Here is a 113,321-nt window from a genome sequence, read left to right on the forward strand (position 1 = left end):
TCACGGAACTGTCGTATCCGAAGAGGAAACCGCCCATGGCGGCCGCCGCCGCGATGAAGACGACGCGCCCGAGATGTTCGGGATGAGCCGTGGCGGCTCCTGACTGGGGTGCCTGCGCAGTGCTGGTCACGTTCGGACTCCTCGGGGCACCGGCGTCACTGCCGGAGTGGGGGGCGCCTGTCAGGTCCAAGTGGCGCTCAGGTACACGCCGCTCACACCTGAAGGTAAAAACAACGTCCCCGAGACTATGTCTTCAAGTTACGAAGTCAATAGGCAGTCTGCTGTGAGCTTTTAGATACAGCCGTGCCCATTGTGTTCACTTCTTGAAGTCGATGTCAGCGAAGTCGCTGAGAGATGACCTTGGACACACCATCGCCCTGCATGGAGACGCCGTAGAGCGCGTCGGCGACCTCCATGGTCCGCTTCTGGTGCGTGATCACGATGAGCTGCGAGGCTTCCTGCAGCTCCTGCATGATGCGGATCAGCCGCTGGAGGTTGGTGTCGTCGAGGGCCGCCTCGACCTCGTCCATGACGTAGAACGGGCTCGGCCGGGCCTTGAAGATCGACACCAGCATCGCGACCGCCGTGAGCGAGCGCTCGCCGCCCGAGAGCAGCGACAGCCGCTTGACCTTCTTGCCCGGCGGACGCGCCTCGACGTCGACACCGGTGGTGAGCATGTTGTCGGGGTCCGTCAGGATCAGCCGCCCCTCACCACCGGGGAACAGCCGGCTGAAGACGCCCTCGAACTCCCGGGCCGTGTCCCGGTAGGCCTCCGTGAAGACCTGCTCGACCCGCTCGTCGACCTCCTTGACGACCTGGAGCAGATCGGCGCGGGTCTTCTTCAGGTCCTCCAGCTGCTCGCTGAGGAACTTGTGACGCTCCTCCAGCGCGGCGAACTCCTCCAGCGCCAGCGGGTTGACCTTGCCGAGCTGCTGGTACGCCCGCTCGGCCGCCTTGAGCCGCTTCTCCTGCTCGCCCCGGGCGAAGGGCCTGGGCCGGTTGCGCGGGTGCTCCGGGTCCTCCGGCAGCTCCTCGCCCTCGGCGGGCGGCGAGGGCGGCACGAGCTGGTGCGGCCCGTACTCGGACACCAGCCCGGCCGGCTCCACGCCGAGCTCCTCCAGCGCCTTGGTCTCCAACTGCTCGATCCGCATCCGCTTCTCGGCGCCGAGCACCTCGCCGCGGTGGACGGAGTCGGTCAGTTTGTCGAGCTCGCCCTTGAGGTCGCGGCCCGCGCCGCGGGCGGCGGTCAGCTCCTGCTCGCGGCGGGCCTTGGCAGCGTCGGCCGCGGTGCGCTCCTCGTCGGCCCGGGCGACCGAGACCTCGACGTGCGCGAGGAGCTGGCGCGCACCGGACGCGACGGCCTCCGCCACGGCCGCCTCGTGCCTGAGACGCGCCCGCCGCTGCTCGGCACGCGCGCGTGCCTCGCGTTCCGCGCGGGCGGCCCGGTCCAGCGAATCGGCCCGTCCGGCAAGGCCCTTGACCCGTTCCTCGTGCGTACGGACCTGGAGCCGGGCCTCCATCTCGGTCTGGCGCGCGTTGGCGCCGTCGGCGGCGAGCCGGTCCCGCACCGAGGTGTCGGGCTCCTCCTCGACCGGCATCTCCTCGGCGACCTCGAGACGTTCGGCCAGCTCCTCGACGTCCCCGAGCGCCTTGTCGAGCGCCTCCTGCGCCCGCGAGGCGGCCGCGACGGAACGCTCCGCCTCGCCGGCCGCGCCCCGCGCCTGACCCGCGAGCCGTCCGAGCTGCTGGGCCACGGACGACTTCTCCCGGTCGGCGGCCCTGCGCCGCTCCCCGACCTCCTCCACGAGCGCCGCACATTCCTTGCGCCGCTCCCCCGCCGCGTGCTGCGTCCCGGTCAGCTCCTCGCAGCGGACCGCCAGCTCCTCCAGCTCGGCGGCGGCCTCGTCCACGGACGCCTGCACCTCGAGGAGGCTGGGCGCGCCCGCGGAGCCGCCGTGGGCGAAGTGGGCGCCGAGGAGGTCGCCTTCGGAGGTCACGGCGGTGAGGTCGGGGCGGGAGTAGACGAGGTCCTCGGCGTCCTCGAGGGTGCCGACCACGACGATGCCGCGCAGGAGGCGGCGGACCGCCGGCATGAGATCGGAGGGGCCGCGGACGAAATCCGCCGCATGAGGTTGCCGGGGGTCCGCGGGTCCGTCGTGGCTTGTCGCGAAGTCCCCCGCGCCCCCTTGGGGATCGCCTCCCGCCAGCAGCAGGGACGCGCGTCCCCCGTCCTGCTTGCGCAGCAGCCGGATGGCCTCGGCTGCCGCCGAGGGAGACGTGACCGCCAGGGCGTCTGCCGCCGCCCCGAACGCCGCTGCCAGCGGGACCTCGTAGCCCGGTGTCACCGTCAGCAGTTCGGCGGCCGGGCCCAGCAGCCCGGTGAGACGTTCCTTCGCGCCGAGCAGTATGCCCGTCCCGTCCTTGCGGCGCAGGCCGAGCGCCAGGGCCTCGTGCCGGGCCTGGGTGGCGGCGCGCTTGCGCTCCGCCGCCGTGACCGCCTCCCGGGCCGCCGTCAGCGCGGCCTCGGCGTCGGCCAGTTGCCGCTTCGCCGCCTCGTGCTGCTCGCCGAGTTCCGCGTCGCCGGCGTCGAGGCCGTCGACCTCGGCCTTGAGTGCCTCGTACTCCTCCTGGGCGGCGACGGCGCGCTCCTGCGCCTCGTCGCGGGCGGCGGCGAGGCGGTCGATCTCGGCCTGGGCGGAGGCGGCGCGCGAACGGGCCGCGTTGACCTGGCCGTTCAGCCGGGCCAGGCCCTCGCGGCGATCGGCGATGGCGCGGGCGACGTCCTTCAGGCGCCGTTCCTCCTGGGCGAGTTCGCGCTCCAGCTCGGCGCGGTGCGCGACCGTGTCCTCCAGGGCATGCTCGGCCGCCTCCAGGGCCGCCTCGAGTTCGGCCTCCTGCTCCCGGATGCGGGCGGCCTCGCGCTCCATGTCCTCGGGGTCGCGGCCCCGCCGCTCCTCGGGCGGAACCGACGTCGCGCTCTTCACGCGCGCGTCGGCCAGGGAGATCGTGCCGCGCACCCGCTCGGCCAGCTGGGAGAGCTCGTACCAGGTCTGCTGGGCGCGCTGGAGCCGCGGGGTGAGCTGCCGTACCTCGTCCTCCAGCAGCGCCTCGCGCTGGAGCGCCTTCTTCAGGTCCTGCTCGGCGGCTTCCTTGCGCTCCTTGAGCGCCGCCTCGTCCGCGACCTCGGTCATCAGCGCTTCCCGCAGCCGTACGAGATCGTCGGCGAGGAGGCGGAGGCGGGCGTCGCGGAGGTCGGCCTGGATGACGGCGGCCCGGCGCGCGACGGCGGCCTGGCGGCCGAGGGGCTTGAGCTGCCGGCGCAGTTCGTCCGTCAGGTCCTGCACGCGCGCGAGGTTGGCCTGCATGGCGTCGAGCTTGCGGAGCGCCTTCTCCTTGCGCTTGCGGTGCTTGAGGACGCCCGCGGCCTCCTCGATGAAGGCGCGGCGGCCCATGGGGTCGGCGTGCAGCACGGAGTCGAGCTGGCCCTGGCCGACGATGACGTGCATCTCGCGGCCGATGCCGGAGTCGGACAGCAGCTCCTGGATGTCGAGCAGCCGGCAGGTGTCGCCGTTGATCTGGTACTCGCTGCCGCCGTTGCGGAACATGATCCGCGTGATGGTGACTTCGGCGTACTCGATGGGCAGGGCGCCGTCGGAGTTGTCGATGGTGAGGGACACCTCGGCACGGCCCAGCGGAGGGCGGCCGGTGGTGCCGGCGAAGATGACGTCCTCCATCTTGCCGCCGCGCAGCGACTTGGCACCCTGCTCGCCCATGACCCAGCTCAGGGCGTCCACCACATTGGACTTGCCCGAGCCGTTCGGCCCCACCACACACGTGATCCCCGGCTCGAACCGGAGCGTGGTCGCCGAGGCGAACGACTTGAACCCGCGGAGGGTCAGGGCCTTGAGGTGCACGCCGCCGGACTCTACCTTCCGCCGCCATCCCGCACGATGAACCCGGGCCCGGGCCCCCTGGCGGTTTCATGCATGAACATGCAGGGCACACCAGACGTTATAGACGGTGAAAGGATGCGGGGGAAAGAAAGAAGGGACGCCGAAGCGTCCCTTGCAAACTCTGACAACTCAGCGGTTGATACGGGCTTCCCAACCCCTGCAGTCGTGGTTCGATGCAGTGATCAGGTGAGCGCAGGCTCCGCCTGGTGTGCGTCGATGCTCTCCATGATCCTGTCGTGAGAAGCGGCAGCCGAGAGCGCGTCGTTCTCCGCCTGGATCCGTACGAGCTCGGATTCCAGGTCCTGGACGCGCTGCTGGAGCCGTCGCATCTCGGCGAGGAGTCGAGGGTCGGAGCCGCCGACGTAACCGAGAAGCGCCTTTGCCATGATGGATGGTCCTCCACAATGAGTGACCGACCGAAGCGGTGTGGGTCGTGAGGGATTCGCACCCGCGGTGCTTGACACTCTTGAGTTCTTGGTGCCGTTCATCCATGCCAAACAGCTAGGTGCGCGGGGTGCTTTCAGCGTCTCACCAAAAAGTTTGACGGTCAACACGATCACGCCCCGTATTGGCGGGCGACCCGGGGGTGCGCGGCCTGGAAGCGGCGGCGCTCGACTCCTGCGGGGCCCTCAGGGCGTGGCGATCATTCTTGAGTGCGGAGCCTCCCACGGCAAGTGGTTCTTGGCAACCACCAGGCAATATCTGCTCCCGGCGCCCGCGGTCGGCGGGTTCCCACGCCCTGGCCTGGGCCGCTTTACAGAATCGGCTCAGCGGATGGCGAACCCGTCGTAGCCGCCGCGGGGTGTGTCCCAGATCTCGGTGACGCCGTCGACCCTGCCGGGCGTGTCGTCGCCCTGGAGCCAGTCGAGGAGACCCTCGCAGCACTCCCGGGAGCCCTCGGCGACCACCTGGACGCGTCCGTCGCCCAAATTGAGAGCAAAACCACTCAGGCCGCCGAGCTCGAGGGCCTTGGCCCGCGCGAACCAGCGAAAACCCACACCTTGGACGCGTCCCCGCACCCAGGCGACCATCCGCACATCCTCGCTCATGGGTGCAACCTAACCGGCCAATGTCTCTCGGGACACTTCCTCCCCTGGCGCCATGCGGTACCGTCCCCACCCAATGAATCTCATATGAAACTCACTCGTTGGAGTGAGTTGAGGTGAGCTAGGCCACCCGCAAGATCCTTCGGGCGCGGGACGGCCGCAGGACGAGGAAGGCCAGAACATGGGACGCCACCGACGCGCAGACGCCGGCCGCGCCGCCACGGGACGCGCCACGGGGATCACCGGAAGAGACGGCTCGTACGCGAGCAGTTACGACCCTCGGAAGTACTCGTACAGCTATGAACCGCCGGAGGCTCCGGCGGGCCCGGAGACCTACCGGGACGACGAGACCTCCGTCTTGGGGATCGCGCCGTATCTGCGCTCCGACGACTACGCCGTGGCCGAGGCGCGCAGTGCCGCGTACCTCTTCGCGACGGAGGAGGACTTCGCAACGGTCTTCCCCGAGCACGGGATCTCGCGTGGCAAGGGCTCGGGACGGGGCGGGTCGCGCCGCAAGAAGAAGGCCGTGACGCCGGTGCGCTCCGGTCTGCTCGGGGTCTCCGCCGCCGTCGCCATCGGCACGGTCGCGGTCGCCACGGGTGCGATGCCCGGCCTGGACAACTACAAGCTCGGCGGCGGCAGCGGCGGCGACAAGGTGCAGGCCGCGAGCACCCCGACCAACTCCGCGGCCGAACAGGGCGGCTCCTCCGGCAGCGTCCAGGGCCGCGACCAGGGTTCCTCCACGAGCCGCGACTCCGACCGCTCGGCCTCGCCCTCCTCGCCGAGCCCGGTCACCTCCACGGCGGCGCCGACCGAGGCGCCGACGAAGAAGCCGAAGACGACGCCCGGCAGCAAGAAGCCCAGGACGACGCCGCCGAAGAAGGGGCAGAGCAAGCCCCCGAAGCAGAGCGCCGCCCCGGTGGCGGTCTCCGCGGAGGCGGCCGCCGAGGCGGAGGTGCTCAAGCTGGTCAACGACGAGCGGGCCAAGGCCGGCTGCAGCGCCGTGTCCGCCAACAGCACGCTGACGAAGCTGGCGGAGACCTTCAGCGAGGCCATGGCCACGGAGGACTTCTTCGACCACACCGACCCCAGCGGGGCCACCCCGTGGGACCGGGCCTCCCAGCTCGGCATCACCAACCTCGGCGGCGAGAACATAGCCCGGGGCCAGGCCGACGCGGCCGCGGTGATGGATGCCTGGATGAACAGCCCCGGCCACCGGGCGAACATACTGAACTGCGACTTCAAGACCCTCGGCATCGGCGTGCACTTCGGCGCGGGCGGCCCTTGGTGGACGCAGGACTTCGGCTACTGACACAACCCCGGCACGGCCCGCTCCTCCCCCCGTTCCGGTGTCGCGGATCTTCTCCCGGTTCCGGTGTCGCGGACCGGGGTCCAACGGCTCTCCCCCTTCGGTCTCGGCGGGGCGATGATGCAGGTGACCCCGGAAAGAGGTGATCAGCGATGCCTCCACACTGCGATTCCCTCGACGGCCCCGTCGTCACCGCCGCGCGCCTGGCCCTGGAAGGCCGGGGCGTCGATCACGTCCTGCCCTACGTGCCCGAGGAGGGAGAGGCGGAGGTCCGCGAGGCGTTCGGTTGTGCGGCCGAGGCGCGGACGCTGGGTCCCGCGGCACGGGACGTGGCCGACCGCTGGTTCTTCGAGACGGTCGTACGGGTGCACCGCGCCGGAGAAGGCGCTCCCTTCACCGGGCTGAAGCCGGCCGGGCTCGACACCGGACCGGTGATTCCGGCCGCCGAGCGCGCTCTCGGGACCGGCTCCCCGGACGAGCTGACCGGGCTCCTGTGCGAGATCGTCCGCGAGCAGGTGCACGAGCGTCACGGCCACGCCATGGCGCTGCAGAAACACGCCGCGGACGGGGTGCCCGCCGCCCGCGCACATGTGCAGGCCGGACTCGGCCTGCAGGTGTGGGCACACCACCTGCACCGACAGGCGATGGCCGGCGCGCACGAGGCGGCCGGGTAGGCGGCCCGCCTCGCACGTCGCCGGCCGGACGGCCGTACGGGACTCAGGCGGCGCGGCCCAGGAGGAACAGCCGCGCCGTCTCCGTCACCCGGCGGCCCAGGTGCTCGGCGGTCTGGACGTCCGCCTTGTGGACGGCGTCCGGGCCCTCGTCGACGTTGGTCGAGGCGGCGGCACCGGCGAAGACGCCGAGGCGGTTGAGGTCGTGCTCCGAGCCCTCGCTGTTGTTCCAGCCGGGGTGCAGGCCGAGGTTGACCCAGTGCATGCCGTGCTGCCCGGCGAGGATCTGGAAGAACTGCAGGGTGTGCAGCTTGTCGCCGCTCTTGGAACCGGAGTTGGTGAAGCCGGCCGCGAGCTTGTCCTTCCAGTCCTGCCCGAACCAGCGCTTCGAGGACGCCTCGGCGAAGACGTGGAAGGCGCCGGAGGCCGTGCCCATGTAGGTCGGCGAACCGAAGACGATGGCGTCCGAGCCGTCCAGCAGCGCCCACTGCTCGTCGGTGATCTCGTCGACCTTGATCAGGTGCACCTCGGCACCCGCCTCGGCGGCACCGTCACGGACGGCCTCGGCGAGGACGGCGGTGTGGCCGTAGCCGGAGTGGTAGGCGATGGAGACAACAGGGGTGGTCACGATGCGTACTCCTGAGGTGGTTGCGGTGGTAACGAAAGGAAAGCACTAACTTCTAGGTAGTGCAACCTGCCGGTTAGCGCTGCGTTCGAGTACGCTTCAGGCATGGACACCACGCAGGAGCTCAGGGAGGCCGACGACCTCCCGTACAACGTGTTCGCCAAGGCCTGCCCCTCGCGCGGCACGCTGGAGCACGTGACGGGCCGCTGGGGCGGACTCACCCTCTGCGCCCTCCAGGAGGGCACGCTGCGCTTCAACGAGCTGCGCCGGCGCGTCGACGGCGTGAGCGAGAAGATGCTGTCCCAGACCCTGCACGCGCTGGAGCGCGACGGTCTGGTGCTCCGCGAGGCCCAGCCGTCGAACCCGCCCCGCGTGGACTACGAACTGACCCCGCTCGGCCGCGAGGTCGCCGAGCGGCTCCTCGGCCTCGTCCACCTGGTGGAGGGCCGCATGGACGACGTCCTCGCCGCGCGGAAGCGTTACGACGCGACCCGCGGCGCCTTCTGACACTTCGGGCAGAAGTAGCTCGACCGGTTCATCCACGGGCGGCGGCGCATCGGCGTGGCACACCTCTTGCAGGGCAGGCCCTCGCGGCCGTACGCGTCGAGGGACCGGTCGAAGTAGCCCGACTCCCCGTTGACGTTGACGTAGAGGCTGTCGAAGCTGGTGCCGCCGACGGAGAGCGCCGCGTTCATCACGTCCCGTACGTGGCCGAGGAGTTCGGCGGTGCGTGGGCGGGTGAAGCCGGCCGTCGGGCGCTCGTAGTGGACGCGGGCGCGCCAAAGGGCCTCGTCCGCATAGATGTTGCCGACCCCGCTGATCAACGACTGGTCGAGCAGGGCCCGTTTGATCGTGGTGCGCTTGCGGCGCAGCGCCTGGTGGAAGGCCTCGTCGTCGAACAGCGGGTCGAGCGGGTCACGGGCGATGTGCGCGATGACGTCCGGCAGGCCCTCGGGGGTGTTGTCGTGCAACGACAGCCCGCCGAAGGTGCGTTGGTCGACGAACCGGAGCTCGGTGGCCAGGTCGTCCGCGAACCGCACACGGATCCTGAGGTGCTTCTCGTCGGGGGCCGTGGCCGGCTGGACCAGGAGCTGGCCGCTCATGCCGAGGTGCGCGAGGACCGACTGGTGGGTGTCCTCCAGGGGCAGCCACAGGTACTTGCCGCGGCGGCTCGGAACGCCGACGCGATGGCCCTTGAGACGGTGCGCGAAGTCGTCGGGACCGGCGATGTGGCGGCGTACGGCACGCGGGTGCAGCACCTCGGCGTCCGCGACGACACGGTGGGCGACCCACCGCTCCAGGCCGCGCCGCACGACCTCGACCTCGGGCAACTCGGGCATGACGACCCCCGTACCGGACTGTGGATGAGCCGCGCGCCCGCCCCATGAACGGGGCGGGCGCGGTCGACGCTCAGGTTGCGCTGTACGTCAGGCAGAGACGGATGTCGGGCCTTCGTGGCCCTCCTCGGCGGCGGCCTTCTCGGCCGCCTCCTTCTCGGCTCGCTCGTCCGCCGCGGCCCGGATGGACCTCCAGGCGGACTCGGCGGCCTGCTGCTCCGCCTCCTTCTTGCTGCGGCCGGTGCCGGTGCCGTACGAGACGCCTCCGACGCGGGCGGCAGCAGTGAAGGTCTTCTCGTGGTCGGGCCCCGTCTCCGTGACCAGGTACTCGGGCACGCCGAGCCCTTCGGTCGCGGTGAGCTCCTGGAGACTGGTCTTCCAGTCCAGGCCGGCTCCGAGGTTCGAGGACTTCTCGATCAGCGGGTCGAACAGGCGATGTACCAGTTCGGAGGCCGCATCGAGGCCCTGGTCGAGATAGACCGCGCCGATCACCGCTTCCAGGGTGTCGGCGAGGATGGACGCCTTGTCCCGGCCGCCTGTGCCCTCTTCACCACGGCCGAGCCGGATGAAGGCGCCCAGGTCGAGCCCGCGGCCGACCTCCGCCAGTGCGCGCGAGTTGACCACCGCGGCCCGCAGCTTGGCCAGTTGGCCCTCGGGCAGGTCCGGGTGGGTGGTGTACAGCGTGTCCGTGACGACCAGGCCGAGCACGGAGTCCCCGAGGAACTCCAGCCGCTCGTTGGTCGGCAGACCGCCGTTCTCGTACGCGTACGAACGGTGAGTCAGCGCACGCACCAGAAGGGCGGACTCGAGCTTGTAGCCGAGCCGCCCTTCCAGAAGCGTGTGGGACGAGGCCGTGTTGTCCGCTTTCTTCTTGGCGGGTGGGTCCGCCTTGGCGTCATCCGCCTTCTTGGCAGTGGACACGGTGCCTCTCACCAGCCGCTCAGACCTCGAGGACCTGGCGCTTGTTGTAGGTGCCGCAAGACGGGCACGCGATGTGCTGCTGCTTGGGCTCGTGGCAGCGCTCGCACGCAACCAGGGTGGGGACCGCAGCCTTCCACTGCGACCGGCGGTGGCGCGTGTTGCTGCGCGACATCTTCCGCTTCGGAACAGCCACGGCTACTTCTCCTGCTTCTCGTCGACGCCCGCTTCCGCGTCAGCGCCGCTCATCTCGTCCTTCTCGCCGTCTTCGAGTGAACCGGCGAGTCCCTGCAGTGCCGCCCAACGGATGTCGACGGCGTCGTGGTGGTGGTCCGGGTCGTCCGTCAGCCGCGCCCCGCACTCGGAGCACAGACCCAGGCAGTCTTCCCGGCACACCGGCTGCATCGGCAGTGCGAGCACCACCGCATCACGCAGCACTGGCTCGAGGTCGAACATGCCGTCCTCGAGAAAGAGCCTGTCCTCGTCGTCCTCGGCGTCGTCGTCGGGCTCCGCTTTGACACGGCCCCGCTCATCGGCGTCAGGGTACGAGAACATCTCCTGGAATTCCGCTTCGACGTCGAGCTGAAGCGGCTCCAGACACCTTACGCACTCCCCCTCGGCCTGTGCACGGGCGGTGCCTGTGACAAGCACCCCTTCCATGACCGACTCGAGCCGGAGTTCGAGCTCCACCGGGGCGCCTTCCGGCACTCCGATGACGTCCTGCAGACCGAGGTCCTTGGGAGCGTCCACCGTGCGGGACAACCTCTGCAGCGCACCAGGACGCCGGCCCAGCTCGTGAGTGTCGAACACGAGGGGGTTGCGGTGGTCGAGGCGAGCGTTGGGAGTCATTCCTGCTTTCGATCTGAGCTCAGAGGGACGCCGCCCTCGGTGTTCCTGGGCAGCGTTGATCGCGGACGTACACGCGACCGAAGAGCCAGGATACCGGTCCTTTCGCTCACGGCCCAATCGCGGGTCCCTTACTGGCCGCGACCCTGTTCGTACGCCCTCAGCTGCTCGGGCGTGATCATGCCGGTGTCGAAGAGGCTGGTCTCGTCGAGAGCGTACGACTGCTGCTGGTGCCCCTGCTGCTGGCCCTGGTGCTGCTGCTGCGCCTGGTTCGGGTCGTAGGCCGCCTGCTGGGCGTCGTAGCCCTGGTAGGAAGCGTCTCCCGCCGGAGCGTAGCCGGAGGTGGTGGCGTACGGATCGGCCTGCTGGTAGCCGTAGGCGTCCTGCTGGCCGTAGCCCTGCTGCTGGTAGGCGCCGGCGTAGGGGTCGGGCTGCTGCTGGTAGCCGTAGGCCGGCTGCGGCTGGGCGTAGTCCTGCTGCTGGGCGGCCTGGTGCTCGGCCGCGGCGGCCGCCGCTGTGGCGGTGTCCTGCTCGGCGAGGGCCGCGAGGTCGGCCAGGTAGTCGGCGTCGCTGGAATGCTGGAAGGACGTGGCGTCGTCGGCGAGGGCGCCGAGGTCGTCGCTGGCGATCCGGCCGTGCAGCTTCTGCCGGCCGCGGCCGACGGCCTCCAGCGTCTTGGCGAGGACCGCCTCGAAGGCGCCGAGCTTGACGTCCACATAGGCGTCCGCGTCCTTGCGCAGGGTCTCCGGGTCGTGGCTGCGCTCGGGGGCGTCCTCGTCCTCGTAGCCCTGCTCGTCGAGGCCCGGGCCGGTGCCGAGGAGCTTCTCGCGGCCGCGGCCGACGGAGCCGAGGGTCTTGGTGAGGACGACCTCGAAGTTGGCGAGCTTGGAGTCGACGTAGTCGTCGGCCTCGGCGCGGATCTCCTCGGCTTCCTGGCGGGCCTCGCCGAGGATCCGCTCGGCCTCGTTCTGCGAGCGGCGGGCGACCTCGGTGTCGGAGATCAGCGAGCCGCGCTCGGCGTGCGCGGTCTGGATGATCCGGTCGGCCTCCTGACGGGCCTGCTCGACCATCTGCTCACGGTCGCCGATCAGCTCCTGGGCCTGCGCGAGGGAGCCGGGCAGCGCCGCACGGACCTCTTCGAGCTGGGCGAGCAGCTCCGCGCGGTTGACCACGCACGACGCCGACATGGGCATCGACCGGGCGCTGGAGACCGCCGCGACGATCTCGTCGAGCTTCTTCTGCACGTCCACCGTGTGCTCGCCACTCTCTACCGATGTGTTGGAGACGGACGGGACGACTGTAGCCCCATCAGTCCGTGAGCCCCATCAGTCCATGCGCAGACGCTCGTTGAGCGCCTCGAGGACCACCGGCGGGACCAGGTGGGACACGTCTCCGCCCCAGGTGGCGACCTCCTTGACGAGCGAGGAGGACAGGAAGCTGTAGGTGGGGTTGGTCGGCACGAACAGCGTCTCCACGCCCGAGAGGCCGTTGTTCATCTGGGCCATCTGGAGTTCGTAGTCGAAGTCGCTGACCGCGCGCAGGCCCTTGACGATGGCGGGGATGTCGCGCTGCTTGCAGTAGTCGACGAGGAGGCCGTGGAAGGCCTCGATCTTCACGTTGCCGTACTCGGCGGTGACCTGGCGGATCAGCTCGATCCGCTCGTCGATCTCGAACAGGCCCTTCTTGGCCTTGTTGATCATGACCGCGACATAGACCTCGTCGTACAGACGGGAGGCGCGGGAAATGATGTCGAGGTGTCCGTTGGTGATCGGGTCGAACGACCCGGGGCATACGGCGCGGCGCACTTGTGATCCCTCGCTCTCCGGTCCGGTCATCGTGCGTCTTCGCACGTAGAGGCGGCGCGACCGTACCAAAACGTTCCCTCGCCGTAACGACGGGCCCGGATCGCCTCGAAGCCGTCAGGCCATCCGAACTCGCCGCCTCGGGTGCTGCGCTCCACGGTGACGAGGGCTTCCTCCGCGAGCCAGCCCTCCGAGCGGAGTGTGAGCAGGATCTCGCGAAGATCGTGGTCCGTGACACGGTACGGCGGGTCCAGGAAGACGATGTCGTACGGGTCCGCCGGCGCCGGGGACTGGATGATCTGCTCCGCTTTGCCCGATCTCACCTCGGCGCCGGGGAGTCCGAGGCTCCTGACGTTCTCGCGGATCGTGCGGGCCGCTCTCGCGTCCGCCTCGACGAGGAGGGTGTGGCCCGCGCCCCGGGAGAGGGCTTCAAGTCCTACGGCACCCGATCCCGCGTAGAGGTCGAGGACCCGTTCGCCGTCGAGAGGACCGCCCAGAAGGGCCTGCCAGGTGGAGAAGAGACCTTCGCGGGCGCGGTCGGAGGTGGGGCGGGTGCCATTGCCTGGCGGCACCAGAAGGCGTCGTCCGCCGGCTGCACCGGCGATCACGCGGGTCATCTGCGGTCCTTGGTCGTGGGCGGCTTCAGGTTCATTGTGGCTGGTCGCACAGTTCTCATGGTCCGCTCCTCCTCAGCCCTTCTCCAAGTACTGCTCCCTTTCCTCGTCCACCAGGGCGTCCAGGGCCGTGCGCAGGCCGGGCAGGCTCGTCAGCTCGGGGTCCGCGGCCACGAGCTGCGCCGCCTCCGCTCTCGCCTCGGCGATGACCTCCTCGTCCTCGATGACCGCGAGGACCCGGAGGCTGGAGCGGGCGCCGGACTGGGCCTGCCCGAGGACGTCGCCCTCCCGGCGCTGTTCGAGGTCGATGCGGGACAGCTCGAAGCCGTCGAGGGTGGCGGCGACCGCGTTCAGCCGCTGGCGGGCCGCGCTGGCCTCCGGCATCTCGGTGACCAGGAGGCACAGACCGGGTGCCGAACCGCGGCCGACGCGGCCGCGCAGCTGGTGCAGCTGGGAGACACCGAAGCGGTCGGCGTCCATGATGACCATCGCCGTGGCGTTCGGGACGTTGACGCCGACCTCGATGACCGTCGTCGCGACCAGTACGTCGGTCTCGCCGGCCGCGAAGCGGCGCATGACGGCGTCCTTGTCGTCGGGGTGCATACGGCCGTGCAGCACCTCGACGCGCAGGCCCTCGAGGGGGCCCTTCGCGAGCTGTGCGGCCACGTCGACGACGGCGAGCGGCGGCCGCTTCTCCGCCTCGTCCTCGGGGGACGCCTTCTTGCCGGACTTCTTCGGGTCGGCCGGTTCATCGATGTCGTCCCCGATCCGGGGGCAGACGACGTACGCCTGGTGGCCGTTGCCGACCTCCTCGCGCACGCGTTCCCAGGCGCGGGCCAGGAAGTGCGGTTTGTCGGCGGCCGGTACGACGTGCGAGGCGATGGGCGAGCGGCCCGCGGGGAGCTGGTCCAGGACGGAGGTCTCCAGGTCGCCGAAGACGGTCATGGCGACCGTGCGCGGGATCGGGGTGGCCGTCATGACGAGCAGGTGGGGCGGCTGCTTGCCCTTGCCGCGCAGGGCGTCGCGCTGCTCGACGCCGAAGCGGTGCTGCTCGTCGACCACGACCAGCCCGAGGTCGTGGAACTGCACCTTGTCCTCGATCAGCGCGTGCGTGCCGATCACGATGCCGGCCTCACCGGTGGCCAGGTCCAGCATCGCCTGCCGGCGCGCGGCGGTCCCCATCGAACCGGTCAGCACCACCACCTTGGTCGCATGCTCGGCCCCACCGAGCATCCCTCCTTCGGCCAGCTCCCCCATCATCTCGACGACGGACCGGTGATGCTGCTGGGCGAGCACTTCGGTGGGCGCGAGCATGGCGGCCTGCCCACCGGCGTCGACCACGGCGAGCATGGCGCGGAGCGCCACCATCGTCTTTCCCGATCCCACTTCGCCCTGCAGCAGCCGGTGCATCGGGTGTTCCGTGGCCAGGTCGTCGAAGATCTCTTCGGAGACCTTCTGCTGGCCGTCGGTGAGGGTGAAGGGGAGGCGGTCGTCGAAGGCCGTGAGGAGGCCGGACGGCTTGGGTCTGCGGGCCACCGCCGGGAGTTGGGCGTCGGCGTGGCGGCGGCGGGCGAGGGCGACCTGGAGGACGAAGGCCTCGTCCCACTTGAGGCGGGAGCGGGCGTCCTCGATGTCCGCCTTGGTGTGGGGGCGGTGGATCTTGAGCAGCGCCTCCGGGAGGGTGACCAGGCCGCGGCCCTCGCGAAGGGCGGGCGGGAGCGGGTCGACGGCGTCCTGCGCGCCGGGCAGGACCGTCTGGAGGGCCTTGCCGATCTTCCAGGACTCCAGCTTGGCGGTGGCGGGATAGATGGGGATCAGGGCGCCGGCCCAGGTCTCCACCGTCTCGTCGCCGTCGCCGCGCAGCAACTCGTAGGCCGGATGGGCCAGTTGGAGACGGCGGTTGAAGACGGAGACCTTGCCCGAGAACATCGCACGGGTGCCCGGCAGGAGCTCCTTGTGGGGCTTGTGAACGCCGTTGCCGAAGAAGACCAGTTGGAGGCGGCCGCTGCCGTCGGTGATGGTGACCTCCAGCCGCTGGCCCTTGCCGCGGGGGGCCTTGGCCGAGGCGAAGGTGTGCAGGCGGGCGTCGGCGACCATCGCGACCACCGTGACGTGCTCGTCCATCGGGAGGTCGGCGAGGTGGGTGAGCTGGCCGCGCTCCTCGTATCTGCGCGGGTAGTGGTGCAGGAGGTCGCCGACGGTGTGCAGGCCGAGGTGCTCGGCCATCACCTTCGCGGTGGCGGGGCCGAGCACCGACTTCAGCGGCTGTTGCAGTGGTTCTTGCAGTGCGGGCACGAGATCCATTGCACACCACGTCACTGACAATCCCGTATACGTCCCGGGAAACCCCTGGTCAGGCGGCTGGTTCCAGCCGTAGGATGGCGCGCTCCGGCCATGCCGCGGTCACCGCCCCACCAGGACCGCCCGACCCCGCGCCGTGCTCTCTCCTCCCACCGGCGCTGCGACGATGGACTCTCAGACCTCACAGTCATCCCAGCCGTCCCAGTCACCTCATACGTTCCAGGTCGACCTGCGTGGTCTGGTGGACCTGCTCTCCCATCACCTCTACTCCAGTCCCAAGGTCTATCTGCGCGAGCTGCTGCAGAACGCCGTCGACGCCATCACCGCCCGGCGGGCGGAGCAGCCCGGCGCGCCGGCGCGGGTGCGGCTGTACGCCGAGGCGGGCACCCTGCGCGTCAAGGACACCGGGGTGGGGCTCACCGAGGCGGACGTGCACGACCTGCTGGCCACCATCGGGCGCAGCTCCAAGCGGGCCGACCCGATCGCCGACGGGCTCCAGGAGGTCCGCTCCGACTTCCTAGGGCAGTTCGGCATCGGCCTGCTGGCCTGCTTCGTGGTCGCCCGGCGGATCCGGGTGGTCAGCCGCAGCGCCCGTACGCCGGACGCGGCGCCGGTGGAGTGGACGGCGAGCGACGACGGTTCGTACACCGTGCGGACGCTGCCGGACGAGGCCCGGCCCGAACCGGGCACCACCGTGCACCTGGTGGCGCGGGCGGGGGCCGGCGAGTGGCTCACGCCCGGCCGAGTGCTCACGCTGGCACGGGACTTCGGGTCGCTGCTGCCGTACGACGTCCGGGTCGGCGACGAGGCGGTCACGGATCTGCCCGCGCCCTGGGACCGTCCGTACCCCTCCCCCGCCGCCCGCCGGGTGGCCCTGGCGCGGCACTGTCACGACCTGTTCGGCTTCACGCCGCTGGACACGATCGGGCTGGACGTGCCGCTGGCCGGGATCCGCGGGGTGGCGTACGTGCTGCCGTCGGCGGTCAGCCCGGCCCAGCGGGCAACGCACCGTGTCCACCTCAAGGGCATGCTGCTGACCGAGCGGGCCGAACAGCTGCTGCCGGACTGGGCGTTCTTCGTGCGGTGCGTGCTGGACACGGACAGTCTGCGGCCGACGGCCTCGCGCGAGGCGCTGTACGAGGACGAGACGCTGGCCGCCGTACGGGAGGCGCTGGGCGAGAAGATCCGGTCCTGGCTGACGGGACTCGCGGCGGGTGATCCGGAGCGGCTGTCGGCCTTCCTGTCGGTGCACCACCTGGGCGTGAAGTCCCTGGCGCGGCACGACGGGGAGATGCTGCGCACGATGCTGCCGTGGCTGCCCTTCGAGACGACCGACGGGCGGCTGTCCCTGGAGGAGTTCGCGCAGCGGCACCCGGTGGTGCACTTCACGCGGACCGTGGAGGAGTACCGGCAGGTCGCGCCGATCGCGTCGGCGCAGGGCGTCGGGGTGATCAACGGCGGCTACACCTACGACAGCGAGCTGGTCGAGGCGCTGCCGTCGGTGCGGCCGGGGACAGTGGTCGCCGAGCTGGACGCGGACACCGTGACGGCGCATCTGGACTCGGTGGACGCGGCCGAGGAACTGGCGCTGTCGGAGTTCCTGGCGGCGGCTCGGGCCACGCTGGACGCTGTGGGATGTGACATAGTACTGCGCGCCTTCCACCCCCTCTCGGTCCCCGCCCTCCACCTCGACGACCGGGCCACCCGCCACGAGCAGGCCCGCGCCGAGGCCGAGGAGCAGGCCGGCGACCTGTGGGCCGGGATCCTGGGCTCGCTGCGGGGCAGCGCCCCCCGCGCGCGTCTGGTGCTCAACCATCTCAACCCGCTGGTCCGCAGGATCAGTTCGCTGCGCGATACGGAACTGATCGGCACCGCCACGGAGTCCTTGTACGGGCAGGCACTGCTGATGGCGCAGCGGCCGCTCAGGCCGGCGGACACCGCGCTGCTGAACCGGTCCTTCATCGGCCTGCTGGAATGGGCGACCCACGGTGAATCCGATACGACGGGCGACTCCACGGGGGGCGGTCTCTGATGAGCGGAATCTCGGACTTCGACTCCCTGCGCCGGGAGATGGCGGAGAACGCCGAGCGTCCGGAGGGCCCGGCGCGCAACGCGCACGCGGAGCAACTGCTCGCCGAGGCCGAGAAGCTGGGCATCCCGCTCGCCGTGATCGAGGCGCTCGGGCACCAGCTGAAGGTCTACAACTACAGCTCCGAGAAGGACAAGATGTTCGTCCCCTTCGCGCGCCTGCTGCGCATGTGGGACGAGCGGCCCGAGGACTTCGACGAGTACGAGGTGCACTCGCTGCACTGGGTCTTCAAGTGGATGTCGTCCGGCATGCTCGACCAGCCGCACGTGCCGCTCGCCTCGATCGAGAAGTGGCTCGGCGAGATGGAGCACCGCTACCGGCTCGCGGGGCACTCCGAACGAGCCGTGCGCGGCGCCGAGTTCAGTGTCGCCGCGCATCTCGGTGACATCCCGCGCGCGGAGCGGGCGTACGCCGCGTGGCTGGCCGCCGACCGCGACAGCATGGCCGACTGCCAGGCCTGCGAGCTGCACGAGCAGGGCTGGTGGCAGGTGCAGCGGGGGCACGACGCGGAGGCGCTGGAGCTCTGGGCTCCCGTCCTTGAGGGGCGGTACACCTGCGCCCACGAGCCGCACGCGGTCCTCGCGTCCTCGCTGGTGCCGCTGCTGCGGCTGGGCCGCACTGACGAGGCACGCGCGCACCATCTGCGGGGCTTCCGGCTGGTGCGGGGCATGGAGAGCATGCGGGGCGCGTACGCGGACCACGTGGAGTTCTGCGCGCTGACCGGCAACGAGGCGCGCGGCCTGGAGCTGCTGGCGGAGCGGCCCGCGTACTTCACGGACTCCGGGCAGCCGCGCAGCCGGCTGGACTTCCTCAGTGTGGTCACGCTCCTCATGGAGCGCCTGGATGCGGTGGGGCTGGGCGAGCGGCAGGTGCCCGGACCGGCGGGCCGCACGTGGACGGCGCGCGAACTCGCCGCGCACGCGCGTGCGGAGACCCTCGCCCTGGCCGCGCGTTTCGACGAGCGCAACTTCACCTCCGGCGTCAGTGAGCGTGCACGCGCGCGTATGGCGCAGCCCCCGCTGGTGGAGCGGCTCCCGCTCGGGGTCCGCACGGCACGCCAGGTGTCCGCGCCCGCCGCGCCGGCGCCGGCTCCCGTGACCGCGGAGGCGCCGGACCTGCCCGCCCTGCTGGCGGAGGCGCGCCGCATGTCGGACACCCTGCGGCCGAACGCGATGGACGCCTGGGCGGCGGTCTCGCGTGCCGCGGCGGACGTCGACCTGGACGCCCGCGACCGCGCGGAGATCGCCGACCACGAGGCGATGGACCGGGGCCCCGAGGGCGCCGCGCTCTTCGAGCGGGCCGCCGAGCTGTACGCGGAGGCGGGCGACCCCGGGGAGGCGCTGGCGGCACGCACGCGTGCGGCGTACGTACGCGCGCTGGAGGGCCGGGTGGACGAGGCGCTCGCGGCGGTCGAGGAGCCGTACGACCAGGTGCTGGCGCTGTACGCCGAGGACGCGACGGGCGTGCGGCAGACGGCGTCCGTGCTGATGGGGCGGGCGCGGATCGTGATGCGGCGGGTGCTGGACGCCGACGGGACGGCCGGCGAGGCTGTTCTCGCCGCGGCCGAGGCGGCCGTGCGCGAACTGCTCGCGCTGGTCGGCGGGTACACCGGGGACGATGTGCGGATCGCCTCGCGGGGCGCCGAGGCGCAGGCCATGCTCGCGGAGCTGGCGGTGCGGCGCGGGGACCTGGAGACGGCCGTGGAGCTGTTCGGGCGGGCGACGGCCGCCTTCGTCGAGGCCGGGCTGCCGTGGTTCGCGGTGGAGTACGAGGCGCGGCTCGCGGGGCTGGCGCACCACCTGGGCGACATCTCCGGGGCGGAGCGTGCGCTGCGGGCGGCCCTGGAGCACGGCGGAGCGCATCTGGAGGCCGTCGGGCGGGCCCAGTTGCACCTCCAGCTCGGTGAGGTGCTCGGCGGGCGCGGTCTGTCCGTGGAGGCCGCCGAGCACGCGCTGGAGGCGGCGCACTGGGCCGACGAGGCGGGCGAGAGCCGGACGCTGGGCGCCTGGGCTCGGCAGCAGCTGGGCGGTTTCCTGTTGCGGCAGGGCCGCTTCGCCGAGGCGGCGGAGGTGCTGGAGTCGGCGCTGCCCGACCTGAGCGCCGAGACGCACGGCGACGGCGCGGTCGTCCAGACGCAGTGGTGGCTCGGCGACTGCCTGAGTGAGCTCGGGGAGCACCGCGCGGCGGCCGAACGGCGGCTGCAGGCCGCCGAGATCGCCCGGCACTGGCCCGAGCAGCACGACCACGCGACGCTCGCACACCTCGCCGCCGAGTCCCTCGGGGCGGCCGGACAGTCCGCCGACGCCGACCGCGCCTACGCGCGCGCGGGCGAGCTGTGGCGCTCGCTCGGCAACGTGCACGGTCTGGTCCGCTCGCTGCGCGCACGCGCGTGGCTCGCGCTGCGCACCGAGGAGGGGGCGGGCGCGGCACGGGAGTCGATGACGGAGGCGGTCCGGGAGTGCGAGGCGGCGCTCGGCGCCGCCGGGACCGACGAGGAGGCGCGGCAGCGGCTCGTCGCCGAACTCGGGCACACCCACCGCCAGTTCGGCGACCTGCTCGCCCGTTCCGCCGCCGAGGACGCCGACGACGACTCGATCCGGGCCGCGCTCGAGGACGCGCTGGCCCAGGTCACCGAGGCGGTCGCGGTGTTCGCCTCCCTCGGGGACGACGCCCTGGACAGCCGTACCGGCGCGGAACTCGCCGCGGGCTGGCTGGAGGCCGACCTCGGCCGCCCCGCCCGCGCGACGGCACACGCGCGTGCGGTCCTCGCGGCCTACGACGGCGCGGGCGACGAGGACGAGACGGCGCAGGAACGACGGTCGGAAGCCGAGCAGATGCTCCAGGTGGTGGAGGAGCAGGGGGCGGGCTGACGCGGGGGCAGGGCGTCGGAGGTGGTGCTACTCCACGCCGATCAGGAGCAGCGCCCCCTGCCGGCCGCCCCGGTAGACCACCGTGTCCACGGCGAGGTACGACTCACGCACGCGTGCCTCCAGGCGGTCGGCCACGGAGTCGGGGGCGTCGTCGCCGAGGACGAGGGTGACGAGCTCGCCTCCGGCCTGGAGCATGCGGTCGAGGACGGCCTCGGCGATGGCGATGACGTCGGATCCGATCACGGCCACGTCGTCCTCGACGAGGCCGAGGACGTCGCCGGCCTGGCAGATGCCCGCCATGGTCCAGGACTCGCGCTCGGCGACGGCCACCTCGGCGTACCGCGTCGCGCCCGCCGCCGAGGTCATCGACACGACGTCCTCGTCGAAGCGGCGCTCCGGCTCGTGCACGGCGAGCGCCGCGATCCCCTGGACCGCGGACCGGGTCGGGATGAGGGCCACGCGGATGCCCTCGGCGCGGGCCTGCTCGGCCGCCGCGGCCGCGGTGTGCCGCAGGTCGGCGTCGTTGGGCAGCAGCACGACCTCGAGCGCGTGGGCCCGCCGTACGGCGTCGACGAGCTCGCCGCTGGCGGGCGCCTCCCCCGGGCGCGCGAGTACGGTCGTCGCACCGGCCTCGGCGTACAGCCCGGCCAGGCCCTCGCCCGGCACGACCGCGACCACGGCGCGCTGGACCCGCTCCCGCGGCGGCCGTTCGCCCCCGCGCGTGTGGACGTCGCCGAGCGCGAAGTGGGTGATCCGGATCCGGTACGGCCGCCCGGCCTCGACGCCCGCCTCCACGGCGGCGCCCGCGTCGTCCACGTGCACGTGCACGTTCCACAGCCCGTCGCCGCCGACCACGACCAGCGAGTCCCCGAGGGCGTCGAGGCGGGTCCGCAGCCGCGCCACGGACGCGTCGTCCGCCTCCAGCAGGTAGATCACCTCGAACGCGGGGCCCCCGTCCTCCGGGGAGGCGGCGCAGTCCTCGTCGCCGAGGCCCTGGGCCGCGGCCTCGGCGCCCACCGTGCCGGCCGGCCCGGGCAACGCGACCGCCGAGCCCGCGAACGGTCTTGGCGCCTCCCCGGTGAACGTCTCCACCAGCGCGGCGAGCACCGCCACCAGCCCCCGCCCGCCCGCGTCGACCACCCCGGCGCGCGCCAGCACGGCGAGCTGCCCCGGGGTCGCGGCCAGCGCGGCGTGCGCTCCCTCGTAGGCCGCCCGCGCCACCGCCGCGCAGTCGCCCTCGGCTCCGCCGGCGGCCTCGGCCGCGGCGTCGGCGGCGGCCGAGGCGACCGACAGGACCGTTCCCTCCACGGGGTGCGCGACGGCCTGGCGGGCGGAGTCGGCCGCCTGCCGCAGAGCGAGCCGGAGGCCGGGGCCGTCGGTGTGAGGCGTCTCACCGCCGGCGGTGAGCACCTGCGCCATGCCGCGCAGCAGCTGCGCGAGGATCGTCCCGGAGTTCCCCTGGGCGCCTATCAGCGCGCCGTGCGCCATCGCGCCCGCCGCGTCGGCCAGCGTCGGCTTCCCGGAGGTGCCGGCATCCACCTCGTGAGCGGCGAAGACGGCCTCCACCGCGGCGACGGCGGACTCCACGGTCAGATAGAGGTTGGTGCCCGTGTCCCCGTCTGCCACGGGGTAGACGTTGATCGCGTCGATCTCCTCACGCGCGCGTCCCAGCGCCTGCAGCGCGAGACCGCACCAGGAGCGCACCGCGAGAGCATCGAAGAATGTCTGCGGCACCTGCGCCACCTGCGCCTCCTTGAGCTGTGAATGGGACGCAGCGTAGACCCCGGGGCGGTCTCCGCCGGAAGTGGGCCGGGCGCGGAGCCCTGATCAGCCATGGTAGTTTCGTTGTACTGGCGCAGTCGTTGTATGCTGCTCCGGTTGCCCGACACCGATCGGGCCTCTACACCTGGCACCGCCACTCAGATCTCTGATCCTGCGATCTCGATCCCGGCATGCCGGGACCCAACCGTAAGTGCATCTGAAGTCTTTGGAGTGACCCGTGGCTGCCAACTGCGACGTCTGCGGCAAGGGGCCGGGCTTCGGCAACAACATCTCGCACTCGCACCGCCGTACGCCCCGTCGCTGGAACCCGAACATCCAGCGCGTACGTACCGTGGTGGGCGGGACGCCGAAGCGCGTGAACGCTTGCACCTCGTGCATCAAGGCCGGCAAGGTCTCGCGCTGACGCCCACAGCTGAGCGCGCGGCCACTGCTGGTTCGCTGCACTGAGCCGGTCCACCCTCGGGTGGGCCGGCTTTTTGCCGTACCCCTGAGCCGCCCCCGCACCCACGCGGGCCCGCTTCTTCACGTGGCTGAGGGAGTATCCCTTCGCGGCCCCCTGCCGAGGGCCCAGCCGTGGTGCACGGGCCCGATCCCGCCGCCGAGCGCGAAGCCGGCCGCGATCGCCCCGGTGACGTACTCCTTGGCCGCCGCCACCGCCTCCGGCACGGACTGCCCCTTCGCGAGCTGCGACGCGATCGCGGACGCGAGGGTGCAGCCCGTGCCGTGCGTGTGCCGGTTGTCGTGGCGCGGCGCGCGCAGCCAGTGCTCCTCGGAGCCGTCGGTGAGCAGGTCCACCGCGTCACCGGCGAGATGACCGCCCTTGACGAGCACCCACTGCGGTCCGTACGACAGGACGGCCGCCGCGGCCTCGCGCAGATCCGCCTCCGACTCGACCCGGACACCGGCGAGTTGGGCGACCTCGTCGAGGTTCGGCGTCGCGACGGTCGCGACCGGCAGCAGCTTCGTCCGTACGGAGTCCAGCGCGGAGGCCGCCAGCAGCGGATCCCCGTGCTTGGAGACGCCCACCGGGTCGACGACCGCCGCAGCGTCCGTCCCGGCGATCAACTCGGCCACGGCCTCGACCAGTTCGGCCGAGGAGAGCATCCCGGTCTTGACCGCCTGGACGCCGATGTCGTCGACGACGCTGCGGTACTGCGCCCGCACCGCCTCCACCGGAAGCTCCCAGGCCCCCTGCACGCCGAGCGAGTTCTGCGCGGTGACCGCCGTCACGACGCTCATGCCGTGCACGCCGAGCGCGAGCATCGTCTTCAAGTCGGCCTGGATTCCGGCCCCTCCGCCGGAATCGGAGCCCGCCACGGTCAGCACCCGGGGCGGCGCGCTCATGACTCGATGTCCCCGCCGAAGTGGTCCCAGCCGCCCTTGCTGGTCCACGGCGCCCCGTCCACCGTCACCTGGGGCAGCGCCGAGGGGTTGAGCACCTCGCCGATCACCTTCCAGCGTGCGGGCAGTTTCACGTCCGGCGGGAAGGTCGCCACGATCGCGTGGTCCTCTCCCCCGGTCAGCACCCACTGCATGGGGTCGACGCCGACGGCCTGCCCGATGTCGTTCATCTGCGAGGGGATGTCGATCGCGCCGGAGCGGATGTCGATCCGCACCTTGCTGGCCTCGGCGATGTGCCCGAGGTCGGCGATCAGGCCGTCGCTGACGTCGCACATCGCCGTCGCGCCGAGCCCCGCGGCGGCCGGACCCGCGTGGTACGGCGGCTCGGGGCGCCGGTGCGCCTCCACGAAGGCGCGCGGCGAGCGGAAGCCGCGGGAGAGCACCGCGTATCCGGCGGCGGACCATCCGAGCCAGCCGGTGACGGCGACGCGGTCGCCGGGCTGGGCGCCGCCCCGGGTGATCGGCTCCTGGTTGCGCAGATCGCCGAGCGCGGTGATCGACACCATGATCGTGTCGCCCCGTACGACATCGCCGCCGACCACCGAGGCGCCCGCGACCTGGCACTCGTCGCGCAGCCCGTCCATCAGCTCGCTCGGCCAGGTGACCGGGAGTTCGGCCGGGACGACCAGGCCGAGCAGCAGCGCGGTCGGCACGGCGCCCATCGCGGCGATGTCCGCGAGGTTCTGCGCGGCCGCCTTGCGGCCGACGTCGTAGGCGGTGGACCAGTCGCGGCGGAAGTGCCGCCCCTCCAGGAGGATGTCGGTGCTGGCCACGACCCTCCGGTCGGGCGCGGCGACCACCGCGGCGTCGTCGCCGGGGCCGACCCGGACCGCGGGGGTGGTGGTGAGACGGGAGGTGAGCTCCCTGATGAGCCCGAACTCCCCGAGCTCACCAACAGTGCCCTTCATTGCGCTTGCTCCCCTTCTGTCCCGTGCAGTTCCCGGTCGCGCGTCATCAGTGTCCTCGATACCGTCGAGGTGTCCGTCAACTTCTGTCGTACCTGTGCCCCGCCGCGTGGACCCTGGCCCGCGCAGGTCTCCCCGTGGCGTGCGGCGACGCGATACCGTGGCGTTCCTTTTCCCCACATGATCCTCGTGGCCGCCCTGGAGGTTCCGTGGTACAGGCGTACATCCTGATCCAGACGGAGGTCGGCAAGGCGTCGACCGTCGCCGAGACGATCAGCAAGATCCCTGGAGTCATCCAGGCCGAGGACGTGACAGGACCCTATGACGTGATCGTGCGGGCCCAGGCGGACACCGTGGACGACCTCGGCCGCATGGTGGTCGCCAAAGTCCAGCAGGTGGACGGGATCACCCGCACCCTGACCTGCCCGGTCGTCCATCTGTAGCCCCCGTCTACCCTTGGCCGGTGAACTCCATCCGTCACCGGCGCCGAACCGTTCTCGGGCTGCCCGTTCTCGCCGCCGCACTGATCACGGCAACGGGCTGCTCCTCAGCAGACGACAGCGCCCGGGCCGCGGTTCCAGGCCCGGGTGCGAAGGTCACCAAGCTGTGCCAGAACCTGGACAAGGTGCTGCCGTCCAAGGCCGGCGGCCAGGATCGCCGGGATCCCGAACCCGCCTCCGCGCTGACCGCGGGCTGGGGCGACCCGGCGATCATACTGCGCTGCGGTGTCCAGCGGCCCGCCGAGATGTCGAACCCGGAAGCCGACGGAGTCGAGGTCGACGGGGTCGGCTGGCTGCTGCAGAAACAGCAGGACGGCTCGTTCCGCTTCACCACCACGCTGCGCACCGCGTACGTGGAGGTGACCATCCCCAAGGGCCGTACGGGAGACGGCATGGCACCGCTGGTCGACCTGGCGCCCGCAGTGAAGAAGGCCATCCCCGAGGGGATCGCCTCCTGACAGAGTCCTTCGGTCAGCGCAGGCCCGTGGACCTGCGCAGCGCCGCCTCGAGCAGCTTTTCCACCAGCTCGGGGTAGCTGATCCCGCTCGCCTGCCACATCTGCGGGTACATCGAGATCGGGGTCATGCCGGGCATCGTGTTGATCTCGTTGATCACGAACTCGCCGTCCTCGGTGAGGAAGAAGTCCGCGCGCACCAGGCCCTCGCAGGACGCTGCCTCGAAGGCCGCCACCGCGAGCCGCTGCACCTCGGCGGTCTCCTCGGGCGCCAGCGGCGCCGGCACGATGCCGGGGGTCGAGTCGATGTACTTCGCCTCGAAGTCGTAGTACGCGTGCGCGTCCGGCGGCGGGATCTCCGAGGGCACGCTCGCCCGCGGGCCGTCCTCGAACTCCAGCACCCCGCACTCGATCTCGCGGCCGCGCAGCGCCGCCTCCACGAGGATCTTCGGGTCGTGCCGTTGGGCCTCCGCGATCGCGTCGCCGAGACCGGAGAGGTCGTCGACCTTGGTGATGCCGATCGACGAGCCCGCGCGCGCGGGCTTCACGAAGAGCGGCCAGCCGTGCTCACCCGCGAAGTCGACGATCTTCTTGCGGGCCGCCGCCTCGTCGAGCTCCCACTCGCGCGGCCGGATCACCACGTACGGGCCGACCTTGAGCCCGAAGGAGGTGAACACCCGCTTCATGTACTCCTTGTCCTGGCCGACGGCCGAGGCGAGCACGCCCGAACCCACGTACGGGACGCCGGAGAGCTCCAGCAGTCCCTGAAGGGTGCCGTCCTCGCCGTAGGGGCCGTGCAGGACGGGGAAGACGACGTCGACCTCACCGAGCGCCTTGGGCACCGATCCGGGTTCGCTGTAGACGACTTCGCGGTTTCCGGGGTCGACGGGGAGCACCACACCGCCCTCGTCGGACTCGGCCAGCTCCTCGACGTCGGGGGTACGGCGGTCGGTGATCGCCATGCGTTCCGGCTCGTCGGCGGTGAGGGCCCAGCGGCCGTCCTTGGTGATGCCGATCGGCAGGACGTCGTACTTGGTCCGGTCGACGGCGCGCAGCACGGCGCCGGCGGTGACCACGGAGATCCCGTGTTCGGAGCTGCGCCCGCCGAACACGACGGCCACGCGCGGCTTGCGAGGCGGCTGCTCAGGGCTCTGGGGGAGGTTCTCGGTGCTCATATCGCGTTGAGAGTACCCGGTGGTAGTGCCCCAAGACAGCGTCCCACGGGCGGCGTCGCTCAGCGTCGTTCGGGCTTCGCGCTGCGCGACATCAGCTCCTTGACGGCGACCACCGGGGACTTGCCCTCGTGCACGATGGCGACGACGGTCTCCGTGATCGGCATGTCGACGCCGTGCCTGCGCGCCAGATCCAGCACGGACTCACAGGACTTGACGCCCTCGGCGGTCTGCCTGGTGACCGCGATGGTCTCCTGCAGGGTCATGCCCTTGCCGAGGTTGGTGCCGAAGGTGTGGTTGCGCGAGAGCGGCGAGGAGCAGGTCGCCACCAGGTCGCCCAGGCCCGCGAGCCCCGAGAAGGTCAGCGGGTCGGCGCCGAGCGCCATGCCGAGCCGGGTGGTCTCGGCGAGCCCGCGCGTGATGAGCGAGCCCTTCGCGTTGTCGCCGAGGCCCATGCCGTCCGCGATGCCGACGGCGAGCCCGATGACGTTCTTGACGGCACCGCCGAGCTCGCAGCCGACCACGTCCGTGTTGGTGTACGGCCGGAAGTACGGCGTGTGGCAGGCCGCCTGGAGCCGCTGGGCGACCGCCTCGTCGGTGCAGGCGACCACGGCGGCCGCCGGCATGCGGGCGGCGATCTCCCGTGCGAGGTTGGGTCCGGTGACGACGGCGATCCGGTCGGCGCGCACCTTGGCGACGTCCTCGATCACCTCGCTCATCCGCATGGCGGAGCCGAGTTCGACGCCCTTCATGAGCGACACCAGGACGGTCTCGGGGGCGAGCAGCGGCGCCCACTCGGCGAGGTTGCCGCGCAGGGTCTGCGAGGGGATCGCGAGGACGGCGAAGTCGGCGCCGCGCGCGGCCTCGGCGGCGTCCGTCGTCGCCCTTACGCCGCCCGGGAGTTCGACACCGGGAAGGTAGTCGGGGTTCGTACGCGTGGAGTTGACCGCGTCCGCGAGTTCAGCGCGCCGCCCCCACAGGGTGACCTCGCACCCCGCGTCGGCGAGCACCATGGCGAACGCCGTGCCCCACGAACCGGTGCCGAAGACGGCCGCCTTGACCGGCTTGCTCACGTGCTCTGCCCCTCTTCCTGCTCGGCCTTCCCGTGGCCCTGCGTCTGCGTCCTGCGCCGTTGCTCGATGCGCTCCCGACGCGGGTCGTACCGCGTCGCGGGCGCCTTCTCGCCGCGGATCTCCTCCAGCTGGCGGGTGACGGCGGCCATGATGACCTCGGTCGCCTCCTTCAGCAGCTCCGGAGTCATCTCCTGGTCGTAGAAGCGCGCGAGGTCGACGGGCGGGCCGGCGAGCACGTGATGGGTCTTGCGGGGGCGGAGGTTGGGCTTCTTGGCGTACGGCGGCAGCAGTTCGTTGACGCCCCACTGCGCGATCGGGATCACCGGGCACCGGGTGGTCAGGGCGACGCGCGCCGCGCCCGTCTTGCCGATCATGGGCCACAGTTCGGGATCCCGGGTGAGGGTGCCCTCGGGATAGAACGCGACGCACTCACCGCGCTCCACGGCCTCGATCGCGGCGCGGAAGGCGCTGAGCGCGTCCGTGGTCTCGCGGTAGACGGGAATCTGTCCGGTGCCGCGCATCGCGGCGCCGACGAAACCCTTCTTGAAAAGGCCACTCTTCGCCAGGAATCGCGGAACACGTCCGGTGTTGTACTGATAGTGCGCGTAAGCGAAGGGGTCCGCATGAGAATTATGGTTCACCGCGGTGATAAATCCACCCTCGGCCGGAATGTGCTCCATTCCACGCCAGTCCCGCTTGATCAGAACCACCAGCGGCGGTTTGCAGAGCACCGCGGCGAAGCGGTACCAGAAGCCGATTCTGCGGCGGGGCACGCGCGCACCTTCCTCTATGGGGCCAAGGACCTCGGACCAGGAGCCGCACAAGTGTCACCCCAGGCCGCCGGTCTGTCGAGAACACCGTACGCCCCGACGGCGCCGCCGCCAGATGGCCGAGGTGACGGCTGAGTGACAATGGCCGCGACAAGAGAGGGACGGAACACCGGTGCAGTGGACCTTGGTCATACCCCTGAAACCCCTGACGCGGGCCAAGAGCAGGCTCGCGGACACCGCCGCCCACGGGCTGCGCCCGGGCCTCGCCCTCGCCTTCGCCCAGGACACCGTGGCGGCCGCGCTGGCCTGCCCGGCGGTGCGGGATGTGGCGGTCGTCACGGACGATTCCCTGGCCGGACGCGAACTGTCCGCGCTGGGCGCCCGGATCGTCCCCGACGAACCGCGGGGCGGCCTCAACGCGGCGCTGGCGCACGGCGTGGCCGCGGTCCGCGCCACACGCCCCGAAAGTCCCGTGGCGACCCTGAATGCCGATCTTCCGGCACTACGCCCTCTGGAATTGCTCCGTGTACTGGACGCGGCCGCCGAATTCCCGCGCGCTTTTCTCGCCGATGCGGCCGCAATCGGCACGACCTTGCTGACCGCCGCCCCCGCCCAGCAATTGCTCCCGGCATTCGGCCCCGATTCCCGCGCCCGCCACCGGGCCTCCGGAGCCGAGGAACTGACCCTCGACGCGGTCGATTCCGTACGCCAGGACGTGGACACCGGCGCAGACCTGCGGGCGGCACTGGCACTGGGAGTCGGGCCGCATACGGCCGCCGCGGCAGCGGGACTGCTGACCCCGGGCTCCTGACAACGCCCCCAGTCGCAGGCCCCACAACGCGCCCCGAATCCCACCGCACATTAGGCTGACCGACATGCAGGCCACGGCATACACCTACGACCCCGACACCCGCGAGGGCAGCGTGCTGCTGGACGACGGCAGCCCCGTCCCCTTCGACGCCGCCGCCTTCGACGCCGGAGGACTGCGGTTGCTGCGCCCCGGACAGCGCGTGCGCATCGAGCTGGAGGGCGCCAAGGACAGCCCCCGCATCACGCTGGTGACGCTCCAGACGTTCTGAGAACGCTCTGCGGACCTTGTGCGGACGTTCCGAAGCCGCTCCGAACCACCCCCGAACACGCCGCGGGCCGGGCTCCGATGAGGAGTCCGGCCCGGCGCGTGAGTGCCCCTGTGCCCTTACCGCTTGCGGGCGGTGGCCTTCTTGGCGGTGGTCTTGCGAGCGGTCGACTTCTTGGCGGGGGCCTTCTTGGCCGTCGCCTTCTTCGCCGGGGCCTTCTTCGCGGTGGCCTTCTTGGCGGTGGCCTTCTTGGCCGCGGACGTCTTGGCGGCGCCCGTGGTCTTCTTCGCCGTGGTCTTCTTCGCGGTCGTCTTCTTGGCGGCGCCCGTGGTCTTCTTGGCCGTCGTCTTCTTCGCCGCGGCCTTCTTCGCCGTGGCCGGCGCGGCCTTCTTGGCGGTCGACTTCTTCGCGGCGGCCTTCTTGACGGTTGCCGAAGCCCCACCGGTCAGGCTGCCCTTGGGCGCCTTCTTGACGGCGACCTCGCCGCCGCGCGGGAGCTTCTTCGAGCCGCTCACCAGGTCCTTGAAGCCCTGGCCCGCGCGGAAGCGCGGCACGGAGGTCTTCTTGACCCGAACCCGCTCGCCCGTCTGGGGGTTGCGGGCGTAGCGGGCCGGACGGTCGACCTTCTCGAACGAGCCGAAGCCGGTGACCGAGACCCGGTCTCCGGCGACGGTCGCGCGGACGATGGCATCCAGGACCGCGTCGACAGCCTCGGCGGCCTGCTGGCGGCCACCCACCTTGTCGGCAATCGCTTCTACGAGCTGCGCCTTGTTCACGTCTTCCCCTTCGGAGACATCGCCAGAACGAAAGTGTTCAAGCTTTTTCGCACGTTAGGCAGATATATACCGCAAATCAAACACGAAACGGGCTAATCACCCGTGCGCCGCAACGAACTCGACTGCTCCGGCTGCGTTCAGCGGTCCTCTTCAGGGATGCACCCCTTCTCCAGGTCCGTGTTGAACGCCTCCAGACGCCTTGCCGCGTCGGCGAGATCGTGCTTGGCCGCGGCCGTAATGACCAGCAGCTTCCGGGTCAGCGCCATCCGTACGCCCTCCGGGACTTGCAGTGCGCGCACCCGGGAGTGCGCTTCCTTCAGTCGGTCCGCGACTGCCGTGTAGAGCTCGAGTTGGCCGTCGTGTTCCATGCACAGATTGTGCCATCTGGGGCGAGTTGTCGCCTGCGGGGGTAGCAACTGATGCCTCAAACGGCGTTCCGGGCAGAGCCGGAAATCGTGTCCACAGGGCACGGCTACCCACGCAACCTCCTTCGTAACATGGGAAGTTGAGAGAAAAAGCAAGAGGGTTCCAAGCCGTTCGGGTCCGGACACGGATGTACCCCCGATCGGGCCGATCGGGGGTACATGGGGGTGTTCCGGTGGCCGAAACCCGTCAGGTCGCGGCTCGGCGGACCGGCCTGGGTCAGACCGTGAGCGTCCGCGGCTTGTACGACGGGCGCTTGGCCTCGTACGTGGCGATGTCCGCCTCGTTCTGGAGGGTGATGGAGATGTCGTCCAGCCCGTTCAGCAGCCGCCAGCGGGAGTTCTCGTCGAGCTCGAAGGCGGCGGTGATGCCCTCGGCGCGCACCTCACGGGCCTCGAGGTCGACGGTGATCTCCGCCTGCGGGTCCCGCTCCGTGAGCTCCCACAGCGCGTCCACGATCTTCTGCTCCAGAACGACCGTGAGCAGGCCGTTCTTCAAGGAGTTGCCGCGGAAGATGTCGGCGAAGCGGGAGGAGATCACGGTCTTGAAGCCGTAGTTCTGCAGCGCCCACACGGCGTGCTCACGGGAGGAGCCGGTGCCGAAGTCGGGGCCGGCGACCAGGACCGTGGCGCCCTGCCGCTCGGGGCGGTTGAGGATGAAGCTCCCGTCCTTGCGCCAGGCCTCGAACAGCCCGTCCTCGAAACCGTCCCGGGTCACCTTCTTGAGCCAGTGAGCAGGGATGATCTGGTCGGTGTCGACGTTGGAGCGGCGCAGCGGGACGGCCCGCCCGGTGTGCGTGGTGAATGCTTCCATGACTCTCAGACTCCAGCGGGCGCGGGGGCGTCGGACAGGTCGGCGGGCGAGGCCAGGTGCCCCAGGACCGCGGTCGCGGCGGCGACCTGCGGCGAGACCAGGTGCGTGCGACCGCCCTTGCCCTGCCGGCCCTCGAAGTTGCGGTTGGAGGTGGACGCGGAGCGCTCACCCGGGGCCAGCTGGTCCGGGTTCATGCCGAGACACATCGAGCAGCCCGCGTGCCGCCACTCGGCGCCGGCCTCCTTGAAGACGACGTCCAGGCCCTCGGAGACGGCCTGCAGACCCACCCGCGCGGAGCCCGGGACGACCAGCATCCGTACGCCGTCGGCGACTTTGCGGCCCTCGACGATCGCGGCCGCGGCCCGCAGGTCCTCGATCCGGCCGTTGGTGCAGGAACCTACGAAGACGGTGTCCACGTTGATGGAACTCAGCGGCTGCCCGGCCTCCAACCCCATGTATTCCAGGGCCTTTTCGGCGGCGAGGCGCTCCGAAGCGTCTTCGTACGAAGCCGGATCGGGGACGGACGCCGAAAGCGGTGCGCCCTGCCCGGGGTTGGTGCCCCAGGTGACGAACGGCGACAGCGCCGCGGCGTCGATCACGACCTCGGCGTCGAACTCGGCGTCCTCGTCCGTCTTCAGCGTCTTCCAGTACGCGACCGCGGCGTCCCAGTCCTCGCCCTCGGGAGCGTGGGCGCGGCCCTTGATGTACTCGAAGGTGGTCTCGTCGGGGGCGATCATGCCCGCGCGGGCGCCGGCCTCGATCGACATGTTGCAGATGGTCATCCGGGCCTCCATCGAGAGCTTCTCGATGGCGGAGCCGCGGTACTCCAGGATGTAGCCCTGGCCGCCGCCGGTACCGATCTTGGCGATGATCGCCAGGATCAGGTCCTTGGCGGTGACGCCCTCGGGCAGCTCGCCGTCGACCGTGATGGCCATGGTCTTGGGACGGGCCAGCGGCAGCGTCTGGGTGGCCAGCACGTGCTCCACCTGGGAGGTGCCGATGCCGAACGCCAGCGCGCCGAAGGCGCCGTGCGTGGAGGTGTGCGAGTCGCCGCAGACCACCGTCGTACCGGGCTGGGTCAGACCCAGCTGCGGGCCGACGACGTGCACCACGCCCTGCTCGACGTCGCCCAGCGGGTGCAGCCGTACGCCGAAGTCTGCGCAGTTCTTGCGCAGCGTCTCCAGCTGGACCCGGGAGACCGGGTCGGCGATGGGCTTGTCGATGTCGAGCGTCGGGGTGTTGTGGTCCTCGGTCGCGATGGTGAGGTCGAGGCGGCGCACCTTGCGACCGTTGTGCCGCAGACCGTCGAAGGCCTGCGGGCTGGTCACCTCGTGCAGCAGGTGCAGATCGATGAAGAGGAGGTCGGGCTCGCCCTCGGCGCGCCGGACGACATGGTCGTCCCAGACCTTCTCCGCGAGTGTCCTACCCATCGCTTTCCCTTCGGCCGGCACGACGTCCACCGGCCTTGCTAGAGATCTTGAGGAGACGACGCCCGGCCCCATTTCACGGGCGCCCGCCACCGGACCCGTTCGGTCTGCGGGCCGCTATGCGTACAAGGGTTGCGCGTCTCACGGAAAAATGAACTTGCGTTTCACAGAGTGAGACGCGAGTATCGTTTCATGGACAACAGTAGCGGCGTCGGCGTTCTGGACAAGGCGGCCCTTGTCCTGAGCGCCCTGGAGTCCGGACCCGCCACCCTCGCAGGGCTGGTTGCGGCGACCGGACTGGCACGACCCACGGCCCACCGTCTGGCCGTGGCGCTGGAACACCACCGTATGGTGGCGCGCGACATGCAGGGCCGTTTCATTCTCGGACCGCGCCTGGCCGAGCTGGCCGCGGCAGCCGGCGAGGACCGCCTCCTCGCGACGGCGGGCCCGGTGCTCACGCACCTGCGGGACATCACGGGCGAGAGCGCCCAGCTCTACCGCCGCCAGGGCGACATGCGCATCTGCGTCGCCGCGGCGGAACGCCTGTCCGGACTGCGGGACACCGTCCCGGTCGGCTCGACGCTGACGATGAAGGCCGGTTCCTCCGCGCAGATCCTGATGGCCTGGGAGGAGCCGGAGCGGCTGCACCGGGGCCTGCAGGGCGCCCGCTTCACGGCCACCGCGCTCTCGGGCGTGCGGCGCCGCGGCTGGGCCCAGTCCATCGGCGAGCGGGAGCCGGGCGTCGCGTCCGTCTCCGCGCCCGTGCGGGGGCCGTCCAACCGCGTGGTGGCCGCCGTCTCGGTCTCCGGCCCCATCGAGCGCCTGACGCGCCACCCGGGCCGTATGCACGCCCAGGCGGTCATCGACGCCGCCGCCCGCCTCTCCGAGGCACTGCGCCGCACCGGCTGAGCCGGCACCCCGTTCGGACGTCGACGGGGAGGGCCGGCCTCAACGCCGCGGCAGACCCTCCCCGTTCCCCCGGACCCCCCTGGCTCCCCGCTCAGCCGGCCCGCTTGTCCCCCGCTCCGGCCTCCGACCGGTAGGCGAAGCGGTCCCTGGCGTACCGCCCCCGCCGCTCGACGGGCACCTGCCCGTGCGCCTTCGCGAGACCGAAGGCCGGCATGTCGAAGTAGATCGACTCGTACGACCCCTCGGGCACCACGTACGCCTCGTGCCACAGCCCCACGTGCCCGCGCACCTTGCCCGCCCGCTCCTTGCGGTTGACGATCCCCCACACCCGGTGATGGAACATCTCCGGCGAGCTCGCGTACCCGTAGAGCTTCTCCTTGGACTCCCAGTACTGGACGACGTAGTACGTCCGCGGGGAGGCGGTCAGCAGCACGTGTTCCAGCAGCCCACGGCCGGGGTCCCGTTCGAGCTCCCGCAGCATGCGGATCATCGACAGCATGACCGGCACCCACTGGTGCACCGCCCGGAACCTGTTGACCCGCATGCCGATCAGCAGGACCACCACATCGCCCTCGCCGTCCGCGGTCGTACGGCCCGGCACCGGCTTCGCGAACATGGTCGCCTCCTCGCTCCACGCTATCGGATAGCGGCACTATCCTTCTGGACGGTGCTTGGATAGTCGCACTGACCAAGGAAGGGCGCAAGACATGCGGCTGAGGGAGCTCAGCGAGCGCAGTGGCGTGTCCACCGCGACGATCAAGTACTACCTGCGCGAAGGGCTGTTGACGCCCGGCCGCCAGATCAACACGACGACGGCCGAGTACGACGAGGAGCATCTGCGCCGGCTGCGGCTGGTGCGCGCGATGATCCAGGTCGGCGGTGTGCCGGTGGCGAAGGTACGCGAGGTGCTCGGCCACGTCGACGACGACTCCCTCGGCCGGACGATCCGGATGGGCGCGGCACTGTGGGCCCTGCCGCAGGTGCCCGAACCGGACGCGGAGGACGAGTACGTCCGCGCCGCCGGCGAGGAGGCGGAACAGCTCCTCCAGGCACTGGGCTGGACCAACGCCCATTCCCTGATCACGATCTCCCCCGCCTACCGCAGGCTGGTGGTGTCGATCGCCGCGTTCCGCCGGCTCGGCTACGACTGGGAGACCGAACTCCTCATGTCCTACGCCCGGTTGATGCATCAGGCCGCGGTCCTGGACCTGGACTTCGTGGAGACGCACGGGTCGGAGGCCGAGAAGGTCGAGACGGCCGTCCTGGGCGTGATCCTCGCCCAGCCGATACTCCAGGCGCTGCACCGGCTCGCACAGGAGGAGGAGTCGGCACGGCGCTACGGCTTCGGCTAGAGCCCGGACGGCCTGACGGCCGGACCCCGGACACGGCGAAGGCCCCCCGCTGCGAGCGGAGGGCCTTCGTGTCGTACCCCCGACCGGATTCGAACCGGCGCTACCGCCTTGAGAGGGCGGCGTGCTAGGCCGCTACACAACGGGGGCGAGGATCTAACGTTTCCGCAGATCCGAGCTGGTCTACCTGGACTCGAACCAAGACTAACTGAACCAGAATCAGTCGTGCTGCCAATTACACCATAGACCAATGTGGTTTAGACCAGTTTGTACCCCCGACCGGATTCGAACCGGCGCTACCGCCTTGAGAGGGCGGCGTGCTAGGCCGCTACACAACGGGGGCCCTAGCGATCCCGAGTTGCCCGGGATCAGTACCCCCGACCGGATTCGAACCGGCGCTACCGCCTTGAGAGGGCGGCGTGCTAGGCCGCTACACAACGGGGGCGTTGCAGATGAGCTCTGCGAGCTGGCCTACCTGGACTCGAACCAAGACTAACTGAACCAGAATCAGTCGTGCTGCCAATTACACCATAGGCCACTGGAACGCAAGCCCCTGAGGGGATCTCGTTCTAGTTTGCTCCCCCGGTTCCGGACCTTTCGGTCCGCTGCCCGGCGGCGCAGGAAGAACATTACCTGAAGGAGGACGGGGCACCAAAACGGGTATCGGCACCGAGGAGCGCGGGGAGTTCGGCGAGGGAGGCGATCCGGTGGGGACCCGCGCCGGCCCCGTCGCAGGTGTGCACGCCGCAGCGGTCGATCCAGACCGACAGCAGTCCGGCCTCGGCGGCACCGCGCCCGTCGATCTCGGGGTGGTCGCCGACGTACGCGACCTGGTGCGGGGCGAGTTCAAGGGCCTCGCAGGCGGCCAGGAAGGCGCCGGCCTCGGGCTTGGAGACGCCCAGTTCGGCGGCGCACAGGACGGCCTCGAAGCGGTCGTGCACACCGAGCAGGCGCAGCTTGCGGCCCTGGACGGTGAGGCTGGAGTTGGACAGCACCGCGTGCCGGTGGCTGGCGGCGAGCGCGTCGAGGGCGGGCAGCACGTCCGGGAAGAGGGACCAGGCGGTCTCGTAGTGCGCGACGTAGCGCCGGAACCACGCCTCGGCCTCGGCGTCGGTCAGCTCCTCGCCCAGGAAGACCCGTACGCGGTCCCGGCGCTGGCCGTCGAAGGACACCTCGCCCGCGGAGAAGCGCGCCCACTGCGCGTCGGTCACCGCCCGCCAGCGTGCGAGGGCCTGCTCCACGGTGTCGTACCCGTGGAGCAGGCCCTCGGCCGCCAGGTGTGCGCGCATTCCGGCGCGGTCCGCCGACGTGTAGTCGAACAGGGTGTCGTCCACGTCCCAGACGATGGCGTGGACCTGGGTGCCGCCGGCGCGCAGGGTCATGGACCGACCGTAACCCGGCGGGCGGACGGCGCGTCCGTCAGTTCACCGTGGTCGTGCCGGTCAGGGCCGGGCGGTGAGGGTCCAGGCGCAGGAACGCCGCCAGCGCGACCGTCCGCACGCTCACCTGCAGGGGGTCCGTGCAACTGCCGCTCGGGAAGCGGCAGTTGCACGGAAGGCGGAACTCCGGGTGACGAACGATGTACGCCGGGTCCGCCCTCACGCGTGCGGGCGTTACGCGGCCAGCCTGGCCAGGGCCGCGTCGATGCGGGCCAGGGTCTTCTCCTTGCCCAGCACCTCGAGGGACTCGAAGAGGGGCAGGCCGACCGTGCGGCCGGTGACCGCGACGCGGACCGGGGCCTGGGCCTTGCCGAGCTTGAGGCCGTGGGCCTCGCCGGCGGCCAGGACGGCCTCCTTCAGGGCCTCCGCGGAGGTCCAGTCGGCCGACTCCAGCTTCTCGCGGGCCGTGACAAGCAGCGCGTCCGAGCCCTCCTTCATCGCCTTCGTCCAGCTCGCCTCGTCGAGGACCGGCTCGGCGAGGAACAGGAAGTCGACGTTGTCGGTGATCTCCGAGAGGACCTTCAGACGGGTCTGGGCGTGCGGGGCGATCGCCTGCCACCGGGACTCGTCGAAGTCCTCGGGCGCCCAGGGGGCGAACGGGGCCTGGAGCCAGGGGCGGCACCGCTCCGTGAAGTCCTTCACGTCCAGCAGCCGGATGTGGTCGCCGTTGATCGCCTCGCACTTCTTGAGGTCGAAGCGGGCCGGATTGGGGTTCACGTCGGCGATGTCGAACGCCGCCACCATCTCCGCGATGCTGAAGATGTCCTGGTCCGCCGAGAGCGACCAGCCCAGCAGCGAGAGGTAGTTGAGCAGCCCCTCCGGCAGGAAGCCGCGCTCGCGGTAGAGGTTGAGCGAGGACTCCGGGTCGCGCTTGGAGAGCTTCTTGTTGCCCTCGCCCATCACGTACGGCAGGTGGCCGAAGGCCGGGATCTGCCGGGCGACGCCCAGCTCGATCAGCGCCTTGTACAGGGCGACCTGGCGCGGGGTGGAGGAGAGCAGGTCCTCGCCGCGCAGGACGTGGGTGATCTCCATCAGGGCGTCGTCGACGGGGTTGACCAGCGTGTACAGCGGCGCGCCGTTCGCTCGTACGATCCCGTAGTCCGGCACGTTCTCCGGCGTGAACGTCAGCTCGCCGCGGACCAGGTCCGTGAAGGTGATCGTCTCGTCGGGCATGCGGAAGCGGACGATCGGGGCACGGCCCATGGCCTTGTACTCCTCGACCTGCTCCGCGCTCAGGTCGCGGCAGTGGCCGTCGTAGCCGGAGGGCTTCCCGGCGGCGCGGGCGGCCTCGCGGCGGGTGTCCAGCTCCTCCTGGGAGCAGTAGCAGTGGTACGCGTGGCCGGCGTCCAGGAGCTTGCGCGCGACGTCGGCGTAGATGTCCATGCGCTGCGACTGGCGGTACGGCGCGTGCGGGCCGCCGACCTCCGGGCCCTCGTCCCAGTCGAAGCCCAGCCAGCGCATCGAGTCGAGCAGCTGGGCGTACGACTCCTCGGAGTCGCGGGCGGCGTCGGTGTCCTCGATGCGGAAGACCAGCGTGCCCTGGTGGTGCCGCGCGTACGCCCAGTTGAACAGGGCGGTGCGGACCAGGCCCACGTGCGGGTTACCGGTCGGGGACGGACAGAATCGGACGCGTACGGGGGAGCCGGGTGCGCTAGCCACGCTTGACAACCTTGTTGGTGAGAGTGCCGATGCCTTCGATGGTGACGGCGACCTCGTCGCCGACGGTGAGCGGCCCGACGCCTGCCGGGGTGCCCGTGAGGATCACGTCGCCGGGAAGCAGCGTCATGGCCTCGGAGATGTTGACGATCAGATCCTCGATCGGGTGGATCATCTCGCTGGTGCGGCCGAGCTGGCGTTGCTCGCCGTTGACCGTGAGCTGGATGGTCAGATCGCCCGCGGCGGCGAGGTCCAGGCCGGTCTCCACCCACGGACCGAGCGGGCAGGAGCCGTCGAAGCCCTTGGCCCGCGCCCACTGCTTCTCGCGCTTCTGCACGTCACGCGCGGTGATGTCGTTGGCGCAGGTGTAGCCGAAGATCACGTCCTTGACGCGCTCGCGCGGGACCTCGCGGCACATGCGGCCGATGACCACGGCCAGTTCGGCCTCGTGGTGCAGGTCCTCGGTGAAGGACGGGTACCGGATCGCGTCGCCGGGGCCGATCACCGAGGTCGACGGCTTGAAGAAGGCGAACGGGGCGTCGGGCACCTCGTGGCCCAGCTCGCGCGCGTGCTCCGCGTAGTTGCGGCCGAAGGCCACGACCTTGTTGGGGAGCACCGGCGGCAGCAGCCGGACCTTGCTCAGCGGGACCTTCGTGCCGGAGAGCTCGAAGTCCGCGAACGGAATGCCCTTGATGATGTCGAGGACGAGCTCGTCGGGCTTGTCACCCTCGACCGCGCCGAAGGCGACGTTCCCGTCGATGGAGAATCTGGCGATGCGCACGGGATCCTTGCGCCCCTCACTGAGCCTGCTGGAGTCGGACGCTCCAGGCTAACGCGGCAGGGGGCCGCCCACGTGCGCATTGCCGCGTGGGGGCGCCTTGAGTGATCGGCGCCCCGTACGCGTACTACTCGGCGACGGCGGCCGCGACCGGGACCACTTCCAGGACGGTGCGCCGGGGGTTGGCGGTGTGCGTGGGAAGATCGACGGAGTGCTGCGGCTGCTGCGGGATCTGCAGTTCTTCGGTGCCCTCGAGGTGGGCGAGGGTGGTGCGCCGCGGGTTGGCTATGTTGTGGAACATCATCGTCGTCTTCACGGTTGTACTGGGCCCTGTTCTCGCTCGCGGGTCGGCATTTTCCTGCATCTTGTAAAGCGCCAGGCTAGACGCGCGATTCCCCGCGGAAGTCCGGTGAACCCCTCGACGGGCATGTGAGTTTGCTCACTGAGGCAGGGACAAACCGGTCAATCCAGACTCGCAATCTGCCCCGACGAAACGGACATTGGCCTCCTGAAGCCATCATTCCGCTCCTGATCATGGCGACTGGGACACCTACCGCACCCGCACAACTCGCGGTCATACGCCCGTTTTGCGGGAGATCCCTCTCTACGGCTGGTGACTCCGCACTCACGTGGTGTCACCTACGTCACGGCATCACACGCGAACCTTGTTGGAGATCCTGCACTGTGCTGGAATGCCACGGACCGCCGCAGGATCGAGCCGGCGCACAGGGGGCGCAACGAGCGCCGAGTGACGGCGAGAAGGGGGAACCGGCGCCGGTCACTCACGACCACAGAGGGCGTATTCAGGGCGTCCTCCAAAACGCCGACACCGTGTTCTTCCGCTCGCGCGGAGGGGCGCCTGGTCCAGAGGTTGCGACGCTAGTGCAGGGACGTTTCAAGAGGGATGGCAGTGCTTCGGCGGAGCCGGAGCCGCACGGCGGGACTGGCCCCAATGTCGGCAGTTCCTCGCCCCAGCACGCCCAGAACCAGGGTCCGGCGCCGTCCGGCGACGGCGGAGACCGCTCTGGGCGCCCCGGTCAGACGGCAGCGACCGGGACGCCCGGTACCGCTGCCCCGGTGATCAAGCCGCCCAAGGGCCCGGGTGGCCCCGGATCGCGTGTGGCACTGCGCAACTGGCGCATCTCCACGCGTCTGGTGTCGCTGCTCGCGCTCCCCGTGGTGGCGGCCACCTCGCTGGGCGCCCTGCGCATCAGCGACAACATGGACGACATCCAGCAGCTCGACAACATGAAGCTGCTGACGGACATGACCAAGCAGGCCACCGAGCTGGCCGCCGCGCTCCAGGAGGAGCGCGACCAGTCCGCCGGACCGCTGGCGCACGGCTCCAAGGCGAGCGACTACACGGTCAAGGGCTACCGCGACAAGACGGACCGGGCCGAGCAGAACTTCAAGGACGCCGCCGAGGAGATCGACGTCTCCGGCAAGGACAACAGCCTCCAGGGCGTCCGCGAGAGCCTCGTCAGTGTCGTCAGCGACCTGGGCACGCTGGAGAAGGTCCGCGCCGGCGCCTACGAGACCAAGCTCAACTCCTCGCAGACGGTCGAGTCGTACCACCGCCTCATCACGCACCTGCTGGACCTCTCGCAGGACATGGCGGAGGCCACCAGCAACCCCGAGATGATCCAGCGCACGCGCTCCCTGGCGGCCTTCTCCTCCGCCAAGGAGTACGCGTCCATCCAGCGCGCGGTCCTCGCGGCGGCCCTGCCCGCCAACAACACCACCGTCGGCAAGCTCTCGGAGAACGACCGGCTCTACGCCCAGTCGGCGCTGCAGAGCCAGGGCTCGGAGCTGCGCAGCTTCAAGAGCATCTACGGCACGGACAGCGCGGCCGCCCTCCTCAAGCCCATCGAGGAGAACAACGCGACCATCAAGGCCACCGACACCTACGCCAGCCGCGCGCTGGCCGGTCAGGACGGCCTGCAGGATCTGCAGAAGCGTTCGTACCAGGACTGGGTGGACGACAGCTCGACCAAGATCGAGCAGATGCAGAAGATCGAGCACACGCTGCTCGAGGACATGGAGCAGAAGGCCCGCGAGCTGCGAGCCGCCTCCGAGCGCGAGGCGATCATCTCCGGTGCGCTGATCCTGCTCGTGCTCGGTGTCTCGCTCGTCGGCGCCTTCGTCATCGCCCGGTCCATGATCCGCTCGCTGCGCCGGCTCCAGGAGACCGCCAACAAGGTCGCCCAGGACCGCCTGCCCGAGCTGGTCAAGCAGCTGTCGGAGTCGGACCCGCAGGACGTCGACACCTCCGTCGAGTCGGTCGGTGTGCACTCCCGGGACGAGATCGGCCAGGTGGCCGCGGCCTTCGACGACGTCCACCGCGAGGCGGTCCGCCTCGCCGCCGAGCAGGCCCTGCTGCGGGGCAACGTCAACGCGATGTTCACCAACCTCTCGCGCCGCTCCCAGGGCCTCATCCAGCGTCAGCTCTCGCTCATCTCCGAACTGGAGTCCCGCGAGGCCGACCCGGACCAGCTGTCCTCGCTGTTCAAGCTCGACCACCTCGCGACGCGTATGCGCCGTAACGGTGAGAACCTCCTCGTCCTCGCCGGTGAGGAGCCCGGCCGCCGCTGGACCCGCCCGGTCCCGCTGGTCGACGTGCTCCGCGCCGCCGCGTCCGAGGTGGAGCAGTACGAGCGCATCGAGCTGGCCGCCGTGCCGACCACCGAAGTGGCCGGCCGCGTGGTCAACGACCTCGTGCACCTGCTCGCCGAGCTGCTCGAGAACGCGACCTCCTTCTCCTCGCCGCAGACCAAGGTCAAGGTCACCGGTCACGCGCTGCCCGACGGCCGTGTGCTGATCGAGATCCACGACACCGGTATCGGCCTCTCCCCCGAGGACCTCGCGGCGATCAACGAGCGGCTCGCCTCGCCGCCCACCGTGGACGTCTCGGTCTCCCGCCGCATGGGTCTGTTCGTGGTCGGCCGGCTGTCCCAGCGACACGGCATCCGCATCCAGCTGCGCCCGTCCGACTCCGGTGGTACGACCGCGCTGGTCATGCTCCCCGTGGACGTCGCCCAGGGTGGCAAGAAACCGCAGGGCAAGCCCGGTCAGGGCGTCGGCAGCTCCGGTGGCCCCGCCGCCGCGCAGGCGGCCGCCGGTGTGGCCGCGGCCCGGCGCCAGGCGAACGGCGCCGGTGCTCCCGGCGGTGGCGCCCTCGGTGCCGGTGCGTCGTCCGGCGGTGGCCGGCTCGGGGCCGGTCAGGGGCCGCGGGCCGCGCTGCCGGGCGCCGGTAACCCGGGCGGTGGCCGTCCGGGTGCTCCGGGCGGAGCGCAGGGACCGCAGTCCCCCGCCGCCCCGCAGCAGGGCCGGCCGGCTCCCGCGGGTGCGGGCGCCGCGTTCGGTCAGGCGCCGGGCGCACCGCAGGGCCTGCAGGCCCCGGGCTCGGACCAGGACAGCTTCGGCGGCGCTCGTGGCGCCGTACCGCCGCAGTCCCAGGCCCCCGCCGGCGAGCAGCAGGGCTCCGGCCGTCGCGGCCGTCGCCCGCAGCTGCCGGGCCGTGGCGGCCCGCGTGCCGAACTGCCGGGCAGCAACCAGCAGTCGCGTCCGAGCTGGAGCGACGAGAACGCGCAGCCTCCGGTGCCGCGTGCCTCGCTCGACACCCCGCGCGGTCATGACGAGACCTCCCGGATGCCGCGCTTCGACGACCGTCAGGGCCCCGGCTCGACGTCGGAGATGCCGGCCGTGCCGCGGGGCGACGACCGCCAGAACTCGACCTCGGAGTTCCCGCGTCCCGACTTCGGTGCTCCGGCTCCGGCCGCCCCGCAGCAGCCGGGCCAGTACGGCCACCAGGACTTCGGTGCGCCGCAGCAGGCCCCGAACCCTTCACACGACCAGGGCCAGTTCGTCCGCTCGGACGTCTTCGGCTCGCCGCCCGGCCAGAACAACCACGGCAACGCGAACAACCCGAACAGCCCTGCCAACACAGGCCAGTTCGCGATCCCGCAGGCCTACGACGCGGGTTCCACGGGCCAGTTCGCCACGCCGGGCTACGACAACGGCTCCACCGGGCAGCACAACCTGCCGGGCCGTCAGAACCCCGCCGACAGCGGGCAGTTCGAGCGTCCGCAGGCGAACGGAAACCACGGCGACTTCGGCGCACCGCGGCAGCCGATCCCGCCGCGCCCGCAGCAGCGGCCCGCCCGCCAGGAGCCCGAGGCGCTGCCGCCGGCGTCCGGCCCGGGCGACGGCCGTACCCCGCTGTACGACACGCTGGAGACCAACTGGTTCCGCGGCCAGGCGGGCGGTCAGCAGAGCAACGGCTCCGCCCCGCAGCAGCCGCAGGCACCCGCCGCTCCGGCGGCGCCGCAGCGCCCCACCGGTGCGCAGCAGTCCGCCACATCTTCCTGGCGCGCCTCGCCGAACGACGACCTCGTCCGGCAGGCGGAGCGCGTCCGGCAGCCGGCCGCGGGTGGTGTCACCACCTCCGGCCTGCCGCGCCGGGTGCCCCGGGCGAACCTCGTCCCGGGCACGGCTCAGCAGCAACAGCACCAGTCCGGTCCGCAGGTCTCGCGTTCGCCTGATGACGTACGCGGCCGGCTGACCAATCTCCGTCGGGGTATCGCGCAGGGTCGCCAGGCCGGCACAGGCCAGACGGGCAGCTTCCCGAGCCCCACTCACCAGCAGGAGCGTTAGTTGAGCCAGATGAGCCAGGCGGCACAGAATCTCAACTGGTTGATCACCAACTTCGTGGACAACACCCCGGGTGTGTCCCACACCGTCGTCGTGTCCGCCGACGGTCTCCTTCTGGCGATGTCGGAAGGCTTCCCCCGCGACCGCGCAGATCAGCTGGCGGCAGTCGCGTCCGGTCTCACCTCGCTGACGGCCGGGGCCTCCCGGATCTTCGAGGGCGGCAACGTGGCGCAGACGGTCGTCGAGATGGAGCGGGGCTTCCTCTTCCTCATGTCCGTCTCGGACGGCTCGTCCCTCGCCGTGCTCGCTCACCCCGAGTGCGACATCGGCCTGGTCGGCTACGAGATGGCGCTGCTGGTCGACCGCGCGGGCGCTGTGCTCACGCCCGACCTGCGCGCCGAACTGCAAGGCAGTCTGCTCCACTGAACCCCACCGGCACCACCCGTCTCACCAAATCACCGTCCGGCCGCCACAATCCCCCCATCGGCCTTAACGACGGCACGCTGACCGACTTGCTGTCCAGCCCGGAGGATTCATGACCCCGCCCACCGCCTCTCATGATCCGTACGCGGAGCCGTACGAGGATGAGGGCGACCAGCCGCTGGTACGTCCGTACGCGATGACCGGTGGCCGGACGCGGCCGCGCTACCAGCTCGCCATCGAGGCGCTGATCAGCACGACTGCCGACCCGGCAGCGCTCATGGGGCTGCTCCCGGAGCACCAGCGCATCTGCCACCTGTGCCGTGAGGTGAAGTCGGTAGCCGAGGTGTCGGCGCTTCTGGCCATGCCGCTGGGTGTGGCCCGCATTCTCGTCGCGGACCTGGCCGAGGCCGGGCTCGTCGCCATCCACCAGCCGGGTGGCGACGAGACAACCGGTGCACCGGACGTGACCCTGCTCGAAAGGGTGCTCAGTGGACTTCGCAAGCTCTGACGGAGGGCGGGCGACCACCTCCGCGAAGATCGTGGTGGCGGGTGGCTTCGGCGTGGGCAAGACCACGTTCGTGGGTGCCGTCTCCGAGATCAACCCGCTGCGCACGGAGGCCGTCATGACGTCCGCCAGCGCGGGCATCGACGACCTGACCCACACCGGGGACAAGACGACCACCACGGTCGCCATGGACTTCGGCCGCATCACCCTGGACCAGGACCTGATCCTGTACCTCTTCGGTACGCCCGGTCAGGACCGCTTCTGGTTCATGTGGGACGACCTGGTCCGCGGTGCGATCGGCGCGGTGGTGCTCGTGGACACCCGGCGCCTGGCCGACTGCTTCCCGGCGGTCGACTACTTCGAGAACAGCGGTCTGCCGTTCGTCGTCGCCCTGAACGGCTTCGACGGTCACCAGCCCTACGCTCCCGAAGAGGTCCGCGAGGCCCTGCAGATCGGGCCCGACACCCCCATCATCACGACCGACGCACGCCACCGGGCCGACGCCAAGAGCGCACTCATCACGCTGGTGGAGCACGCACTGATGGCACGGCTGCGGTAGATCAACTTCAAATCCGTGATGGCGTACGGCAGTTGTCGTAGACGAGCTGGAGCCGGCTGTGGCCTTTGACACGGTCGGCCCCGGTGTTCATAACGTTTCGGCAGTGGAATCGAGTGGTATGGCCACGCGTCGTTGCCAACTGGTGTCGCTGCGCACACGCAGGCCCCGTCTTTTGACGGGGCTCGCTCTTTATGACCGATTTATCTGGGGCTTACATCACACGGAACCAGCGCTTTCCGCTGTTTGGAAGAGCGCTGGTCGTCGTGCTGGAATGCCTGAACTGCCCAATAGTCAAAGACGTACTCAGTAGTACTGCGTACTCAGTGGCGTACTGGGCTCTGAGACACTGCGGCACAACGTTGGTGCCCGCCGCCGAGAGGTTGTTGGTCGAGTGAGGCGAAGCAAGAACGGTCCCGAGCCGTCGGCCCGGGGCAACTTCACCCCGCCGCCGCGCGGAGCGGCGCCCGCCCCTGTGCCCGGTTCGGAACCGACGGCCGCCCCCGCTCCCAGCGGCGGTCGTTTCTCCCCCCGCAACTGGCGGGTGCCGACCAGGCTGAACGCGATCCTGCTCATACCCGTGACCGTCGGCCTGGTCATGGGTGGCTTCCAGGTCAAGGGGTCGATCGACACCTGGCAGGAGGCGCAGAACGCGGAGAAGACCGCGCGTCTGGTGCGGGCCTCCCTGACCTACGCCAACGCGGTCAACAACGAGCGCGACATCACCGCGGCACCCCTCCTCAAGGGCAAGCTCGAGACCGCCAAGGACAAGCAGACGGTCGCGGCGGCCCGCAAAGCCACCGACGCAGCCGCCGACGGCTTCGACGAGGCGGCGCAGAACATGCCGCAGAAGGCCGGCCTGCTGCGCCGCCTGAAGCTGTTCCGCCAGGCCGAGCCCCAGCTGGCCACGCTGCGCGCGACGGCCTACAAGGGCTCCGGGGTGAAGACCGAAGAGGGCTACATCGCCATCGCCCACCCCCTGATGGAGTTCGCCAACGAGCTCGGTCTGGGCACCGGCAACATCACCAGCTACGGCCGTACCGTCTACGCGATCTCGCTGACCCAGGCCGCCCTGTCGCTGGAGCGGTCGATCGGCATGCATCTGCTGGTCAGCCCCGGCCCCAAGGCCGACGACCTGGCCCGGCAGCGTGTGGCCTTCTCCTCCTACGCCTACCTCGAGGGCATCGCCCTGGAGGAGTACAAGGCCGGCGGCACCGACGCCGACACCCAGAAGCTCGTCGACCTCGAGGCGAAGGCCACGGAGAAGGGCAAGGCACAGGCCAAGGAGGCCGCCGCGCAGGCCGCCGCCGCCAACCAGACCTATGTGCCGCCGCCGTCCGAGCCGACCACCATGGTCAACGCCCTGGCGACGCTGAAGAGCACCGACACCACCGAGCGCGCGCTGCTCGCCCAGAAGGGCATCACCGCCGAGAACTGGTGGGCGGTCAACACCCTCCGCTACGACGTCTACCGCAAGATCCAGGCGGACATGGCCGACACGGCCGTGAACGAGGCCTCGGACATCGCCGACAACGCCAAGCGTGACGCCCTCATCACGGGTGCCGCGGTCGTGGTCGCCCTGCTGCTCGCGTTCATCCTGGCCGGCGCCGTCGCCCGCCAGATGTCCCGCTCGATGCGCCAGCTGCGCAACGCCGCCTTCGGCATCGCCGAGCAGCGCCTGCCGATGCTGGTCGACCAGCTCTCCCGCACCGACCCCGGACGGGTCGACACCCGGGTCGCGCCCATCCCGATCAACACCCGCGACGAGATCGGCGAGGTCGCCCGCGCCTTCGACCAGGTCCACCGCGAGGCGGTCCGGCTGGCCGCCGAGCAGGCCCTGCTCCGGGGCAACATCAACGCGATCTTCACCAACCTCTCGCGCCGCAACCAGTCGCTGATCGAGGGCCAGCTGACCCTGATCACGGACCTGGAGAACAACGAGGCCGACCCGGACCAGCTGGAGAACCTCTTCCGCCTGGACCACCTCGCGACCCGTATGCGCCGCAACGGCGAGAACCTCCTGGTCCTCGCCGGCGAGGAGCCGGGCCGCCGCTGGGACCAGCCGGTCCCGCTCATCGACGTCGTGCGCGCCGCCTCCTCCGAGGTGGAGCAGTACGAGCGCATCGAGCTCTCCGGCGTCCCGGAGGCCGAGATCCACGGCCGCGCGGTCACCGACCTCGTGCACCTGCTCGCGGAGCTGCTGGAGAACGCGACGACGTTCTCCTCCCCGCAGACCAAGGTGCGCGTCACGGCGACCCGTCTGCCCGACGGCCGCATCATGATCGAGATCCACGACAAGGGCATCGGTCTCACCGCCGAGGACTTCGCGGACATCAACCACAAGCTGGCCAACCCGCCGACCGTGGACGCAGCGATCTCGCAGCGCATGGGCCTGTTCGTGGTCGGCCGGCTGTCCGACCGGCACGGCATCCGCGTCCAGCTGCGCCCCTCCGGCGAGCAGGCCGGCACCACTTCGCTGGTCATGCTCCCCGACGCGATCACCCACGGCGGTGGCGGCGAGCAGCAGGCCAACCGCGACGAGTTCACGGTCTCGCAGATCATCCCGGAGCAGAACTTCCAGGGTGAGAACTTCAGCCAGCCCCTGCGCACGGCTGCGGAGCTCGGCTTCGACGACAGCCGCTACTCCGACATCCCGGACGACATCCGGGAGCTGGACCCGGTCGGCCGCTCGCTGATGCGCGAGGAGCGCCGGGCGGCCCTGGAGTCCCAGCGGCCGAACGACCCGGACTCCCCCGACGCACCGTACGGCGACCCCTTCGAGGCGCAGCCGTCCTACGACAACGGCACCGGTGCCTACCCGGAGCAGCAGCAGCCCGCGGGCTACGACGCGCAGCCCGGCTACGACGAGTTCCAGCAGACCCCGTACGAGGAGCCGCAGCGCCCCGCGTACGACGAGCCCGCTCAGCGCCCGTCGTACGAGGAGCCGTACTACGCGCCGAACGACCCCCTGCCGCAGAACGACACCTTCTCGCCGAACGGCGGCTACCCGGAGCCCGGGTATGCGGAGCCGGTCCGTGAGGAGCCCGCTGCCGCCGGTTCCTCGGCCCCCGAGCCCTTCGCGGCCTTCGAGGAGCGGCGCTACCAGGACGACTGGCCGCAGCAGGACGGTTTCCGGAACGGTTACACGCCCGATTACGCTCCGGAAACGGAACGTGCACAGGGCCCTGACGCGAGCGAGTCCGACCGCGTAGGCTTCGACCGTCCGGGACCGGCTCCCTCCGCAGGTCACGCACTCACCGACGCCGGACTGCCCCGCCGCGGATCCTTCGGCGGAACGAACGGCTCGAACGGCGCGCGGCCGGCGAACCAGGAAGCGCCGGCCCCGGCGCCGACCCCGGCTCCCTCGACCAACGGCAACGGCAACGGCGACTGGCGCTCGGCCAACGACGAGCGCTGGCAGCAGGCCTCCGCTCTGAGGAAGCCCAAGGCGGGCGGGGTCACCTCCTCCGGCCTGCCGCGGCGGGTACCCCGTGCCAACCTGGTCGAGGGAACCGCGGAGTCGACCCCCCAGGGGGGCCCACAGGTCTCCCGAGCCCCGGAGGACGTCCGGGGCAGGCTGAGCAACCTGCGGCGGGGCGTCCAGCGAGGACGCAACGCGGGCGCAGGCAGTGAAACGAACGGCCAGGGCTTCGGTCCTGACAGCACCTACAACCAGGAGCGTTAGTGTGAGCCCGATGAGCCAGGCGGCACAGAACCTGAACTGGTTGATCACCAACTTCGTGGACAACACCCCGGGGGTGTCCCACACGGTGGTGGTCTCCGCCGACGGACTCCTTCTGGCGATGTCCGAAGGGTTTCCGCGCGACCGCGCCGACCAGCTCGCGGCGGTCGCCTCCGGTCTGACCTCGCTGACCGCCGGTGCCTCGCGCATCTTCGAGGGCGGCAGCGTGAACCAGACGGTTGTGGAGATGGAGCGGGGATTCCTCTTCCTCATGTCCATCTCCGACGGTTCCTCACTCGCGGTTCTTGCACATCCCGAGGCGGACATCGGTCTCATCGGGTACGAGATGGCACTTCTGGTGGACCGTGCCGGTACCGTCCTGACCCCGGATCTGCGTGCTGAGCTCCAGGGCAGCCTGCTCAACTGACAGACAGACGGTGCGTTTTGACGTCCCGGGGCCTTAAGGTTTCGGGACGCGGCTCCACAGGATCGGGTGCCCGGCACAGTCGGAGGAGGAGAAAGTGGCAACACCCCCAGGCGGTTCGTCTTCGGGCAACTGGTCGTACGGCCCTGCCCAGGGCCAGGGCGACGGTTCGCAGAACCCGAACCGTTACAACTTCCCCTCCGCTCCCAGCCACCGGCGTCAGCAGCCGTACGCACCGCAGGGCCCCGGCCCTTCGCCGTACGACCAGCCGCCGGCACCGCGCATCCAGCCCGTGCAACCGCAGCGACGCGCCCCTGAGCCGGCGCCCGCGGGGTCGTCGAACAACCCCCTGGTGCGCCCGTACGCCATGACGGGGGGCCGTACCAGGCCCCGCTACCAGCTCGCCATCGAGGCGCTGGTGCACACCACCGCACAGCCGCACCAGATGCAGGGCCAGCTGCCCGAGCATCAGCGGATCTGCAACCTCTGCCGCGAGATCAAGTCGGTAGCCGAAATCTCCGCGCTCCTGACGATCCCTCTCGGCGTGGCCAGAATCCTCGTCGCCGACTTGGCGGAGGCGGGACTGGTCGCGATCCATCAGCCCGGCGGCGACGAGAACGCCGGCGGCCAGCCAGACGTGACACTGCTCGAAAGGGTGCTCAGTGGACTTCGCAAGCTCTAGCGGCGGTCCTTCCCGCTCCACCACCTCGGCGAAGATCGTGGTGGCGGGTGGCTTCGGCGTGGGCAAGACCACGTTCGTCGGGGCCGTCTCGGAGATCAACCCGCTGCGTACCGAGGCCGTCATGACGTCCGCCAGCGCGGGCATCGACGACCTCACCCACACCGGAGACAAGACGACCACCACGGTCGCCATGGACTTCGGCCGCATCACCCTGGACCAGGACCTGATCCTGTACCTCTTCGGTACGCCCGGTCAGGACCGCTTCTGGTTCATGTGGGACGACCTGGTTCGCGGCGCGATCGGCGCGATCGTGCTGGTGGACACCCGGCGTCTCGCCGACTGCTTCCCGGCGGTCGACTACTTCGAGAACAGCGGCCTGCCCTTCGTCATCGCCCTGAACGGCTTCGACGGCAACCAGCCGTACAACCCGGACGAGGTCCGCGAGGCCCTGCAGATCGGCCCGGACACCCCGATCATCACCACGGACGCGAGGCATCGGGCCGATGCGAAGAGCGCCCTGATCACGCTGGTCGAGCACGCCCTCATGGCGCGACTGCGATAGAGCCACGCATGCGGAAGGGCCCCTCTCGAGTCGAGAGGGGCCCTTCCGCATGCGTGGAGGCTGCTGAGGCGGCGCAGCCTAGCCGTGCCAGCTGTGCGGGGCCCTGAAGCCGCCCTCGCGCTCCAGACGGCGCCAGCCGGCCTTGGGACGGCCGGGGTGCGGCTGCACGTCCGACGGGGCGGCCGCGGCGCGAGCCAGGAGGACGGCCGTGATGGCGGCCACCTCTTCGGGCTCGGCGTGGCCCTTCTCGACGCGAATGTCAGGGGTGCTCATAGGTCTCAGTCTCCGTGGAAGAGGTTTCCGCGAGGGTGTCGCGGAGGGTCCGCCGGGTTACTGCGGAGGGTTGCCGTGCTTGCGCGAGGGCAGGTCTGCGTGCTTGGTCTGCAGCATCGCCAGGGAGCGGATGAGGATCTCGCGGGTCTCGCTCGGGTCGATGACGTCGTCGACCAGGCCGCGCTCGGCCGCGTAGTAGGGGTGCATGAGCTCGGACTTGTACTCCTTGACCATGCGGGCCCGCATGGCCTCGGGGTCCTCGGCCCCGGCGATCTGCCGGCGGAAGATGACGTTGGCGGCACCTTCCGCGCCCATCACGGCGATCTCGTTCGTCGGCCAGGCGTACGTGAGGTCGGCGCCGATGGACTGGCTGTCCATGACGATGTAGGCACCTCCGTACGCCTTGCGCAGGATCAGCGAGATCCGCGGCACGGTCGCGTTGCAGTAGGCGTAGAGGAGCTTCGCGCCGTGGCGGATGATGCCGCCGTGCTCCTGGTCGACACCGGGGAGGAACCCAGGGACGTCCAGGAAGGTGACGATCGGGATGTTGAAAGCGTCACACATCTGGACAAAGCGCGCAGCTTTTTCGCTCGCCTCGATGTCCAGGACGCCCGCGAGGGACTGCGGCTGGTTGGCCACGATGCCGACCACCTGGCCGTCCAGGCGGCCCAGCGCGCAGATGATGTTGCGGGCCCAGCGCTCGTGGACCTCGAGGTACTCGCCGTCGTCGACGATCTCCTCGATCACCTTGGTCATGTCGTACGGCCGGTTGCCGTCCGCCGGGACCAGGTCGAGCAGCACGTCGCTGCGCCGGTCCACCGCGTCCGCGGAGTCCACCCGCGGCGGGTTCTCCCGGTTGTTCTGCGGGAGGAGGGAGAGGAGGTAGCGGACCTCCGCGATGCAGGTCTCCTCGTCGTCGTAGGCGAAGTGACAGACACCGGAGGTCTCGGCGTGGACGTCCGCGCCGCCGAGGCCGTTCTGCGTGATCTCCTCGCCGGTCACCGCCTTGACCACGTCCGGGCCGGTGATGAACATCTGCGAGGTGTCGCGGACCATGAACACGAAGTCGGTCAGCGCGGGGCTGTAGGCCGCACCGCCGGCGCACGGGCCGAGCATCACGCTGATCTGCGGGATGACGCCGGACGCCTTGGTGTTGCGCTGGAAGATGCCGCCGTAGCCGGCGAGGGCGGAGACGCCCTCCTGGATACGGGCGCCCGCGCCGTCGTTGAGGGAGACCAGCGGGGCACCGGCCGCGATGGCCATGTCCATGATCTTGTGGATCTTCGTGGCGTGGGCCTCGCCCAGCGCGCCGCCGAAGATGCGGAAGTCATGGGCGTAGACGAAGACCGTGCGGCCTTCCACCGTGCCCCAGCCGGTGATCACACCGTCCGTGAACGGCTTCTTGGCATCCAGGCCGAAGCCGGTGGCACGGTGCCGGCGCAGCTGCTCGACCTCCTGGAAGGAATCCGCGTCCAGCAGCAGCTCGATACGCTCCCGCGCGGTCAGCTTGCCCTTGGCGTGCTGCGCCTCGGTCGCCTTCTCGCTCGGCCCGGCCAGCGCCCGGGCACGGATCTCGTGCAGCTCGGCGACTCGCCCGCGCGCGTCCGCCGGCTCACCCGTCGACTCACTCGGCGCCTCATCCAAAACGGTCATGTAGTGACCTTACGAAGCCCACCCAGGAATGCGAGCCGTCGACTCCGTACAGTCTCCGGCCCGTTTTCCTGGTACCCCTGAACAGAACCTCGCCGGCATGCAGGCATTCCGACTGCTCAGAGGGCGTCCGGCTTGTAGGGGTCACACAAAGCCGTCAGCCGAGAGTCACCTCACATCGGTGGGTGTCACATGACACGCCTGGGGTAATCCGGAGCCGCAGCCGACGGCCGGTGGACAGCACCTCCACGGTCTCGTCGGCCCGGACCACCGAGCGGACCGGACGGTCCCAGGTGATCTCCAGCGGTACGCCCGTTCGGGGCGGCTCGCTCACGCAGAGGGTAGCGGTGCGGCCCCGGTCGCGGAGCAGCACGCTCGCCGCCGCGGAGGCGGTCAGCGGGCCCGCCGTGCCGCCCTGCCAGAAGTTGGCGGCCGTGAGGCCGAGGGAGGGGACGCGCACGGCCTGGCGGGTGCCGTCGTTGGCGAGCACCGACAGCCAGTGGCGGTCGGCGGCGCGGGCGGCGACGGCCCGCCGGGAGGCGCCGGGCATGAGGACGTAGACGTAGGAGGCGTCCACCGGGTCCGTGCCGTGGTCGAGCCAGAGGGTCTGCCAGCGGCGGGTGGCCCGCTCCGGCGTACTGGTGGTGTTGATGTCGGACCAGGCGCCCGTACGGTCCTCGCGCAGGGCGTGCAGGCCGCCGCCCGGGACCAGCCAGCCGCCGTGGTCCTCCAGGTACGCCCAGCCGTGGCCGCGTACGAACTCCTGGGTGCCGCCCTCCCCCAGGTTGCGGTTGTCGACGACGGTCTCGACCGGGACGCCGTCGGTGGCGGTGATGCCCGCGCCGAGGCAGATCACCGCGTCCTCCACGCAGAACCACGACTTGCGGGCCTGGAGCGTCGAGCCGAGGCCCTTCAGATGCTGGCCGACGGCCGCGTACACGCCGTCCGTCGTGCCGCCCACCCAGCGCACGTCCGGCTTGGGCGCACCCCACTCGCCGCCCGCCTCGTCGGCCAGGCGCCTGGTGGAGACGGTGGTGCCGGGCAGCCGGTACCAGTCGACGGTGGGCCAGTACCAGTCCGTGTACTCGTCGCTGCGGCCGGCCGGCCACCAGGACAGCATCCCCGCGCCGGTGTGCCAGCCGCGCGGGTTCTCGCCGTTGCCGCACTCGTAGTACGTGATGCGGTCGCTGCACATCGCGATGCTCGCCGTGAAGGCCGGGCCGCGGTGCACGGCGCGGTCCATCGCCGGGAAGAGCCGGTGACCGAGGGGCTCGGGGGCGGCCGGGACCGGCGCGTCCGCGACCGCGTGCAGCCGTGCCAAATCGGCGGCCCCGAACTGAGGGGCCGTCAGGATCGGTGTCACCGTGTCCCGTGCGATCCAGCCCTTGACGTACGACTGCCAGCGCTCGCGTTCGCCGCCGGTCGCCCCGCCGGCCAGGAGCGCGATCGCGGCGATGATGCCCTGGCCGTGGAAGTGGTCGCTGCGCATGACGTGCAGGTCGTCGCTCTTGAGGTAACCCCGGCTTATGGCACGGCCGTTGACGCAGTCCATCACCAACCCGTCGTGGATCAGCGGCGCGTAGGCGTGCTCCACGCTGTCGAGGACGATCTGCCGGTTCGGGTCGGTCACCTCCCAGGCGGACCCCGCGAGGAGCGTGAAGAGGCGCCCGAGTCCGTCGAGCATGACCTGTCCGTACGTCCCCGAGTACGCGACCCAGGTGTGCTGCACGAACGAGCCGTCCGCGTAGAGCCCGTCCCCCTTGGTGACGTACGGGAAGACCGGCGACAGGGCGTCCCTGGCGAGGGCGATCTTGGCGTCCGCGGCCCCCAGGATGCCACGAAGGGCGACCGAGCGGCACAGGTCGACGCGGTTGGCGCCGGTGGAGGTGCCGGAGTAGTCGGTGAGCATCGAGTCGGGGACGAAGTGGTCCACGGCGGCGCAGGCCGCGTCCACCTGCGCGTCGGTGAGCCGGTCGCGGAGGGCGGCGACGATGTCCATCAGCAGGCGGGGGCTGCCGATCTGCCACTCCCACCAGTTGCCGTAGCGGGTGGTGGAGGGGTTGTAGACCGTGGCGGAGAGGTGGTCGAGGCCGCGCAGGACGTCCGCGAGGAGCGCCGGGTCGCCGGTCGAGCCGGTGCCCTGCTGGACGTAGGCCTGGGTCATCGTCCACAGGCGGCTGTAGCTCTGGGTGATGCCGGCGGGCGGGTCGTAGGGGTAGCCGGGCCAGAGGGAGTCGGGGGTGGGGGCCATGGTCGCCTGGACGGCGCGGGCCAGTTCGCCGGTCTGCGCGAGGCGGGAGGCATAGGGCTCCGCCGTGGCGTCGTAGCCGGCGCCGAGGGCGATGTCGAGCCAGCGGCGGCGGAGGGTGCCGTAGGGGTCCGGGGTGGCGGAGCGCGCGGCGGGAGCGGCCGCGGCGACGAGCGCGGCCGCGAGTAACACGGCTCTGCGGGTGGGCCTCATGGAGCCTCTGCGATCAGGGTTCATGCCCTGGGCATCTACCACCACGGGAGCCTTTCGCCAACACTCCGCGAACCCTCGTCGACACCCTTCGGATGATGTTGAAACTTGAAGGGAATAGGTCTACGGTCGTTCTCGTTGATTAGTTCAAGATTCAACATCAACCGAAGGAGTACGTCATGGCGACCCCCGAGCTGACCGCACTGACCGGCGACTACACGATCGACGCCGCCCACTCGACGATCGGCTTCACCGTCCGCCACGCCATGGTCACCAACGTCAAGGGCAAGTTCCTCGACTTCAGCGGCTCGCTGCACCTGGACGGCGGCGACCCGACGGCGTCCGCGGCGTCCATCGACGTCAAGATGGAGAGCATCGACACCGGGTCCGCCGACCGCGACGGCCACCTGAAGAGTGCCGACTTCTTCAAGACCGACGAGTTCCCGACCATGACCTTCCGCTCCACCAAGGCGGAGTCCCTCGGCGGCGACGACTACCGGATCACCGGCGACCTGGAGATCCTCGGCACCACCAGGCCGCTCAGCATCGACCTCGAGTTCAACGGCGCCGCGAAGGACCCCTTCGGCAACGAGCGCGTCGGCTTCGAGGGCAAGGCGGAGATCCTCCGGTCCGAGTGGGGCCTGACCTGGAACGCCGCGCTGGAGACGGGCGGCGTGCTGGTCTCCGACAAGATCAAGCTGAACTTCGACATCTCGGCGATCAAGAACGCCTGATACGGCAGGGCTGAGCCTTCACAGCACCTGCGTCCGAGAGCGCCCGTCCCCTCTGCCGGGGGGCGGGCGCTCGGTCGTTCCGATTCTCACTCCGGACGGCCGAGCCGGGCGAGGGCGGCCGCCAGACGGGCCGCGCGGCCCCGCGCCGTGCGGGCCGTGAGGAGGCCGAAGATCACCTGGTAGCGGTCGGTGCGGCCCAGCGCGCCGAAGGCCGCCGCCGCCCGCGGGTTCTGCTCCAGGGCCGCCGCCAGGTCCGCGGGGACCCGGGCCTCCCGCTGTGAGGCGTACGCCGCCGCCCAGCGCCCGTCCGCCTGGGCGGCGGTCACCTCCGCCTGGCCCGCGGGACGCATACGGCCGGCGGTGGTCAGCTCGGCCACCCGGCGCACGTTGACCATCGACCAGAGGCTGCCCGGCCGGCGCGGGGTGATCTTCTGGAGGTAGTGCGTGGCGTCAAGTGCCTTGCGCTGACCGGTGATCCAGCCGTGGCACAGGGCGACGTCGTTGACCTCGGCCCAGTCGACGGAGGCCAAGCCCGAGCCCTTCTTGGCCACCTTCACCCAGAGGCCGGGGTGCGGTGCGGGGTGGGCGGCGAGCCAGGCGTCCAGATCGGCGGCCGAGGCGAAGGGCCGGGCCGCCGCCGTGTCGGGAAGAGGCATGGGGAGACCGTAGGCCGCAGGTAGGCCGGTTCCTGTCCTACTTCCGCGGGCCCGCTGCCCGGGGGCTCGTCACGCGTCGCGGAGCCTGAACACCACTCCCCCGGCCATCAGCAGCCCCGCCGCGTAGGCAGCCAGTACGCCCAGCCCCGGCCAGGGGGCGATCGGGAGGCGGTCGAGGTTGATGGTCGCCTGGACGGAGAGGGCCGCGGGCATGGGGGTCCAGCGCTGGAGGCGGTGCTGCCAGGTGGGGGAGGCCAGGATGTCGGCCATGAGCGGGACGACGTAGAGGAGGGCGAGGCCCGAGGTGATGCCGGCCGCGGTGTCCCGGAAAAGGGTGGCCAGGGCCAGGCCCAGCAGGGCCACGAGGGTGAGGATGAGGATCGAGCCCGCCGTCGCGCGGAGGGTGGGGCCGTGCAGCGGGAGGATCAGGCTCGCCGTCCACAGCGAGAGCGGGATCGCCACCGCCGCCGTCGCCGCCGTGAGCAGGGACAGTGCCGCCGCCTTCGCGGTCAGGACCCGCCAGCGCACCGGCATCGCCGTGAGCGTCGTGCGGACGGTGCCCGTGCCGTACTCCGCACCCATCGACAGGGCGCCGAGGACCAGGCAGGTCGCCTGGCCGAGCCACACCCCGGACAGGCTCAGCTTCACCGCGTCCTCGTGGCACGCCTCCGGGGTCGGGCAGACCTCCGTCGTCAGGGAGGAGGCCGCCGCCGCGCCCACCGCCACGGTGAGGACCACGGTCGTCGCCAGCAGCCACCAGGTGCTGGGCAGAGTACGGAGCTTGGTCCACTCCGCGTGCAGCCACCTCATGCGTCCCTCCGGCGCAGCCGCCAGGCCGCGAGCAGCAGGGCGGCCACGGCGTAGGCCGCGAGGACGGCGAGGCCCGGCCACGGGGACAGGGGGTAACAGCCGCTCTCCGGGAGGCAGTTGTGCTCGACCTGCGGGTAGTACGTCAGCCCCTGCTGGACCGCGAACCCCGCAGCCGGTGTCACGCGCAGCAGCCACTGCGCGGCCGGGAGCGGGAAGGCGAAGGACAGGATCTGCGGGAGGATGACCAGCACCACGACGGTCGCGATGGCGCCCGCGGTGCTGCGCAGCGCCACTCCCACGCCCAGGGCCAGGACCGCCACCAGGGACAGCAGGACCGCGCTGCCGACCACCGCCCGCAGGGCCGGGTGGTCCAGGACGGAGAGGTCCGGGAACTCGGGCGGCCGGAAGCCGTTGGCGCGCAGTTCCTTCTGGGCCAGCGTGAAGCCGACGGCGGTGGCCAGGAGACCGGCCGTGAAGGTGACGGCGGCGATCACCGTCGTCTTCGCGGCCAGCACCTTCAGCCGGGCCGGTGCCGCCGTGAACGTCGTGCGGATCATGCCGCGTTTGTATTCGCTCGTCACGAAGAGCGCGCCCAGGGCGACCATGAACAGGACCCCCACGAAGACCCCCTGGAAGCTCATCTGGACCATGTCGGGGCGGTTCTCCTCCGGGGCGATGTCCCCATGCCCGGTGAGCGTGTAGGTGCCGGCCGCGCTGACGTCGGTGGTGCCGGGCCGGTCGTTCGCGGGTGCCGGGCCGTTCGGCCTCGGGCCGCCCACGTCCGTGCTCGCCCAGCGGCCGGTGGCCGAGGTGCCGTCGAGGGTGAGGTGGTCGTAGGTCGCGGTGACCTCGCCGCCGCCGTACCTCTCGCTGGTGCCGCCGAAGGCGCGGTGCACGACCTGGTGGGCGGGGGTGCTCGTGAACGCGCCGGCCTGGACGGTCCGGGGCAGACCCGGCAGCCGTACGTCCCCGATCTTCGACCAGGTGCGGCCGTCGGCCGAGTCGTAGCCGGTGAGGTGGTCGCCCTTCCTCGTCAGGCGGAGCCAGCGCGAGGCGTTGTCCGAACCCGCCCTGTCGTGCGTGAAGTCCCACTGCATACGGACGCCGTGGGCGGGAGTGGTCAGCACCGCCGCGTACGCGGCGCCTTCCTTCAGGCTCGACTTGACGATCACGCCGGCCTTCGCCCAGGGCTCGATCGCCTTGCCGTCGGCGCTCTTCAGCGCCGCGACGCGGACGGTGACGCTGCCGTCGCCGGTCAGCGGTCGGTGGGCGAAGCGGAAGCTGTCGACGACCGCCGTGCCGTCCGGGCCGAGAACGGTCTCGCGGTCACCGCCGATGCTGGAGCCGCTCGCGGCGAGCTGGGAGAACACGACGATGACGACGGACGCCACGGCCAGCACGATCAGCCAGACACGCACCGTGCGGAACTTGGTCCACTCCGCGTGCAGCAGCCGCCCGAAGCCCGCCCTCGCCGGGTGGAGCCGGGAGCGGTACGGGGTGAGGGTCGTCGTCATGAGGCCACCTCGTCGGTGCCGGTGGGCGCCGTGAACTCGGCTGCGTCCCGCGTCAGTTCCATGTACGCCTCCTCCAGAGTCGCCCGGTGGGCGCCCACTTCGGCGAAGGGGACGTCGGCCCCGTTCAGCAGCTCCACGATCCGGCGGGCGGGCAGGCCGGTGACGGTGAGGGTGTCGCGGTCGGTGACGGCGACGGTGGCGCCCGCGCGGGCGAGGAGCTCCATCGCCTCGGTACGGGCGTCGGTGCGCAGCCGGACCCGGTCGCCGGAGGCGGCGGCCAGCAGGTCGGAGACGGCCGTGTCGGCGATCAGGCGGCCCCGGCCGATGACCACCAAGTGGTCGGCTGTGTCCTCCAGTTCGCTCATCAGATGGCTGGAGACGAGGAGGGCGCGGCCCTCGGCGGCGAGCCTGCGCAGCAGGCCCCGCATCCACTGGATGCCCTCGGGGTCGAGGCCGTTGACGGGCTCGTCGAGGAGCAGGACCGGTGGGTCGCCGAGGAGCGCGGCCGCGATGCCGAGGCGCTGGCGCATGCCGAGGGAGTAGCCGCCGGCCCTGCGGCGGGCCGCCGTCTCCATTCCGACCTGCTCCAGCACCTCGTCCACGCGGGCGGCGGACAGCCCGTGGGAGTGCGCCAGCCAGCGCAGATGGTCGCGGCCGCGGCGGGCGGGGTGCAGGGCTGCGGCGTCGAGCAGGGCGCCGACCTCCAGGAGCGGGGTGCGCAGGGCGTGGTACGGGTGGCCGCCGATGAGGGCGGCGCCCTCGTCGGGGGCGTCCAGGCCGAGCAGGGCCCGCATGGTGGTGGACTTGCCGGCGCCGTTGGGTCCCACGAAGCCGGTGACCGTGCCGGGCTCGACCCTGAACGAGAGGCCGTCGACCGCGAGGGTCCGGCCGAACCGCTTGCGCAGGCCCAGGACTTCGATCGTTGCGTCACTCATGAAGAGGGAGGCTAGGGGCGGCCGTGCGGGGTGTCGTCACACCGGGGAGGTCCCTCCCGCGGGGGACGCCGGGCGTGGAGGGGGTGGGCACAATGACGGGGTGGGTGAGGAGAGATCGGTTGCGGCCGCCGCGCGGAGGTGGCTCAGGGCCGGGGAGGGCGTGCCTGCGGTGACGGTCGGCTGCGCCCTCGCCATCGTGGCCGCCGGGGAGACCCTGGTGCGGGGCGCGGGCCCGCACGGCAACCTCGCCGCCGTCCTGCTGCTCACCCTCGCCACGACGCTTCCGCTCGCCTTCGTGCTGCGCAGCGAAGGGATCGGCCGGGCCGGCACGGCCCTCGCGCTGAGCGCCGCGTGCGTGCTCGCGCTCGTCCCGTTCCGCGCCCTCACGGCCGGAGGGGTCGTCGCCCAGCTGACCTGCGTCTACGTCCTCACCCGTGGTGGCCGGCCGCGGCTCGGCGGGCTGCTCGTCGTGCCGTACGTGATCGTCGCGCTGCTCGGTACCGAGGACGCCACCCGGATCGTCGCCGTGCTGCTGGCCACGCTCGCGTCCGCCGCCGCGGCGACAGGCGTCGCGCATCATGCGCGCAGCACCGCGCTGGCGCACAGCGCGACCGAGCGGGCGTTCGCGGACACGCTGCTGGAGCATGCGGCGCGGGGTGAACGGGCGCGTATCGCACGGGAGTTGCACGACGTCGTGGCGCACCACATCTCGATGATCGCCGTGCAGGCGGAGAACGCGCGGCTGACCACGTCCGGCCTGCCGCCCGAGGGCGCCGCCCGCTTCCTGGCCATCGGGGACACCGCGCGCACCGCCCTGACGGAGATGCGCCGGCTGCTGGGCGTGCTGCGGGAGGACGGGCAGGGCACGGACGGCACGGGCACCCGGCGCAGGCCCCAGCCGGGGCTCGGCCAGCTGATGGAGCTGCTCGACGAGGCGCGGGAGGCGGCCGGTTCGACGACGCGGCTGATCGTGAGCGGGCCGGTCGCGGCGCTCGACCCGGGGATCGAGGTCACCGCGTACCGGATCGTCCAGGAGGCGCTGACGAACGCGCGGCGGCATGCGCCGGGGGCGGCCGTGGACGTGGAACTCCGCTACGGCGACGCCGACCTGGCCGTCCGCGTCCGCGACAACGGGCCCGGTCCCGCGGCCGCCGGCTCCCCCGGTCACGGACTCCTCGGCATGCGCGAGCGGGTGGCGACCGTGGGCGGCACGCTGCGCACCGGGCCGGCGCCCGGCGGCGGGTTCCTGGTCGAGGTGCGGCTGCCGGTGCGGGCGGAGGCCCTGGCATGAGCATCCGCATCGTCGTCGCCGACGACCACGAGGTGGTCCGCGCCGGATACGCCGGACTCCTCGCCACCCAGGCCGACTTCACGGTCGTCGGCACGGCCCGCGACGGTGCCGAGGCGGTGCGCGTCTGCCGGGAGCAGGCGCCCGACGTCGTCCTCATGGACGTGCGCATGCCGGTCATGGACGGCATCCGGGCGACCGCCCGGCTGCACCGGGACCCGGACGCGCCGCGCGTCCTGGTGCTCACCACCTTCGACCTCGACGAGCACGTCTACGACGCCCTGACCGCCGGGGCCAGCGGGTTCCTGCTCAAGGACGTGACCGCGGAGCGGCTCTTCGACGCGGTCCGGGTGGTCGCCGCCGGCGAGGCCCTGCTCGCGCCCGGCATCACCCGCCGCCTGATCGCGGAGTTCGCCCGGCTGCGCCCGAAGGCCCCCGCCCGGGGCACGCTCGACGTCCTCACCCCCCGCGAGACGGACGTCCTGCGCCTGCTCGCCGAGGGCCTCTCCAACCCGGAACTCGCCGCCCGCCTGCACCTGGGCGAGCAGACCGTGAAGACCCACGTCAGCCGCATCCTCTCCAAACTGGGCCTCCGCGACCGCACGCAGGCGGTCGTGATGGCGTACGAGACGGGGCTGGTGGTGCCGCGGACGGGCTGACGCGCGTCAGGCGCACACCTCCTGCACCGCACGGCTGATGCTGTCGAACTGCGATGCCGTCGGGACGATCGGGGTCACGCCCCTGCCTTTGGCGTTGCTGACGATCGCGAAGAGGAGGGGCATGTCGGGGTGGGGGTCCGGGGTCTCGTACAGCAGGGGGGTGTCCCGGCGTATGTGCGGGCTCGCGCAGTAGACGTCGACCCGGGCGTGGAGGGTGCGGGCGTGGCCGGGGCGGAGTACGGCACCGGGGCCCGGGCGTTCGTGGACGAAGATGTTGCCGTAGCCCTCGGCCAGGCCCACGTAGGTGACGCGGGACGTGGCGGCGAGGCGGAAGGTGATGTCGAAGTCCGGGCTGGTGCGGTGCGGCATCTCCACGTCCGTGATCCGGGCGGTGGTGGCGTCGCCCGGGTCGGGCGGCGGAGGCGGGTGGTGGTTTGCGGCGGCGTAGGCGAGCACCCCACCGAGCACGAGCACGCACGTCGTGGCGGCGGCCGTGACGCGCGCACGGCGCGACAGCGCCTGCCAGCGCTCTCGGATCAGGGGACGTTCGTCTCCGAGGATCTCCACGGTGCTCCGGCCGTCCCCCTCGGGTGGACTCGCCATGACGGGAGCGTATGAGCCTGGGCAAGTCGATTGATATCGGTCGATCGGCCCCTTTTCAGGCCATCAGTCGGCCGTACGCCGGGGCCGTTCAGAACCCGCCGCCGAAGTCCCCGCCGCCCCCGAAGTCCCCTCCCCCGCCGTCGCCGAAGCCGCCGCCGAAGTCGCCTGGGTCGAAGTCCGCGCCGGAGACGTCGCCGCCGTCGTAGCCGCCGCCGAAATCGCCGTATCCGGCGCCGTAGTCGGCCGCGTAGGAGGGGGTGGCCATCATGCCGCCCAGGACGGTGCCGACCAGGAGGCCGGGCAGGAGGCCACCGCCGAAGTAGCCGCCCGCCCAGGGGCCGTAGGCCGGGCCCGCGTCCCAGTAGGGGCGGCGGCCCCGGTCGGTGTCGACCTCGCGGACGACGGGGTCGCGGCCGTCGGCGAGGCGGGTGGCGTCGGCCGCGCAGACGGGGACCTCGCGCGGGGCGCCGCCCGGGGGTGTCCAGGTGGCGTCGGCGACGGACGGTCCGTGGCGCGGGTCGAAGAAGCAGGGCGGCCGGCGCTCGGGCAGCGGGCGGCCCTCGCGGCGGGCGGCGAGCTGGGCGAGACAGAAGCGGCCGTCCTCCAGGGCCTCGGTCACGGCACGCACGTCCTCGGGTCTGCGCGCGGCCGCCATGGCCGACTTCGCCTGCTCGTAGGCGTCCAGGGCGCGTTGGTAGTCCGCGCGCATGGCGTCGTCGGCGCCCGCCTCGGCCGGGTGGAACTCGAGGCGGTCCAGCTCCTCGCCGAAGGCGGTGATGTCCTCGTCGACGACGACGCGGAGCCGCTCCAGGGCCGCCTGCTGCTCCTCCTCGTGGCGGCGCCGGTTGCGTCGTACGAGGGTGTACGCGCCCGCCCCGCCGGCCACGAGAACCGCGCCCACGGCGACCAGCGCGGTGGGCGACACCCCGCCGCCGGACGAGGAGGACGAGCCCCAGCTCGACGGGGCCGAGCCACCCATGTTGGCCAGGGCCCGGTCCGTGAAGTCGGTGAGCTGGGTCTTCGCGTCCTGCTCGCCCCGCACGCTGGTGACCAGGTTCTGCACGGCCGTGCGCGGCAGGACCGAGGAGTCGGCCTTGGCGTCGAAGCGGTCGCCCAGGCGGATCGCGTACAGACCGGTGACGCCGGTCGCGGTGCGCAGGTCCGGGAAGAGGCGCCCCGTCGGGTAGCCGGCCGGCAGGACCACGACGAACAGGGGTTTGCCGTGGTCCTTGATCTTCTTGGCCAGGGCGTCGGCGTCACCGCTGGAGAGCTGGGCGGAGGCGGCCGGATCGACGTAGACCGGGCTCTTGCGCAGAGACTCGGCGATCGTCGAGATGCCGGTGCCGGCCTGCGCGCGCGGTGCGGCCAGGGCGACGGTCAGGAAGACCAGCGCCAGGGCCGGCAACAGGGCCAGGAGGCTTCGGGTCCGCAGAACGGCCTTCATGTGTCGAAGTTACCCGAAGCCTCCCAAACCCTGTTATTCATGCAGCTCAGGCCGCCCTGTAGGCATCCTCCAGGCGCAGTACGGCGGACCCGTACCTTCCGGTGAGCGAGAGGTGGTCCGCGTCGGCGAAGGGCTTCGCGACCGCCGTCGTCATGTCCTGGCCCACCTTCTCCTGGACGATCAGCCGCGCCTTGGTGACGAGCGCGCGGCCCGCCTCGTCGGCCCCGGCCTTCTCGGCGACCGCGGCGGCCACGGCGAGCGCCCTCAGCGTGATCGCGCCGCCGCCCGGCGCCTTGGTCAGCGTCGTCAGGCCCCAGCCGTACGGGAACTGCGGGTCGTAGGACGCGTCGCCGACGTTGATCGGCAGCTGGGCCTCGGACTTCGGCCAGGTGACCGGGAGCTGACCGGTGAAGGGCCGCCTGCCGTAGAGGACGTCGGCCACTCCGTCGCCCTCGGTGCCCGGCAGCCAGGAGGCCACCAGGGCGTCGACGGCGCCGAGCCGGTCGCCGATGAGCTGCGGCCGTCCGGAGACGATCAGCACCGCGCACTTCATGGCCGCGCACACCTTGTCGACGGCCGCCTTGTCGGCCGCGGACAGCTGGAGGTCGTGGCCGTTGCCGACGTCGCCGACGCCCTCGGCGTACGGGGTCTCGCCGACGACGACCACACCGACGTCGTAGCCGCCGGTCGGCGCCGACGCGTCCTTGGAGTAGGTGACGTCACCGCCGGCGTTCCGCATCCCCTGAAGGATCGTCGTGCCGGGGACGATGTTCCCGGACGAGCCCTGCCAGGTGACGGTCCAGCCGCCGCTCTGGTTGCCGATGTCGTCGGCGTTGGACCCGGCGACGTAGACCTTCTGGCTCTTCTTCAGCGGCAGCACGCCGCCCGCGTTCTTCAGCAGCACCTGCGACTCGGCGGCCGCCTGGCGGGCGACCGCCCGGTGCGCCGCGGAGCCGATCTGCCGGGCGTTGCCGGTGTCGGCGTACGGCTTCTCGAAGAGCCCGAGCCGGAACTTCTGCGTGAGGATGCGGGACACGGCGTCGTCGACCCGCTTCTCGCCGACGCGGCCGGCCTTCACCTCGTCGATCAGCGTCGCACTGAAGTCCTTGTAGCCGTACGGCACCATCATCATGTCGACGCCCGCGTTGACGGCGGTGCGCACATGGGCGGGGTAGTCGCCGGGCAGCTGGTCGATGGCGTTCCAGTCGCTGATGACGAACCCGCCGAAGCCCATACGGCCCTTCAGCACGCCGTTGATCATGTCGGCGCGGGCGTGCATCTTCACCGGACCCCGGCCGTCGCCGAGGATGTCGAGCGAGGAGTACGACGGCATGACCGTGCCGACGCCCCGGTCCACGGCGGTCTGGTACGGCGCCAGGTGGACGGCCTCCAGCTGCTGCCGGGTGACCTTGGTGACGCCCTGGTCGATGGTGTACGTGCCGGTCGTGGAGGAGCCGTACGCGGTGCCACCGTCGCCCACGAAGTGCTTGGCGGTGGCGAGGACCTTGTCGTTCCGCTTCAAGTCCTTGCCGTTCGCGGCCCCTTGGAGGCCCTGGATGACCGTCTCCATGGACTTCACCAGCGCCGGGTCCTCACCGAAGGACTCGTAGGAGCGGCCCCAGCGTTCGTCGCGGGAGACGCAGAGGCAGGGGGCGAAGTCCCAGGGGACGCCGGTGGCGCGGACCTCGGAGGCGGTCACCGCGCCCGCGCGCTCGGCGAGCGCGGGGTCGCGGGTGGCGCCGATGCCGATGTTGTGCGGCATGATCGTGGCGCCGACCAGGTTGTTGTGGCCGTGCACCGCGTCCACGCCGTAGATCAGCGGGATCTGGAACCGGGTCGCCTGCGCCCGCAGCTGGAAGCCGTCGATCATCTTCGCCCAGGCCGCGGGCGTGTTGGGCGTGGGCGTCGAGCCGCCGCCGGAGAGCAGCGAGCCGAGGGCGTAGGCCGCGACGTCGCCGCCCTCACCGACGGCCCCGCGCTCGGCCTGCGTCATCTGGCCGGCCTTCTCCTCCAGGGACATCCGGGACAGGAGGTCGGCCACGCGCTTCTTCACGGGCAACTTCGGTTCCAGGTAGGGCAGTCCGTGCGCGTCGACGACGACCTGCGGCGTCTCGGCGGGCGGCTTGGCGCCGGTGACCGTGAGCTTCAGCGGGATCGTCTCGGCCGGCTCGGCCGACCGGTCCTTCAGGGTGCGGACCTTGACGGTCCGCGTCGTGCCGGAGGCCGTGCCCGCGGGGAAGGTGAGGGTGCCGGAGACGGGTACGTAGTCCTTGCCCGGTTCGGCGGTGCCGCCCGCCGTCTCGTACGCGACGGTCACGGGCTCGTCGACCGGGGCGGAGCCGGTGGTGGCGAGGGTGATCCCGACGGTGGCGGTGCCGCCCTCCTTCACCGGGTGGACCGCGGCGTCGGTGGTGACGGAGGCGCGCAGGGACTGGTCCGCCTTGCCGTACAACTCCACGTCGTCCATGGCGAATCGACCCTTCACGCCGACGGGGAGCGTGACGGCGTACCCCCACATCGAGGTCAGCCCGAGGACGTGGTCGATGCCGCCGACCGGCTGGTAGTCGGTGCGGTAGGCGAAGTCGGTGAAGGGGATCTCGATCTGCTTCCAGCCGGTGAAGTCGTCGGTGAACGAGGTCGTCCACAGCTCGGAGGCCTCGCCGTTCGCGCCGCCGTCCTTGATCTCGAAGGCGGTCTTCCTGCCGTTGTCCTGGCCGTCCCACCAGAACCGGATGCCCTTGTGCGCGGACCAGTCGTGGCCGGGCCGGTCCGCGGCGAAGTCGTGGGTGAATCCGCCGTAGCCGCTGATGTCGTAGCTGCCGCCGAGCACCTTCCCGCCCTCGGGGGTGTCCGGGCGGGCGGCCAGCTCCAGGGCGGGCGGGTCGTCGGAGTCGCTGCCCCAGGTGAAGATGCCCTCGGCGGGCTGGGACGCGAAGGGGACCTCGCCCTCGAAGCGGTCCACGGGGACCGGGGCGGGATCGTCGGCCGCCTGGGACACGGTCGGCGAGAGCAGTGCGGCGACCACGGCCGCGGAGACGAGCAGGGCGGTTCTTGGCATGGACCTTCCCTCGACTCTCTGGTTCACTCTGGCTCGAGCAGTTCACTCATGACTTAGATCACGCCGTGAGTTAACTAAGGCCCCGCAGACCCGTCAAGACGTCTCGTCAGGAAGGGATGCACCCCCCATGAGAAGAACCCCCCACACACTCCGGCTGCTGCTGGCCGGCGTGCTCTCGGCGGCCGGCTTCACCGCGGCCGTTCCCCCCGCACACGCGGCCGGTGAGCAGGTCACCGCCTGGCTCACCACCACCGACGACTCCGCCGGACGCCACGTCACGCGCGGGCTCCAGGCGCAGACGCCGTTCGCCTTCCAGTCCGGGACGGGTGGCGGCGGCGAGAACATCACCGTCGACGAGGGCACCCGGTACCAGACCTTCACCGGCGGCGGCGCCTCCTTCACGGACACCGCGGCCTGGCTGATGAACTCCAGCGGCGCGCTCTCGCAGGCCACGCGCGACGCCACCATGAAGAAGCTGTTCTCGCCGACGGACGGCATCGGGCTGTCGTTCCTGCGCAATCCGATGGGGGCCTCGGACCTCGCGCGCTACGGCTACACCTACGACGACGTGCCGGCCGGGCAGAGCGACCCGAACCTGAACAGCTTCTCCATCGCGCACGACCTGGCGGACGTCGTCCCGCTCACCAAGCAGGCGCTCCAGCTGAATCCCTCTCTGACTGTCATGGCCTCGCCATGGACGGCTCCGGCCTGGATGAAGGACAGCGGCTCGCTCAACGGCGGCTGGCTGAAGGCCGAGGACTACGGCGCCTACGCCGACTACTTCGTCAAGTACCTCCAGGCGTACAGGAACCAGGGCGTGAACGTCTCCTACGTCACCCCGCAGAACGAGCCGACCTGCTGCTCCGGCTACCCGTCGATGAGCTGGAACGCCTCCGGCATCCAGTACTTCCTGGGGAGCGAGCTGCTGCCGAAGCTCCAGTCCGCGGGCCTGTCCACCAAGGTCCTGGCGCACGACTGGAACTGGGACGTCTACGACTCCTACGCGGCCCAGAGCGTCGACGACGCGGCGATCCGCAACCACCCCAACTTCGGTGGCATCGCCTGGCACGGCTACGGCGGTGACGTCGGCAAGCAGACCTCGGTGCACAACCAGTACCCGAACCTGGACGCGTTCGGCACCGAACACTCCGGCGGCACCTGGATCGCCAACCAGCAGCGCGAGGACATGAACAACATCATCGACTACACCCGCAACTGGGCGAAGTCGGTGACCAAGTGGTCCCTCGCGGTGGACCAGAACATGGGCCCGCACAACGGCGGTTGCGGCACCTGCACCGGCCTGATCACCGTGCACGACGGGGACGGGCCGAGCGGGACCGTTGACTACACCGTCGAGTACTACACGATGGGCCAGCTGACGAAGTTCGTCCGGCCCGGCGCCCAGCGGATCGCCTCGACGGCGTCCTCGGCGGTGCCGAACGTGGCCTGGCGCAACCCCGACGGCTCCAAGGCGCTGATCGCGTACAACGATGCGTCGAGCGCCAAGACGGTGACCATCAACTGGGGCTCGCAGCACGCCACTTACTCCCTGCCGGGCAAGACCTCGGCCACCTTCACCTGGAAGGGCACGCAGTCCGGCGGCGGCAGCTCGTCCGGCTCCTTCGTGGGCCTCGCCGGCAAGTGCCTCGACGTGGCGGGCGCGTCGAGCGCGAACGGCACGGCCGTCCAGCTCTACGACTGCAACGGCTCCTCCGCCCAGCAGTGGACCGTGCAGGGCGACGGGTCGGTCCGGGCCCTGGGTAAGTGCCTCGACGTGACCTCGGCCTCGGTCGCCGACGGCGCGAAGGTCCAGTTGTACGACTGCAACGGCAGTGGCGCCCAGCAGTGGTCGTACAACTCGTCCACCGGTGACGTCGTGAACACGGCGGCGAACAAGTGCCTGGACGTGACGGACAACTCCACGGCGAACGGCGCCCGCGCGCAGATCTGGAGCTGCACGGGCGCCGCCAATCAGAAGTGGCGGCTTCAGTAGGGCAGATGGAATGCTGCGGTCCCAGAACCCCTCGCCCGAGGAGAGCGTGCGCCACGTGCACGGATCGCTAGGAGACCGATGAGCGGGAACGGCCGCACCACCGGGGGCAGTGTGGACGCGGACGGCGTCGTACGGGAGATCCTCGACGCGGGCGCGGGCGGGCGGCCGTATCTGCTGCGTGAGGCCCGCGTCACGGGGGCGCTGCGGCTCGACGGGGCCGAGATACGGCGGGCCGTGCGCTTCGAGAGATGCCGGTTCGACGAGGCGGTGACGCTCGAAGGCGCGAGCACGCTCGCGTTCGAACTGGCGGAGTGCGTACTGCCGGGGGTGCGGGCCTCGACCGCCCGTATCGGCGGGCGGCTCGACCTTCGGCGGTCGACGATCGGGGAGGCCGACGGGGCGGGCAGCGCCGTGGACCTGGTGCACACGGACATCGCGGGCGGGCTGCGGCTCGACGGGGCACGGCTGATCGCGCCGGGGCGAGTGGCCCTGGACGGCGGCGGACTCGTGATGCGGGGCGGGGTGTTCTGCGAGGACGGGTTCGTCGCGGAGGGTGAAGTCGGCTTTCCCGGAGCCGAGTTGCCCGGCGGGCTGTGGATGCGCGGGGCGCGGATCACCGTCGGGGAGGCGGATCGGTTCGCGTTCCAGGGGGACAACCTCAAGGCGTCGACGGTACGGCTGTCGGAGGGATTCCGGGCGGACGGCAAAGTGCGGTTGCGCGGGGCGCGGATAGAGGACCTGCTGACCTTCCACGAGGCCGAACTCCTCGGGTCCGGCTCGTCGTTGATGTGCGTGGGGCTGGAGGCCGGGGCACTCGACCTGCGGTTCGCGCGCAGGCCGGCGGGGGGTGTGAACCTGCGCAACGGGCACGCGGCCCGCATCCAGGATCATCCCTCGACCTGGCCGGCGACGCTGGGGCTCGACGGGCTGACGTACGAGTGGCTCGGCGAGACCGCCGGCACGCGCCGCGAGGACGTCATGAACCGGCTGGCCTGGCTGCGCCACCAGCCGGTCTACGCACCGCAGCCGTACGAGCAACTCGCCTCGTACTACCGCCGGTCCGGGCACGAGGACGAGGCGCGGCGGGTACTGCTCGTACGCGAGCGGTGCCGGCGGTCGACGCTGGGCCCGGCCGGGCGGGTGTGGGGCTGGCTGCTCGACGGCGTGGTCGGGTACGGCTATCGTCCGTGGCTCGCCGGGATCTGGCTGGCGCTGCTCACGGTGCTCGGCTCGCTCGTCTTCCACGCGCACACGCCCGTACCGAACAAGCCGGGCGAGAGCGCGCCCTTCAACCCCTTCGTGTACACCCTCGACCTGCTCGTCCCCATCGGCGGGCTCGGGCAGCGGGACGCCTGGCACTGGGCCGAGGCGGGCGTGCAGGCACTCGCGTACGGGCTGACCGGAGTCGGCTGGATTCTGACGACGGCGGTGGTCGCCGGTGTGACGCGGACGCTCAGCAGGAACTGACGACCACCGCCGGTGTCACCGGGCCGGCTCGACCCCGGCCCGCAGCAGGCCGTACGTGTACGCGTCCTCCAGGGCCTGCCACGACGCCGAGATGACGTTCTCCGCGACGCCCACCGTGGACCACTCGCCCGTGCCGTCCGAGGTGGAGATCAGGACGCGGGTGGTGGACTCGGTGCCGTGGACGCCTTCGAGGATGCGGACCTTGTAATCGACGAGCTCGAGCTTGGCGAGCTGCGGGTAGATCTTCTCCAGAGCGACGCGGAGGGAGCGGTCCAGGGCGTTGACCGGGCCGTTGCCCTCCGCGGTGGCGACGATGCGCTCGCCCTTGGCGTAGAGCTTGACGGTGGCCTCGTTGGCATGGGAGCCGTCGGGGCGGTCCTCGACGATGGCCCGCCAGGACTCGACCTCGAAGTAGCGCAGCGGCGCGCCCTGCACCTCGGCGCGGAGGAGGAGCTCGAAGCTCGCGTCCGCCGCCTCGTAGGTGTAGCCCTTGAGCTCGCGCTCCTTGACCCGCTCCACGACCCGGCCGACCAGCTCGCGGTCGCCGCCGAGGTCGACGCCGAGCTCCTTGCCCTTGAGCTCGATGGAGGCGCGGCCGGCCATGTCGGAGACCAGCATCCGCATGGTGTTGCCGACCAGTTCGGGGTCGATGTGCTGGTACAGATCCGGGTCGACCTTGATGGCCGAGGCGTGCAGGCCCGCCTTGTGCGCGAAGGCCGAGACGCCCACGTACGGCTGGTGCGTGGAGGGCGTGAGGTTCACGACCTCGGCGATCGCGTGCGAGATGCGGGTCATCTCGCGCAGCGCGCCCTCGGGCAGGACCTGCTTGCCGTACTTCAGCTCCAGGGCCGCGACGACCGGGAAGAGGTTGGCGTTGCCGACCCGCTCGCCGTAGCCGTTCGCCGTGCACTGCACATGGGTGGCGCCCGCGTCCACGGCGGCGAGCGTGTTGGCGACCGCGCAGCCGGTGTCGTCCTGGGCGTGGATGCCGAGCCGGGCCCCGGTGTCGGCGAGGACGGTCGAGACGACGGCCTGGATCTGCGCCGGCAGCATGCCGCCGTTGGTGTCGCAGAGGATCACCACCGAGGCGCCGGCCTCCGAGGCGGCCCGTACGACGGCCTTGGCGTACTCGGGGTTGGCGCGGTATCCGTCGAAGAAGTGCTCGCAGTCGACGAACACCCGCCGTCCCTGCCCGCACAGGTGGGAGACGGTGTCGCGGACCATCTCCAGGTTCTCGTCCAGGGTGGTGCGCAGCGCGAGCTCCACGTGCCGGTCGTGCGACTTGGCGACCAGGGTGATCACGTCGGCGCCCGAGTCCAGGAGCGCCTTGACCTGCGGGTCCTCGCTCGCCTTGGCGTTCGCGCGGCGGGTCGCGCCGAAAGCGACGAGCTTGGCGTGCTTGAAGTCGATCTCCTGCCGGGCGCGGGCGAAGAACTCGGTGTCCCGCGGATTGGCGCCGGGCCAGCCGCCCTCGATGAAGCCGACGCCGAAGTCGTCCAGGTGCCGTGCGATGGCCAGCTTGTCCGCCACGGTGAGGTTGATGCCCTCACGCTGCGCGCCGTCGCGCAGCGTCGTGTCGAAAACGTGGAACGAATCGTCGAGCTCGCTGGTTGCGGTCATGGTGTCAAGGCTCCTGCTGTTGGATCCCGCTGGATCTCGGTCAGTACCGGAATGACCGGCTCCACCGTCCCCAATGATCCCTCGCGCTTTACTCCCGGCTGAAGGTGGGCCAGAAAAGCGAAAAACCCCTCGCGGGTGCGAGAGGTCTGCGCGCGGGTCGAGGACGACGGTGTCCGCCCGTACCTGGTCGTACGTGGCGGTCACTGCGGACCGGCGCGCCTGCTGCCAATAATCATGGCGAACGAGAGCACGGGGGAAGTCTGGCACATCTCGCCCCCGCGCTCACCGTCCGTCTCAGGATGCGAACACTGCGCTGATCACCGCACTGATCACTGTGCCGTCCGCAGGAACACGTCCGACACCCCGTTGGTGTCCCCCCGCACCAGATCGGGCGAGGCCGACTCGAACGCGACCACCGTGCCGTCGGCGTTGACGGAGGGGTGCCCGGCCGGGCGGTCGTTGCGTCCGCCCCATCGGTCGACGCTGATCAACTGCCTTTTTCCGGTGGCGAGTTCGAGCAGGTATACGGCGCCTCGGGACGTGTAGGCGAGCCGCGTGCCGTCCCCGGAGAGCGAGGGCTGCGCGCCCACGGCCCGGGTCGTGGTCCCGGTGTCGAGATCACGGACGTACACGTACCGGCCCTGCTGGAAGGCGATCGTGCGGCCGTCCGCACCGAGGGAGGGCGCCGACGCGTGGTCCGCGGCCGTCTCCAGTGTTCCGGTGTCCAGATCGCGGACATGGACGCCGCCGCCCTGCTCGAAGGCGACGTACCGCCCGTCGTAGCTGATCGACGGGCTGCCCGCCGCCCCGCCGGACGCGCTGACCACGTCGGTCGTGCCGCCGTTGAACCGGAAGCGGTAGACGCGGGGCTGCGGGTGCGGATCGGTTTCGGTGGCGGGCAGGGTGGCCGCGTAGGCGATCCACTGGCAGGTGGGGTCGACCACGGGCTGCCCCATCCAGCTGAAGCGCACGCCCTCGTAGGAGTCGAGGCCGGTCAGCTTGCCGACCGAGCGGTTGCGGACGTAGACCTCGGGGCCGCCGTCCGAGGCGTGCGGTGCCACATAGCCGACCATGCGTCCGCTGTAGCAGGGCGTGCCCTCGTGCGCGGGGTCCTGGCCGGCGGAGTCGACCTGGTCGACGCCGCCGGCCGTGTTCACGAACACGTCGCCCTGCGAGGTGAAGGCGGCGACCTTGTCCTCCCCCATCACGGGGTCGTACGACGGCCCGGTGCGCTGCTGCCCGTCCCGCGTCATGCTGATCCGCTCGGTGACGGACGGCATGGGGGCCGGGTTCCTGGAGAGCTCGTCCGTGAGGACGAACACGTCCGGCTCCCTGTTGGTGTCGCCCGGCACCAGGTGGGACGCCCCCGAATTGAACGCCACCGCATGCCCCTTGGCGGCCAGCGCGTCCGGCATGACCTGGGCGGCGGGCGTGAGCGCGGCTCCGCGCAGCCCCGTCCGCAGGTCCCGCACCCGTGTGCCGTCCTCGCCCGCAACGACGGCGTACCGGCCGTCCGCCGTGGCGGCGAAGACCCTCCCGTCGGCGACGCGCCGGGACTCGCCGGTGCGGAGGTCGCGGACGTACAGGCCGCCGTCGGCCTCCAGCAGGACCCGTCGGCCGTCCGCGGTGATGCGGACCAGGTAGGCGGCGCCGAGACCTGTGTCGACCTGGGTGCGCTCGCCCGTCGCCCGGTCCTTGACGAAGACGTCGTCCGGATCGTCCTCGGAGCCGGTACGGACCGAGTAGGCGACCCGCTCGCCGTCACCGCTCACCGACGCGCCGCCCTTGGTGCCCTCCTCGGCCGGCGAGATCAGGTCGTCGGTGCCGGTGGCCGTGTCGCGGACGTACAGGAGCCGGGCGCCCTCCGAGCCGTTGCGGTTGCCGATGGTGTACGCGACGTGCGTGCCGTCCGGGCTGATCGACTCCACACGGCCCAACTCGTTGAAGCCCGGCGGGTTCTGGGGCCACAGCCGCTCGGATCGGCCCGTGGCGCTGTCGTAGAGGTAAGGCGCCGTGAACCGGGTGCCCGCGGAGTAGCCGACCCGGCCACCGTCGGCGCTCAGCATCGGTGAGCTGTACATGTAGCCGTCGCCGAGGTCGATCCTGGTGAGCCCGCCGGTGGCCACGTCCTTGACCAGCAGGCACGGGAAGAAGTGCGCGCAGCCGAAGCCGGGCGCGGTGGACGTGAAGGCGACGTGGCGGCCGTCGGCGCTGATCGCGGCGCCGTCGGACGGCCCGTCGGCCTGGGTTCCGTCGGCGGCGGTGCTGACCCGTTCGACCCGCGGTGCGTGCGCTGCGTGCGCTGCGTGCGCTGCGTGCGCTGCGGCGGTCGCGCTCGGAGCGGTGACCGCGAGAGCCGTGAGCAGCAGTGCCGCCCCCGACAATGCCGCAGCCGGTCTGCCGCGTGCGGCGGCTGTGGACATGCTTCCCCCCCCTGCATTCCCCGTGGACGCTTCTCCCCCGGCCCCGCGCCGGGGACTCCCTCCGAGGCAAACGCACCACGGGACACAGGGTCAATCGGCCGTATTGCGTACAACCCGGGTGGAAGGTCACGCGTCCGCGAGAAGCGTCTCGTCCAGGAACTCCCGTACGTGGCCGAGAACTTGCGGCCGGTCCGTGCCGCGCAGACCGATCGCCACATGGATGGAGAGGCCGTCCAGGAGCGCCCGCAGCCGGGCCGCGAAACGGTCCGGGTCGACCCGCCGGAACTCCCCCCGCGACATCCCCTCCGCGATCAGCGCCACCAGGTCGCGGTGCCAGGCGCCCTCGATCGCGGCCTGCCGGTCGCGGGCGTCCGCATCGGCGTTCTGCGAGCGGTTCCAGACTTCCAGCCACAGCGTCCAGTGCGGGTCGCGGTGGCCGTCGGGGACGTACAGGTCGACGTAGGCGTCGAGCCGCTCGCGGGCCCTGCCGGCGCGGCCCAGCAGCCGGCCGCGCTCCGCGCCCAGCCGGCCCTCGCTCCACTCCAGGGTCTGCAGCAGCAGCTCGTCCTTGGAGTGGAAGTAGTAGAGCAGATGGCCGCTGCTCATCCCGACCTCACGGCCGAGCGCCGCCATCGTGAGCTTCTCCAGACCGCGTTCGGCGATCATCTCCATGGCGGCGACGAGAACGTCCTCGCGCGGCGGGGCGTTCCTGCGCGCACCGGCCATGTCTCGGCTCCTAGATCCTCGGCTGTTGTTGCGTGATGCAGTGGATACCGCCACCACCCGCGAAGATCGTACGGGCGTCCACCAGCGTCACGGTCCGCCCGGGGAACAACCGCCGGAAGATCCCGGCCGCGATCTCGTCGCGCGGGTCGTCGAAGCCGCAGAGCACGACGCCGCCGTTGCAGAGGTAGTGGTTGATGTAGGAGTAGTCGGCCCAGTGGCCGTCGGCCTCCAGGACGGTCGGGGCCGGGACCTCGACGACCTCCAGGCTGCGGCCGCGCGCGTCCTTCTGCGCCTTCAGCAGCCCGATGACCTCCTTCGTCACCTCGTGGTCCGGGTGCGCCGGGTCCGGCTGGGAGTGCGCGACCACGACGCCCGGGCGGGCGAACGCGGCGACGATGTCGACGTGCCCGAGGGTGCCGAAGCCGTGGGGGGGATAGTCGCCGGTGAGGCCGCGCGGCAGCCAGATGGCCTTGCGGGTGCCGAGCATCGCGTGGATCTCCGCCTCGACCTCCTCCCTCGACCAGCCCGGGTTGCGCTCGGGGCCGAGCTGCACGGTGTCCGTCAGCAGGACGGTCCCCTCGCCGTCGACGTGGATCGCCCCGCCCTCGTTGACGAGCTTCGAGGCGTACGTCCTCGTGCAGCCCGCGAGGTCCGAGACGTACGCGGCGATCTTCGCGTCGTGCTCCCAGCGGGCCCAGTCCTGAGCGCCCCAGCCGTTGAACGTCCAGTCCACGGCGGCGAGTTCACGGCCGTCGGTCAGGAAGGTGGGCCCGATGTCCCGCATCCAGGCATCGTCGAGATCGCGTTCGACGGTGTCGACTCCGGGGCCGAGCAGCGTCTGCGCGGCCGCCGACTGGCCGGGGCCGCACACGACGGTGACCGGTTCGAAGCGCAGGACGGTGCGGGCGACGGAGGCCCAGGCCATGCGGGAGGTGAGGAGGTCGTCCGGGTCGTCGAAGGTGCTGTTGGGGCCCGGCCACGCCATCCAGGTGCGCTCGTGCGGGGTCCATTCGGCGGGCATCCGGAAGCCGTCCGAGGCGGCCTTGTCCATGGTGGGGTCCTTAGAGGAAGTAGAGGCGGTTGAGGGAGACCGAGTCGGCGGGCTCCGAGCGGATCGGTTCGCCGTCGAGGGTGACGAGACCTGTGCGCCGGTCCACGTCGACCGCTCCGGTACGGGAGTTGCGGCGCAGATCGGCGGGGCCGATACCCCGGGTGCCGCGGACGGCGACCCTTCTTCTGCGCGTCGGCATCGAGTCGCCCCCCTGGTCGAGGGCGGCCTGCGCGACGAAGGCCACCGAGATGTCGGCGGGGGTCGCGCCGTGCGCCCCGAACTGCGGTCCCAGGACGAGGGGTTCGCAGGTGTCGGTGGCCGCGTTCGGGTCGCCGGTGACGCCGTAGGCCGGGAAGCCGGACTTGAGGACCAGCTGCGGCTTGGCGCCGAAGTACTCCGGGCTCCACAGCACGATGTCCGCCAGCTTGCCGACCTCGATGGAGCCCACCTCGTGCGAAAGCCCGTGGGCGATGGCCGGGTTGATGGTCAGCTTGGCCATGTAGCGCAGGACGCGCTCGTTGTCGTGCTCGTCCGGGGCGCCGAACTCGGCCTTCATCTTCCCGGCCATGGCGAAGGTGCGGCGGACCGTCTCGCCCGCCCGTCCCATGCCCTGCGCGTCGGACGAGGTGATGCCGATCGCGCCCAGGTCGTGCAGCACGTCCTCGGCGCCCATGGTCCCGGCGCGGATGCGGTCGCGGGCCATGGCGGCGTCGCCGGGCAGGTCGGTCTTGAGGTCGTGGACGGAGACGATCATGCCGTAGTGCTCGGCGACCGCGTCCCGGCCGAAGGGCAGGGTGGGGTTGGTGGAGGAGCCGATGACGTTGGGCACGCCCGCCATCTTCAGCACGTTGGGGACGTGCCCGCCGCCGCAGCCCTCGATGTGGAAGGCGTGGATGGTGCGACCCTCCAGCACCCGGAGGGTGTCCTCGACCGACAGGCACTCGTTCAGCCCGTCGCTGTGCAGGGCGACCTGGACGTCGTGCTCCTCTGCGACACGCAGTGCCGTGTCCAGGGCCCGGGTGTGGGCGCCCATGTCCTCGTGCACCTTGAAGCCGCTCGCCCCGCCCTCGGCGAGTGCCTCGACCAGCGGGGCGTCGTGCGAGGACGAACCCCGGCCCAGGAAGCCGATGTTGACCGGCCAGGCGTCGAAGGCGCCGAACGCGTGCTTCAGCGCCCAGGGCGAGTTGACGCCGACGCCCCACACCGGCCCGAACTCCTGGCCGACGATCGTCGTGACGCCGGAGGCCAGCGAGGCCTCCATGATGCGCGGCGACAGCAGATGGACGTGGGTGTCGACGGCGCCCGCGGTGGCGATGAGCCCTTCGCCGGACACGATCGACGTGCCCGTGCCGACCACGACGTCGACCCCGTCGAGGGTGTCCGGGTTGCCGGCCCGTCCGATCGAGCTGATCCGGCCCTCCCGGATGCCGATGGACACCTTGCGGATGCCCTGCACGGCGTCGATCACGACGACGTTGCTGATGACGACGTCACAGGTCTCGCGCACGGCCGCCGCCTTGAGGTGCAGCCCGTCGCGCGCGGTCTTCCCGAAGCCGGCGAGGAACTCGTCGCCGTAGCGCTGCGCGTCGGACTCGACCCGGACCGTCAGCCCCGAGTCGCCGAGGCGGATGCGGTCGCCGGCGCGGGGGCCGTGGGTCGCGGCGTACTCGTACGGGGTGAGCCGGCGTGCCTGCGCCGGGTGACCTCCGGGACGGCTCATCGCCGGGCCTCCTGATCTGTGGTCTGCGGTACGCCGAGGTATCCGCAGGCGGCGGCCCGGCGCAGGGCCTCCTCGCGGGCGCCGGGTGCGTCCAGCGGCCCGTCGACGAGACCGGCGAAGCCGACGGCGACCCGAGCGCCGCCGATCGGCAGCAGGCCGACCTCCAGCGACTCCCCCGGCCCGAAGCGCACCGAGGCGCCCGCGGGCACCGCGAGCCGCATGCCGTAGGCGTCGCCCCGGGCGAAGTCGAGGCGCGGATTGGCCTCGAAGAAGTGGAAGTGGGAGGTGACGGAGACCGGCACGGTGGCGGTGTTGGTCACCGTCAGCCGCAGGACCGGCTCGGGGTCGCGGTGCTCGGGCCCCGGCAGCAGCGCGCCCGGCGCCTCGTCCCCGAGCCCGCCCCCGATCGGGTCGCTGACCACGGCGAGGCGCGAGCCGTCGTCGAAGACGGCCTCGACGTGCACCTCGGTGACGACGTCGGCGACGCCGGGCAGCACGTCGGACGGGCCGAGCACGGTGCGGGCGCGCTCGATGGCCTCGGCCAGCCGGGCGCCGTCGCGGGCGGCCTCGCAGACGGCGTCCGCGATCAGCGCGGTCGCCTCCGGGACGTTGAGCCGCAGCCCGCGCGCACGGCGGGCCCGGGCCAGCTCGGCGGCTCCGAAGAGCAACAGCCGGTCACGTTCCGTGGGGGTCAGTCTCACGCCACGACACCTCCTTGCCTTCCTGGGATTAGAACAACACTCTAAACATCACCTACGCAAGCCCATGGCATTGACGCAGCACAGCCGACACGTCACATTGAACGTCGCTCAAACTTCATGAGGCGGCCGATCGAAGGAGACCAGCCATGCCGATAGAACAGCGCGGAGTCGACACCATCCCCGACGAGGAACGCACCAGCGGTCCACGCGATCTGGTCTCGATCCTGCTCGGCTCCAATCTCTGTCTGGGCGTGATCATCTTCGGCTGGCTGCCGCCGTCGTTCGGCCTCGACTGGTGGGGCTCGCTGAGCTCGATCGTCGTGGGCACCCTGGCCGGCACGGCGCTGACGGCCCCGCTGGCCCTGATCTCGCTGCGCACCGCGACGAACCTCTCCACCTCCTCCGGCGCGCAGTTCGGCGTGCGCGGCCGGCTGGTCGGCTCGGTCGTCGGCCTGCTGCTGGCCCTCGGATACACCGCGCTGACCGTCTGGATCGGCGGGGACGTGATGGTGAGCGTGCTGGGCCGCCTGACCGGCCTGCCGCAGAACGGCGTCTCCTACGCCGTCGTGTACGCACTGCTGGCCGCGGCGACCGTGGCCGGCGCGGTGTACGGCTACCGCGTCCTGCTCACCATGTCCCGGGTCCTGGCCATCGGCATGACGGCCCTGCTGATCCTGGGCGTCGTCGCGTACGGCCCGCACTTCACGACCTCGGCGCTCCCCGCGGCCGGCGGCTACCTGCTGGGCGGGTTCTGGCCGACCTGGTTCCTGGCCACGGTGGCGGCGGGCCTGTCCGGCCCGATCGCCTTCATCACCCTGCTCGGCGACTACACCCGCTACATCTCCCCGGCCCGGCACGCCTCGCACCGGGTCCTGCACGCCACCTGGCTCGGCCTGATCCTCGGCCTGCTGGTCCCCCAGCTCTTCGGCACCTTCACCGCGTTCGCGGCACGCGCCGCGGCGGACTACGCGGGCCCGCTGGTCGCGGCCTCCCCCACCTGGTACCTGATCCCGCTCCTGCTGTCGGCCTCCGCCGGCTCGGTCGGCAACGCGGGCCTGATGCTCTACTCCATGGGCCTCGACCTCGACGCCATCCTCCCGCGCGCCTCCCGCGCCCGCGCCACCTACACGGTCGCGATCGTCGCGACGGCCTGCGTCTTCATCGGCCACTACTACTCCAGCGCCCAGGACGCGATGACGTCCTTCGTCCTCCTCCTGACCGCCATCGGCACCCCTTGGGCGGTCATCACCCTCATCGGCTTCGCCCGCTGCCGGGGCGTGTACGACGCGGACGCCCTCCAGGTGTTCAACCGGCGCTCCAGGGGCGGCGTCTACTGGTACCGGGCCGGCTGGCACCTGCGCGCCGTCGTCTCCTGGGCCCTGGGCGCGGCGGTCGGCCTGCTCGCCGTCTCCCTCCCGTCCTACGAGGGCCCGCTGCTGTCCCTGACGGGCGGGGTGGACTGCAGCTTCCTGCTGTCGGGGCTGGTCGGCGGTGCGGTGTACCTGCTGCTGACGGCTAACGTGCCGCAGACGGCCGGGGCCGCCCCGGACGGTGTGCCCGAGGCGGCCCCCAAGGTGCCGAGCGACTACTAGCCCAGCTTGTGCATCCAGCCGTGCGCGTCTTCCGCCGTGCCGCGCTGGATGTTCAGCAGTGCCTCGCGCAGCCTCACCGTGACCTCGCCGGGCTCGCCCGCGGACTGCTGCCACTCGGTGCCGTCGCGCTTGACCGTGCCGACCGGGGTGATCACGGCGGCGGTGCCGCAGGCGAAGACCTCGGTGAGGGTGCCGTTCTCGGCGTCGCGCTGCCACTGGTCGATGGAGACGCGGCCCTCCTCGGACTCGTAGCCCAGATCGCGCGCGACGGTGAGGAGGCTGTCGCGGGTGACGCCCTCGAGGATGGAGCCGGTGAGGGCCGGCGTGATGATCTTGTCGCCGTAGACGAAGTAGAGGTTCATCCCGCCGAGTTCCTCGACCCACTTGTGCTCGACCGCGTCGAGGTAGCAGACCTGGTCGCAGCCCTTGGCGGCGGCCTCGGCCTGGGCGAGCAGGGAGGCGGCGTAGTTGCCGCCGGTCTTGGCGTCGCCCATGCCGCCGGGGACGGCGCGGACGCGGTCCTCGGAGAGCCAGATGGAGACCGGCTTGACGCCGCCCGGGAAGTAGGCGCCGGCCGGGGAGGCGATGACCAGGAAGAGGTACTCGTTGGCGGGCTTCACGCCCAGGCCGACCTCCGTCGCGATCATGAACGGGCGGAGGTAGAGGGACTCCTCGCCGCCGTGCGCGGGCACCCAGGTCTTGTCCTGCTGGACCAGGGCGTCGCACGCCTCGATGAACATCTCCACCGGCAGCTCGGGCATGCCCAGGCGGTGCGCGGAGCGCTGGAAGCGCTCCGCGTTCTTCTCCGGGCGGAAGGTGGCGACGGAGCCGTCGGGCTGGCGGTAGGCCTTCAGGCCCTCGAAGATCTCCTGCGCGTAGTGCAGGACCATCGTGGCGGGGTCGATCGAGAGCGGGGCGTACGGGACGAGCTGGCCGTCGTGCCAGCCGCGGCCCTCGGTCCACTTGATCGTCACCATGTGGTCGGTGAAGTGGCGGCCGAACCCGGGGTTCGCCAGGATAGCCGCGCGCTCGGCGTCGGAGAGCGGGCTGGCGGAGGGCTTGAGCTCGATCGTGGGCGTCGTCATGAGTGGTTGTCCTTCACCGGTTTTGTGTGTGACGGGCCGCGCTCACGCCCGCACCGGCCGTGGCCAGTAGTAGGACGTCCGAGCATTGCCTCGTTCAGCGGCTCCACGTTCGATTATCGCAAGCGGGGAACCGTTGGGGGCACCGCCCATGCCGTTAAGGCCATGGGGGAGAAACGGCGTGAAAGCGGCCCAGGGGATGATGGTGGCACCCGGCGGGGACAGAGCGAAAGCCGCCGGGTGCGGATGCGACCCGGCGGCTTCGAGTGATGTCGAGTGAGCCCCGGGGTCAGCCGGCTACTCGTACGGCCAGCGCGTCGCCGATCTCCGACGTGCTGCGCGCGGGCCCGCCGGTGCGCTCGGCCAGGTCGGCGGAGACCGCCTCGTCGATCCGGGCGGCCTCGGCCTCGTGGCCGAGGTGGCGCAGGAGCAGGGCGACCGAGAGGACCGTGGCGGTCGGGTCGGCCTTGCCCTGGCCGGCGATGTCGGGCGCGGAGCCGTGGACCGGCTCGAACATCGAGGGGAACTCGCCGGAGGGGTTGATGTTCCCGCTCGCGGCGACGCCGATGCCGCCGGAGACGGCCGCGGCGAGGTCGGTGACGATGTCGCCGAAGAGGTTGTCGGTGACGATCACGTCGAACCGCTCGGGCTGCGTGACCAGGTAGATGGTCGCCGCGTCCACGTGCATGTACTCGGTGGCGACCTCGGGGAACTCCGCGGCCACCCTGTTGAAGACGTTCGTCCACAGGTGACCCGCGAAGGTCAGCACGTTGTTCTTGTGGATCAGCGCGAGCTTCTTGCGCGGGCGGGCCTGGGCACGCGCGAAGGCGTCCCGGACGACCCGCTCGACGCCGAAGGCCGTGTTCACGGAGACCTCGGTGGCGACCTCGTGCGGGGTGCCCTTGCGGATCGTGCCGCCGTTGCCCGTGTACGGGCCCTCGGTGCCCTCGCGGACCACGACGAAGTCGATGCTCGGCTCACCGGCGAGCGGGGTGGCCACGCCCGGGAGGAGCTTCGAGGGACGCAGGTTGACGTGGTGGTCGAAGGCGAACCGGAGCTTGAGCAGGAAGCCGCGCTCCAGGACGCCGGACGGGACCGACGGGTCGCCGATCGCGCCGAGCAGGATGGCGTCGTGCCGCTTCAGCGCGTCGAGGTCGGCGTCGGTGAGGGTCTCGCCGGTGGCGTGGTAGCGCCGGGCGCCGAAGTCGTACTCCTTGGTCTCCAGCTTCACATCCTGCGGAAGGACGGCGGAGAGGACCTTCAGGCCTTCGGCCACGACCTCCTGGCCGATGCCGTCACCGGGGATCACTGCGAGATTGAGGCTGCGAGACATGTCGGCACCCTACTCCTCGTCCCATGGGATGACATGCCGTGTCCGCGATACGGACGCCGTCGACGGCGCCGGCCCCGACCGGTCGCCGCACGTTCACCCGTACGCCTGGCGGTTGTCGGGATGCGATGGGAAGTTCCCTTCCATGGACCTCCCCGACTTCGGCATCCCGCCGCAGCTCGCGAGCCGCATGGGCATGGCCGAGCAGCACGAGTACCTGCGCACGAAACTGATGCGGCGCCGCACGCTGGTGACCGCGGGCGCGGTGGCGGCGGGCGGGCTGCTGACCGGCTGCGGCGGCTCGGGAGCGCGGGGCTCGGCGACCCCGTCGCCCGTCACCTCGACGGTGCACGGCTCCGTCGTCTCCCCCTTCGGCCGCCATCTCGCCTTCGGCGCCGACCCGAAGACGCAGATGCGGGTCTCCTGGCAGGTGCCGCTCGCGGTGCGGAGGCCGTACGTGCGCATCGGCCCGAGGCCGGACGAGCTGAGCCGGAAGATCGGGGCCGAGGTCCGCGACCTGCACACGCCGGGCGTGACGGGCGTGCGCCCGGCGCTGGAGCAGTACTACCTGCACGCCGCCCTGGACGGCCTGCACCCCGGCACGACGTACTACTACGGCGTCGGCCACGACGGTTTCGACCCGGCCTCCGCCGCGCACCGCTCGACCGTCGGCTCCTTCCGGACGGCCCCGGCGGCCCCGCGGTCCTTCGTGTTCACGGCCTTCGGCGACCAGGGCGTGAGCCGGGCCGCGGCCGCCAACGACCATGTGGTGCTGCGTCAGAAGCCCGCCTTCCACCTGCACGCCGGCGACATCTGCTACGCCGACACCAACGGCCAGGGAAAGAAGACGGACGGCTACGACCCCGCGTACTGGGACCTGTTCCTCAAGCAGAACGAGCCGGTGGCGAGGTCGGTGCCGTGGATGGTGACGACCGGCAACCACGACATGGAGGCGTGGTACTCGCCGGACGGCTACGGCGGCCAACTTGCGCGCTGGTCGCTGCCGGAGAGCGGCTTCGACCCGCGGACGGCGCCCGGGGTGTACTCCTTCACGTACGGCAACGTCGCCTTCGTCGCGCTGGACGCGAACGACGTGTCGTACGAGATCCCCGCCAACTTCGGCTACACCGGCGGCAGGCAGACGAAGTGGCTGGACCAGGAGCTGGCCCGGCTGCGGGCCTCCTCGCAGGTGGACTTCGTGGTCGTCTTCTTCCATCACTGCGCGTACTCGACGTCCACGCACGCCTCCGACGGCGGCGTGCGCGCCGAGTGGCTGCCGCTGTTCGCCCGGCACCAGGTGGACCTGGTGATCAACGGCCACAACCACGTCTACGAACGGACGGACGCCGTCAGGAACGGCGCGGTCGGCAGGCCCGCGCCGATCGGCGCCTCCACCGATCCGACGCGGGACGGCATCGTGTACGTCACCGCGGGCGGCGGCGGACGGGACCTGTACGGGTTCCCGCCGGGCGTGCGGGAGAGCTACGAGGGGCACGTCACGCGGCACGATTCCGTCGACACCTTCCAGTGGACGAGGTCGAAGGCCGCCAGGAAGGAGACCGCGGAGTGGTCGCGTGTGCGCTACCGGGGCTTCTCACTTCTCTCCGTCGAGGCGGAGAGCGGCGCGAAGCCCGCGCTGAAGGTGTCGGCGCTCACCGACGAGGGTGAGCGCATCGATCACTTCGAGGTGCGGCGCGGCGCGTGAGCCCGCGCCCCACCTCGTGGTTCGCCGCTGCTCAGTGGCCCGTCGAGCCGCCGTTGTCCCTGCGGTCGAGGGCGCGCTGGAGGGCGGCGGCGGCGTTCTTGCGGTCGGACTCGCTCGTACGGGAGAGGTGACGGCGGCGGCGGGCGGTCGTCTCGGCCATGGGAAATCGACTCCTTCGACATCCGGGAGTGCTGAACAAGGGGTTACGAGACGCCGGTCGGCGGGGAGCGGTGCCGCAGGGGTTGCCTGCACGGGGCCCGGCTCACGACCGCCATTCGCTTGGTCGAGCGAGACGTTCGGCTCCTACAAAAGTAGGGGACCGTTCCCGGTCTGTCTCCACAGTTAGTCGGACTTCCTACTATCTGAGACGGCGGATTGGGTCACACCGCTCTGAGCTGGGGACTTCAGGGGAACCGTTTGGGCCCAACGGGGGGTGCACAACCCCGTCCGCCGGAGCAACGATGGATACAGGCGGCCGCACACCGCCGCCCGGTCCGGATCCGGGAGGGAGACCCGATGACCACGGAACGTCCCCGCACACAGGCGATGACCCAGCACCGGTTCGGCGGCCCCGAGGTCCTCCGGCTGGAGGACCGTCCGTGCCCCGCGCCCGCACCGGGCGAGATCCTGCTCCGCGTGCGCGCGGCCGCCGTCGACCCCGTGGACCTCCTGATCCGTTCGGGCACCGCGCCCCTCTACGGAGACCCGCCCTTCACCCTCGGCCGCGACGTCTCCGGCACCGTGGAGGCCGTCGGAACCGAGGTCACCGGACTCCGCCCGGGCGACGAGGTCTTCGGCAGGATCGACTCCGGCGGGTACGCCACCCATGTCACGGCCCCGGCCGGCCGTTTCGCTCCGAAGCCCGCCACCCTCGACCACATCCGCGCGGCCGCGGCCCCGACCGCCCTGCTGACGTCCTGGCAGGCCCTGATCGACATCGCGCACGCCGGGCCCGGCACCCGCGTCCTGATCCACGCCGCGGCCGGCGGTGTCGGCCACGTGGCGGTGCAGCTCGCCAAGGCGGAGGGCGCGTACGTCGTGGCGACCGCCCGCGCCGACCGCCACGACTTCCTGCGCGACCTCGGCGCGGACGAGCTGATCGACTACACGGTCACCGACTTCGCCGACGCCGTGCACGACATCGACGCCGCCCTGGACCTGATCGGCGGCGACTACGGCCCGCGCACGCTGAACACCCTGCGCCCGGGCGGCCTGCTGATCTCGGCGATCCCCGGCGACCTGGGTCTCGCGCCGGAGGACGTCGAGGCCCGCGGCATGCGCTTCGCCGCGGTGCGGGCGGAACCCTCCGGGGAGCGGCTCGCCAAGGCCGCCGCCCTCCTGGCCGACAACCGCATCCGCGTCCACGTCGAGGCGGCGCTCCCCCTCGAGGAGGCGGCCAAGGCGCACGAGCTGGCCGAGGCGGGCCACGCCAAGGGCAGGCTCGTACTGATCCTGCCGGTCTGACAACAGGGAATGGTGAGGTCATGAACGACAAGGTGAAGGCACTGCTCGAGGGCGGCCCGCAGGACCTGCCCGAACGGATCGTCGCGATCGCGGCACCCGAGGTGGACCTGAAGATCGAACTGCGCAACGGCTACGAGCACTTCAGGCAGACCGCCCGCCGCGCGGACACGCCGGAGGGGCCGCTCCCCGTGTACGAGTGGTGGGAGCGGACGGAGATGCCCGGCTGACCATGCGAACGGGCCGGGTCGTTCCGACCCGGCCCGTTCGTGCGTCCGCGGACGTCAGCCCATGTGCGGGTACCCGTAGTCGGTCGGCGGGACCAGCGTCTCCTTGATGGCGCGGGTCAGCGTCCAGCGCAGCAGGTTCTGCGGGGCACCGGCCTTGTCGTTGGTGCCGGAGGCACGGCCGCCGCCGAAGGGCTGCTGGCCGACGACGGCGCCGGTCGACTTGTCGTTGATGTAGAAGTTGCCGGCCGCGTAGCGCAGCTTCTCCATCGTGTACGCGGCCGCCGCGCGGTCGTTGGAGACCACCGAGCCGGTCAGGGCGTAGTCGGAGACCGACTCCATCTGCGTCAGCATCGCGTCGTACTGGTCGTCCTCGTAGACGTGCACGGCGAGGAACGGGCCGAAGTACTCGGTGCGGAAGACCTCGTTCTCGGGGTCGGTGCACTCGACGACGGTCGGGCGGACGAAGTAGCCGACCGAGTCGTCGTAGGAGCCGCCCGCGACGATCGTGCAGGCCGGGTCGGACTTGGCGCGGTCGATCGCGGCCTTGTTCTTGGCGAAGGAGCGCTCGTCGATCACGGCGCCGATGAAGTTCGACAGGTCCGTGACGTCGCCCATGGTCAGGTGGTCGACCTCGGCCGCGAACTCCTCCTTGAAGCCGGAGTTCCAGATCGACGCCGGGATGTACGCCCGGGAGGTCGCCGAGCACTTCTGGCCCTGGTACTCGAAGGCACCGCGGGTCAGGGCGGTCTTGAGGACCGCGCGGTCGGCGCTCGGGTGCGCGACCAGGAAGTCCTTGCCGCCGGTCTCGCCCACTAGGCGCGGGTAGGTGCGGTACTTCTCGATGTTGTTGCCGACCGTCTTCCACAGGTACTGGAAGGTCTTGGTCGAACCGGTGAAGTGGATGCCGGCGAGGTCGCGGTGCTCCAGGGCGACCTTCGAGACCTCGATGCCGTCACCGGTGACGAGGTTGATGACGCCCTTCGGCAGGCCCGCCTCCTCCAGCAGCTGCATCAGCAGCACGGCGGCGTGGGTCTGCGTCGGGGACGGCTTCCAGACCACGACGTTGCCCATGAGGGCGGGGGCCGTCGGCAGGTTGGCCGCGATCGCGCTGAAGTTGAACGGCGTGATCGCGTAGACGAAGCCCTCCAGCGGGCGGTGGTCCATGCGGTTCCAGACGCCCGGGGAGTTGGCCGGGGGCTGCTCGGCCAGGATGTTGCGGGCGTAGTGGACGTTGAAGCGCCAGAAGTCGATCAGCTCGCAGGGGGAGTCGATCTCGGCCTGCTGGGCCGTCTTGGACTGGCCGAGCATGGTGGACGCGGCGATGGTCTCGCGCCACGGGCCGGACAGCAGCTCGGCGGCGCGCAGGATGATCGCGGCGCGGTCGTCGAAGGACATCGCGCGCCAGGCGGGCGCGGCGGCGAGGGCCGCGTCGATCGCGTCCTGGGCGTCCTGCTGGGTGGCGTGCCGGCCGGTGCCGATGACGGCCTTGTGGTTGTGCGGCTGCACGACCTGGAAGGGCTCGCCGCCGCCGAGGCGCTTCTCACCGCCGATGGTCATCGGCAGGTCGACCGGGTTCTCGGCCAGCTCCTTGAGCTTGGCCTCGAGCCGGGCACGCTCGGGCGAGCCGGGGGCGTAGCCGTGCACCGGCTCGTTGACGGGGGTGGGGACCTGGGTCACAGCGTCCATGAGATCCGTAACTCCTTGTACGTGAGCGGGTGTCGCGGGGAGGTGGGCGGGAGGGTGGCTGTCTCAGCCCTTGCTGATCATGCTGCGGGCGAAGAAGCGCAGGTTCGCCGGCTTCTCCGCGAGGCGCCTCATGAAGTAGCCGTACCAGTCGGTGCCGTAGGCGGTGTAGACGCGCATGCGGTGGCCCTCGGCGGCCAGCCGCAGGTGCTCGTCGCCGCGGATGCCGTAGAGCATCTGGAACTCGTACTCGTCGGGCTTGCGACCGGCGCGGTGGGCGAGTTCCTGGGCGATGGAGATCAGGCGCGGGTCGTGGGAGCCGACCATCGGGTAGCCCTCGCCGTCCATGAGGATCTTCAGGACCCGGACGTACGCCTTGTCGATCTCGTGCTTGTTCTGGTACGCGACCTCGGCGGGCTCCTTGTACGCGCCCTTCACCAGCCGCACCCGGCTGCCGGCCGCGGCGAGCCGGCGGGCGTCGGCCTCGGTGCGGAAGAGGTAGGCCTGGATGACGCAGCCGGTCTGCGGGAAGTCCTTCCGCAGCTCCTCGTGGATGGCGAACATCGAGTCGAGGGTGGTGTGGTCCTCGGCGTCGAGCGTGACCGTCGTGCCGATGGCGGCGGCCGCCACGACGACCTGGCGGACGTTTGCGAGGGCCAGCTCGTGGCCACCCTCCAGCGCCTGCCCGAACATCGACAGCTTCACCGACATCTCGACCCGCTCGCCCAGGTCCAGTTCCGCGAGCCGGTCGACGAGCGCCAGATAGGCGTCACGGGCGGCGTGCGACTGCTCGGGGGTGGTGATGTCCTCACCGACGACGTCCATCGTCAGCTCCAGACCCCTGCCGGTGAGGTCCTCGATGATCGGCACGACGTCGTCGACGGACTCACCGGGGATGAAGCGGTCGACGACCTGCTTGGTCACCGGGGCCGCCGAGATCAGGCGTCGCATCCGGTCGCTGCGCGACGCGGCAAGAATCACGGGACCCAGCACGGGGCACCTCCACAAACCAGCAGATAGAACCACCGTGAAACCTAAGGATTCCTCCGATCGTCGACCATCGACAGCTGTCACGCATCCGTGCCGCAGATCTCAGACATATGTATGAGGCGCCTGAGGAAATGCGGGAGAATGCGGGAGTGACGGCGGACTACAAAGGTGACTACCAGGAGCTGGTCGACGAGATCTCGGAGCTGCTCGGCGCCCCCGCGACCCTGGAGAGCCGGGACTTCGAGCTGATCGCCTTCGGTGCCTACGACAGTGAGGGCGACCTCGACGCCTCCGCCCTGGACCCGGTCCGCACCCGCTCGATCCTGACGCGCCGCTCCACGTCCGCCGTCCGCTCGTGGTTCGAGGGCTTCGGCATCACCCGGGCGACGGGCCCGGTCCGTATCCCGCCGACGCCGGAGGCGGGCGTGTACCGGGGGCGCATCTGCCTTCCGGTACGCCATCGGGGTGTCGTCCTCGGCTACGTCTGGCTGCTGGACTCCGACCCGGGCCCGACCGAGCGGCAGCTGGGTGCGGCCATGGACGTGACGGCCCGCATCGGCGCCCTGCTCGCGGACGAGGCCCAGCACGGCGCGGATCTGAGCAGGGAACTGCATGCCGTGCTGGTCACCGAGCGCGGCTGGCAGCAGGACATGGCGGTGGCGGAGCTGCGCACGGCACTGGGAGCACGCGCGGACGCCCCGCACACCGTGGTCTGTGTGACCCCCTGGCCGTCCGCCGACCCGGACGACGCGCCTTCGGTCCGTACGGTGCCGGGGGCGACGGCGCTGTGCACGGTGCCGTGGGGAGCCGCGTCCCAGTCCCTCGCCCTGCTGGTACGGCTGCGCTCGGCGGACGTGCTGACCCCGGCGACCTCGGCGGCCGGGCGGATGCTGGAGCGGACGCGGCAGCTGGACCGCGGCGCCACCGCGGCCGCCGGCGTCGCCCCCGCCCGCACGGGCCTCGGGGAGCTGGCGACGGCCTGGCGGGAGGCCTCCGCGGCGGCGCGGGCCGCACTCGCGGAACCCCGGCTCGGCCCGGTCGCGGAGTGGTCGCAGATCGGCCCCTTCCGCCTGCTGACCTCGCTGCCGCCGGAGTTGGCCCACGACCCGGCGGTCGGCACCCTGCTCTCCCCCACCCACCGCGAACTCGCCCGCACCGCCGAGATCTACCTCGACTGCGCGGGCCAGGCCGGCCGCACCGCCGCCGAACTCGGCATCCACCGCCAGACCCTCTACTACCGCCTCTCCCGCGTGGAGCAGCTCACCGGCCTCGACCTGGACGACGGCGAGGACCGGCTGCTGCTGCACATGGCACTGAAGGGGGCGCGGCTCTGACTAGGGCCTGCCGTCGAGGAGTTCAGCCACCGCCCCGATCCCCTCGGTGATCGCACGCTCCGTCACATTGCCGAATCCCAGCACCAGTTGGGGCGGGTCCGCGGATTTCGAGGTGCGGCAGTCGCTCATGCCGTACAGCCCCACCCCCCGCTCGCGTGCCTCCGCCACGACCACCGGCTCCTCGACGCCCGAGGGCAGATGCGCCACCGCGTGGAATCCCGCCGCGAGCCCCGACAGCCGTACCGCCGGGGCGTGTTGGCCGAGGGCCGTGACGAGCGCGGTGCGGCGGGCCGCGTACGTCGTGCGCATACGGCGCAGATGGCGGTCGTAGCGGCCGGACTCGACGAGGCGGGCGAGGGCGAGCTGGTCGAGGGCCGGTGAGCCGCGGTCGGCGATGCGTTTGAGGTCGGTGAGCGGGGCGATGAGAGCGGGCGGGCACAGCAGCCAGCCGAGCCGCAGGGCGGGGGCGAGGGACTTGCTGACCGTGCCGACGGAGATCACGCGGTCGGCCGCCAGCCCCTGCAGGGAGCCCACGGGTTCGCGGTCGTAGCGGAACTCGGCGTCGTAGTCGTCCTCGATGACGTACGCGTCCCGGCGCTGCGCCCACTCGATCAGCGCGTGGCGGCGGTCGGGGGCCAGCACGACGCCCGTCGGCCACTGGTGGGCGGGCGTGACGATGACCGCGCGGGCTCCGGTGGCGTGCAGCGCCCGTACGTCGACGCCGCCTTCGTCGACCGGCACCGGTACGGCCGTGAGACCCGACGCCTCCGCGGCCGCCCGCGCGGTGCCCGGTCCGCCCGGATCCTCGTACGCCACGATCCGCACCCCCGTGCCCGCGAGGGCGCGCAGGGCGAGGCTCAGGCCCTGGGCGTAGCCGGAGCAGACGACGGTGCGGGCGGGGTCGGCGGCGGCTCCGCGCACCCGGCGCAGATACCCGGCCACCACCTCGCGCAGGGCCGAACTGCCGCGCGGATCCCCGTAGTCGAACTCGGCGGTCGGCATGGTGCGGGCCGCCTCCCTGGTCGCCCACAGCCAGTCGGCGACGGGGAAGGAGGCCAGGTCCGGCACGCCGTGCCGGAAGTCGGCGACCATCCGGGGCCGGGCCTCGGGCCGGGGCGCCGCGGGCACCGGCTCCACCTGTGCGCAGGCCGCCACCCGGGTGGCCGAGCCGACGCGGGTGACGAGGTAGCCCTCGGCCTGGAGCTGGGCGTAGCAGTCCTGGACGAGGCCGCGGGACAGGCCCAGGATGCGGGCGAGCTCGCGGGAGGACGGGAGGCGCTCGCCGGCCTGGAGCCGCCCCGAGCGGATCGCGTCCCGCAGCTGCCCCTCCAGCTGGGCGCACAGGCGGTCCCCGCTGTCCCGGTCGACGGTCAGGAGCAGCTCGGGTGACAAACCGGCCCACTGCACTGGCATGGAATTGGAGCTTAGCGGGGAGCCGGTCGATCCCTAACGTCTTCGGTATGACGACTTCGGCCCCCTGCCCTCCCCAGGTGATCGTTCCGGCTCCCCGGCTGCTGACCCGGCCCCTGCTGCTCCGCTTCGTGAGCATGATCGGCGCGAGCGTCAGCTTCTTCCTGCTGCTGTCGGTGGTGCCCGCCTACGCGGCCGAGTCCGGCGGCAACGGCGGCGCGGGCCTCGCGACCGGCTCGCTGATGCTGACCACGGTCCTCGGCGAGCTGATCACCCCCCGGCTGGTCGCCCGCTTCGGCTACCGGGCGACGCTGATGGCGGGCCTGTTCCTGCTCGGCGCCCCGGCCGTGGTGCTGACGGTCTCCGGGGACGTGGCGTGGATCGTGGCGATGTGCCTGGTGCGCGGGCTGGGCTTCGCGCTGACGATCGTCGCGGGCGGCGCCCTGACCGCCTCCCTGATCCCGGCGGAGCGCAGGGGCGAGGGCCTGGCGATCGTGGGCGTCGTCTCCGGAGTGCCGTCGCTGATCGCCCTGCCGCTGGGGCTGTGGCTGGTCGGACACGTCGGATACGGGCCGGTGGCCGTGACCGGCGGCGCGGCGGCACTGGCCGCGATCGTCTCGGTGCTCGGACTGCCGGACCGCGAGGCGAAGCCGGAGGAGTCGGTGGGCGTCGTCCGCGGGCTGCGCACGGGCGCCCTCCTGCGCCCCGTGATCGTCTTCGCCGCCACCGCGACGGCCGCCGGCATCCTGGTCACGTTCCTGCCGCTGGCCGTTCCGCACGCGTCCGCCGGCATCGTCACCGTGGCCCTGTTCGTGCAGCCCGCCGCCTCGACCCTCTTCCGCTGGGTGGCGGGCCGCTACGGCGACCGGCACGGCAGCGCCCGCCTCGTCCTCCCCGGCCTGCTCCTGTCGGCGGCGGGTGTGCTGGTCATCGCCGCGACGGGCAGCGCGATCGCCGTCGTCGCGGGCACCGCCCTCTTCGGCGCCGGCTTCGGCATCGCCCAGAACGCCACGCTGACCCTGATGTACGCCCGGGTCTCCGCCTCCTCCTACGGCACCGTCAGCGCCCTGTGGAACCTCGCCTACGACGGGGGCATGGGCGCCGGCGCGGCAGGCTTCGGCGTCCTCGCCGGCCTGACCGGCTACCCGTGGGCCTTCGCGGTGACCGCGGTCCTGATGCTGGGCGCGCTGGCACCGGTGCTGGGCGACCGGCGGGCCGCCCGGCCCTGACCGTCAGCCGTTCCCGGCACCCTCGATCACCCGGCGCAGCCCCTCCGTGAGCTGCGCCGCGTCGGTCGCCGTGGCGGGGTCGAAGAGCCACTGGACCATGAGCCCGTTGAGCAGGGTCTGGTAGAAGCGCCCCTCCGTGTCGACGGTCTCCTTGTCCAGCTCCTCCTCGCGGACACCGTTGAACATGGGCACGATGCCCGAGCGGCCCTCCTCCTGCGCCGCGGCCAGCAGCTTGCGCACCTCGGGCAACCGGTCGCCCTGCAGGATGAGTTCGAAGCTCAGCAGCCAGATGCCCCGGGACGCCGGGACCGAGCGGATGATGTTCGCCCACACCTCCTGGAAGCGCTCCAGCGATCCGGGCGGCGCCGTCGCCCCGCCCTCCGCACCCCAGCCCGGGTCGAAGCTGTCGCCGACCCCCTCGATCAGCGAGACGTAGGCCTGCACCAGCAGCGCGTCCTTCGACCCGTAGTGGTAGCCGATGGACGCCAGGTTCGTCCCCGACTCCTTCACGATGTCCCGCGCGGTCGTACGCAGGAACCCCTTCTCCAGCAGGCAGCGCTTGGCGCCTTCGAGCAGATCCTCACGGTGTCCCATGCCGGCCACCCTACCGCCGATCCATACAACCGTCCCATACGGATGACTTATACAAGCGTTCTAGACAGGCGTTTAAGACGCTCGTACAGTCACTGGCATGACGAACTCGACGAGCACCACCACAACCCCGGCCCGGCTCGCCGGCCGCCGCGAATGGACCGCACTGGGCGTGCTGATGCTCCCGCTGCTGCTGGTCTCGATGGACGTCTCCGTCCTGTACTTCGCCATCCCGGCGATCAGCGCGGACCTCGGGCCCAGCGGCACCCAGCAGCTGTGGATCTTCGACATCTACGCCTTCGTCCTGGCCGGCCTGCTGATGACGATGGGCTCGCTCGGCGACCGCATCGGCCGCCGCAAACTGCTGCTCGTCGGTGCCGCCGCCTTCGGCACCGCCTCGCTGGTCGCGGCCTACGCGAACAGCCCCGAGACCCTCATAGCGGCCCGGGCGGTGCTGGGCATCGGCGGCGCGACCCTGATGCCGTCGACGATGGCGCTTCTCCGCACGATGTTCACCGACCTCGGCCAGCGCGCGAAGGCGATCGGCCTGTGGTCCGGCGTGATGACGGCCGGCATCGCACTCGGCTCGGTGATGAGCGGCGTCCTGGTCCAGTACTTCTGGTGGGGCTCGGTCTTCCTGGTCAACCTGCCCGCGATGGCACTGCTGCTGCTCCTCGGCCCGTTCCTGCTCCCCGAGTCCCGGGACCCGAACCCGGGCCGCTTCGACTGGCCGAGCGTCCCGCTGTCGATGGCCGCCGTACTGCCCGTCGTCTACGGCCTGAAGGAGATCCCGTCCGAGGGCTGGCACGCCCAGTACGTCGTCTCGATCACCGTCGGCCTGCTCTTCGCGGCCCTCTTCGTCCACCGCCAGCGCACCACGGCCTCACCGATGATCGACCCGGCGCTGTTCCGCGGCCGCGGCTTCGCCCCCTCGGTGGTCCTCAACCTCGTCGCCTCGTTCGGCATGCTGGGCTCCGCCTTCTTCACCACGCAGTACCTGCAGTCGGTGCTCGGCAAGAGCGCGATGGAGGCGGCCCTGTGGGCGCTGCTCCCCTCGGTGCCGATCGGCATGGCCGCCCCGATGGCGACCTCACTGGTCCAGAAGGGCGTCAGCCGCGCCCACGTCGTGACGGCAGGCTTCGCGATCGCCGGCGCCGGCTACGCGATGCTGGCTCTCGCGGACACCGACTCCCTCTGGCTGGTCCTGGCCGCGTGCGGCGTCCTCGCCTCCGGCATCGTCATGGTCATCTCCCAGATCACCGACCTCGCCCTGAGCAGCGCCCCCGTCGAGCGGGCCGGCTCGGCGGCCGCCCTGATGGAGACCGGCGCGGAGTTCGGCGGCGCCCTGGGCATGGCGATCCTCGGCTCCATCGGCACGGCGATCTACCGCCACGACATCCCGGCCACGGCCCCGGACGCGGCCCGCGAGACCCTGGGCGGCGCGCTGGCACTCGCGGGTCAGCTGCCGGTGCGCACGGGAGACGCCCTGGCGACGGCCGCCCGCGAGGCGTTCACCAGCGGCATGCAGGGCGCGGCGATCGCAGGGTCGGTACTCCTGGCGGCAGCGGCGGTGCTCGCGGCACGGGCACTGCGGGGGATCCACGTGGCCGGCAAGTAGCGGTCACGCACACAAAAAGCCGGGCGGGCTGAGGTTTCCTCAGCCCGCCCGGCGTTCGTTCCGCTGTGTCAGACCAGGTTCACAGACCGGGCGAACGTGGCCCCGATCTCCTCGGCGACCTCCGCCAGCACACCGGGGGCCACCGTGTCGTCGACGGTGAGCACGGCCAGCGCCTCCCCGCCCGCCGCCGCGCGAGCGACCTGCATACCGGCGATGTTGATGCCCGCCTCGCCGAAGACGCGGCCCACCGTGCCGACGACACCGGGACGGTCCTCGTACCGCAGCACCACCATGTGGTCGGCGAGCGCGAGGTCGACGTCGTACTCACCGACGGCCACGATCTTCTGGAGGTGCTTCGGGCCGGCCAGCGTGCCGGAGACCGACACCTCCTCGCCGTCCGTGAGCGTGCCGCGCACGGTGACGACGTTGCGGTGGTCGGTGGCCTCGGAGCTCGTGGTCAGCCGCACCTCGACGCCGCGCTCCTGCGCGAACAGCGGGGCGTTGACGTACGACACCGTCTCGTCGACGACGTCCTCGAACACGCCCTTGAGGGCGGACAGCTCCAGCACCTTCACGTCGTGCTGGGTGATCTCGCCGTAGACCTCGACGTCGAGACGGACCGCGACCTCGCCCGCGAGCGCGGTGAAGATGCGGCCGAGGCGCTCGGCGAGCGGCAGGCCCGGCTTGACGTCCTCGGCGATGACGCCGCCCTGGACGTTCACCGCGTCCGGCACGAGCTCACCGGCGAGGGCGAGGCGCACCGAGCGGGCGACCGCGATACCGGCCTTCTCCTGCGCCTCGTCCGTCGAGGCGCCGAGGTGCGGGGTGGAGACGACCTGGTCGAACTCGAACAGCGGCGAGTCCGTGCACGGCTCCTTGGCGTACACGTCCAGGCCGGCGCCCGCGACGCGGCCCTCCTTCAGCGCCGAGTACAGCGCCTCCTCGTCGACGATCCCGCCGCGCGCGGCGTTGACGATGCGCACGCTCGGCTTGACCTTGCGCAACGCCTCCTCGCCGATCAGGCCGAGGGTCTCGGGGGTCTTGGGCAGGTGGACGGTGATGAAGTCGGAGACCTCGAGCAGCTCGTCCAGCGACAGCACCTTCACACCCATCTGCGCGGCACGCGCGGGCTGGATGTAGGGGTCGTAGGCGACGACCTTCATGCCGAAGGCGGACATGCGCTGGGCGACGAGCGCGCCGATGCGGCCCAGGCCCACGACACCGAGGGTCTTCTCGGCGAGCTCCACGCCCGTGTACTTGCTGCGCTTCCACTCGCCGTTCTTCAGCGCGGCGTTGGCCTGCGGGATGTGGCGGGCGGTGGCGATGAGGAGACCGCAGGCGAGTTCGGCGGCGGTCACGATGTTGGAGGTCGGAGCGTTGACGACCATCACGCCGGCCTTGGTGGCTGCGGAGACGTCGACGTTGTCCAGGCCGACGCCGGCTCGCGCGACGACCTTGAGCTTGCGGGCGGCGGCGACCGCCTCGGCGTCGACCTTGGTGGCCGAGCGGATCAGGATGGCGTCGACGTCGGCGATGGCGGGGAGCAGCTCGGCTCGGTCCGCTCCGTTGCAGTGCCGGATCTCGAAGTCGGGGCCGAGCGCGTCCACGGTGGCGGGCGACAGCTCTTCGGCGATGAGTACGACGGGTTTCGAGCTCACGTGAGTCCTCACAAGTCCATTGCGGACGGCCGTCCCGACGGCCGCAGGCGGTGGAGGGTTGGTGGCCGCGTGGAAGACGCACGACGCTGTGGGCCTGACGCGTATGTAGTACGGCAGTGTAGTGGCGCGGCGGTGGTCGTCCTGCGCCTCCGCGGAAGGATCACCCGTCCGTGATTCGACGGGCTGGACAAAGGGGCCGGAGCAGTCCGCTCCGGCCCCGTCCGTCGGAGACCTACGCCTCCTCGTTCACCCAGCTCATCAGCTTGCGCAGCTGCTTGCCGGTGGTCTCCAGCAGGTGCTCGGAGTCCTGCTTCTTGTACTCGTTGTACTTCTTCAGACCGCCGTGGTACTCGGCCATCCACTCACGGGCGAACGTGCCGTCCTGGATCTCGGCGAGGACCTTCTTCATCTCGGCCTTGGTGGCGTCGGTGATGATGCGCGGGCCGGTGACGTAGTCGCCCCACTCGGCGGTCTCGGAGATGGACCAGCGCATCTTCTCCAGGCCGCCCTCGTACATGAGGTCGACGATCAGCTTCAGCTCGTGCAGGCACTCGAAGTACGCGATCTCCGGCTGGTAGCCGGCCTCGGTCAGCGTCTCGAAGCCCGCCTTCACCAGCGCGGCCGTACCGCCGCACAGCACGGCCTGCTCGCCGAAGAGGTCGGTCTCGGTCTCCTCGGTGAAGGTCGTCTTGATGACGCCGGCGCGGGTGCCGCCGATGCCCTTGGCGTACGACAGCGCCAGCGCGAAGCCGCCTCCGGTCGCGTCCTGCTCGACGGCCACGATGCACGGAACGCCGCGGCCCTCCTCGTACTGGCGGCGCACCAGGTGGCCCGGGCCCTTCGGGGCGACCATGCAGACGTCCACGTTCGCCGGGGGCTTGATGAAGTCGAAGCGGATGTTCAGGCCGTGACCGAAGAACAGCGCGTCGCCGTCCTTCAGGTTCGGGGCGATGGACTCCTCGTAGACCTGGGCCTGGATCGGGTCCGGGACGAGGATCATGATGACGTCGGCCTCGGCGGCGGCCTCGGCCGGGGTCACCACGCGCAGGCCCTGCTCCTCGGCCTTGGCCCTGGACTTGGAGCCCTCGTGCAGACCGACACGCACGTCGACACCCGAGTCACGGAGCGACAGCGCGTGGGCGTGGCCCTGGCTGCCGTAACCGATGACCGCGACCTTGCGGCCCTGGATGATGGACAGGTCGGCGTCGGCGTCGTAGAACAGCTCGGCCACTTTGGGTTCTCTCCTTGTGTGCAGGTGTTGCGTCCCACCGTATGACGGCGGGCGGAAGGGAAGTTTCGGGGTCTCGCCATACGGGCGGCCGGAGTCACCCGGCCGCCCGATTGATCGTCACGCCGAACGGTCGAGGGCGCGCAGCGAGCGGTCCGTGATCGAACGGGCGCCGCGGCCGATCGCGATCGTGCCGGACTGGACGAGCTCCTTGATGCCGTACGGCTCCAGCATCTTGAGCATGGCGGACAGCTTCTCGCTGCTGCCGGTGGCCTCGATCGTCACGGCCTCCGGGGAGACGTCGACGGTCTTGGCGCGGAAGAGCTGGACGATCTCGACGATCTGGGAGCGCGTCTCGTTGTCGGCGCGCACCTTCACCAGGACGAGTTCGCGCTGAACGGCCTGCGACGGCTCCAGCTCGACGATCTTCAGCACGTTGACCAGCTTGTTGAGCTGCTTGGTCACCTGCTCGAGCGGCAGGTCCTCGACGCCCACGACGATGGTGATGCGGGAGATGTCGGGGTGCTCGGTGACGCCGACCGCGAGCGAGTCGATGTTGAAGCCGCGGCGGGAGAACAGGGCGGCGATCCGGGCCAGGATGCCGGGGGTGTTCTCCACCAGGACGGAGAGCGTGTGCTTGGACATGATCTTTTTACGTCTCTCTCGCTCAGTCGTCTTCGTTGTCGCCGAAGTCGGGGCGGACGTCCCGGGCGGCCAGGATCGTGTCGTTCGAGGTGCCGGCGGCGACCATCGGCCAGACCATCGCGTCCTCGTGGACGATGAAGTCGACGACGACCGGGCGGTCGTTGATGGAGTTCGCCTCTTCGATGACCTTGTCCAGGTCCTCCGGCCGCTCGCAGCGGATGGCGTAGCAGCCCATGGCCTCCGACAGCTTCACGAAGTCCGGCACGCGCGTGCCGGCGCTCGGCTGCTTTCCGTCCGCTCCCGGGCCGGAGTGCAGCACGGTGTTGGAGTAGCGCTGGTTGTAGAAGAGGGTCTGCCACTGGCGGACCATCCCGAGGGCGCCGTTGTTGATGATGGCGACCTTGATCGGGATGTTGTTCAGGGCGCAGGTGGTGAGCTCCTGATTGGTCATCTGGAAGCAGCCGTCGCCGTCGATCGCCCAGACCGCCTGGTCCGGCGCGCCGGCCTTGGCGCCCATCGCGGCCGGAACCGCGTAGCCCATCGTCCCGGCGCCGCCGGAGTTCAGCCAGGTCGCGGGCTTCTCGTACTGGACGAAGTGCGCGGCCCACATCTGGTGCTGGCCGACGCCCGCCGCGAAGATCGTGCCCTCCGGGGCGAGTTGCCCGATGCGCTCGATGACCTGCTGCGGGGACAGCGAGCCGTCCTCGGGCTGGTCGTAGCCGAGCGGGTAGGTGTCACGCCACCGGGACAGGTCCTTCCACCAGGCGCTGTAGTCGCCCTTGCCGCCCTCGCTGTGCTCCTTCTGGACGGCCTGGATCAGGTCGGCGAGCACCTCGCGGGCGTCCCCGACGATCGGCACGTCCGCGGCACGGTTCTTGCCGATCTCGGCCGGGTCGATGTCGGCGTGGACGATCTTCGCGTACGGGGCGAAGCTGTCCAGCTTGCCGGTGACGCGGTCGTCGAAACGGGCTCCGAGGGCGACGATCAGGTCGGCCTTCTGCAGCGCGGTGACGGCGGTGACCGCACCGTGCATGCCCGGCATTCCCACGTGCAGCGGGTGGCTGTCGGGGAATGCGCCGAGCGCCATCAGTGTGGTGGTGACGGGCGCTCCGGTGAGCTCGGCGAGAACCTTGAGCTCCGCGGTGGCGTGTGCCTTGATGACACCGCCGCCGACGTAGAGGACGGGCCGCTTGGCGGAGGTGATCAGCTTCGCGGCCTCGCGGATCTGCTTGGCGTGCGGCTTGGTCACCGGGCGGTAGCCGGGCAGGTCCATCACGGGCGGCCAGGAGAAGGTCGTCTGCGCCTGCAGCGCGTCCTTCGCGATGTCGACCAGGACCGGGCCCGGGCGGCCGGTGGAGGCGATGTGGAAGGCCTCCGCGATGACGCGCGGGATGTCCTCCGCCTTGGTGACCAGGAAGTTGTGCTTCGTGATCGGCATCGTGATGCCGACGATGTCCGCCTCCTGGAAGGCGTCCGTGCCGATCGCCTTGGACGCGACCTGGCCGGTGATCGCCACGAGCGGCACCGAGTCCATGTGCGCGTCCGCGATCGGCGTCACCAGGTTGGTGGCACCGGGGCCGGAGGTCGCCATGCAGACGCCGACCTTGCCGGTGGCCTGCGCGTAACCCGTGGCCGCGTGACCGGCGCCCTGCTCGTGCCGGACCAGCACGTGACGCACCCGGGTGGAGTCCATCATCGGGTCGTACGCCGGAAGGATCGCACCGCCGGGAATGCCGAACACCGTGTCGGCCCCGACCTCCTCGAGCGAGCGGATGAGGGACTTCGCGCCCGTGACGTGCTCGGGTGCGGACTGTCCTCCGGAACGGGGCCGCGGCTGCGGATGGTGGGCCCCGGTGGCCTGCTCGGTCATCGGCATTCTCTTCTCGATGCTGAGGGTTTTTGCGAGGTTTGTGCGGTGTTCGGGCGCTGCACGGGGGTCACCTGTGCAACAAAAAACCCCTCGTGCCGTAAGGCAAGCGAGGGGAGCGCGCCGGGTGTGGTCGCTGGGAGTTCCGGGTCGATCCGGACATCACCAGCTCAGCCGACGCGCTTTCCAAGTACGAGAATTCGGGTGCGCATGGCACAGACCCTCCCCCCGGCGCACACCACGTGTCAAGTGGGTGGGACGGGAGTCTCATTATGTGAGCGGAGGGCACTTCCGCCTCCCAGGACAGCGGCGACACCACCTGTGTACACCCCTGCCCCGCCTCCCGCGAAGACCGGCTCGATCGGGCCGTGCGGGACGGGATAGTGGCCGGAATTGAGCGCCCGGCGCAGCCGGTACTCGTCCAGCGGACCGGAGAACGCCATGCCCTGCCCGTGCGTGCAGCCCATCGCGCGCAACGCGACCACCTGCTCCGGCAGGTCCACGCCGTCGGCCAGGGACTGGAGCCCCAGATCGCTCGCGATCCGCAGCAGCCCGCTGGTGATCTTGTGCAGCCGCGCTGACTCCACGACGCCCTCGACCAGGCTGCGGTCGAGCTTCAGCACGTCGACGGGGAGTCTGCGCAGCGCCGTGATCGCCGCGTGGCCGCTGCCGAAGCCGTCCAGGGCGATCCGGACGCCGAGCCTGCGCAGCGCGCCCAGCCGCCGCTCCAGCTCGTCCAGGGAGATCCGCGGATCGGCGTCGGTCAGCTCGATCACCAGCGATCCGGACGGCAGTCCGTGCCGGGTCAGCAGGGCCTCGATCGAGCCGAGCGGCATCGACCGGTCCAGCAGCCGCCGGGCACTGACCCGGACCGCCACCGGCACGCCAAGCCCCGTCCCGGTGCGCTCGGCGGCCTGCTCGACGGCCTCCTCCAGCATCCAGCGGCCCAGCTCGGCGGTTCTGTCGCTGTCCTCGGCGACGCGCAGGAACTCGGCCGGGGTGAACAGCACCCCCTGCGAGGAGCGCCAGCGCGCCTGGGCCTCGACCGAGGTGATCCGGCCGTCCTCCAGGCAGACGACAGGCTGGTGCAGCAGCGCGAACTCGCCGTCGTGCAGTGCGGCACGCAGGCGCGTGGCCAGCTCCGCCTTCCGTACGACGTCCTGCTGCATCTGCGGGGCGTACAGCTCGACCCGGCCCTTGCCCGCCGCCTTGGCGCGGTACATCGCCAGGTCGGCGTTGCGCAGCAACTCGCCCGCGCCGAGGCTCGGTTCGGCGAAGGCCACACCGATGGACGCGGCCACCCGGACATCGTTGCCGTCGATGACGTAGGGCTGCGACAGCGTGTGCCTGAGCCGGTCGGCCAGCTCCAGGATGTGCCGTTCGCGCGCGGAGCGGTCGCGGGTGCCGTCCCCCACGATCAGGGCCGCGAACTCGTCGCCGCCGAGCCGGGAGGCGGTGTCCCCCTTCCGGACCGCGTCCTGGAGTCTGCGGGCGGCCTGGACGAGCAGCTCGTCCCCGGCCTGGTGCCCGATCGTGTCGTTGACGGCCTTGAAGCCGTCGAGGTCGATGAAGAGCACGGCCGTGCCCCGGTCGGTGGAGCGGCGGCCGGACAGAGCCTGCTGGACGCGCCGGGTGAACAGGGCGCGGTTGGGCAGGTCGGTGAGCGGGTCGTGCTCGGCGTTGTGCTGCAACTGCGCCTGGAGGCGCACCCGTTCGGTCACGTCCCGGCTGTTGAAGATGAGGCCGCCGTGGTGGCGGTTGACGGTCGACTCGACGTTGAGCCAGCCTCCCCCGCCGGACCGGAAGCGGCACTCGATGCGCGTAGTGGGTTCCTCGAGCGGGCTGGCGGCGAGGAAGCGGCGCACCTCGTGCACCACGCGGCCCAGGTCCTCCGGGTGGATGAGATTGGCCAGTTCCGTACCCACCAGGTCCTCCGCGGGGCGTCCGTAGACCCCGGCGGCGGCCGGGGAGACGTACCGGAGGATGCCGTTGGGCGCGGCGATCATGATGACGTCGCTGGAACCCTGCACCAGGGAGCGGAAGTGGTTCTCCTTCTGCGCCAGCTCCTGGGTGAGGGTGATGTTGTCGAGCAGCATGATGCCCTGGCGCACCACGAGGGCGAGCACGACCGTGCCGCCGGTCAGGAGCACCACGCGGTCGACGCTGCGGCCGTTGAGGACGTTGTAGAGGATCCCCAACGTGCAGACGGCGGCGGCGAGATAGGGCGTGAGGGCGGCCAGGGAGCCGGCGATGGGCCGGGCGGCCGGATACCGGGTGGGCTCGCCCTGCTGCGGCGCCCCGTGGTGCTGATGGGTGCCGCCGTGCGGGCCCGGCAGGTGCTCGTGCACCACGCGTGTGTGCCCGTCGTCCTCCGCGGGCAGCTGCCCCGGCCGGGGCGCGGCCCAGGGGGCGTACGCGAGGAGCAGCGAGCCGGCGAACCAGCCCGCGTCGAGCAACTGGCCCGAGCGGTAGCTGTTGTGCAGCAGGGGCGAGGTGAACAGGGCGTCGCACATCACGGTCAGCGCGAGCGCGCCGATGGCGGTGTTGACCGCGGTGCGGTTGACCGCCGAGCGCCGGAAGTGCAGTGCGAGCACCATGCTGACCAGCGCGATGTCCAGCAGCGGGTACGCCAGCGACAGCGCGGTGTGCGCCACGCTCGGCCCGTCGAACTTGGCCGCCTGGGCGAGCGCGAGGCTCCACGACAGGGTGAGCAGCGAGCCGCCGATCAGCCAGGCGTCGAGCGCCAGGCAGACCCATCCCGCCTTGGTCACCGGGCGCTTGGCGAGCACCAGGAGCCCCACGATCGCGGGCGGCGCGAAGCACAGGAAGAACAGGTCGGCATAGCTGGGGGTGGGTACCTGCTCCCCCAGGACGACCTCGTACCATCCCCAGACCGCGTTGCCCAGGGCCGCCATCGCCGAGGAGAGGGCGAACAGCAGCCAGGCGGGTCGAAAGCGGATGCGGCGGCTGCGGGCGTACAGGAAGAGCGACACGGCGGCGGTCGCCGCCGCGGCGGCCAGCCCGAAATCACCCATGATCAGCGCGACTTCTTCGGAACCCCAGTCGAGCGCGGAACCGACGGCGTATCCCGCGCAGATCAGGGCCAGGACGAGTTGGTTGACCAGGCCGGGCCGGTCGCCGAGGGACGGCGGACGGGGCAGCAGCGGCCCTGGCGACGGCTGCGCCCGCAGCGCTCCGTCGAAGGCGGTCGCGACAGGCAGCGGCGGGCTCACCGGGCACTCCTGGTCCGCTCCGCTCCCGGGTCCCACGGACCCCGGGGCGCCGGATGTCCGCGCCTGCGGCGGTCGTTCTGCTCGAGGTGGTGGCTGTGACGGCAGCCGTGACTGCCGTGGTGACCGCGTCTGCACGCGGCCGCACGCCAGGCTCGCCATCGGCGGCCCCGTCGCGTCGGATCGCTCGTCCATAGGCCGTGCATCGCCCGTCGCCCCCCTCACAGTCTGCAATGTCCATCCCCGGCGCCGAACGGTGCGCGGCGCAGCCCCTGCTCCGGACGATACACCAGTCTCGTCACTCAGGGACATAGTTCCTCTACGCTCCGTGACGACCAGCGGGAACGTGAGCACGGACCGCTTCCGGAAGATTGCGGAGGGTGCCGGAAACGGACTACGCGCCTGCTGCGCCGGTCGCGTGGGTCACGCGCGGGACGCTCGAAATCCCCGATGTCACGCGCCGGTTGGACCTGTCGTAAGGATCACGTTGCGCAACGGCTCCTGGTTCACGAACCGGGTCAACTGGTCCACGAGGAGCCGCTTGGCGCGGGGCAGGAACGCGGACGTGGGGCCTCCGACGTGGGGGCTGATGAGGACTCCGGGCGCGCGCCACAGAGGGTGTTCGCGGGGCAGGGGCTCGGGGTCGGTGACGTCGAGGGCGGCGGTGATGCGGCCGGTCTCCACCTCGGCGAGCAGGGCCTTGGTGTCGACGACCGCGCCGCGGGAGACGTTCACCAGGAGGGCGCCGTCCTTCATGCGCGCGAGGAAGTCGGCGCCGGCCAGGTGCCGGGTGGCGTCGTTCAGGGGCGTGATCAGGACGACCACGTCCGCTTCCGTGAGCAGGGCGGGCAGTTCGGTGAGCGGATGCACCGGACCGCGCGCCGTCGTGCGGGCAGAGCGCGCGACGCGCGCGACGCGCGCCACCTCGAACGGAACGAGCCGGTCCTCGATGGCGGAACCGATCGAGCCGTAGCCCACGATGAGCACGTTCTTGTCCGCGAGGGCCGGCCGGAACCCGCCGCACCACTCCCCGCGGTCCTGAGCGCGCACGAAGTCGGGGACGCCGCGCAGCGAGGCGAGGATCAGCGTGAGCGCGAGCTCGGCGGTGCTCGCCTCGTGCACCCCGCGCGCGTTGCACACCTGCACGCCGGGCCGCAGGTGCTTCAGACCGGGCTCCAGGCTGTCGATGCCGGCCGACAGGGTCTGCACCACCTGTACGCCGCTCAACTCGGGCAGGGGGCGCACGCCCACGTCGCCGGGCTTCATATAGGGGACGACGTAGTACGCGCAGTCGGCCGGGTCGGCGGGGAACTCGTCGGCACCGTCCCAGAAGCGGTAGTTCGGACCCTCGGGCAGCCCCTCGATGGTGTCCGGCGGGATGGGAAGCCACACGTCAGCAGTCATGTCAGGAGGCTATGTCAGGCCCTCAACAGCGCAGAGGTTAGGTTGGGGGACCTGGAGAGGGAGGGTCACGAGCAGGTGGAGCGCAGGACGATCGGCGCGGGGGCGCTCGAGGTGGGGGCCGTCGGCCTCGGGTGCATGCCGATGAGCTGGGCGTACAGCGGGTCGCGGCAGCGCGGCGACGCGTCGCTCAGGGCGGTGCACCGGGCGCTCGACGCGGGTTCGACGCTCCTGGACACCGCCGACATGTACGGCCCGTTCACCAACGAGCTGCTGGTGGGGCGGGCGTTGAAGGAGCGGCGCGAGGACGCCTTCGTGTCGACGAAGGTGGGGCTGCTGGTGGGCGAGCAGCATGTCGTGGCCAACGGCCGCCCCGGTTATGTGAAGCGCGCCTGCGACGCGTCGCTCAGGCGCCTGCAGACGGACGTCATCGACCTCTACCAGCTGCACCGCGAGGACCCCGAGGTGCCCGTCGAGGAGACCTGGGGCGCGATGGCGGAGCTCGTCCAGGCCGGGATAGGTGAGGACGCTGGGACTGTGCGCGGTCGGCGCGCGCGGCGGCCGGCGCTCCGGTACGCGGCTGCACGACGCGACGATCCGGCAGCTGAAGCGTGTGCAGCAGGTGTTCCCGGTGAGCGCGGTGGAGGCCGAGTTGTCGGTGTGGTCGCCGGAGGCGCTCGAGTCGCTGCTGCCGTGGTGCGAGGCGCGCGGGGTCGGCTTCCTGGCCGCCATGCCCCTCGGCAACGGCTTCCTGACCGGCACGCTCACCCCGGGCGAGGGCTTCGAACCGGACGACGTCCGCGCCCGCCACCCCCGCTTCACCGCGGAGATGATGGCCGCGAACCAGCCCATCGTGGCGGGCCTGCGCCGCATCGCCGCCCGCCACGGCACCAAGGTCACCCCGGCCCAGGTCGCCCTGGCCTGGGTCCTGTCCCAGGGGCGCCACGTCGTCCCGGTCCCGGGTACCAAACAGGAACGCTGGGCGACGGAGAACGCGGCCTCCGCGGCGCTGCGGCTGACGCCCGGGGACCTTGCGGAGGTCGCGGGGCTGCCGGGAGCGCTGGGATCCTGGGACTGAGAAGCCCCGGACGGGCCCGGAACGGGATCGGTTGATCGGGAACCTGCGGGGCGCGAGCGGTGTAAGACAAGTAGAACCTGCCGAACCTGCCGCTGGACCGCCGCCCGAAGGGACCAAGATCGTGCTACGACGAGGTGTGCCGGCCGTGCTGGCCGCGACCGCGCTGCTGCTGACGGCGGGCTGTTCCTCCGGCGGCGGGGGCGACGGATCCGCTGGCGCGGGTGACGGCAAGGGGGCGGGGAGCCCGACCGCGAACTCGTCGCCTTCGGATCGGTCCGCCGAGCAGGCCCCGCCCGCCAAGGGCTCGGTCAAGGTGCTGCGCACGGTGACCACGGGCCTGAACACCCCGTGGGGCGTCGCCCCGCTGCCCGACGACAGCAGTCTGCTCGTCGCCTCGCGCGACCAGGGGACGATCACCAAGGTCGACGCGACGTCCGGAAAGAAGACCGAGCTGGGCAAGGTGTCCGGAGTCTCCCCGGCGGGGGAGGGCGGCCTGCTCGGCATCGCCCTCTCCCCGGACTACGCCTCGGACCACATGATCTACGCCTACTTCACCTCGGCCTCGGACAACCGCATCGTCCGCATGCTTTATGACACGAAGAAGCCGGCCGGCGAGCAACTGGGCGCGCCGGACACGATCTTCAAGGGCATCCCCAAGGGCTACATCCACAACGGCGGCCGCATCGCCTTCGGCCCCGACAGGATGCTGTACGCCGGCACGGGCGAGAGCGGTGACCGGGGACTTGCCCAGGACAGGAAGTCCCTGGGCGGCAAGATCCTCCGGCTGACCCCGGAGGGCGACCCGGCTCCCGGCAACCCGTTCCCCGGCTCCCCCGTCTACACCTACGGCCACCGCAATGTGCAGGGCCTGGCCTGGGACGGCAAACAGCGCCTGTTCGCCTCGGAGTTCGGCCAGGACACCTGGGACGAGCTGAACGCGATCAAGCCGGGCGCCGACTACGGCTGGCCCGACGCCGAGGGCAAGTCGTCCGACTCCAGGTACCAGAACCCGATAGCCCAGTGGCACACGGACGACGCCTCCCCCAGTGGCATCGCCTACGCCGAGGGCTCCATATGGATGGCAGGTCTGAAGGGCCGGCGCCTGTGGCGCATCCCGCTGAAGGGCACGGTGGCCTCGGCCGAGCCGCAGGCCTTCCTCACCGGCACGTACGGCCGGCTGCGCACGGTGGTCTCGGCGGGCGGCAACAAGCTGTGGCTGACGACCAGCAACACGGACGGCCGCGGCGACCCGAAGAGCGGCGACGACCGCATCCTGGAACTGGAGGTGAAGTAGCCGACGGTCACCCCTCGGCGGGCTCCGGCCCCTGCTGCTCGACGGGCTCACCCAACTCCCCGGATTCCTCCGGCTCTTCGGCCTTCGGCCGCCGTACGACGACCTTCCCCGACGCCAGGTCTATCGGGCCGCGCCCGGGGTCGGCGTCCCCCACGTCCTCGCGGGTCAGCTCCAGTCGCTTCTGCTCGTCGCGGGTGTGCTTGCGGCTCGGGGCGAACAGTTCCTCGAAGGCGTTGAACACGGTGTCCCCTCTCTCATCCGGCCACCACCCGGTCCCCGTCCCCCGTCGTCGCAAAGAGACCCAGACGGTGGGCCACGGCGGCGGCCTCCCCTCTCCCTGAGACGCCCAGCTTCCCCAGAATGTTCGAGACATGGACGCTGGCCGTCTTCGGCGAGATGAAGAGCTCCTCGGCTATCTGGCGGTTGGTGCGGCCGGCGGCGACCAGGCGCAGGACGTCGCGTTCCCGGCTGGTGAGGCCGAGGGCCTCGGCGGGGTCGGCGGACCGGCGGGCCGGGACCCGGCTCAGGGTGATGCGGGCGCGCTGGGCGAGCAGCGCCACGGAGCCGGCGAGCGGTCGGGCGCCGAGGTGGTCGGCGACGGCATGGGCCAGCCGGAGCAGCGCGGCGGCGCGGTCGCGCTCCTCGTCGCCGCCGACCGCGAGCAGTGCCTCGGCCAGGCGGTGGCGGACGCGGGCGAGGTCGTAGGGGCGCTCCAGGCATTCGAAGGAGGTGACCACGTCCGACCAGGTGTCGACGGTGTCCTGGCCCCCGGCGCGGGCGAGTTCGGCGCGCACCCACTGCTCGTGGGCGAGCCAGATGGGAGCGCCGGTGGTGGTCTTCCTGGCGACCTCGCGGATCCGTTCGAGGACCTCGGCACGGCCTTCGGCGGCGGCCGGCACGGTGCGTGCGTCGGCCTCGGCGGTGGCGGCGGCGAGCAGCAGGGGCCAGCCGTAGCGCTGGGTTCCGGGCGGGAGGTCGGAGCCCAGGGCACGGACGGTCTCGGCGCGCGCGTCGAGGAAGCGGCCCTCACCGGCGGCCACGCCGACCTCGATGCGGGACAGGAGGAGAGAGTGCTGGGGCATGGGATCGTGGGTGCCCAAGTGGGCGCGGGCGGAGGCCAGTTGGCGGGCGGCCTCGGGCAGCTCGCCGCGGCCGAGGGCGACATGTGCCAGGCACATCGCGCCGCTGCCCTGAGGCTTGGCGCTGAGGCCCACGCGCAGCGCGCCCGTCGCGGCGTCGGCGGCCTCGTCCCAGCGGCCGAGGGAGTACAGCGCCTCCGAGAGGTTGGCCCACACCCAGGCCTCGGAGTCCAGCAGGCCGAACTTCCTGGTGTAGGTGAGGCCCTCCTGCAGGATGGGCACGGCCTCGCGGGTGCGGCCGACCGCGTCGAGCTCGCTGGGCAGGTTGACGTAGGCGCGGCCGGCGACGATCGGAACGCCTTCGGCCAGCGCCCGCTCCTTGACCTCGTACATCTCCGCGAGGCCCGGCTCGGCGGAGCCCGAGTCGACCATGAGGGCGCCGAGGGTGATGCGGGCGTTGAGTTCGATCTCGCGGGCGCCGACCATGCGGGCGTACTCGACGGCGCGCTCGGCGGCGGAGAGGGCGTCGGGGCCGGGTTCGTGGAGCGAGGACCAGTTGGCGACGTTGGCGAGCACCTCGGCGTGCACCTCGGAGGGCGGCAGGCCGCGCACGAGCTGCTGGGCCGTGCCGAGTTCCTGCCAGCCGTCGCCGCGGGCCAGTGCCTGCACCAGGCGGGAGCGCTGGACCCAGAACCAGGCGGCGCGAAGGGGGTCCCCCCTGCTCGAACCCTGTTGAGAGTCTGGGGGAGGGTCGCCCTCGTCCTGAAGCAGATGCAGGGCGCGCTTGGTGATCTTCAGGGCGCGTTCGCGCTCCCCGGACAGGCGGCCGGCGACGGCGGCCTCGGCGAGGATGTCGAGGTAGCGCAGAGGGGTGGTGGCGGGGTCGCAGCCGCAGGGCGGGTAGACCTCGCTGTAGTCGATGGGGCGCAGCTCGTCGCGCACCTCCTCGGGGGCGGCGTCCCACAGCTCCATCGCCCTTTCCAGGAGGCGCAGTTGCTCGCTGTAGGCGTGGCGGCAGCGGGCCTCGACGGAGGCGTCCAGGACGGCGGGCAGGGCCTTGGCGGGGTGGTGGGCGTGGTACCAGTAGCTGGCCAGGCGCATGACGCGCTGGTCGGCGGGGACCAGCGTGGGGTCGGCCTCCAGGGCCTCGGCGTAGCGGCGGTTCAGGCGGGAGCGCTCCCCGGGCAGCAGGTCGTCGCTGACGGCCTCGCGGACCAGGGAGTGGCGGAAGCGGTAGCCGTCGCCGGTGGGTGTGGCGAGCAGGATGTTGGCGTTCACCGCGGCCCGCAGCGCCTCGATGAGGTCGTCCTCGGCGAGCCCGGCGACGGCGGCGAGCAGCCGGTACTCCACGGTGGAGCCGCCCTCGGCGACGACCCGGGCGACCCGCTGGGCGCTCTCGGGCAGCCCCTCGACGCGGACCAGGAGGAGGTCGCGGAGGGAGTCGGTGAGACCGGTGCCGCAGCCCTCGGTGGCGCAGACGGCGAGTTCCTCGACGAAGAAGGCGTTGCCGTCGGAGCGTTCGAAGATGTCGTCGACCTGGGCCGGGTCCGGTTCGGCGGCGAGGATGCCGGCGACCTGACGGCCGACTTCCTCACGGTTGAAGCGGGCCACGTCCATGCGGCGGACGGTGCGCAGCCGGTCGAGTTCGGCGAGCAGGGGGCGCAGCGGGTGGCGGCGGTGGATGTCGTCGGCGCGGTAGGTGGCGAGGACGACGAGGCGGCCGGTGCGCAGGGTGCGGAAGAGGTAGGCCAGCAGATGGCGGGTGGAGGCGTCGGCCCAGTGCAGGTCCTCCAGGGCGACGACGACGATGCGGTCGGCGGCGACGCGCTCCAGCAGGCGGGCGGTGAGTTCGAAGAGGCGGGCCATGCCCTCCTCGTCGTGCCGCCCTCCGCTGGACTCGCCGAGTTCGGGCAGCAGGCGGGTGAGCTCCTCCTCCTGTCCGGCGGCCGCGGCGGCGAGTGCGTCGGGCAGCTCGCGGCGCAGCGCGCGCAGAGCGGTGGAGAACGGCGCGAAGGGCAGACCGTCGGCGCCTATCTCCACGCAGCCGCCGAGCGCGACGACGGCGCCCTCCCGGCAGGCCGTGGTGGCGAACTCCTCGACGAGCCGGGTCTTGCCGACCCCCGCCTCCCCACCGATCAGCAGCGCCTGCGGCTCGCCCGCGGCGGCGCGGGCGAGCGCATCGTTCAGGGTTTTCAACTCTTCGGCACGGCCGACGAACACCGGACTGACGGACCTGGTCTCCACGAGCCCGAGCATCGCACGGGGGTCCGACAGCGCGGCACCGGTTTTCGCCGGGACGGCTGCCGCCGGATGCACCGCGGCCCCCACCGCGGGGAGGTGCGGTGAGGGCGCGGGCGGGGTCTGTGCGGTGCTGTCGTGGTCCCTGGGAGGGCGGCCGTCCCCCGCACGGCCGCCCTCCTGGAGCCCCGCGTTCACGCGACGCGGGCGGACGACCGGAGCCGGCGCAGGCGTGACGTATGGGTCTCGTGCTCCGCGGCGGCTTCGCGGCGGGCGGCGCGACGGCTCCGTACGACCTCGCGTGCCTGGCGCTCCTGCTCGGCCTGGCGGATCAGCTCGGCGGAGCGGAACTGGGAGAGCTCGTACTCGTACATGGTGTGTCCCTTGTGAGAGTCGGTTTCGGCTTCGCTTGCTGCGATGCCTCAACTTTCGTCTCCAAGGGGGGTGCGCCACATCGGGAGACTTCCGCATCTTCGGCGGTGCCCGGGGCCTTAGACGTGCCCGAGGGGCCTCAGGAGCTCCGTAAGGTGCTTACGGATGCCCTAAGACCCCTCAGGACCTGCGGCGATTCAGCCCGCGGAGGGCAGTGCGAGCAGGATGTCGGTGTACTTGAGGACGGCCAGGAGCAGGCCGATGACGCCGAGCGCGACACCGCCCCAGGCGACCGACTTGATCCACACGGCCTGCGGCTTGCCCGGGGCCCCGAATGCGGGCCGGGCCAGCACCACGACACCGATGATCAGCGCGAGCAGCGCGAAGACGCCGCCCCACATCGCGGTGGCCTGCCAGGCGTTGCCGTAGCCCTCGTCGAGCAGCTTGGACACGCTGGAGTTCTGGGAGCTCTGGGCGTGCAGCTGGCCGATGAGCGACTGGCGCGCGGACGCGACGGTGCCGACCCAGCTGCCGGTCAGCGAGACGACGCCGAGCGCGGCGGAGACGACGGCTCCCGCGCCCTGGCCGACGCCGGACGGCTCGCCGTCGGCACCGGACTCGACAAGGTCGGCCTCCGCGGTCGCCTCCTCAGGGGTGGCCTCGGCGGTCTTGTCGTCCGCCTTGCTCACGTCGGTCGCGGTGGTGTCCACCGTCTCCTCGTCGGGCTTCACTTCGGTGGCCTCGGTTCCGGCCTCGTCAACAGTCTTGCTGGTTCCCATACCTCGCACCGTACGGACGCTGTCTGAGAAGTCTCTAAAAGATCGCCGGGGCGGATCCGTCGAGCCTCTCCCTACTGATCTGTGTGTTCGGCACGCGCGCGTACTGCACGCCACTCCGGGGCGAGGATCGACCACACCTCGAGGTCGTGCCGCGTCCCACCATAGGGGTGCGCCTCGCGTCGTACGCCATCCCGGGTCATTCCGAGGCGTCGGGCGACGTTCAGGCTGGGCACATTCCCGGACGCGGCCACCCATTCGACGCGGTGGATGCCACGCTCCTCGACCGCCCAGTCGATCAGCACCCGCATCGCCCGGGTGATCAGTCCGCGGCCGGTCGCCGCCGGCTCCAGCCAGCAGCCGACCTCGCAGTTGCCGGTCTGCGCGTCGAAGTTCAGCGTGAGCACGCCACCCACGAGCTTTCCGTCCAGCCAGATGCCGTGGTACGAGGCGGTGTCGGCGGCGCGCATGTCGGCGTAGCGCTGGAGCGTCTCGCGCGCGGAGAGCACGTCGACGGCGTTCGAGCCGAACGGGATGAACTGCCCGATGAACTCCCGCCCGCGCTCCAGATGCGCGAGGAACTCCTCGGCGTGCCACGGCTCCAGCGGCCGCAGCTGCGCTCCGTCGTCACCCAGGGATATCGCGTACATCCTCGTCCTGTCCCTTCGCCAGTACGTCCGCCACCTCTGCGTCCGTCACCGCGGCCAGCCTTTCATGGGCGGCACGGCACTCGGGCGGCTCGATGCTGATGCGGGGCAGGCGGGCGTCCAGCCAGCGGGGCAGCCACCAGTTGGCGCCGCCGAGCAGGTGCATCAGGGCCGGGACCAGCAGCGTACGGAGCACGAATGCGTCGAGGGCGACGGCGGAGGCGAGCGCGATGCCGAACATGGCGATCACGCGGTCGCCGCTGAGGACGAAGGCGAGGAAGACCGAGATCATGATGACGGCCGCGGAGTTGATCACCCGGCTGGTCTCGGCGAGGCCGACACGGACGGCACGCCGGTTGTCGCCGGTCTCCAGCCACTCCTCGTACATCCGGCTGACCAGGAAGACCTGGTAGTCCATGGAGAGCCCGAAGAGGACGGACACCATGATCACGGGGAGGAAGGGCTCGATAGGGCCTGCGCGGCCGAGGCCCAGCAGCTCGCTCCCCCAGCCCCACTGGAAGATCACGACGACGACGCCGAAGGCGGCGGCGACCGCGGCGACGTTCATCGCGGCGGCCTTGGCCGGGATGCCGATGGACCGGAAGGCGAGCAGCAGCAGGAGGCAGCCGAGGCCGATGACGACGCCCACGAACAGGGGCAGCTTGCCGACGATGACGCCCGCGAAGTCGTCGTAGCCTGCCGTCACACCGCCGACGTGCACGTCCAGCGAGGTGCCGGTCTCGGCGCGCGGCAGCACCTCGGTGCGCAGCCGGTCGACGAGGTCGCTGGTCTTCTGCGACTGGGGCTCCGAGGTCGGGACGATCGTGAAGTACGCGGTGTCACCACCGGTGCTGTACGTCACGGGGGTCACCGACGCGACGCCCTCGGTGGTGCGGATGGTGGCGTCGAGGTTGTCCAGGGTGAGCCGGTCCTCGGCGCCGTTCACCTTGGTCACGAGGGTGAGCGGGCCGTTGACGCCGGGACCGAAGCCGTCGGCGAGGAGGTCGTACGCCTGCCTCGTCGTGGACGACTTGGGGTCGTTGCCCGCGTCGGAGGTGCCCAGGTGGAGGGAGAGGGTGGGCAGGGCGAGGAGGGTCATCACGGCCAGCGCGACCACGCCCAGCACCTTGGGGTGGCGCTCCACGAACGCCGACCACCGGTGGGCGAGCCCGGTCGGCAGCTCCGGCTGCGGCCCGTGCTCC

The 113,321-nt window shown here is 71.3% G+C and carries 96 protein-coding genes, 5 tRNA genes and 1 pseudogene (1 of these 102 running past the window's edge); 34 read left to right on the forward strand and 68 right to left on the reverse strand.

All coding sequences use genetic code 11. The features are described from left to right. Window positions 1–335: 335 nt before the first annotated feature. The 3 genes from smc to ACIBN2_RS41005 form a co-directional block, all read right to left on the reverse strand. A complete protein-coding gene (gene smc, locus ACIBN2_RS40995) occupies window positions 336–3,914 on the reverse strand; it encodes a chromosome segregation protein SMC (protein ID WP_399142524.1) in 3,579 nt (1,192 codons plus the stop codon). A gap of 221 nt (window positions 3,915–4,135) precedes the next feature. Beyond that, a complete protein-coding gene (locus tag ACIBN2_RS41000; protein WP_388796615.1) occupies window positions 4,136–4,339 on the reverse strand; it encodes a hypothetical protein in 204 nt (67 codons plus the stop codon). Between the two features lie 381 nt (window positions 4,340–4,720). Continuing rightward, window positions 4,721–5,002, reverse strand: coding sequence for an acylphosphatase (locus ACIBN2_RS41005; protein WP_399142526.1), 282 nt, complete (start codon window positions 5,000–5,002; stop codon window positions 4,721–4,723). Between the two features lie 178 nt (window positions 5,003–5,180). Here ACIBN2_RS41005 and ACIBN2_RS41010 point away from each other — a divergent pair, with 178 nt between their 5' ends. Together ACIBN2_RS41010 and ACIBN2_RS41015 are read left to right on the forward strand one after the other, a co-directional pair. After that, window positions 5,181–6,311, forward strand: a complete 1,131-nt coding sequence (locus ACIBN2_RS41010) for a CAP domain-containing protein (RefSeq protein WP_399142528.1) — start codon at window positions 5,181–5,183, stop codon at window positions 6,309–6,311. Window positions 6,312–6,460: 149 nt separating this feature from the next. Next, complete coding sequence (locus tag ACIBN2_RS41015) at window positions 6,461–6,982, forward strand: DUF6448 family protein (protein ID WP_399142529.1); 522 nt, start codon at window positions 6,461–6,463, stop codon at window positions 6,980–6,982. A 43-nt stretch (window positions 6,983–7,025) separates the two neighbouring features. On the opposite strand, the gene ACIBN2_RS41020 is transcribed toward ACIBN2_RS41015, so the two are convergent. Then, window positions 7,026–7,607, reverse strand: coding sequence for a flavodoxin family protein (locus tag ACIBN2_RS41020; protein WP_399142531.1), 582 nt, complete (start codon window positions 7,605–7,607; stop codon window positions 7,026–7,028). A gap of 102 nt (window positions 7,608–7,709) precedes the next feature. Between ACIBN2_RS41020 and ACIBN2_RS41025 the strand changes: the two genes are divergently transcribed. Further along, a complete protein-coding gene (locus ACIBN2_RS41025) occupies window positions 7,710–8,111 on the forward strand; it encodes a winged helix-turn-helix transcriptional regulator (RefSeq protein WP_399142533.1) in 402 nt (133 codons plus the stop codon). On the opposite strand, the gene mutM is transcribed toward ACIBN2_RS41025, so the two are convergent. The 8 genes from mutM to recG form a co-directional block, all read right to left on the reverse strand. Continuing rightward, the gene (gene mutM / locus ACIBN2_RS41030) at window positions 8,084–8,944 is read right to left on the reverse strand and encodes a bifunctional DNA-formamidopyrimidine glycosylase/DNA-(apurinic or apyrimidinic site) lyase (protein ID WP_399142534.1); all 861 of its coding nucleotides are present in this window, start codon (window positions 8,942–8,944) and stop codon (window positions 8,084–8,086) included. The two genes, ACIBN2_RS41025 and mutM, sit on opposite strands and share 28 nt — an antisense overlap. An 87-nt stretch (window positions 8,945–9,031) precedes the next feature. Next, entirely contained in the window at window positions 9,032–9,874 is an 843-nt protein-coding gene (rnc, locus tag ACIBN2_RS41035) for a ribonuclease III (protein WP_399142536.1), read from the reverse strand. A 7-nt stretch (window positions 9,875–9,881) separates the two neighbouring features. Further along, window positions 9,882–10,055, reverse strand: coding sequence for a 50S ribosomal protein L32 (rpmF, locus tag ACIBN2_RS41040; protein ID WP_003951102.1), 174 nt, complete (start codon window positions 10,053–10,055; stop codon window positions 9,882–9,884). A gap of 2 nt (window positions 10,056–10,057) precedes the next feature. Then, window positions 10,058–10,708, reverse strand: a complete 651-nt coding sequence (locus ACIBN2_RS41045) for a YceD family protein (RefSeq protein ID WP_399142538.1) — start codon at window positions 10,706–10,708, stop codon at window positions 10,058–10,060. Between the two features lie 128 nt (window positions 10,709–10,836). Further along, window positions 10,837–11,955 (reverse strand): DivIVA domain-containing protein, encoded by a 1,119-nt coding sequence (locus ACIBN2_RS41050; protein ID WP_399142539.1) that lies wholly within the window; start codon window positions 11,953–11,955, stop codon window positions 10,837–10,839. A gap of 75 nt (window positions 11,956–12,030) precedes the next feature. Continuing rightward, a complete protein-coding gene (gene coaD / locus ACIBN2_RS41055) occupies window positions 12,031–12,510 on the reverse strand; it encodes a pantetheine-phosphate adenylyltransferase (protein ID WP_399142540.1) in 480 nt (159 codons plus the stop codon). A 26-nt stretch (window positions 12,511–12,536) separates the two neighbouring features. Further along, complete coding sequence (rsmD, locus tag ACIBN2_RS41060) at window positions 12,537–13,124, reverse strand: 16S rRNA (guanine(966)-N(2))-methyltransferase RsmD (protein WP_399142542.1); 588 nt, start codon at window positions 13,122–13,124, stop codon at window positions 12,537–12,539. Between the two features lie 72 nt (window positions 13,125–13,196). Next, window positions 13,197–15,425 carry an ATP-dependent DNA helicase RecG gene (gene recG / locus ACIBN2_RS41065; RefSeq protein WP_399142544.1) on the reverse strand — a complete coding sequence of 743 codons (2,229 nt, stop codon included), beginning with the start codon at window positions 15,423–15,425 and terminating at the stop codon, window positions 13,197–13,199. Between the two features lie 163 nt (window positions 15,426–15,588). On the opposite strand from recG, the gene ACIBN2_RS41070 reads away from it, so the two are divergent. Then, window positions 15,589–17,454: an HSP90 family protein gene (locus ACIBN2_RS41070; RefSeq protein WP_399142546.1), complete on the forward strand. Its 1,866-nt coding sequence runs from the start codon at window positions 15,589–15,591 to the stop codon at window positions 17,452–17,454. Continuing rightward, a complete protein-coding gene (locus ACIBN2_RS41075; protein WP_399142548.1) occupies window positions 17,454–20,381 on the forward strand; it encodes a tetratricopeptide repeat protein in 2,928 nt (975 codons plus the stop codon). Before ACIBN2_RS41070 ends, ACIBN2_RS41075 begins: the two co-directional genes overlap by 1 nt. Before the next feature lie 27 nt (window positions 20,382–20,408). Here the strand turns inward: ACIBN2_RS41075 and ACIBN2_RS41080 are convergent, their stop codons facing one another. Further along, a complete protein-coding gene (locus tag ACIBN2_RS41080) occupies window positions 20,409–22,124 on the reverse strand; it encodes a DAK2 domain-containing protein (protein WP_399142549.1) in 1,716 nt (571 codons plus the stop codon). Between the two features lie 256 nt (window positions 22,125–22,380). Between ACIBN2_RS41080 and rpmB the strand changes: the two genes are divergently transcribed. After that, a complete protein-coding gene (gene rpmB / locus ACIBN2_RS41085; RefSeq protein ID WP_004924906.1) occupies window positions 22,381–22,566 on the forward strand; it encodes a 50S ribosomal protein L28 in 186 nt (61 codons plus the stop codon). Window positions 22,567–22,685: 119 nt separating this feature from the next. Here rpmB and thiD read toward each other — a convergent pair whose 3' ends face one another. Both thiD and ACIBN2_RS41095 read right to left on the reverse strand, forming a co-directional pair. After that, window positions 22,686–23,507, reverse strand: a complete 822-nt coding sequence (gene thiD, locus ACIBN2_RS41090) for a bifunctional hydroxymethylpyrimidine kinase/phosphomethylpyrimidine kinase (RefSeq protein ID WP_399142551.1) — start codon at window positions 23,505–23,507, stop codon at window positions 22,686–22,688. Then, the gene (locus tag ACIBN2_RS41095) at window positions 23,504–24,472 is read right to left on the reverse strand and encodes a thiamine-phosphate kinase (RefSeq protein ID WP_393866714.1); all 969 of its coding nucleotides are present in this window, start codon (window positions 24,470–24,472) and stop codon (window positions 23,504–23,506) included. The genes thiD and ACIBN2_RS41095 overlap by 4 nt, the downstream gene beginning before the upstream one ends. A gap of 206 nt (window positions 24,473–24,678) precedes the next feature. Here ACIBN2_RS41095 and ACIBN2_RS41100 point away from each other — a divergent pair, with 206 nt between their 5' ends. After that, complete coding sequence (locus ACIBN2_RS41100) at window positions 24,679–24,912, forward strand: Lrp/AsnC family transcriptional regulator (RefSeq protein ID WP_003997603.1); 234 nt, start codon at window positions 24,679–24,681, stop codon at window positions 24,910–24,912. A 20-nt stretch (window positions 24,913–24,932) separates the two neighbouring features. Further along, entirely contained in the window at window positions 24,933–25,427 is a 495-nt protein-coding gene (locus tag ACIBN2_RS41105; RefSeq protein ID WP_399142553.1) for a DUF3515 domain-containing protein, read from the forward strand. Between the two features lie 13 nt (window positions 25,428–25,440). Here the strand turns inward: ACIBN2_RS41105 and ACIBN2_RS41110 are convergent, their stop codons facing one another. Genes ACIBN2_RS41110 through ACIBN2_RS41120 form a run of 3 tightly spaced genes read right to left on the reverse strand, consistent with a single transcriptional unit; the run spans window position 25,441 to window position 28,441 of the window. Beyond that, window positions 25,441–26,598: a D-alanine--D-alanine ligase family protein gene (locus tag ACIBN2_RS41110; protein WP_399142554.1), complete on the reverse strand. Its 1,158-nt coding sequence runs from the start codon at window positions 26,596–26,598 to the stop codon at window positions 25,441–25,443. A gap of 59 nt (window positions 26,599–26,657) precedes the next feature. Then, window positions 26,658–27,668 (reverse strand): NAD(P)H-dependent glycerol-3-phosphate dehydrogenase, encoded by a 1,011-nt coding sequence (locus ACIBN2_RS41115; RefSeq protein WP_399142556.1) that lies wholly within the window; start codon window positions 27,666–27,668, stop codon window positions 26,658–26,660. After that, window positions 27,665–28,441 (reverse strand): lysophospholipid acyltransferase family protein, encoded by a 777-nt coding sequence (locus ACIBN2_RS41120; RefSeq protein ID WP_399142558.1) that lies wholly within the window; start codon window positions 28,439–28,441, stop codon window positions 27,665–27,667. Before ACIBN2_RS41120 ends, ACIBN2_RS41115 begins: the two co-directional genes overlap by 4 nt. Before the next feature lie 169 nt (window positions 28,442–28,610). Between ACIBN2_RS41120 and cofC the strand changes: the two genes are divergently transcribed. Further along, the gene (gene cofC, locus ACIBN2_RS41125; protein ID WP_399142559.1) at window positions 28,611–29,249 is read left to right on the forward strand and encodes a 2-phospho-L-lactate guanylyltransferase; all 639 of its coding nucleotides are present in this window, start codon (window positions 28,611–28,613) and stop codon (window positions 29,247–29,249) included. A gap of 64 nt (window positions 29,250–29,313) precedes the next feature. Next, window positions 29,314–29,517, forward strand: coding sequence for a hypothetical protein (locus ACIBN2_RS41130; protein WP_399142561.1), 204 nt, complete (start codon window positions 29,314–29,316; stop codon window positions 29,515–29,517). Window positions 29,518–29,633: 116 nt separating this feature from the next. Here the strand turns inward: ACIBN2_RS41130 and ACIBN2_RS41135 are convergent, their stop codons facing one another. From ACIBN2_RS41135 to leuC, 4 genes are all read right to left on the reverse strand, one after another. Further along, window positions 29,634–30,290, reverse strand: coding sequence for an HU family DNA-binding protein (locus ACIBN2_RS41135; protein ID WP_399142563.1), 657 nt, complete (start codon window positions 30,288–30,290; stop codon window positions 29,634–29,636). 137 nt (window positions 30,291–30,427) lie between these two features. Further along, window positions 30,428–30,658: a hypothetical protein gene (locus ACIBN2_RS41140; RefSeq protein ID WP_384269038.1), complete on the reverse strand. Its 231-nt coding sequence runs from the start codon at window positions 30,656–30,658 to the stop codon at window positions 30,428–30,430. Between the two features lie 274 nt (window positions 30,659–30,932). Further along, window positions 30,933–31,526, reverse strand: coding sequence for a 3-isopropylmalate dehydratase small subunit (leuD, locus tag ACIBN2_RS41145; RefSeq protein ID WP_399142565.1), 594 nt, complete (start codon window positions 31,524–31,526; stop codon window positions 30,933–30,935). 5 nt (window positions 31,527–31,531) lie between these two features. Then, window positions 31,532–32,956 carry a 3-isopropylmalate dehydratase large subunit gene (leuC, locus tag ACIBN2_RS41150; RefSeq protein ID WP_399142567.1) on the reverse strand — a complete coding sequence of 475 codons (1,425 nt, stop codon included), beginning with the start codon at window positions 32,954–32,956 and terminating at the stop codon, window positions 31,532–31,534. Window positions 32,957–33,145: 189 nt separating this feature from the next. Between leuC and ndgR the strand changes: the two genes are divergently transcribed. Further along, entirely contained in the window at window positions 33,146–33,862 is a 717-nt protein-coding gene (gene ndgR, locus ACIBN2_RS41155; protein WP_007384919.1) for an IclR family transcriptional regulator NdgR, read from the forward strand. A 91-nt stretch (window positions 33,863–33,953) separates the two neighbouring features. On the opposite strand, the gene ACIBN2_RS41160 is transcribed toward ndgR, so the two are convergent. Then, on the reverse strand, window positions 33,954–34,478 hold the full coding sequence (locus tag ACIBN2_RS41160; protein ID WP_399142569.1) for a DUF4188 domain-containing protein: 525 nt from the start codon (window positions 34,476–34,478) through the stop codon (window positions 33,954–33,956). A gap of 91 nt (window positions 34,479–34,569) precedes the next feature. Here ACIBN2_RS41160 and ACIBN2_RS41165 point away from each other — a divergent pair, with 91 nt between their 5' ends. Next, complete coding sequence (locus ACIBN2_RS41165; RefSeq protein ID WP_399142571.1) at window positions 34,570–35,214, forward strand: MerR family transcriptional regulator; 645 nt, start codon at window positions 34,570–34,572, stop codon at window positions 35,212–35,214. 74 nt (window positions 35,215–35,288) lie between these two features. On the opposite strand, the gene ACIBN2_RS41170 is transcribed toward ACIBN2_RS41165, so the two are convergent. From ACIBN2_RS41170 to ACIBN2_RS41215, 10 genes are all read right to left on the reverse strand, one after another. Further along, a tRNA-Glu gene (locus tag ACIBN2_RS41170) sits at window positions 35,289–35,361 on the reverse strand. 28 nt (window positions 35,362–35,389) lie between these two features. Next, window positions 35,390–35,461 (reverse strand) — tRNA-Gln (locus tag ACIBN2_RS41175). Window positions 35,462–35,481: 20 nt separating this feature from the next. After that, window positions 35,482–35,554, reverse strand: a tRNA-Glu gene (locus tag ACIBN2_RS41180). A gap of 29 nt (window positions 35,555–35,583) precedes the next feature. Next, window positions 35,584–35,656, reverse strand: a tRNA-Glu gene (locus ACIBN2_RS41185). A gap of 21 nt (window positions 35,657–35,677) precedes the next feature. Then, window positions 35,678–35,749 (reverse strand) — tRNA-Gln (locus ACIBN2_RS41190). A gap of 91 nt (window positions 35,750–35,840) precedes the next feature. Continuing rightward, window positions 35,841–36,593 carry an HAD family hydrolase gene (locus ACIBN2_RS41195; RefSeq protein ID WP_399142573.1) on the reverse strand — a complete coding sequence of 251 codons (753 nt, stop codon included), beginning with the start codon at window positions 36,591–36,593 and terminating at the stop codon, window positions 35,841–35,843. Between the two features lie 37 nt (window positions 36,594–36,630). Then, a complete protein-coding gene (locus ACIBN2_RS41200; protein WP_399142574.1) occupies window positions 36,631–36,813 on the reverse strand; it encodes a hypothetical protein in 183 nt (60 codons plus the stop codon). Between the two features lie 11 nt (window positions 36,814–36,824). Continuing rightward, window positions 36,825–38,309 carry a glutamate--tRNA ligase gene (gltX, locus tag ACIBN2_RS41205; RefSeq protein ID WP_399142576.1) on the reverse strand — a complete coding sequence of 495 codons (1,485 nt, stop codon included), beginning with the start codon at window positions 38,307–38,309 and terminating at the stop codon, window positions 36,825–36,827. Next, a complete protein-coding gene (locus tag ACIBN2_RS41210; RefSeq protein ID WP_399142578.1) occupies window positions 38,302–39,087 on the reverse strand; it encodes a fumarylacetoacetate hydrolase family protein in 786 nt (261 codons plus the stop codon). The genes gltX and ACIBN2_RS41210 overlap by 8 nt, the downstream gene beginning before the upstream one ends. 124 nt (window positions 39,088–39,211) lie before the next feature. Further along, window positions 39,212–39,400, reverse strand: a complete 189-nt coding sequence (locus ACIBN2_RS41215; RefSeq protein ID WP_399142579.1) for a hypothetical protein — start codon at window positions 39,398–39,400, stop codon at window positions 39,212–39,214. A 566-nt stretch (window positions 39,401–39,966) separates the two neighbouring features. Between ACIBN2_RS41215 and ACIBN2_RS41220 the strand changes: the two genes are divergently transcribed. From ACIBN2_RS41220 to ACIBN2_RS41255, 8 genes are all read left to right on the forward strand, one after another. Further along, window positions 39,967–43,737 (forward strand): nitrate- and nitrite sensing domain-containing protein, encoded by a 3,771-nt coding sequence (locus ACIBN2_RS41220; protein ID WP_399142580.1) that lies wholly within the window; start codon window positions 39,967–39,969, stop codon window positions 43,735–43,737. 9 nt (window positions 43,738–43,746) lie between these two features. Beyond that, a complete protein-coding gene (locus ACIBN2_RS41225) occupies window positions 43,747–44,160 on the forward strand; it encodes a roadblock/LC7 domain-containing protein (protein WP_003973453.1) in 414 nt (137 codons plus the stop codon). A 109-nt stretch (window positions 44,161–44,269) separates the two neighbouring features. Continuing rightward, entirely contained in the window at window positions 44,270–44,665 is a 396-nt protein-coding gene (locus ACIBN2_RS41230) for a DUF742 domain-containing protein (protein WP_016432454.1), read from the forward strand. Next, on the forward strand, window positions 44,646–45,221 hold the full coding sequence (locus ACIBN2_RS41235) for an ATP/GTP-binding protein (RefSeq protein ID WP_058922977.1): 576 nt from the start codon (window positions 44,646–44,648) through the stop codon (window positions 45,219–45,221). Before ACIBN2_RS41230 ends, ACIBN2_RS41235 begins: the two co-directional genes overlap by 20 nt. A 391-nt stretch (window positions 45,222–45,612) precedes the next feature. Further along, window positions 45,613–48,903, forward strand: coding sequence for a nitrate- and nitrite sensing domain-containing protein (locus tag ACIBN2_RS41240; protein ID WP_399142583.1), 3,291 nt, complete (start codon window positions 45,613–45,615; stop codon window positions 48,901–48,903). A gap of 10 nt (window positions 48,904–48,913) precedes the next feature. After that, complete coding sequence (locus ACIBN2_RS41245; protein WP_030948713.1) at window positions 48,914–49,327, forward strand: roadblock/LC7 domain-containing protein; 414 nt, start codon at window positions 48,914–48,916, stop codon at window positions 49,325–49,327. Between the two features lie 94 nt (window positions 49,328–49,421). Next, a complete protein-coding gene (locus ACIBN2_RS41250; protein WP_399142585.1) occupies window positions 49,422–50,006 on the forward strand; it encodes a DUF742 domain-containing protein in 585 nt (194 codons plus the stop codon). Continuing rightward, window positions 49,987–50,568 (forward strand): ATP/GTP-binding protein, encoded by a 582-nt coding sequence (locus ACIBN2_RS41255; RefSeq protein WP_026248371.1) that lies wholly within the window; start codon window positions 49,987–49,989, stop codon window positions 50,566–50,568. The genes ACIBN2_RS41250 and ACIBN2_RS41255 overlap by 20 nt, the downstream gene beginning before the upstream one ends. A 78-nt stretch (window positions 50,569–50,646) precedes the next feature. Here ACIBN2_RS41255 and ACIBN2_RS41260 read toward each other — a convergent pair whose 3' ends face one another. The 3 genes from ACIBN2_RS41260 to ACIBN2_RS41270 all read right to left on the reverse strand — a co-directional run bounded on the left by ACIBN2_RS41260 (window position 50,647) and on the right by ACIBN2_RS41270 (window position 54,952). After that, window positions 50,647–50,841 carry an acyl-CoA carboxylase subunit epsilon gene (locus ACIBN2_RS41260; RefSeq protein WP_384269213.1) on the reverse strand — a complete coding sequence of 65 codons (195 nt, stop codon included), beginning with the start codon at window positions 50,839–50,841 and terminating at the stop codon, window positions 50,647–50,649. Window positions 50,842–50,898: 57 nt separating this feature from the next. Further along, the gene (locus ACIBN2_RS41265) at window positions 50,899–52,494 is read right to left on the reverse strand and encodes an acyl-CoA carboxylase subunit beta (RefSeq protein ID WP_399142586.1); all 1,596 of its coding nucleotides are present in this window, start codon (window positions 52,492–52,494) and stop codon (window positions 50,899–50,901) included. 154 nt (window positions 52,495–52,648) lie between these two features. Beyond that, on the reverse strand, window positions 52,649–54,952 hold the full coding sequence (locus ACIBN2_RS41270; RefSeq protein ID WP_399142587.1) for a polysaccharide lyase 8 family protein: 2,304 nt from the start codon (window positions 54,950–54,952) through the stop codon (window positions 52,649–52,651). A 176-nt stretch (window positions 54,953–55,128) separates the two neighbouring features. On the opposite strand from ACIBN2_RS41270, the gene ACIBN2_RS41275 reads away from it, so the two are divergent. Then, window positions 55,129–55,683, forward strand: coding sequence for a YceI family protein (locus ACIBN2_RS41275; RefSeq protein WP_399142588.1), 555 nt, complete (start codon window positions 55,129–55,131; stop codon window positions 55,681–55,683). Between the two features lie 86 nt (window positions 55,684–55,769). Here the strand turns inward: ACIBN2_RS41275 and ACIBN2_RS41280 are convergent, their stop codons facing one another. The 4 genes from ACIBN2_RS41280 to ACIBN2_RS41295 form a co-directional block, all read right to left on the reverse strand. Next, a complete protein-coding gene (locus ACIBN2_RS41280; protein ID WP_399142589.1) occupies window positions 55,770–56,339 on the reverse strand; it encodes a YdeI family protein in 570 nt (189 codons plus the stop codon). Between the two features lie 69 nt (window positions 56,340–56,408). Then, window positions 56,409–57,149: an ABC transporter permease gene (locus tag ACIBN2_RS41285; RefSeq protein WP_399142590.1), complete on the reverse strand. Its 741-nt coding sequence runs from the start codon at window positions 57,147–57,149 to the stop codon at window positions 56,409–56,411. Beyond that, window positions 57,146–58,663, reverse strand: a complete 1,518-nt coding sequence (locus tag ACIBN2_RS41290; RefSeq protein WP_399142592.1) for a hypothetical protein — start codon at window positions 58,661–58,663, stop codon at window positions 57,146–57,148. Before ACIBN2_RS41290 ends, ACIBN2_RS41285 begins: the two co-directional genes overlap by 4 nt. Beyond that, window positions 58,660–59,598 (reverse strand): ABC transporter ATP-binding protein, encoded by a 939-nt coding sequence (locus tag ACIBN2_RS41295; protein WP_399142593.1) that lies wholly within the window; start codon window positions 59,596–59,598, stop codon window positions 58,660–58,662. The genes ACIBN2_RS41290 and ACIBN2_RS41295 overlap by 4 nt, the downstream gene beginning before the upstream one ends. Window positions 59,599–59,758: 160 nt before the next feature. On the opposite strand from ACIBN2_RS41295, the gene ACIBN2_RS41300 reads away from it, so the two are divergent. Both ACIBN2_RS41300 and ACIBN2_RS41305 read left to right on the forward strand, forming a co-directional pair. Beyond that, entirely contained in the window at window positions 59,759–60,889 is a 1,131-nt protein-coding gene (locus tag ACIBN2_RS41300) for a sensor histidine kinase (RefSeq protein ID WP_399142595.1), read from the forward strand. Then, entirely contained in the window at window positions 60,886–61,545 is a 660-nt protein-coding gene (locus ACIBN2_RS41305; RefSeq protein ID WP_399142596.1) for a response regulator, read from the forward strand. The genes ACIBN2_RS41300 and ACIBN2_RS41305 overlap by 4 nt, the downstream gene beginning before the upstream one ends. A gap of 6 nt (window positions 61,546–61,551) precedes the next feature. Here the strand turns inward: ACIBN2_RS41305 and ACIBN2_RS41310 are convergent, their stop codons facing one another. The 3 genes from ACIBN2_RS41310 to ACIBN2_RS41320 all read right to left on the reverse strand — a co-directional run bounded on the left by ACIBN2_RS41310 (window position 61,552) and on the right by ACIBN2_RS41320 (window position 66,650). Then, window positions 61,552–62,148: a hypothetical protein gene (locus tag ACIBN2_RS41310; protein WP_399142598.1), complete on the reverse strand. Its 597-nt coding sequence runs from the start codon at window positions 62,146–62,148 to the stop codon at window positions 61,552–61,554. Window positions 62,149–62,236: 88 nt separating this feature from the next. Further along, window positions 62,237–63,592 carry a hypothetical protein gene (locus tag ACIBN2_RS41315; protein ID WP_399142600.1) on the reverse strand — a complete coding sequence of 452 codons (1,356 nt, stop codon included), beginning with the start codon at window positions 63,590–63,592 and terminating at the stop codon, window positions 62,237–62,239. A 46-nt stretch (window positions 63,593–63,638) separates the two neighbouring features. Next, on the reverse strand, window positions 63,639–66,650 hold the full coding sequence (locus ACIBN2_RS41320; protein ID WP_399142602.1) for a glycoside hydrolase family 3 protein: 3,012 nt from the start codon (window positions 66,648–66,650) through the stop codon (window positions 63,639–63,641). Window positions 66,651–66,777: 127 nt separating this feature from the next. Here ACIBN2_RS41320 and ACIBN2_RS41325 point away from each other — a divergent pair, with 127 nt between their 5' ends. Further along, window positions 66,778–68,643, forward strand: a complete 1,866-nt coding sequence (locus ACIBN2_RS41325; protein ID WP_399142604.1) for a ricin-type beta-trefoil lectin domain protein — start codon at window positions 66,778–66,780, stop codon at window positions 68,641–68,643. Between the two features lie 78 nt (window positions 68,644–68,721). Next, window positions 68,722–70,110, forward strand: a complete 1,389-nt coding sequence (locus tag ACIBN2_RS41330) for an oxidoreductase (protein WP_399142606.1) — start codon at window positions 68,722–68,724, stop codon at window positions 70,108–70,110. A gap of 15 nt (window positions 70,111–70,125) precedes the next feature. Here the strand turns inward: ACIBN2_RS41330 and cimA are convergent, their stop codons facing one another. From cimA to ureA, 6 genes are all read right to left on the reverse strand, one after another. Next, window positions 70,126–71,730 (reverse strand): citramalate synthase, encoded by a 1,605-nt coding sequence (cimA, locus tag ACIBN2_RS41335; protein ID WP_399142608.1) that lies wholly within the window; start codon window positions 71,728–71,730, stop codon window positions 70,126–70,128. Between the two features lie 329 nt (window positions 71,731–72,059). Further along, a complete protein-coding gene (locus tag ACIBN2_RS41340) occupies window positions 72,060–74,153 on the reverse strand; it encodes a hypothetical protein (protein ID WP_399142610.1) in 2,094 nt (697 codons plus the stop codon). Window positions 74,154–74,279: 126 nt separating this feature from the next. Continuing rightward, on the reverse strand, window positions 74,280–74,879 hold the full coding sequence (locus ACIBN2_RS41345) for a TetR/AcrR family transcriptional regulator (RefSeq protein WP_399142612.1): 600 nt from the start codon (window positions 74,877–74,879) through the stop codon (window positions 74,280–74,282). 10 nt (window positions 74,880–74,889) lie between these two features. Further along, entirely contained in the window at window positions 74,890–75,930 is a 1,041-nt protein-coding gene (locus ACIBN2_RS41350) for an agmatine/peptidylarginine deiminase (protein WP_399142613.1), read from the reverse strand. 10 nt (window positions 75,931–75,940) lie between these two features. Continuing rightward, window positions 75,941–77,650: an urease subunit alpha gene (locus tag ACIBN2_RS41355; protein WP_399142615.1), complete on the reverse strand. Its 1,710-nt coding sequence runs from the start codon at window positions 77,648–77,650 to the stop codon at window positions 75,941–75,943. Then, window positions 77,647–78,351: an urease subunit gamma gene (ureA, locus tag ACIBN2_RS41360; protein WP_399142617.1), complete on the reverse strand. Its 705-nt coding sequence runs from the start codon at window positions 78,349–78,351 to the stop codon at window positions 77,647–77,649. The genes ACIBN2_RS41355 and ureA overlap by 4 nt, the downstream gene beginning before the upstream one ends. A gap of 146 nt (window positions 78,352–78,497) precedes the next feature. Between ureA and ACIBN2_RS41365 the strand changes: the two genes are divergently transcribed. After that, a complete protein-coding gene (locus ACIBN2_RS41365; protein WP_399142618.1) occupies window positions 78,498–79,943 on the forward strand; it encodes a cytosine permease in 1,446 nt (481 codons plus the stop codon). Here ACIBN2_RS41365 and ACIBN2_RS41370 read toward each other — a convergent pair. Next, the gene (locus ACIBN2_RS41370) at window positions 79,940–81,028 is read right to left on the reverse strand and encodes a branched-chain amino acid aminotransferase (protein WP_399142619.1); all 1,089 of its coding nucleotides are present in this window, start codon (window positions 81,026–81,028) and stop codon (window positions 79,940–79,942) included. The genes ACIBN2_RS41365 and ACIBN2_RS41370 overlap by 4 nt on opposite strands. A gap of 286 nt (window positions 81,029–81,314) precedes the next feature. After that, window positions 81,315–82,358: a 3-isopropylmalate dehydrogenase gene (locus ACIBN2_RS41375; RefSeq protein ID WP_399142620.1), complete on the reverse strand. Its 1,044-nt coding sequence runs from the start codon at window positions 82,356–82,358 to the stop codon at window positions 81,315–81,317. A 142-nt stretch (window positions 82,359–82,500) separates the two neighbouring features. Here ACIBN2_RS41375 and ACIBN2_RS41380 point away from each other — a divergent pair, with 142 nt between their 5' ends. Continuing rightward, complete coding sequence (locus tag ACIBN2_RS41380; RefSeq protein ID WP_399142622.1) at window positions 82,501–84,060, forward strand: purple acid phosphatase family protein; 1,560 nt, start codon at window positions 82,501–82,503, stop codon at window positions 84,058–84,060. 31 nt (window positions 84,061–84,091) lie between these two features. On the opposite strand, the gene ACIBN2_RS41385 is transcribed toward ACIBN2_RS41380, so the two are convergent. Continuing rightward, window positions 84,092–84,220 carry a hypothetical protein gene (locus ACIBN2_RS41385; RefSeq protein WP_016432484.1) on the reverse strand — a complete coding sequence of 43 codons (129 nt, stop codon included), beginning with the start codon at window positions 84,218–84,220 and terminating at the stop codon, window positions 84,092–84,094. A 356-nt stretch (window positions 84,221–84,576) separates the two neighbouring features. Between ACIBN2_RS41385 and ACIBN2_RS41390 the strand changes: the two genes are divergently transcribed. Together ACIBN2_RS41390 and ACIBN2_RS41395 are read left to right on the forward strand one after the other, a co-directional pair. Further along, window positions 84,577–85,524 (forward strand): NADP-dependent oxidoreductase, encoded by a 948-nt coding sequence (locus ACIBN2_RS41390; protein WP_399142624.1) that lies wholly within the window; start codon window positions 84,577–84,579, stop codon window positions 85,522–85,524. A 20-nt stretch (window positions 85,525–85,544) separates the two neighbouring features. After that, a complete protein-coding gene (locus tag ACIBN2_RS41395) occupies window positions 85,545–85,751 on the forward strand; it encodes a DUF5988 family protein (protein WP_399142626.1) in 207 nt (68 codons plus the stop codon). A 54-nt stretch (window positions 85,752–85,805) separates the two neighbouring features. Here ACIBN2_RS41395 and pruA read toward each other — a convergent pair whose 3' ends face one another. Then, the gene (gene pruA, locus ACIBN2_RS41400) at window positions 85,806–87,437 is read right to left on the reverse strand and encodes an L-glutamate gamma-semialdehyde dehydrogenase (protein WP_399142628.1); all 1,632 of its coding nucleotides are present in this window, start codon (window positions 87,435–87,437) and stop codon (window positions 85,806–85,808) included. Window positions 87,438–87,500: 63 nt separating this feature from the next. Then, window positions 87,501–88,427 (reverse strand): proline dehydrogenase family protein, encoded by a 927-nt coding sequence (locus ACIBN2_RS41405; RefSeq protein ID WP_399142629.1) that lies wholly within the window; start codon window positions 88,425–88,427, stop codon window positions 87,501–87,503. Between the two features lie 128 nt (window positions 88,428–88,555). On the opposite strand from ACIBN2_RS41405, the gene ACIBN2_RS41410 reads away from it, so the two are divergent. Next, window positions 88,556–89,758: a PucR family transcriptional regulator gene (locus ACIBN2_RS41410; protein ID WP_399142631.1), complete on the forward strand. Its 1,203-nt coding sequence runs from the start codon at window positions 88,556–88,558 to the stop codon at window positions 89,756–89,758. Here the strand turns inward: ACIBN2_RS41410 and ACIBN2_RS41415 are convergent, their stop codons facing one another. Then, a complete protein-coding gene (locus ACIBN2_RS41415; RefSeq protein WP_399142632.1) occupies window positions 89,759–91,171 on the reverse strand; it encodes a PLP-dependent aminotransferase family protein in 1,413 nt (470 codons plus the stop codon). It lies immediately after the preceding gene. Window positions 91,172–91,218: 47 nt separating this feature from the next. Between ACIBN2_RS41415 and ACIBN2_RS41420 the strand changes: the two genes are divergently transcribed. Then, window positions 91,219–92,397, forward strand: coding sequence for an MFS transporter (locus tag ACIBN2_RS41420; RefSeq protein ID WP_399142634.1), 1,179 nt, complete (start codon window positions 91,219–91,221; stop codon window positions 92,395–92,397). A gap of 3 nt (window positions 92,398–92,400) precedes the next feature. Here the strand turns inward: ACIBN2_RS41420 and ACIBN2_RS41425 are convergent, their stop codons facing one another. Continuing rightward, window positions 92,401–92,991, reverse strand: coding sequence for a TetR/AcrR family transcriptional regulator (locus ACIBN2_RS41425; protein ID WP_399142635.1), 591 nt, complete (start codon window positions 92,989–92,991; stop codon window positions 92,401–92,403). A 97-nt stretch (window positions 92,992–93,088) separates the two neighbouring features. Here ACIBN2_RS41425 and ACIBN2_RS41430 point away from each other — a divergent pair, with 97 nt between their 5' ends. Next, complete coding sequence (locus ACIBN2_RS41430; RefSeq protein WP_399142637.1) at window positions 93,089–94,606, forward strand: MFS transporter; 1,518 nt, start codon at window positions 93,089–93,091, stop codon at window positions 94,604–94,606. 68 nt (window positions 94,607–94,674) lie between these two features. Here the strand turns inward: ACIBN2_RS41430 and serA are convergent, their stop codons facing one another. The 6 genes from serA to ACIBN2_RS41460 all read right to left on the reverse strand — a co-directional run bounded on the left by serA (window position 94,675) and on the right by ACIBN2_RS41460 (window position 104,638). After that, on the reverse strand, window positions 94,675–96,264 hold the full coding sequence (gene serA, locus ACIBN2_RS41435) for a phosphoglycerate dehydrogenase (RefSeq protein ID WP_399142639.1): 1,590 nt from the start codon (window positions 96,262–96,264) through the stop codon (window positions 94,675–94,677). A gap of 232 nt (window positions 96,265–96,496) precedes the next feature. Next, window positions 96,497–97,495 (reverse strand): ketol-acid reductoisomerase, encoded by a 999-nt coding sequence (ilvC, locus tag ACIBN2_RS41440; RefSeq protein ID WP_399142641.1) that lies wholly within the window; start codon window positions 97,493–97,495, stop codon window positions 96,497–96,499. A gap of 117 nt (window positions 97,496–97,612) precedes the next feature. Next, entirely contained in the window at window positions 97,613–98,137 is a 525-nt protein-coding gene (gene ilvN, locus ACIBN2_RS41445) for an acetolactate synthase small subunit (protein ID WP_030942875.1), read from the reverse strand. A gap of 22 nt (window positions 98,138–98,159) precedes the next feature. Beyond that, entirely contained in the window at window positions 98,160–100,013 is a 1,854-nt protein-coding gene (locus tag ACIBN2_RS41450; protein WP_399142643.1) for an acetolactate synthase large subunit, read from the reverse strand. A 236-nt stretch (window positions 100,014–100,249) separates the two neighbouring features. Then, window positions 100,250–103,225: an EAL domain-containing protein gene (locus tag ACIBN2_RS41455; RefSeq protein WP_399142766.1), complete on the reverse strand. Its 2,976-nt coding sequence runs from the start codon at window positions 103,223–103,225 to the stop codon at window positions 100,250–100,252. A gap of 462 nt (window positions 103,226–103,687) precedes the next feature. Then, a complete protein-coding gene (locus ACIBN2_RS41460) occupies window positions 103,688–104,638 on the reverse strand; it encodes a 2-hydroxyacid dehydrogenase (protein ID WP_399142645.1) in 951 nt (316 codons plus the stop codon). Window positions 104,639–104,713: 75 nt separating this feature from the next. Here ACIBN2_RS41460 and ACIBN2_RS41465 point away from each other — a divergent pair. Both ACIBN2_RS41465 and ACIBN2_RS41470 read left to right on the forward strand, forming a co-directional pair. Beyond that, window positions 104,714–105,713, forward strand: a pseudogene (locus tag ACIBN2_RS41465) (aldo/keto reductase). Between the two features lie 136 nt (window positions 105,714–105,849). After that, window positions 105,850–107,007: a PQQ-dependent sugar dehydrogenase gene (locus ACIBN2_RS41470; RefSeq protein ID WP_399142768.1), complete on the forward strand. Its 1,158-nt coding sequence runs from the start codon at window positions 105,850–105,852 to the stop codon at window positions 107,005–107,007. A 7-nt stretch (window positions 107,008–107,014) separates the two neighbouring features. Here the strand turns inward: ACIBN2_RS41470 and ACIBN2_RS41475 are convergent, their stop codons facing one another. From ACIBN2_RS41475 to ACIBN2_RS41500, 6 genes are all read right to left on the reverse strand, one after another. Continuing rightward, complete coding sequence (locus tag ACIBN2_RS41475; RefSeq protein WP_399142647.1) at window positions 107,015–107,248, reverse strand: DUF6191 domain-containing protein; 234 nt, start codon at window positions 107,246–107,248, stop codon at window positions 107,015–107,017. A gap of 13 nt (window positions 107,249–107,261) precedes the next feature. Then, window positions 107,262–110,342, reverse strand: coding sequence for an AAA family ATPase (locus tag ACIBN2_RS41480; protein WP_399142769.1), 3,081 nt, complete (start codon window positions 110,340–110,342; stop codon window positions 107,262–107,264). A 176-nt stretch (window positions 110,343–110,518) separates the two neighbouring features. Then, window positions 110,519–110,698 carry a hypothetical protein gene (locus ACIBN2_RS41485; protein ID WP_399142649.1) on the reverse strand — a complete coding sequence of 60 codons (180 nt, stop codon included), beginning with the start codon at window positions 110,696–110,698 and terminating at the stop codon, window positions 110,519–110,521. A gap of 195 nt (window positions 110,699–110,893) precedes the next feature. Beyond that, entirely contained in the window at window positions 110,894–111,475 is a 582-nt protein-coding gene (locus ACIBN2_RS41490; RefSeq protein ID WP_399142651.1) for a hypothetical protein, read from the reverse strand. A 71-nt stretch (window positions 111,476–111,546) separates the two neighbouring features. Beyond that, window positions 111,547–112,122 (reverse strand): GNAT family N-acetyltransferase, encoded by a 576-nt coding sequence (locus ACIBN2_RS41495; protein WP_399142652.1) that lies wholly within the window; start codon window positions 112,120–112,122, stop codon window positions 111,547–111,549. After that, a protein-coding gene (locus ACIBN2_RS41500) for an MMPL family transporter (RefSeq protein ID WP_399142654.1) crosses the window boundary here: on the reverse strand, window positions 112,100–113,321 show its 3' portion. 1,022 nt of this gene lie beyond the right edge of the window; only the last 1,222 of its 2,244 coding nucleotides appear in the window; the start codon falls outside the window, past its right edge — the gene reads right to left on this strand; it ends in the stop codon at window positions 112,100–112,102. Before ACIBN2_RS41500 ends, ACIBN2_RS41495 begins: the two co-directional genes overlap by 23 nt.

This window comes from Streptomyces sp. NPDC050534 (assembly GCF_044457745.1).
In the GTDB taxonomy this organism is placed as follows: Bacteria; Actinomycetota; Actinomycetes; order Streptomycetales; family Streptomycetaceae; genus Streptomyces.

Excerpts from the sequence above, each read along its gene's own strand:
- ACIBN2_RS41005 (WP_399142526.1), bottom strand. The coding sequence starts at position 5,002 with ATGAGCGAGGATGTGCGGATGGTCGCCTGGGTGCGGGGACGCGTCCAA.
- ACIBN2_RS41230 (WP_016432454.1), top strand. The coding sequence starts at position 44,270 with ATGACCCCGCCCACCGCCTCTCATGATCCGTACGCGGAGCCGTACGAG.
- ACIBN2_RS41075 (WP_399142548.1), top strand. The coding sequence starts at position 17,454 with ATGAGCGGAATCTCGGACTTCGACTCCCTGCGCCGGGAGATGGCGGAG.
- ACIBN2_RS41000 (WP_388796615.1), bottom strand. The coding sequence starts at position 4,339 with ATGGCAAAGGCGCTTCTCGGTTACGTCGGCGGCTCCGACCCTCGACTC.
- ACIBN2_RS41280 (WP_399142589.1), bottom strand. The coding sequence starts at position 56,339 with ATGCCTCTTCCCGACACGGCGGCGGCCCGGCCCTTCGCCTCGGCCGCC.
- ACIBN2_RS41390 (WP_399142624.1), top strand. The coding sequence starts at position 84,577 with ATGACCACGGAACGTCCCCGCACACAGGCGATGACCCAGCACCGGTTC.
- ACIBN2_RS41310 (WP_399142598.1), bottom strand. The coding sequence starts at position 62,148 with ATGGCGAGTCCACCCGAGGGGGACGGCCGGAGCACCGTGGAGATCCTC.
- ACIBN2_RS41485 (WP_399142649.1), bottom strand. The coding sequence starts at position 110,698 with ATGTACGAGTACGAGCTCTCCCAGTTCCGCTCCGCCGAGCTGATCCGC.
- leuC (WP_399142567.1), bottom strand. The coding sequence starts at position 32,956 with ATGGGTAGGACACTCGCGGAGAAGGTCTGGGACGACCATGTCGTCCGG.
- ACIBN2_RS41410 (WP_399142631.1), top strand. The coding sequence starts at position 88,556 with ATGCGGGAGAATGCGGGAGTGACGGCGGACTACAAAGGTGACTACCAG.
- recG (WP_399142544.1), bottom strand. The coding sequence starts at position 15,425 with ATGGATCTCGTGCCCGCACTGCAAGAACCACTGCAACAGCCGCTGAAG.
- mutM (WP_399142534.1), bottom strand. The coding sequence starts at position 8,944 with ATGCCCGAGTTGCCCGAGGTCGAGGTCGTGCGGCGCGGCCTGGAGCGG.
- ACIBN2_RS41345 (WP_399142612.1), bottom strand. The coding sequence starts at position 74,879 with ATGGCCGGTGCGCGCAGGAACGCCCCGCCGCGCGAGGACGTTCTCGTC.
- ACIBN2_RS41490 (WP_399142651.1), bottom strand. The coding sequence starts at position 111,475 with ATGGGAACCAGCAAGACTGTTGACGAGGCCGGAACCGAGGCCACCGAA.
- ACIBN2_RS41195 (WP_399142573.1), bottom strand. The coding sequence starts at position 36,593 with ATGACCCTGCGCGCCGGCGGCACCCAGGTCCACGCCATCGTCTGGGAC.
- ACIBN2_RS41225 (WP_003973453.1), top strand. The coding sequence starts at position 43,747 with ATGAGCCAGGCGGCACAGAATCTCAACTGGTTGATCACCAACTTCGTG.
- ACIBN2_RS41285 (WP_399142590.1), bottom strand. The coding sequence starts at position 57,149 with ATGAGGTGGCTGCACGCGGAGTGGACCAAGCTCCGTACTCTGCCCAGC.
- ndgR (WP_007384919.1), top strand. The coding sequence starts at position 33,146 with ATGGACAACAGTAGCGGCGTCGGCGTTCTGGACAAGGCGGCCCTTGTC.
- ACIBN2_RS41315 (WP_399142600.1), bottom strand. The coding sequence starts at position 63,592 with ATGAAGGCCGTTCTGCGGACCCGAAGCCTCCTGGCCCTGTTGCCGGCC.
- ACIBN2_RS41495 (WP_399142652.1), bottom strand. The coding sequence starts at position 112,122 with ATGTACGCGATATCCCTGGGTGACGACGGAGCGCAGCTGCGGCCGCTG.
- ACIBN2_RS41305 (WP_399142596.1), top strand. The coding sequence starts at position 60,886 with ATGAGCATCCGCATCGTCGTCGCCGACGACCACGAGGTGGTCCGCGCC.
- rsmD (WP_399142542.1), bottom strand. The coding sequence starts at position 13,124 with ATGACCCGCGTGATCGCCGGTGCAGCCGGCGGACGACGCCTTCTGGTG.
- ACIBN2_RS41165 (WP_399142571.1), top strand. The coding sequence starts at position 34,570 with ATGCGGCTGAGGGAGCTCAGCGAGCGCAGTGGCGTGTCCACCGCGACG.
- ACIBN2_RS41350 (WP_399142613.1), bottom strand. The coding sequence starts at position 75,930 with ATGGACAAGGCCGCCTCGGACGGCTTCCGGATGCCCGCCGAATGGACC.
- ACIBN2_RS41415 (WP_399142632.1), bottom strand. The coding sequence starts at position 91,171 with ATGCCAGTGCAGTGGGCCGGTTTGTCACCCGAGCTGCTCCTGACCGTC.
- ACIBN2_RS41385 (WP_016432484.1), bottom strand. The coding sequence starts at position 84,220 with ATGGCCGAGACGACCGCCCGCCGCCGCCGTCACCTCTCCCGTACGAGC.
- ACIBN2_RS41430 (WP_399142637.1), top strand. The coding sequence starts at position 93,089 with ATGACGAACTCGACGAGCACCACCACAACCCCGGCCCGGCTCGCCGGC.
- ACIBN2_RS41380 (WP_399142622.1), top strand. The coding sequence starts at position 82,501 with ATGGACCTCCCCGACTTCGGCATCCCGCCGCAGCTCGCGAGCCGCATG.
- ACIBN2_RS41295 (WP_399142593.1), bottom strand. The coding sequence starts at position 59,598 with ATGAGTGACGCAACGATCGAAGTCCTGGGCCTGCGCAAGCGGTTCGGC.
- ACIBN2_RS41355 (WP_399142615.1), bottom strand. The coding sequence starts at position 77,650 with ATGAGCCGTCCCGGAGGTCACCCGGCGCAGGCACGCCGGCTCACCCCG.
- ACIBN2_RS41130 (WP_399142561.1), top strand. The coding sequence starts at position 29,314 with ATGCAGGCCACGGCATACACCTACGACCCCGACACCCGCGAGGGCAGC.
- pruA (WP_399142628.1), bottom strand. The coding sequence starts at position 87,437 with ATGGACGCTGTGACCCAGGTCCCCACCCCCGTCAACGAGCCGGTGCAC.
- ACIBN2_RS41015 (WP_399142529.1), top strand. The coding sequence starts at position 6,461 with ATGCCTCCACACTGCGATTCCCTCGACGGCCCCGTCGTCACCGCCGCG.
- ACIBN2_RS41160 (WP_399142569.1), bottom strand. The coding sequence starts at position 34,478 with ATGTTCGCGAAGCCGGTGCCGGGCCGTACGACCGCGGACGGCGAGGGC.
- ACIBN2_RS41480 (WP_399142769.1), bottom strand. The coding sequence starts at position 110,342 with ATGCTCGGGCTCGTGGAGACCAGGTCCGTCAGTCCGGTGTTCGTCGGC.
- leuD (WP_399142565.1), bottom strand. The coding sequence starts at position 31,526 with ATGGAAGCATTCACCACGCACACCGGGCGGGCCGTCCCGCTGCGCCGC.
- thiD (WP_399142551.1), bottom strand. The coding sequence starts at position 23,507 with ATGAGCGCGCCGCCCCGGGTGCTGACCGTGGCGGGCTCCGATTCCGGC.
- ACIBN2_RS41010 (WP_399142528.1), top strand. The coding sequence starts at position 5,181 with ATGGGACGCCACCGACGCGCAGACGCCGGCCGCGCCGCCACGGGACGC.
- ACIBN2_RS41420 (WP_399142634.1), top strand. The coding sequence starts at position 91,219 with ATGACGACTTCGGCCCCCTGCCCTCCCCAGGTGATCGTTCCGGCTCCC.
- ACIBN2_RS41320 (WP_399142602.1), bottom strand. The coding sequence starts at position 66,650 with ATGCCAAGAACCGCCCTGCTCGTCTCCGCGGCCGTGGTCGCCGCACTG.
- ACIBN2_RS41365 (WP_399142618.1), top strand. The coding sequence starts at position 78,498 with ATGCCGATAGAACAGCGCGGAGTCGACACCATCCCCGACGAGGAACGC.
- ACIBN2_RS41245 (WP_030948713.1), top strand. The coding sequence starts at position 48,914 with ATGAGCCAGGCGGCACAGAACCTGAACTGGTTGATCACCAACTTCGTG.
- ACIBN2_RS41045 (WP_399142538.1), bottom strand. The coding sequence starts at position 10,708 with ATGACTCCCAACGCTCGCCTCGACCACCGCAACCCCCTCGTGTTCGAC.
- ACIBN2_RS41275 (WP_399142588.1), top strand. The coding sequence starts at position 55,129 with ATGGCGACCCCCGAGCTGACCGCACTGACCGGCGACTACACGATCGAC.
- ACIBN2_RS41425 (WP_399142635.1), bottom strand. The coding sequence starts at position 92,991 with ATGGGACACCGTGAGGATCTGCTCGAAGGCGCCAAGCGCTGCCTGCTG.
- ilvN (WP_030942875.1), bottom strand. The coding sequence starts at position 98,137 with ATGTCCAAGCACACGCTCTCCGTCCTGGTGGAGAACACCCCCGGCATC.
- ACIBN2_RS41340 (WP_399142610.1), bottom strand. The coding sequence starts at position 74,153 with ATGTCCACAGCCGCCGCACGCGGCAGACCGGCTGCGGCATTGTCGGGG.
- ACIBN2_RS41095 (WP_393866714.1), bottom strand. The coding sequence starts at position 24,472 with ATGAAGGGCACTGTTGGTGAGCTCGGGGAGTTCGGGCTCATCAGGGAG.
- ACIBN2_RS41025 (WP_399142533.1), top strand. The coding sequence starts at position 7,710 with ATGGACACCACGCAGGAGCTCAGGGAGGCCGACGACCTCCCGTACAAC.
- ACIBN2_RS41070 (WP_399142546.1), top strand. The coding sequence starts at position 15,589 with ATGGACTCTCAGACCTCACAGTCATCCCAGCCGTCCCAGTCACCTCAT.
- ACIBN2_RS41330 (WP_399142606.1), top strand. The coding sequence starts at position 68,722 with ATGAGCGGGAACGGCCGCACCACCGGGGGCAGTGTGGACGCGGACGGC.
- ACIBN2_RS41370 (WP_399142619.1), bottom strand. The coding sequence starts at position 81,028 with ATGACGACGCCCACGATCGAGCTCAAGCCCTCCGCCAGCCCGCTCTCC.
- ACIBN2_RS41460 (WP_399142645.1), bottom strand. The coding sequence starts at position 104,638 with ATGACTGCTGACGTGTGGCTTCCCATCCCGCCGGACACCATCGAGGGG.
- ACIBN2_RS41260 (WP_384269213.1), bottom strand. The coding sequence starts at position 50,841 with ATGAGCACCCCTGACATTCGCGTCGAGAAGGGCCACGCCGAGCCCGAA.
- ACIBN2_RS41140 (WP_384269038.1), bottom strand. The coding sequence starts at position 30,658 with ATGGAACACGACGGCCAACTCGAGCTCTACACGGCAGTCGCGGACCGA.
- ACIBN2_RS41110 (WP_399142554.1), bottom strand. The coding sequence starts at position 26,598 with ATGAGCACCGAGAACCTCCCCCAGAGCCCTGAGCAGCCGCCTCGCAAG.
- ACIBN2_RS41265 (WP_399142586.1), bottom strand. The coding sequence starts at position 52,494 with ATGACCGTTTTGGATGAGGCGCCGAGTGAGTCGACGGGTGAGCCGGCG.
- ACIBN2_RS41290 (WP_399142592.1), bottom strand. The coding sequence starts at position 58,663 with ATGACGACGACCCTCACCCCGTACCGCTCCCGGCTCCACCCGGCGAGG.
- ACIBN2_RS41395 (WP_399142626.1), top strand. The coding sequence starts at position 85,545 with ATGAACGACAAGGTGAAGGCACTGCTCGAGGGCGGCCCGCAGGACCTG.
- ACIBN2_RS41325 (WP_399142604.1), top strand. The coding sequence starts at position 66,778 with ATGAGAAGAACCCCCCACACACTCCGGCTGCTGCTGGCCGGCGTGCTC.
- ACIBN2_RS41450 (WP_399142643.1), bottom strand. The coding sequence starts at position 100,013 with ATGCCGATGACCGAGCAGGCCACCGGGGCCCACCATCCGCAGCCGCGG.
- cimA (WP_399142608.1), bottom strand. The coding sequence starts at position 71,730 with ATGACCGCAACCAGCGAGCTCGACGATTCGTTCCACGTTTTCGACACG.
- ACIBN2_RS41270 (WP_399142587.1), bottom strand. The coding sequence starts at position 54,952 with ATGAGGCCCACCCGCAGAGCCGTGTTACTCGCGGCCGCGCTCGTCGCC.
- ACIBN2_RS41375 (WP_399142620.1), bottom strand. The coding sequence starts at position 82,358 with ATGTCTCGCAGCCTCAATCTCGCAGTGATCCCCGGTGACGGCATCGGC.